The organism is Photobacterium sp. GB-72, assembly GCF_003026095.1.
Lineage (GTDB): Bacteria > Pseudomonadota > Gammaproteobacteria > Enterobacterales > Vibrionaceae > Photobacterium.
The window spans coordinates 1-91,245 of the sequence record NZ_PYNV01000019.1; the positions used below are offsets into that span (position 1 = coordinate 1).

The following is a 91,245-nucleotide window of genomic DNA, read 5'->3' on the forward strand; positions in this document are numbered from 1 at the left end:
ATATATTATTGGTTATTACAGCCAATTACGACCACATCAATATAATGGCGGATTAACACCGAATGAATCAGAACGATTATATTGGTTAACCTCTAAAACCGTGGCTAGTATTTGTTGACCACTACAAACATTAACTATTGACGCTAAAGTCTCTTACTATATAAGTGTTAATGTATTGGTTTAAATTCAACATTCTACTTCCACAGATGTGTACCTCATCCCCAAATTCGATACTCGCTACTTGACCTGCACAGTTAAGAGAGTGCTGGCATGACGATGAATGAGCCACTTTCTTTATAATGACAAGACAGTTTCTCCTCTAATCGAATCGTCGTTATCCATTCCTTAAGTCTTTTTAAAACATTATCCGCTAGATAAGCAACAACTCCTGATTAGTCAAAACATTCTTTACCTTGTGTACGGTGCTATTGCGAACCTTACAAAAATGTAAAGTTCATGACAGGTTGGTGTATAGAACCTTATGTATTCTTTCAGCATCAAAACAAACATAAGGTTTTCAACATGTCTATTAAACGTATTTCTTTATTCCTTTTACCAGCAGCATTGTTATCAACATCAGTTTTAGCTGAAATGCCAACTCAAGGTTTTATACCGTCAATGGCAGTACAAACTCAACAACAAGGATTTACTGGACCAAGTTACGGCTTAAACACAGTGAAGGCTGTGCTTGATGCTGGCATGTTCAGTGATGATACACCGGTGGCACTGACAGGAAATATTACCCGCTCTTTAGGTGGTGAGCATTACACATTTACTGATGGTACTGGCTCTGTCACGATTGAGATTGATCATGACAAGTGGTTCGGCATCCAAGTTACACCGGAAACGAAAATAACGATCTCTGGCGAAATTGATAAAGAATTTAATCATACTGCTATTGATGTAGATTATATTCGAATTGCGAGTTAATACGCTCTAGATATCACGATAATTTCACAATTGTTGAAATAGTATAATCTCCTCATTAGTTACAGATAGATAAAATGAAAAAGTCAGTATTGCTTTCGTTAGCCCTCCTAAGTGGTAGTGCAGTGGCTTCGCCTTATATGGGTTTGGAATATGGTGCAGCATCAGTAAAACACGATTACCAAACACACTTTCTCGCTGATAATAAAACGGTTGTAGCTAGTGATTCTAGCTCTGTGTTCGGTGGTTTTATTGGCTATAAAACAGAAAACAATTATGGTCTTGAACTTAGCTATAAACAGTTTGATTTAGACGGGGATAGCAGTCAGTTACTTCTGTCTGATAAACCTGGATTTATTTTAGAGCGCGAGTGGGAGTCGGATTTATCGGTTAAACAAATTAGCCTAAAGCCTGTGATGTTTTACTCATTATCTGAAAACATACAGCTTAAAGGCGGTCTTGGTTTAACGTATAGCCATTATAAATACACCTCATCATCTCATGATGAATATGAGCACGTATTAAATGATGACATTGAGATAAATCTACCTCGCTCTGGTGGTGAGAATAAAAAAGACAGTGCGTTAGGTATTGTTGCAAGTGTTGGCGTTGATTATAACCTTTACCGAAATATTCACATTGGTGCGGCAATGGAATACTATGTAGATAGCATCGCGAATGGTGGCAATATTACGGTAAATACGTCGTACTTTTTCTGAGTATAAGCCTACCTCTAAAATAATTGCAGTGAGCGATGTTGTTAAAGCGCTCACTGCTTTTCTGTATTGATCTAGTTCATTTATTTTTATTGGACAGCACGTTTAGTGAGTCTGATTATATTACCGAGCGATTATTATGCGTATCTTGCTTGTTGAAGACGATATCAGTTTAAGCCGTTATGTTGAGAAAGGCCTCCAAGAAGCCGGACATAATATTTTATGTGTTGATGATGGGAGACATGCATTATCGATATGTCTCACGGAACAATTTGATATCGCGATTGTAGATCGAATGTTGCCAGGCTTAGATGGACTCGCGCTTGTTAAGGCATTACGAGCATCAAAAATAACCATGCCCGTATTATTTTTAACCTCGCTGGGGGGGATAGATGATCGCGTTGATGGATTAGAGGCAGGAGGCGATGATTATTTAACTAAGCCATTTGCTTTTTCAGAGTTATTGGCACGCTTGTCTGCGTTATCTCGTCGTTCACATCAGTTGCTAGAAAAAGCCACTAACGAATTGCACTATGCTGATGTTTCACTGAATTTATTTGATCATACCGCATGTCGCCAAGGGCAAAACTTACAGTTACAGCAGAAAGAGTTTCGTATTTTGGAGCTTTTTCTTCGTCATCCAGGCCGTGTGATCACACGAACTATGTTACTTGAGCATGTATGGGGATTGTATTTTGAGCCTCAGACCAGTGTAGTAGAAACACATATCAGTCGCTTGCGTAATAAATTAGAAAAACCGTTTGGCGATCAGTTGATCCATACCGTACGTGGGGCGGGTTACAAATTAGAGTGCAAAAAATGAGAAGCGCAATACTGCCGTTAATGGTCGAACGCATAAAGACATTTTGCGCTTCGCATCCTTGGTTACGTCATTCTGCGATTCAACAAGGAGTAATGTTTGTTACCGTCTCTATAGTGAGCTTGCTACTGATATCAAGTATCACGATTTCGTATGTTGATTATCATTTAGATGAATTAAATGACGAGATTGAGCAAAACATTGAAGCCTTTATGTATGGAATGACAACTGAAATAGACAAAGAACCTATTGATGAAGATGATGTTATCGATGTTTTAGTCACAGGCTTTACCTTATCTGGGATACTCGTTGTGCTACTGAGTGGCGTAATCGTCACTTACATGAGTAAACGTAACCAAGAAAAAATTGATCGTATTGAACATGTGCTAAAAATGGCATCAGAAGGCAATTTATCGGCAAGAACCACCGTTTCTCGGCAAGATAATGATCTGGATCGTATCAGTTATTCGGTGGATGAAATGCTCTCTCACTTACAAAGTGTTGTGGCGGCAATGAGCGATATTTCTGCCAATATTGCTCATGAATTGAAAACACCTATCACACGTTTGCAGTATCATTTACTGACTCTCGATGAAATGCTGGTTCAACAAAATACAGTTGATAGCCATCATTTATCTGAGCAGTTAGCATTAGCTGTCAAAGAATCTACTCGTTTAGCTGATATTTTTGATGCGCTATTGCGGATTTCACAAATTGAGTCAGGTCAACGTCGTCAACGATTTGAAACTGTAGATATTGTTGATGTAGTCAATATTATTGCGGATATCTATGTCGATGTAGCAGATGATGCAGGGATGGTCTTAAACGTTCATACGCCAAAGTCTCCGCTTGTTATTCAGGGTGATCGTGAATTGTTGATCCAGCAACTGGCTAATTTGGTGGAAAACGCATTGCGTTATTGCCCTAAAGGAAGTGAGCTTTCTCTGATTTGCCGACAAGAAAATGAATCCGTGATGATCGCGATGAAAGATAATGGCCCTGGTATTCCTGAATGCGAAAAAGAGCGAGTGTTTGAACGATTATACCGGATCAATAAAGCACGAAATGATGGTGGTTTAGGCATAGGGTTATCTTTAGTTAAAGCGGTAGCTGAATTACATAAAGGTGACGTAAAACTTTATGACTGTCATCCTGGGCTCGGTGTTGATATTCATTACCCTAAAGAAGAGTAATTTCCATTCACTGTATGATATTCAAAAAGGCCGATAAATATCGGTCTTTTTTGTATCAAACATTTAGGCTAGGTATAAAGATGATTAAAAATCAGAAATAAAGATGTAATTTTTCACATTCTTTTTAATTATTTTATCACTAAGTATAAATAGCCGTATTTTATGTATCATATAAATAATTTTAAACCTGATTAAATTTGTATTTGCCATTATTCAGTTATTGATGCTCTGTACCTTTAGGTATGTTAGGCTCTTGATAGTCTCCCCTAATATCAGCAGACACTATTTTAGCGCTCCACTTATTGTTAATCTGCTTTGCTATAATAGCGAATTGAGCATATGTGGTACCGAATGAATTGTACTCTAGAGGGACATCCATGCCGTCGATATGAAGTGTTCCTCTGATATACCTCAGCAGGCAATCTCCTCTGTCATAAGGGTAGTCCTCCTGCTTTAACGACTGAGGACCTAACTTATCAATATAATTAGGCCTACATACAACTTGATAAAAAGTAAGTTCATCAATAGTACCTCGTGTACTGTTTAAAACTATATATTTTGGATAGGCGAAGGATGGAACTGAAAATAGTAAAAAAGGAAGTATAGCTAAAAGAAGTTTTTTCATCACGTAGTATCCTTAACATCGATTATAGAATAAGTGACACGCGCTATGTATTTGTAAAAAAGTATATCTCTCAAGTGATCTGGTCGCTTATAAGTACATATATAAAGCCGCCAAAGAGCGGCTTTTTATTTTCCATTTGTCGTTATTTAGTTATTGAGGATTACCCTTACACCGAGGGAGTATCATCATATTTCGGGGTATCATCATATTGAGGATTATCATCATATTGAGGGGTATCATCATATTGAGGATTACCATCATATTGAGGGGTATCATCACTATTGTTATAGTTACCCAAAATATCGGCGGATACTATTTTTGCTGTTACCTTATTATCAACACGCTTCGATACAATAACGAATTGGCCATATGACGTACCTGATGAATGATATTCCAATGGTATATCTTCGCCATCAATGTGAAGTATTCCTTGGATACTCTTAAGCAGGCAAGCTCCCCTGCCATCAGAATCAGGCGTTAATGACCAGGGTGTTAGATTATCAATATAGTGCTCACCACAAAAAAGTCCGCTCATTTGTTTAAAGATAAGGTAGTCAACAGTACCTGAAGTACTGTTTAAAACCGTATATTTTGTATAGGCGAAAGATGGAGCTGAAAATAGTAAAAAAGGAAGTATGGCTAAAAGGAGTTTTTTCATCACGTAGTATCCTTAACATCAATTCTAGAATAAGTGACACGCGCTATATATGCGCAAAAGACATACTATGTGTTCGGTAAATAAGTGACCGATCAAAATGACTCATTGTTGCGAATGTGAGACAGCCAATATTAGGTTTTTGAACCAATCTATGTTTTTTGTTGATATAGCCAAAGCGATGGGTATCGACACGGCAGCAATGACACAAGAGCAAGCAGTGAATGTAGCCCTTGAAGTCATTGATGTGCTATCTGAAAAGGTAGGGAGGAAACAACGCCTAGCAGATTTGGGTGTAACTGAAGACAAGCTAGCGTTCATGGCGTAAACGATGCGTGTTGTTTGGCCACCCCATACAAAGTGAGCTTCGAGGAAATCGCAGAAATCTTTAAAGCATGGATGTCATTAGCAATACCCTCCCAAAAGGTTGCTATCTCCTAGGCTTTTTTATTCCGGTTGAGCCGTCGCCTCTTCAGTCCTGTCAGTGGAAAGCGTCACATAGCGTTGTTGCAGCTCCGCCAGTAACTCCAAGGTGTCAAACTCATCTAAAGAAGGACGATCACCAGCAAAGAACATAATGCTTTTATTAAACATCTTTGATAATTCTAAAAGTGTATCTAAGCGTGGTTGTGTTCGACCATTCTCTAAGTCTAAGTAGGTTTGTCTTGCTATCTTAAGGTGTTTTGCAGCATCGACTTGGGTCATGCCATGCTCTTCACGGGCTTGTTTTAGCCGGTGGTGAAAGATTAGGAGCTCATTCATTCTTTTATTCTTCTAAATTTAAAACGCCAAGATTGTATAGATAAACGATAAGTTGAAAAATAGGTGAAAGTGATTTTTGTGTCATTCAAAGTGAGTTTGGAAGGGGGGGCACTAATCAGAATGTAAAAGTTTCATGTTTAATCGACTGATTATGATTTTTCTTTGTAATCATCTATCGCGATTTGATTTTGACTCGTTTTTGAGGTAGAGAGTAGCCTGTTCATACCTTGAGTAGGTTGTTGCTTACTCAAGGCTTTCGGAAAATGATTTAAGAAAAACGCAGTGGTATTGGATTAACGTTTCTGATTTTCTGCAATTTAACGCTTTTATCTTTTATCTTTTATCTTTATTTCTTTCTTCAAAAAATGCTCTAAAGTCGAATTTAGTACAATTTCCATTATCATTGCTCATTAGTGCAGGGTTACTCACGAGAACACAATGCTCATTATCGCTTACTGAGTCTTTTTCACTATGGCTACTGCAACCCATTAACACCAATATTAATGTGGTTAGCGTTATTACTTTTTTCAATTCAGACGCCTTACTTTAGATATTGCTTATTATAATAGAAATATGATCAACCTTATGATTATATAGAACTTAAATTCAAGATAATACCTAAAAGGTATATTTTGTTTGTGGGTTAAATACGATGAAATCTAAAGGCTATTTTATTTTCTACTATATATAGCCGCGCTATTGATTCATTTATTAACTTTTCATTAAGGCGTTATCTAGACAAGTTAGTGCTCTCGTCTAGATAATCTCTCTGCTCCTTTATTCTGCTTGAATCTTACCTGCTATACCTTTTTTGAATGTGCTTTTCTGCCACATTCCTGAAATGTTTTTTTTATAAAAGCGACACAAAAAATTGCCACGCTATGAGCATTATTTAACTAGGACTCAATAGCATGGATAACATTATTGAAGTCAAAGCGTTGACAAAAACGTTTGGAAATAAAAAAGCTTTAGATGGGATCGATTTCAGTATTCATCATAAAGAAATGACGGCGCTCTTAGGCCCTTCGGGATCGGGTAAATCAACATTAATGCGCCATTTAAGTGGCTTAGTCTATGGCGATAAAGATCAAAACAGTGAGATCCGTGTTTTAGGTGAAGTGGTCCAAGCGCATGGTCGTGCAACGGTTGATATTCGACAAAGACGCGCCCAAGCGGGGTACATTTTTCAACAATTCAACCTTGTTAATCGCCTCACTGTCCTAACTAACGTATTAATTGGTGCCATGAGCCATACACCGTTGTGGCGTACTTTAAGTGGTCGATTCAGTGTAGAGCAAAAACAGCAAGCGTTAGCTGCTTTAGAGCGAGTTGGGATGAGTGATTCTGCCTATCAACGTGTTTCGACTCTTTCTGGTGGGCAGCAACAACGTGTAGCCATCGCTCGTGCCTTGATGCAAAAAGCGAAGATCATTTTCTCTGATGAACCCATTGCTTCATTAGATCCAGAGTCTTCTCGTATTGTGATGGAATTACTGACAGACATTAACCAGCGGGAAGGGATTCCTGTGGTTGTTACTTTGCACCAAGTCGAGCATGCCCTTAAATATTGTAAACATGTCATCGCATTAAAAGAAGGCAAAGTCTTTTATCAAGGTGAAAGCGCAAGCATCAGCCAACAAGAGCTTGAACAGCTCTATAGCTATCAACCCAAAGTCAATATTGATGAGAGTGAACCTCTACCATTCGCGTCAATAGAAACCCATTCCACCCCTTTACTACGTTAACACACAAAGGATATTGAAGATGTTACGAGCACTAAAGACGATGGTTTGTAGTCTTGGACTACTTACAGCTGCAACAGCGATCCCCGTTTCTGCTGAAGAGCAATTGGAATCGCTTAATTTCGGTATTATTTCGACTGAATCACAGCAAAATCTCAAAACAGTGTGGGACCCGTTCCTAAAAGATATGAGTGATAAGCTGGGCATGGAAGTGAAAGCGTATTTTGCGCCAGATTATGCAGGCATTATTCAAGGTATGCGTTTCGATAAAGTTGATGTCGCTTGGTTTGGTAACAAATCAGCGATGGAAGCGGTTGACCGAGCTGGGGGCGAGGTTTTCGCGCAAACGGTAGACTCCGAAGGTAATCCTGGTTACTGGAGTTTATTGATCACCCATAAAGACAGCCCAATTAACAGTGTTGAAGACATGATTTCTCAGCGTTCGGAGCTCGCGTTTGGTAATGGCGATCCCAATTCAACATCAGGTTTTCTTGTACCGTCATACTATGTTTTTGCAAAAAATAACATTCAACCGTCAGAGTTTAAGCGCACGTTGAATTCTAGTCATGAAGTGAATCTCTTTGCTGTTGCAAATCAGCAAGTGGATGTAGCGACGAATAATACCGAAAGCATGCGCCGTTTCGAGCTTACCAATCCAGAAAAGTTTGCCAATATCAAAGTGATTTGGCAGTCACCACTGATTCCATCCGATCCTATTGTGTGGCGTAAAAATCTCCCTGATTCAGCAAAAAATGAAATTTACAGTTTTTTCATGGATTACGGTACTTCTGGTGATGAGAAAGAGCTAGCCGTTCTAAAAGAACTCGGTTGGGCTCCTTTTAAACCATCGAGTGACTTACAGCTGCTACCCATTCGCCAGCTAGCGCTCTTTAAACAGTTAAATAGCTTGAATAAACAAACAAGTTTAACCAAAGAGCAAGCGTCAAAATTAGAATCAGCGAAGAGTAAGCTTGCTGTTCTAAACCGCCAAATGAGTGCTCTTGAAGCAATGGAATAGCATCGTATGGGCTGGAGGCGCGAGTTTTCCAGCCCTTTGCTGCCACACAGTTTTTAATGGATAGATGCAATGAGCCGTTCAACTCAAAATATCCCAATGGGTCCCACTTCTCAATGGAAGCGCTTTGCAATCATGTTATTGGTTGCGTTTGTTCTTGCTTGGTCTTGGCAAGGTGCAGAAATGAATCCAGTTCAATTAATAAAAGATTCTGGAAACATGATTGAGCTAGGGGCGGATTTTTTCCCGCCAGATTTTACTTACTGGAAACTTTACCTCGAAGAGACCTTGATAACGATACAAATTGCATTGTGGGGGACGATATTAGCCGTCGTTATTTCTATCCCATTTGGATTGATGTGCTCAGAAAATATAGCCCCTTGGTGGATATATCAGCCAATGCGCCGCTTGATGGATTCTGCTCGAGCCATCAATGAAATGGTATTTGCAATGCTATTTGTTGTTGCTGTTGGGTTAGGACCTTTTGCCGGCGTACTTGCGTTATTTGTACATACCACAGGGGTACTTGCAAAACTGTTTTCTGAAGCGGTCGAAGCGATTGATATTGGCCCAGTAGAAGGCGTTCGTGCGACAGGAGCCAATAAAATTGAAGAGATTTTATATGGTGTTCTTCCTCAAGTATTACCGCTTTGGATTTCTTTTACGTTATATCGACTTGAGTCGAACGTTCGTTCGGCCACTGTGGTAGGCATGGTGGGTGCTGGTGGTATAGGGGTTCTGTTATGGGAAGCGATAAGAGGTTTTCAGTTCCAACAGACCGCTTGCATTATGTTGATCGTCATTGTCACTGTGAGTTTGATTGATTTTGCCTCACAACATATCCGAAAAATGTTTATTTAATATTTTTCATAACTTGTCTAGATAAGTCACCCGTGATGCTGAGAGATTGATGATGAGAGTGTATTTGAATATTGCGAAACACTTAGAAGAGGATGTTCGCCGCTATTTTCAAGCCGGTGACTATTTACCATCAGAATCAGTACTTGCTAAACGGTTTAATGTAAATCGTCATACCGTGCGTCGTGCGATAGATGAGCTGGTGTTTAATGGGATGATCGAACGCCAACAAGGACGAGGCAATATGGTTGTTAGCCAACCATTCGAGTACCCATTACATGCCGGGGCGCATTTTACTGATAATTTGTTGGAGCAGGGCAGTTTACCAACGAGTCGAGTGATCGAACGAGGTTTAACTCGCGCCAATGACAAGGTGGCTGCTCTCTTTGGTGTCTTACCTGAGTCATCGATTATTAAACTCACCACATTAAGAAAAATTGATGGTGTACCAGCCAGTGTGATTGACCATTACCTCTCTGATGTGAACTGGTGGCCTGCTGTAAAACATTTTGAAGTGGGATCGCTTCATCACTATTTGAGAGACAAACTAGACGTTCAACTGACGAGACGTTCGACGCGGTTGAGGGCCGTTATGCCCACCAAAACGGATTGTCGTCTACTACAACTTCCTAGCAAAACGCCAGTTATGGCATTTAAAACCACCAATGCCTTAAAGGGCACTGATCGGATCGTGGAATTTTTATCTTCACATACGCGATCGGATTTGGTTGAAATTGTTTTGGAGCACTAAATGGAAACGGAACAAAGAACGCAACGACAAAAGTGGATGGCTGTGTTAGCTCGATGCGATCATCGTGCCTTAGCTAACGGTTGGCAACAACTTGGTTTAGATCCGAGTTATCACTTTGTTCGAGAACCTGAGATTGGTCTAGCCCAAGTTCGCGCAAGAATGGGTTCAACAGGGAGCCAGTTTAATATCGGTGACGTTACGATGACGCGAACAGTGATCCAACTTGATAGTGGAGAGCTAGGGTATAGCTACATCACAGGTCGTGATAAATCTCACTCTGAGATAGCGGCTGTGATTGATGCCCTAATGCAAACATCGATGCAAAGCGATCTCCATCATCGGCTCATTAACCCGTTAAATGCCGACATTGCGAAGCAAGAACAGTATCGGGCTCAACAGGTTTCCGCCAGCAAGGTGGACTTTTTCACCATGGTGAGAGGAGAAGATGAATGAGCCAGCTAGTAAAAGGATTTGATTGTCCTGTTCATGACGCTCAGCAGACTTTTCGTTTATTAATGGACGTAATGGCTAAACCTGGTCTCGTGGTTGAATTACCAAGTGATGTTCGCTTTGGTGGTGTTAGCAAAGCCGCAACACAGTTAATGCTTACTCTGGTGGATAACTCGACGCAAGTATTTATGTCTTCGCACTATTTAAATGATCCGTCTTTCATTGAGAATGTCCGTTTTCATTGTGCCGCTTCTTTAACACAAATAAGAGAGCACGCCGATTTCGGGTTGTTAGCAGGTAACGAAATAACAACGTTAAACGGTTTTTCTAAAGGCGAAGAGAATTATCCAGACAAAAGCGCCTCCCTCATTATAGAAGTGGACTCGTTACAATCTGGTATTGAGCTGTCGCTGACAGGCCCCGGTATTCAAGGAAAAAACACGGCCTATATCAATGGATTATCAAGCGAATTACTTGCAGCGGTATTGAATGGGCGAGGGGTATTTCCGCATGGCGTGGATCTTTATTTAACAACTGGTCGCCAAGTTATGGCGCTACCTAGAACAACGCAAATTCGATTAAATAATAAAGAGGATACGCTATGTATGTTGCTGTAAAAGGTGGGGAAAAAGCCATTGCCGCCGCACATCGGCTTCAAGAGAAAAAACGTCGCGGTCCAACCTCTCAACAACCTCTTGAGGTCGCTCAGATAGCTGAACAGTTAGCTGGCGCAACAGACAGAGTGATGACAGAAGGCAGTGTTTACGATAAAGAGTTGGCAGCTCTTGCCATTAAACAGGCCGGAGGCGATTTAATTGAGGCGATATTTTTACTTCGAGCTTATCGCACAACACTGCCAAGATTTGCTGTTACTGAGCCGTTACAAACGGAAAGTATGCGTATTGAGCGTCGAATTTCAGCGGCTTATAAAGATCTCCCTGGGGGGCAGATACTGGGGCCAACTTACGATTATACCCACCGTTTACTTGATTTCACGCTACTGGCAGAAGGCGGTGAACAGGCGCATATCTGTAGCGAAAGTGATGATAGAGAACAGCCGCTGAATAACACTGAAATACCAGCGTTAAGCCCACAAGTCCTGCAGATTTTAGAGAAACTAGAGCTGGCAGTACAAGAGTCAGATAACGGGGAATTACCTGAAGATATAACCGTAACCCCACCTGCTTATCCTGCTAATCGAAGCGCAAGATTACAACAATTATCACGATGTGATGAAGGGTTTTTACTTGCGCTGGGGTATTCGACACAACGCGGTTATGGACGCAATCATCCTTTCGCAGGTGAGATCCGTTCAGGCCAAGTGACATTAGAAATTATTCCTGAAGAATTAGGCTTTGCTGTCGAAATTGGCGATATCGAATTGACAGAGTGTCAAATGATAAACGCATTTACAGGGAGTAAGACTGAAAAAGCCAAATTTACCCGAGGGTATGGAATTAGCTTTGGCTTTTCAGAACGCAAAGCGATGTCGATGGCACTTGTTGATCGTTCACTACAACATAAAGAGTACGATGAAAAGCCACAAGGCCCCGCTCAGGACGAAGAATTTGTTCTGTCACATGGCGATAATGTTGAAGCCTCCGGTTTTGTTAGCCATTTGAAACTTCCTCACTATGTTGATTTTCAATCTGAGCTTGAATTGATTCGAAAACTACAAAAAGAGTATGACGAGCAACAGAGTGAAATTATCAAAGAGGGCCTTCATGATGTTTGATTCAAACCAAACCGGTGGCTACAACTATGGCTACTTAGATGAGCAGACGAAAAGGATGATACGTCGAGCACTGCTAAAAGCGATTGCGATACCGGGTTATCAAGTTCCGTTTGGTGGCCGAGAAATGCCGATGCCTTATGGCTGGGGTACGGGAGGTATTCAAATCACAGCGGCGATAATCGGACAGCAAGATGTGCTTAAAGTGATTGATCAGGGCGCAGACGATACGACCAATGCCGTTTCTATTCGTCAGTTTTTTAAAAAAGTAGCAGCGGTTAAAACGACCGAAAAAACCAGTGATGCGAGCTTGATTCAAACACGTCATCGCATTCCTGAGAAACCGTTGAATGAAGGGCAGATATTGATTTATCAAGTTCCTATTCCTGAGCCATTACGTTTTATCGAGCCACGTGAAACAGAAACACGGAAAATGCATGAATTGGAAGAATATGGTGTGATGCATGTAAAACTGTATGAAGACATTGCACGATATGGCCATATTTCAACGTCTTACGCTTACCCTGTTGAAGTGAATGGTCGATATATTACTGATCCTTCTCCGATCCCCAAGTTCGATAATCCTAAAATGCATCAAATGCCTGCTCTACAACTGTTTGGGGCTGGCCGAGAAAAACGGATTTATGCCATTCCACCTTATACCGATGTGAAAAGTCTCGATTTTGATGACTACCCTTTTGAAATTCAGCAATGGGATGAACCCTGCAGTATTTGTGGCTCGACGGACAGCTTCTTAGACGAAGTCGTAACCGACGATCAAGGAGGGAGAATGTTTGTCTGTTCAGATACAGATTATTGCCGTGAACAACAAGCGCTGCAAAAGAGTAAGGAGACGACATTGTGTCTTTAATGGATGTTGAAAAGAGTCGGAATGAGACGGTTGTGAATCAAACCTGTGATGAATTACAACCTCTGCTTAAAGTGACGCAGCTGACGAAATTGTATCAAGCTGAGAAAGGCTGCCAAGAGATCGATTTTGAACTTTGGCCAGGTGAAGTATTGGGGATCGTTGGGGAATCAGGCTCGGGGAAAAGTACCTTACTCCGCGTTCTATCAGGCCGTGAAGTACCTGATAGTGGCGATGTTCAGTATCAAATTGACACTAATCATAGTGTTAGCCTGTTTGGTTTGTCTGAAAGTGAACGTCGTCGTTTGTTGCGCACAGAGTGGGGCGTGGTACATCAGCATCCAATGGACGGTCTTCGTTCTAGAGTGTCTGCTGGTGGCAATATTGGCGAGCGTTTAATGGCCGTTGGTAACAGACATTACGGGGATATTAGAGCACAAGCGATTGATTGGCTTGGGCAAGTTGAAATCCCCTTAGACCGAATTGATGATATGCCTATTACGTTCTCTGGCGGTATGCAACAACGGTTACAAATAGCACGAAATTTAGTGACGCATCCAAAGTTGGTATTTATGGATGAACCAACCGGTGGACTAGATGTATCGGTACAAGCCCGACTTCTTGATTTAATTAGAAATCTAGTTGTTGATTTAGGGTTGTCTGTCGTCATTGTAACGCATGATCTTGCCGTTGCTCGTTTGCTTGCTCATCGATTAATCGTGATGAAAGAAAGCCGCATTGTTGAAACGGGGTTAACGGATCAAGTGTTAGATGATCCACAGCATCCTTACACGCAATTACTCGTTTCATCGGTATTACAAGGATAAGAAGCATGATGAATACTCACAATAACAAAGTAATGCTTCGGGTTGAAAACATCAGCAAAACGTTCGTATTGCACAATCAAAGTAGCGCGCGAATATCTGTTCTTGATAACAGCAGTTTTCAGGTAGAAAGTGGTGAATGTGTGGTGTTACTTGGGCATTCAGGCTCAGGTAAAAGTACACTTCTTAGAGCACTCTACGCCAATTATTTAGTCGATGCTGGGCACATTCTTGTTCGCAAAAATCGAAATAATAATGACTGGGTAGATCTCGCCAATACGACACCTAAATCGATTCTTGAGGTAAGAAAGCATACCGTAGGTTGGGTGAGTCAATTTTTACGGGTTATTCCTCGTATCAGTGCATTAGATGTGGTCAGCCAGCCTTTGATTGATTTAGGTGTCGATAAAGATGAGGCGCGTGAAAAAGCACAAATCCTCCTTCGTCGGTTAAATGTACCGGAAGCACTTTGGCGCCTTGCTCCAGCGACGTTTTCTGGCGGAGAGCAGCAACGCGTTAATATCGCACGAGGGTTTATTGTTGAATCGCCTATTCTCTTACTTGATGAACCTACCGCGTCATTGGACGAGAAAAACTGCCAAGTTGTCGTCGAGTTAATTTCAGAGGCTAAGCATCGTGGTGCCGCGATTGTTGGTATTTTCCATGATGAGTCAGTTCGTAAACGCGTAGCAGATAAGATTTACGATATGTCCACAGCACAATTGAGTGAAATTGATCATTAAAAAGGAAGTCATGATGATTATTACCAATGTACAACTGGTATTGGAAAATGAAGTTATTAATGGTTCGATTGAAATCAAGGATGGTTTGATTCGAGCAATGTCGGATTCAAGCAGCCAGCGACCAGAAGCAATTAATGCAAATCAAAGTTTTTTAATGCCGGGCCTGATTGAGCTTCATACCGATAATTTAGAAAAATACTTTACCCCAAGACCGAAAGTCAATTGGCCTGCATTGTCAGCAATGGCAGCGCATGATGCTCAGTTAATTGGCTCTGGTATTACGACTGTTTTAGATGCGATTGCGGTTGGTGATGTCCGTGATGGAGGACATCGACAGGAAAACCTCGACAAAATGATTGATACCATCATCGAAAGTGGAAAGTTGGGGTTAAATAGGGCCGAGCATTTTGTGCATATACGATGTGAGTTACCGTATTCAGCGACAGTGGAATTGGCAGAAAAATATCTCGACTTAGAACAGATCCACATGGTGTCGTTGATGGATCATTCTCCCGGCCAACGTCAGTTTGTCAATATCAACAAATACAATGAATACTACCAAGGTAAATACAACCTAAGTGATCAGCAAATGGCAGAGTTTGAGCAATATCAGCGAGCTCAGTCTCTACAGTGGTCAGGTACTAATCGAAAAGCGATAGCCAAATTGTGTCGTGAAAAACACATACCTTTAGCAAGTCATGATGATGCAACGTCGTTACATGTCGAAGAATCACATTCACTAGGAATGGTATTAGCTGAGTTTCCGACGACGATTGAAGCCGCTCAACGTTCACATGAGCTTGGATTAAAAGTGATGATGGGAGCACCAAACGTTGTACGTGGCGGCTCGCACTCAGGAAATATTGCGGCACATGAATTAGCAACACTGGGTGTATTGGATGCGCTGTCGTCTGATTACTTTCCTAGCAGTTTGCTTGATGCTGTTTTTAAGTTAGCAAGCGATGAACGTAACGCGCTTGATTTAGCATCAGCGACGCGCCTAGCAACGGCTAATCCAGCGGCGGCACTCAACTTGACGGATAGAGGGACTATAAAAGAAGGGTTGAGAGCTGACTTAATGCTTGTTGGTCGTAAAGCCAATCAAGCCGTGATTGAACAAGTATGGCGCCAAGGCAATCGGGTTTTCTAGAGGAGAAACAGTGTTGGCTAGGTTGTTCTATATATTAGGTGCATCTGGCGCGGGTAAAGATTCTCTTATCAATGCGGTTCGAGAAAGTTTAAGTGAACGATTGATGATCGCACATCGATATATTACTCGACCTGCATTTATGGGGAACGAAAATCATATAGCGTTATCGGATACCGAATTTGATTTACGTATAAATCGTGGGCTATTTGTCATGCACTGGCAGGCGAATGGTTGTCGATATGGCGTTGGCAATGAAGTGGATGATTGGCTCAATAAGGGATTGGATGTCATGGTTAATGGATCCAGAGCTTATTTAGAAACCGCCAAGGCACGCTTTGGTGAACAACTTCAAGTGGTGTGGATCTCAGTTAGCCCTGAAGCCCTAGAGCAACGGTTACAGCTTCGAGGGCGAGAAAGTGAAGAAGAGATAACACAACGGTTGGAGCGCGCAGTGGCTTATGACGCTGTAAGACCACCATGTGCAATTGTGGTTGATAATAGTGGCTCTCTTCAAAGCAGTACTGAGCAGTTTCTTGCTCAAATGAAATATGCTGTATACGAGTCTTAATCAAAAAACGTAGTGGGGTAATTATGTTATCACTGACATTACTCGGCACAGGTGCCGCTGGTGGTGTTCCCCTATATGGTTGTCATTGTTCTGCATGTGAGGCTGCAACCCATGATCATCACCTCGAAAGAAAACCCTGCTCGGCGATGATAGAGTGGGGAAATGCGCAGAATAAAAAGCGTTTGCTTATTGATGCAGGCATCATGGATCTTCATAAGCGTTTTTCTGTTGGTTCATATATTGGCTTTTTGCTCACTCATTTTCATGTAGATCATGTTCAAGGCTTGTTCCATTTACGTTGGGGTAATGGTGGATTAATTCCTGTTTGGTGCCCTGATGATCCTTTAGGTTGTGCTGATCTACTGAAGCATTCCGGCTGTTTAGATTTTCGTCCGTATCTTCAGCATGGAGTACCTTTTAATGTTGAAGGGTTGAAAATCACACCACTGTCGATGCAACACTCCAAACCTACGTTTGGGTATCTGTTTGAGTGTGATGGAAAGACAGTCGCTTACTTAACAGATACCGATGGTTTACCTCTGGAGACTGAGCAGTACTTATTGTCAGTAAATAAACTTGATGCATTAGTGCTAGATTGCTCTTTTCCACCGACATTAGCACGAGGTAATCATAGCGATATTGATACAGCCTTTGATGTTTATGAACGCCTACGACCAAAGCAATTTATCATTACCCATATAGGGCATGAATTAGATTGTTGGCTGCAAGATAACCAAGTCCCTAGCTCGTTAGTTATTGGTGGTGATGGGTACAAAGTGGATTTGATGTAACTGATTGATTAATAAAATAGAGCATAGCTTTTCTTATTAATGTTTTGTATCAGGATTATCGAGTTAGATTATTGCTCAATGCGGTGAGAGTTCGAACAATATATAAGATGGTAGAGAAAGAAGGGGCGACTCTTTTGACCGTGAATGTTATGCATACAGAATTTGCGAAAAAGAGATAAGCGGCCCCTTAAGAGCCACTTCAATTTTTATCTTTATCTTATTTTTGTAGCGCTGCGATTGCTGCGTCGTAGTTAGGCTCATCAGTAATCTCTGCTACAAGTTCAGCATGGATCACAAGACCTTCCTCGTTTAGTACAACAACAGCACGAGTAGCTAAATCACGAAGTGCGCCTTCAGCGAGTTTAACGCCGTATGCTTCTGCAAATTCAGGGCTACGGAATAGAGAAGCCGTTTGAACGTTCTCAATACCTTCTGCTGCACAGAAACGACCAGTAGCGAAAGGCAAGTCAGCAGAGATACATAGCACAACTGTATTTTCAGTGTTTGCGGCTTTTTGATTAAATGCTTTTACACCAAGTGCACAAACCGGTGTATCGATGCTTGGGAAGATATTTAAAACAACTTTTTTACCTTTGACTGAATCAAGCGTGATGTCAGAAAGATCAGCGCCGCAAAGGGTAAATGCTGGTGCTTGAGTACCTACAACAGGGAATGTACCTGCAAGTTGAACAGGTGAGCCTTGGAATGTTACTTGAGTCATTTTTTACTTTCCTTTTATATAGCACGCAAATGGTGTGCAACTTTTTATTCACACACTATATACACAAAAGAATAAATTAATAGTGGTCAGTAGCATATTTAACCAAGGTCATACCACTAAGTGATTTTATTGTCTTTTAAGTTGCATTTACATCGAGGATAAAACTGATTATTTAATCGCCACAATTCAAAAGTAAAAACGCGATGCTGACTTAATTACTTTTTTGTAAGTGCATCAGATGTCGCGCTTTGTTGAAATTGTGATAACAGCATAAGTTTGAGCGTATTTGTTAAAGTTGTTGCGACTTTTACAGATAACGTAACTGAATGGTTATATCTTGTGTTGCGAGATGACATATTCAGTTCGAGCTATCAATGATGAGATTGACAACATTTGTTGATAGAGATCCACAACTTGCGTTGAGACAATAAGAATGAAAAAAATAATCCTATTAGCCGTTTGTGCCATGTTTGGCATTGCCGTTATGGCGAGTATGGCATCGACCTACTTTATATCTAGCCAAAAGATAGACAATATCATCCTCGATAAATCTCAAATACAGGCGGAATTCTTAGCCAAAAATGCAGGATATATTCTAGAAAATTCCGATACCCCTAAAAAAGATCTTCAAGCATTAGTCGATGATTTGAAACAACGTTCTGATGTTAGCTATGCCATTGTTATCGATAATAATGTTACAGCTGTTGCACATAGCGATAAGCAAAAGCTAAACAAAAAATATGATGATGCGTATACCGTAGACGGTGCGACAAAAGGCGTCCAACAATATTCCAAATGGTATGCCGACGTACAAAAGGTATGGGTGTTCGACATTATGGCGCCAATCTATGTGAATGGTCAGCTTTACGGCACATTTGATATTGGCATCCCCATTACCGAAGTAAGCCAAGCAACCAATGGCATTATCACTTACCAACTAGGTTCGATGATTGTGATCTTCGTACTTTGCTTAATAGTGCTATCTCTACTGCTCAATAAATTAATGCGCCCACTATCGGTACTTAAAGATGCATTGCATGATATCTCGCAAGGTGATGGTGATTTAACGGTGCGCTTACCAATAAAAGGTAATGACGAAGTTGCCCAGATCTCGTCAGCGTTTAATGTATTTGTTGAAAAAGTACATGGCATTATTTCCCAAGTGGTGAATTCTGGAGTGGAATTAAATGGTTCTGCCATCGCACTTCGTGAGCAGTCACAGCAAGCACTCGCGAGAGGACAAGAGCAAAATGAACAAACCATGCTCGTTGTGACATCAATGAATGAAATGATTGCCACGGTTAATGAAATTGCGTCTAACGCCGCGAGTGCCGCAGATGCAGCAAGCATGGCAACCAATGAAACCCAAGAAGGGTATAAAACACTACAACGAACAACAACGGCCATCTCTAACCTTGAAAATGAGATGAACAGTACTTCAAATATCATTGTTAGCTTGGCGGATAATACGCAATCTATAGGTACGATTCTTGAAGTAATACGTGGGATTTCAGAGCAAACCAATTTACTGGCATTGAATGCCGCTATTGAAGCAGCAAGGGCGGGTGATGCAGGACGCGGGTTTGCTGTTGTTGCTGATGAAGTACGTAATCTTGCAACGAAAACAGCCCAATCAACAGATGAAATTGATGCCATGATCCACCAGTTACAAACAGAAGCCCAGAGCGCGGTAGGCTCAATGAGTAACAGTAAGGCACTGATTAACGAAGGGGCAACCGAAACAGAACATGCGCGACAAGCACTTGAATCAATCTCACAGCAAGTCACCACTATTTTAGATATGAATACCCAAGTGGCGACAGCTACTGAGCAGCAATCAACAGTGGCAAATGAGATTAACTTGAATATGGATACGGTGAGTCACTTAGTTAAACTTGGTTTGAACGCCAGTGAACAATTAGAGGCATCCAGCCAGCAACTTGCTGACTTATCGCAAACGCTGGATAAGCATGTAGGGACATTCAAAATATAATAATGATGCTTGGAAAAAGGCGACGTTGAGTCGCCTTTTTTATTAATAGATAGGAGTTTAAGTAATACTTAATTGGACTTGTTAGCCTATAAATTCTCGATGTTCTTCAAATTTCAAAAATAAATAGTAACGAATAAACGCATTTGATTGCATAATACTGCCTTTATATGGTGTCTAAAGGCGTAATGCTTTTCAAAGGTAAAATAAATCAGTGGATATATTTGAACTATTACTTAGTACGGCTAAACAAGTTTGGTATTTAATACCTCTAATACTTATTGTTTCTCTTTTAAAGAGCTCTTGGTTTAAAGGTGTCTTTGGAGAGTTTTTGGTAAATAAATTATTATCTCAATTACCAAAGTCAGATTACACATTAATAAAAGATGTAACCTTGCCTACTTCTGATGGCACAACTCAAATCGATCATATTGTTGTATCTAAATTTGGTATATTTGTAGTTGAAACCAAAAATATGAAAGGTTGGATCTTTGGATCAAAAAGTCAAAAACAATGGACTCAAAAAATATATCGTCATTCTTCTAAATTTCAGAATCCACTTCACCAAAATTATAAGCATGTAAAAACTCTGGAGTCTTTATTAGGTATTGATTTAGTGAATCTACACTCAGTAATTGTATTTATCGGCGATAGTACATTTAAAACAAAAATGCCTGAAAATGTTACCTATTCTCGTGGTTGTATTCACTATATAAAACAATTTAGTCAACAGGTCTTTTCTGAGTCTGAGTATGAGAAAATTTTAGATCAATTACAGAATATTAAATTAAAACGAGGTGTTATCACTAACATTAAACACCGCCAACATGTACAGCAACTTGTAACATTGAAATCTTCTATAAAGTGCTGTTCTCGTTGTGGTGCAGAGATGGTATTGCGTGAAACAAAACGTGGTGCAAATAAAGGCCAGCAGTTTTGGGGATGTTCAACATTTCCTAAATGCCGCTCAATACAAGCCGTTGATACAATGAACTTTAAGTAGGAAGAGTTTAAAGTCATTAATCAGATTGAATATATGATAAAAATGCCATGATAATCATCATGGCATTTTGTTATTAATATCAATTTATAAAGGGTTTAGTAACGGTTTTTGATTAAATATTAATCCTAGCCTTGCTTGTTTTTCTATGTCGTAGGCTTCTTGACTACTAGTAACAACAATATATTGGTATTGCAAAGAATCATGGATAAAGCTTTTAGTCAGTTTATCGAGTGTTAGAGTGCCAGCTTAAAATAGGGGTAGTTGTTTTTTTGAAACCTTGGGTATCACAATACGGTTTGCTACATATACGCAAAATTGATCACCACTTAATCGACCAGATGCATGGCTGTGTAAGCGAGTAACTAATCCATATTTCTTTTTATGCTGGTTCTTCTCAATTTCACGGCCTGACATTCCACAATAAATTAAATTATTATCTTGCCAGATAGCATAAACGCCAGCAGCTACAGATGGAATTGCCGTATTTGGCCAATCAGAAAAACGAAATATTGGGCTAAATTTAATTTTATTTTGCATTCCTTTCCCTTTGTACATATTGCACTAATCGTAAATCAACCAGTTCTTTTACTGTTTCATATTATCGTAAAGTATTTTTATAAAGGATGTTTTTAGAATAATGCTTAAACATTATTAAAACCTTAGCAAAATTAGAATATTACTGAAATTTCAATCGTGAATATCAATAACTTACAGTATGATAAATTCACCTTGTTTTCAGAGCTATCATCATGTCTAAAACCATTGATTTTTATCACCAAAATGCACAAACCCTGAGTGAGCAATATCAGTCGTTAACCTTTGAGCAAGTACATAAAAATTGGCAAGCGCATTGGCCTGTCAGTTCATCGAAAGATGCCTTAAAAGTGCTTGATATTGGTGCAGGGGCTGGACGTGATGCGCTATGGTTTGCGGAGCATCATTGTGATGTCTATGCAATAGAGCCAGCACAAGCATTACGAGAACAAGGTGAAAAATATACTCGGCAGTATGATGATAAAATCACTTGGCTTGATGATCAGCTACCCGAGCTACACAGTATTGTAGAGCTTGGTATGCGCTTTGATTGTATTTTGTTATCTGCGGTTTGGATGCACCTTTCTTCTTGTGCGCGTGAGCGAGCATTTCGCAAATTATCTAACCTACTGGCACCGAGTGGAAAGCTAGTGATCTCGCTGCGTTATGGTGATTTTTCTGATTCTCGCAAAGCCTATGATGTCAGTGTTGAAGAACTGGAACAATTAGCCAATAAACATGCCTTACAAGTTAACTTCATTTCTGAACATGATGCCGATGAATTAGGTCGTAACAGTGTGCAATGGCAAACCGTGGTGATGCAGTTGCCTGATGATGGTACGGGTGATCTGATCAAGGTTAGGCAAATCATTGTTAATGATGCTAAGTCTGCCACGTACAAGCTTGCGTTACTTCGTACTCTTTTACATATCGCTGACGCCCATCCCGGTGCTGTTCTCAGCCGTGAAGATAATAAAGTTCGATTGCCGTTGGGCTTAGTGGCACTTTATTGGATACGACAATTTAAACGCTTAATCGATATTGATATTGATGGCTTTGGTATCCAACAAAGTAGCGACAGTAAAAAAGGCTTAGGCTTTGTAAAAGAGCAAGGCTGGAAAAAACTGACACACCTTAGTGCAGATGATTTATCTATTGGGGCGATGTTTACGGGTGATGAAGCTAAAGCACTCCAAACAACGATCCGAGATAGTTTGAAAACAATTCAAGATGGCCCTGTTACGTTTATTTATCAGGGAGATAAAAATAATACGTTATTCCAGATGGAGCGTGAAAAAGTACGTACAGCAGATTGCTTTGTACTTGAACTAGAAGCGTTAGCTGAATTTGGCTATTTCGTGCTAGACGAAAGTTTGTGGGAATGTTTGCGATTATACAGTAGCTGGATAGAGCCATTAGTCGTGAATCAATGGATAGCGGAAATGCGTCGTTATAAGTTAAATGAAGCGCGAGATATTCCGCTACAAACTTATTACGACTGTCTAAAATGGATTGATGAAAGTCATGACACCCGAGGTGTACGGCAGAAGATCATTGCTTTACAGCAAAACGGTGTAGAACTGGAAAGTGTATGGAGTGGTAAACGCTTACAGCCTGATTATCAGGTAGATCATTGCTTACCGTTTGCTTATTGGCCGAATAATGATAAGTGGAATTTATTGCCTGCCAGTAAAAATGAGAATAACCAAAAAAGGGCACGAGTGCCGACAAGACGCCGTTTAATTGATTCGAGAGAGCGTATCGTTAATTGGTGGCAAGTAGCATGGCAAACAGAGCAAGAGCAAAAACGTTTTTTTGATGAAGCGGTATTATCACTGCCTCATTTACCGTTAGCGTGCCGTAACTTTGATGATGTTTTTGAAGCGATGGGTTTGCAAGTTAATGGTGTTAAAAGTCGTTTGCTGGTCGGCGAGTGGTAAAACTTATGGATATAAGTATTAACTTTGAGTTAGCTAAATGATCAATGAGCTTAATGGGAATTTTATCTAACTTACCTAGAAAAAACGTCATTTTAAATAATTGCTCTACAGCTATTTTAGGAAGATACCTTGAGAGTGAATACAGATTTATTTAGTTTATCGGCAGAAGTTCAGGCTGAAATTAATGAGCGCTACGAGCATGAACAAGAATTAAGTCGTCGACATTGCTCTTACGTTCATTTTATTGCAGAAAGCATCAATCAACCTGATTCTTACCGTTCTATTGATGATCCTGAATATCGAGAACCGACACCGAGTGAAATACGCGAGGTATTTGAACATTTAGCGCATGTTCATAGTAAAGGCATCGTGACTAAAATGCTGGGCATAAAGGGGAAATCGAACCCTATGCGAACAATTAACCGCTGGATAGATGGAGAATCGTCAATCCCTTATCCTGCTTGGCGATTAATGCTGATTCTTGATGGCAGAGTGGTTCAAACAAATAGGCTTCCTACTGAAATAGGAGAAAAGCCATGGAAGAAATACTATAAGAAAGTATGAAGATTTTTATTTGATTTCAGAGTTTGAATATTTTAGTCGTTATATATGTAAGAGGAATTACACATATTTATATAATTAAAACTAGTTCAATAATAAATGATTAAAAGACAAGTGATGGAAAATATTTACCCCATCACTAATGTTTATTATTGTTCTTTACTGCTTTTCTCGGCTGTTTCCATTAATTTCATCGAGTCTTTGTAATCGCCAAATTTTGTTGGCTCTGTTAATTTTAAATCTTTTTTCATTGATGTACTGAAAGTACCGTCTTTTAGGATAACAGACAGTATGCTGTAGGCTGGAATAGTGACTTTGTTCGCACCATCAAGATCTTGAAGAAAAGCACCCGATTTCGTGTAAGCGATAAATTGTTGGGTATAGTCTTCTGTGCTGCCATGCGGTAGGCGAAGGTTAATAGTGATCATAAGTGTCCTTAAATTTTACGTTATTAGGGATATGAATAAACGTAGAGATTGGCTGATTGAGTAAGGTAATGTTTAGAGATAAATTTCGCACTAGCTGTTGAAATGTCTTTCATCTGGCGACATACCAAGATTTAATGTTTGGTAGCATTTGTGTAGATTTAAAAACATACCTTCCTGCTCAATCTCTTTCGTCATTAGCTCTCGTAAGCTTTCTAACGTGTGGTTATCTTGTACTTCTATCGTGTAAATACCTGTTTCAACCATGCGCTGTTTAGCCTTTTTTGAAGGTTCATTAGCTATTTCTACTTTGTGAATTTTGACACCAAGCTTTGACAAAAAGGCTGGCATAGTCGCAGTACCGCAAATACATTCAGATCGAAAAGTCATTAGTTTCATGGTGTCGGTACTCAAAAGTAAAAGTCAGTCGAATGTTGAAACGCTGTATAGAGAGTGGATAGGAAGCTTACGGCTTTGAAAGATAGTAACAATTAAGGATAGTTAATTTTTATTATGATCCTGATTTTATACAGCGCTCTGCACTTGCAAAAAGGTTATTACATATCGTCTGTTGTTTGTTATGTTCAGCTGTTCCTACTATTAAGGAATCCAGTACTTCTTTGGCTTTGTGGTAGTCTTCAACGATAAGAGCAAATCGATCTTCAAAAGCATTCTTTCTTATTTTTTTTCCAGGTTTCTTTCCAGATTTACGCATCATGATCTCGCTATATTAGAGGTGTAGTGCAAAGACAATCATCTAACTCAGTAATGAAGAAAAGATATTGCAGAATAGATGTGATGAATTAAATGGAAGAGAAACAGAGAAGCTTTTAATGGAATATTTAATTAATCATTGTTTTGCATCGGCTATTGTACAGGTTATTCAAATAATAGATATAAAAATAAATTCAACAAAAAATATGTTTTAAATCAATTGCTTGTTTTTTCATTTTCTTATTTTGATAAAATAAACATATACAGCCTATCGATTTAGTGCTCTACTGTAATGGCTCTGTTGTTCAGAGTTATTAATGAAACATCAAGTAAAAGTAAAACCCTCAGAATATCTTCGTTATTGTTGCCATCCTCTGTGTTTCCCTTAGCTTCTTCGTCACATCGATAATTCAGACTCTTAGTACTTCGCATTTGCGATATTTTATGAATTTATTTAAGGGACACATTATGTCTAATAAAAATACTGGCTTAGTAAAATGGTTTAACGAAGATAAAGGCTTTGGTTTTATTACCCAAGACAATGGCGGTGCAGATGTATTTGTACATTTTCAAGCTATCGTTTCTGAAGGTTTTAAGACATTGATGGATGGTCAAAAGGTTTCTTTTGATGTCGAACAAGGTCAAAAAGGTCTTCAAGCTTCAAATGTCGTTGCTTTATAAGACTTTCTAAAGGGTAGCATTTTATTGCTGCCCCATTATCGAAAACTTAAAAATATTGCTTTTATCATTATTCTATTTGTTTCTATTATTTCTCGATAAAGTTTAGATAATAATTAAATAATAATCATAGTAATAACTTAAAATAAATAGGAAATATAAATGTCAGTATATAATATTATGTACATTAATGATTTAGATAAAATAATTAAATCTGAAACTGTTTTTATGAAATGTTTAAGAGGTGCGAAAGTATCATCTTCTTCATATGCTCCTTTTTTCACGGTAAAAATTGAATTGAGAGATATTGTCGGAAAATTATTAGCGACTAAAGAAAATAATGCTTGGGTTAATAATGATAAATAGACAAAAAATAACTAAAAAAGAGTTAGAAAAAGCACATCACTTAGGTGTGGTTAGAAGAAGAATTTAAGATGTAAGTAATATAGTGCTATTGCTTTCATGGCTCATTCCTTTGATATGTATTTTCTAATTAAAATTTAACATTCAATATCGCTATTCCCAACGCCTAATTCGGATAAGCCATTATTTTAAATTGCTTATATTTCGCTGTAGTTTAGCGTTACTAGCCAGTTAAAATAATGACATTATATCGAGCTTGCTGACACCCATAATACCATTAAAAAATAGTGGTATTATGGGTGTAATACCACTAGTCATCATTGTTATAATATATCATCGAGAAAAAACACTATTAATGAGATTTATTAACCAAGTCAATAACATCATAAAATAAGATGAAACTGGGTTTGATGAAGATTCATTATTTGGATGAGATGTCGTTGTTTCACTGTTGTCGGTATCAGACGATTCGTTGATATCTTCAGTCGTATCAGGTTGTTCATCATTTGGCGTAACAGATTCACTATTGTTTTCAGGTTCAATAGGTTGATTGAAGCTCACTGATACCACAACACCGGGTCTATCACTGAATAAATAATTATATTCTTGACCCAATAAGGTAACCACCTCCCCGTTATCAATCAGTGTCCCACATCGTAGAATATCGAGTGGATCATTTTCTCCATCGAGTGAGCTACACAAATTATGTTGCCAGTTTTCGTTATCAAAGTAATAAAGTACGTTTGAATAAACTCGACCATCAACAGAAACTTCTAGATTGACCGATTCATAGGATGAAATGTCATATTGTTCGGGGCTGAATGAATTAACTTGTACCCAAGTAGTCGCCTCAGTTAAATTATTAATCTTTTCACAATTACCGCATCCTAATTCAAAATTAATTCCCTGTTTCAGTTCTTTAATCGCATTGAACTTTCCATCTGAGAAATCATTTAAATGAGTTTTTGAGATGATTTGAGATAACATAATAGCAGCATCATTTCTTTCAACTACTCGTGGCGAGTAACGTTCAAAGCCCAATAATTTTGCGGCATCAGATGCTGTAATTCTAAAATCAGGTAATGTAAACAAAGTATATTCATCATACATGCCTTTTTTCAAATAATAAGTTACTTCACCCGTGTCAGAAATATGTATTCCTGCAGTTATCCATCCCGATAATGGTTGATAGCTATTTAGAAACCTCACATCAAAGTTAACTTTTTTAGGTATTCGGACATGAAGCCTATCCTGATAAATCCAAAGCCCCGGATAATGATCTTTTAGTTGATTATTATTTGATCTCTTCACTGTTAGTCTAAATGATGTAACTTGAGAAGCCTCGCCTAAATAGAGTTGTCCATAAAAGTAAGGGTTGTCTTCTTTTACCCAAGGTTGACCATAAAAGAAAAAATCATCTTGTCCATCATCATCAGAAACAGCATATATATTGCTTTCTGCCGCTCCAGGATGTAAGGCATACCATGCCTCATTCCGATTTTTACTTGCAAACACTAACGCATGTTGTTCAGTGTTCGGAATTGTTTGAGAAACAATATATTCAGGAGCACCTCTCTGAGTGCCTGATAAACCAAAACCTTGACCAGCCCAGCCCTTAGAATATGAAAAAGAATCTCCTATAAAATCTGTTGAGTAATCAACTTCTGTGATTTGTGTTCCGGCAGGTTCGTTTTTAAAAGAATCGTATGATTGAGAATAAGATAAAGAAGATAGGGCGAGTATTGGAATTGCAATGAAAGAACCACGTAAACTAAAAAGCATAATATCTCCAGCCTTAAGATAGAAAAATTAAATGCACCAAAAAATGAGACCGTAGATTTTAAAATATAATTTCAAAAATTATTAAAATTAATTATTAATCTGAAAATTGAAATGTATATTGTCATAAAATAAAGACATTAATGTAAGTGTATTAATATTATAATTATTTCATATTTATATGGGGATTTAATCTTCATTGTTTTTTCTAATAGAAAATTGCGTCTCTTATATAAATTCTATATGTAATAAGTGTTTATTTTAAAAATATTTTTCTTAACGTTTATAAATGAAATCAAGTTATAGAAATAGCCCTATAGGTCAATTAAATTGATTTATAAGACCATTATTTTCAATAAAGCAATGTGATTTACAAAATACCAAGTAGCTTTTTAAGTGCTGAAAGGTAGCGACGGCTAACGGGAAGTTCATACCCTGTTTTTGTAATAATTTCAGCTAATCCATTTTCTAATAACTTAATTTCACTGATCATTTTGATATTCACCAGATACTGACGATGACAACGCACCAATGGCGTTTTTTCTTCCAATGTTTTTAAGGTGAGTTGTGTGCTAGCAGTTTGATCATAGGAACGTACTTGTACGCCACTGATATCGCTATAGGCACATTCCACAGTGTCGGTGGTAAGAATCACAATACGGTTATGACCAATGCAGGGGATTTGATCGAGCTTATTCGGTGCAATAGCGGAGATGGCTTGTTGAGGCGTTGATTGTTGTATCACTTTATGTAAACGACTCACTGTTTTGGTTAAACGACTTGGATTAACTGGCTTCAATAAATAATCAAAAGCATTCTCTTCAAACGCTTGAATAGCATAATGATCGTAAGCGGTTACAAACACCACATAGGGCATAGTTTCAGGATCGAGCATGCTTAATAGTTCAATACCTGTTACTTGTGGCATTTGAATATCAACAAAGACAATATCTGGCTTTAGCTCATTGATTTTCTTTAGCCCAATGATAGCGTTTGGCGCTTCACCAATCACCGTAACATAGCCTGTTTCTTCCAATAGTTCTGCCAGCTCTTCACGGGCAAATTGTTCATCATCAATGACAAGAGCAGTTAACATCCAACCTTACCTTTTATGTGATTTGCTGTACTTATTGTGCGTTGGGGATAATAAAACTTATTTGGGTAAATTGGTGCTGTGTGCATGTGATTTTTAGCGTTGAATCACGACCAAATTGATTGGATAGGCGTTTATCTACTATCTCCATTCCCAATCCGACATGGGTATCTGCTGGTGGCTGATAACTTCCTGCATTATCTTCAACCGTGATTTCGTAGCCCAATGGGTGAGGTTGGCTATAAATCTTCACTATTCCACCTTCTAACAGTGTAGAAATACCATGTTTGATAGCGTTCTCTACCAGAGGTTGAAGCGTAAAACTGGGCAGTTTGGTATCAAGTAATTCATGTTGAATATTAATGTCGACATCAAGGCGATCCGTAAAACGGGCTTTTTCTATAGTGAGGTAGGCGTTTACGTGTGCCAACTCTTCTCGTAGCGTTACGGTGTTAATATTTTGCTTTAAGTTACTACGGAAAAATTGCGATAAGTTTTGAATAAGCTTTCGGGCTTTATCTGGATCGCGTCTTGTGATGGCACTGATGGTATTAAGGGCATTAAACAAAAAGTGAGGATTCACTTGCGCATGTAGCAGTTTAATTTCGGCTTGTGATAATAAGGTTTGTTGCTGCAAGTAATCACCGTAAAGAATTTGGCTGGATAGTAGCTGTGCAATACCTTCTGCCATCGACATGTTAGCGGTTGAAAACAGTTTACGTTTTGGCTCATATAACTTAATAGTGCCGACAACTTGATTGCCTGCGCGTAGTGGAATGATAAGCGCCGAACCAAGCTTACAGTCATGGGCGAGAGAGCATTGATATGGGGATTCACGACCATCAAGGTAGATGATGTCATTTTGTTCTATCGAATCTAAGGTGCTTTGTGAAGAAATAGGGGTGTTTGGCTTATGGTGATCATCCCCGATCCCCACAAAGGCTAAAAGTTTTTCTTGGTCTGTGATCGCAACGGCACCGACCTTGGTTTCTTCATAAATAATACGGGCGATCTTATTGGCATTGTCACTGTTAAAGCCGGTACTAAGAATACCGACCGAGCGATCTGCAATGGTTAAAGCACGGCGAGAAAAGGCCGCTGAGTATTTTTCAAATATTGTTTTACGATCTTGCAGAATACTCATAAACAGTGCCGCACCAACGGAATTGGCAATGATCATTGGAACGGCAATGGTAGAAACGAGCTCATAGGCTTGGTCAAAAGGTTTGGCGACAGTGATTAAGATGATCATCTGCACTACTTCAGCAACAAAGGTGACACCAAATACCATGCAAGGGTTAAATAACAATGCGCCTTTGTTACGTTTAAGCAGGTAAACATGGAGTAAGCCACCAATTAAGCCTTCAGCAGTGGTCGAAATGGTACAGGCAAGATCGGTAAAGCCACCAAGAGTATAGCGATGAATACCGCCCGTTAAACCAACGGCAAAACCCACCACAGGGCCACCAAAAAGCCCACCCATAACGGCACCAATAGCACGGGTGTTCGCAATTGCATCGTCGATATGTAAGCCGAAGTAGGTACCGAGAATACAAAAACCAGAAAATAGCACATAACAGATTAGCTTATGGCTTAAACGAGAAGAAATGCTCAACAAAGGCAAAATAATGGGGGTCTTACTCAGCATATAAGCCAGTACTAAGTAAACACACATTTGCTGTAGCAAAGAGACTATCAATTCCATATTGGAGCTCATGATAAAAATAATGCGCGATTGTAAGGCAAACAAAAAAAGCCTGCGGTGCGCAGGCTCTTAGATTGAGGAATCAAGCAAATTAATGTTTGTGATTATGCTATTTCTGACGTTGCTTTTATTTCTTCCTCATCGGCAAAGTCAGTATCACCTTTTCCTTTCGATATCTTTATTACGTAACCTGTTACGAATAGCGAGAATACAATACCTACGATGGTTGAGATCTGCATTGGTAAGCCGAAACCTAATGTGCTGTTATTTAAAATGAAGGTCACACATACCGTTGTCATAAAGATGGCTGGAACTGTCGTGATCCAGTGCAATTTATTGTGGCGAAGCAAGTAAGCAGAAGCCGTCCAAAGCATCATTACAGCTGTGGTTTGGTTAGCAAAGCCGAAGTAACGCCAGATAATCCCGAAATCGACTTGGGTTAAAATGCCACCTAATACAAACAATGGAACAGCCATAAGTAGACGATTACGCAATGTTTTTTGCTCAACATTGAAGTACTCAGCTAAGATCAAACGGCTTGAACGAAACGCAGTATCACCAGAGGTAATAGGTAGAATCACAACACCTAAGAACGCCAAGATGCCACCAAACGTACCCAGTAAACCAAAGGATGCACTGTAAACTACGTTACCCGGACCACCACTTTTCACCGCTTCAGAAAGTGACTCAAGCGAGCCGAAGAAAGATAGGGCAATAGCACACCAAATTAGCGCAATCACACCTTCACCGATCATCGCACCGTAGAATACGAAGCGGCCATTTTTCTCATTGTGCATACAGCGCGCCATTAATGGCGATTGTGTCGCATGGAAACCAGAGATAGCACCACAAGCGATAGTAATAAACAATGCAGGCCATAGTGGCATGTCATTCGGGTTTAAGTTAGTGAACATTTCGCTCACTTTGAAATCACCCATTACAGTATGTTCACTAGAGAACGCAATGGCTGCCATTAAGCCCACAGACATGAAAATGAGAAGAGCACCAAATAATGGGTAGAAGCGACCAATGATCTTATCGACAGGTACAATCGTTGCCAGAATGTAGTAACCAAAAATAAGCACAACCATAGTAGTTACATTAACGCTTAGGCTGGTTTGGTCGTTGATAAGGTTAGTGATCATATCGGCAGGAGCAGAAACAAAGACCACACCGACAAGCAAGAGTAGAACAATGGCAAAAAGGTTCATAAAGTGTTTTGCGCCATTGCCTAAGTAACGACCTGTAATGCTCGGTACTGATGCGCCGCCATTACGGATAGATAACATACCAGAGAAGTAATCGTGAACAGCACCTGCGAAAATGCAGCCAACCACAATCCAGAGCATGGCAGCAGGGCCATACAGCGCACCCATGATAGGGCCAAAAATAGGACCAACACCGGCGATATTGAGTAGCTGGACGAGGTAGACACGCTTTGTCGACATAGGAACAAAGTCGACACCATCTGTTTTGGTATGTGCAGGGGTTTTACGGTGTTCTTTTATACCGAATACTTTCTCTACGAAAGCACCGTAAATAAAGTAGCCACCAATAAGCGCGGCAACACAGGTCAGAAACCACATCATAGCAATTGTCCTTAATATTGTAGGGGGAAGCTAGGGTGTATGGTATTTGTCTTTTTAGTTAGCTGCATTTAGTTAATAGGTCAGTGGCAGGATAGTGCGGCGAGTGGTTACAGTGAGGATTAAGTGGTTTGGTATATTGTAAGGAGAGGTAGAGAGTTGATGAAATCGATAGCGTAATTGATAAGTAACGAACTGCGAAATAAGAAAATCATCGCATAAGCTATGTCGTTATGCCTGTTCTTATTTATGAGGATAACGATAGTATTATCTGATGATTTTCTTAGGGATAAATGTATTTATAGTAATGAATATAGAATAAAACTATTTAAGATAATCGAACAAAACGTTACCGTATGAAAGCGTAAAGTCGACGATTTGATGCTTACCCCCAACGACTTTTTTGATAGGTAGTTGAGCAACTGGCGCTAAGGCATGTTCGAATAACTGAAGCGCTGCTGGGCCTGTCCACACGCCTTTAACGTTTACATCTGCCATGTAATATTCAATTAATTGGCAAACGTCAGTGCCTTTTCCTGTCACACTGGGGATTACCTTTAAAATATAATTAGGTGTGGTTTCGAGTGCTGATTTTGTTGCAGCAGTATCACCTTCGTAATATTTATAGCCCATTGTGCCAATAGCGACGTCGGTTTGATTGTATTTTAATCGCCCAGTGAGGGTGTCAACATCGACATCGAGTGAGGGAAAACCGTATTTTTTAGGAAAGCCCCAAATTTCTCTGCCGGCTACAATAGAGGCGACATCATCAACAAACATCAGGTGACTATAAAGTCCTTTCCTACCATTGTACTCAACTTCAATCACTTGACCTGATTCTTTAAAGCTTCCGAACCCAGCTGAATCTGGCATTTTCATAAATTCAAAATGCACCACATTACTGATCACTTTTAAGGGCTCTGGTACCACTTCTTTTAATAATTCGATGTCAGTTTCATAAGAGATGATCAGATACTCTCTATTTTTAAATTTATAATCGATGAGAGGTGCCGAAGGGGTTGTGATCGGCATAGAAAAAGCATTATTTTTTATTTGTTCTATTTTCATAATTTATCTCTATCTGTTTTTAAAGAAGATCTTCATCTAGTGTATAAATATGGATATCGTTGTCATTTTCATCGATTAACCATTGTTTATGATCTTTTTGATAAAGTGCGAGAGTGTCTTTGTAACCATTATCTCGATGGCGATAATAATTTTCTTTGCTGAAGTTATAGTCTTTACTTTCAAGTTCAGCCTGTTGAGACTTATAAATTAAATGAACAATCTCGAGGCTATTGGTATGACTTAATTTTAATATTTCTTGAACTTTTGGATCTTTCTTATCTTCTTCCGATAAAAATTGCGTTAAGTAAGTAATGGCAGAACACAGATTTTTAGAGGTTGAATAAAGATAAGATGCTCTTCGAGTTCTTGAAGAAAATTGAATATCTTTCACTCTTTCAGCTAATGCATTCATGTTAGTTGGTAATTCACCTTTGGCTGAAAACAAGTCGACCATGAAGCACAGCTTATTTCGACGACCATCAGGGTTATTTAATATTCTTTCTAATATCGACATAATGGGTGTATTTGAATATAACCCACCATCGATATAATATTTTCCATCAATTTCAACAGGTGGAAAACCCGGTGGCATCGCACCACTTGCCATAATATGTTCAGCTGTGATGGTTTCATGAAAACTATCGAATGTTTTAAAATCACCACTTTCAAGATCGACCGCACAGAGACTTAATCTAATTTGCTTTTGATTTAAATAATCAAAATCGATCAGTTCATTGAGTGTTTCTTTTAACGGTGAGGTGTCATAGTAACTTAACTCTGATGTTTTATACGTTTCAAATTCGCTTGGCCATAATTTAGGTTTAAAAAATCCGGGTTGACCTTGCCATATTGCTTGTTGCGCATCTGCCCAGTTTTTCATTTTATTATCGACGTTAAAAAAGAGATTTGAAAAAGAAATAGAAGAGGTCACTCTTTCCCAAAATATCTCAAGGTTTTTCAATCTATTTTCTGGTTTATTACCCGCAATAATGGCGGCATTAATCGCGCCAATAGAAATACCGATAATAGAATCTGGGTCAAAACCTTTTTCATTTAACGCTTGAAATGCCCCTAATTGGTAAGAGCCTAACGCTCCGCCACCTTGGAAGACATAAACAATCTTTTTATTGGTTTTTTTCTGCATGGGTAATGCCTTATAGAAAATGGCTAAATACGTGTCACTGACTTTGAACCGTCAAATCAAAATTCAAAGTCAGAGGGGGATTAAACAGTGAATAGTGTTATTGCATAAACCAGCCATGGCTAACGACAAGAGACTGACCTGTTAAGGCATTGGTTTCCCAGCTAGCAAAAACAACAGCGGCTTGCGCGATGTCTTTCATTGTTGAAAATTGGCCATCAACCGTATCTTTTAACATCACATTTTTAATTACTTCATCTTCAGTGATGCCTAATTCTTTTGCTTGCTCTGGAATTTGTTTTTCGACTAAGGGGGTTTTAACGTAACCAGGGCAAATAACATTCGCTCTCACGTTATATTCAGCGCCTTCTTTGGCAACAACTTCACATAAGCCAATCAGACCATGCTTGGCTGTAACGTAAGGGGCTTTTAATTTGGAGGCTTCTTTACTATGAACTGAGCCCATATAAATAATTGAGCCTGATTTTTGTTTGTACATGTGTTTTAAACACGCTTTGGTTGTTAAGAAGGCACCATCTAAGTGTACTGAGAGTAAATCTTTCCATTGTTGATAAGTTAATTCTTCAACAGACGCGATATGTTGATATCCTGCATTAGCAACTAAAATATCGATTCGACCAAAGTTATCAATAACCGTTTGAATATCATTATTGACTTGTTCTTCATTAGTCACGTTCATTGAAATAGCGAGCGCTTCTGAACCGTTATTTTTGATTTCAGCGACCGTTTTTTCAGCAGCATCAATATTGAGATCAGCAACAATAACTTTAGCGCCTTCTTTAGCATATTCAAAAGCAATAGCGCGACCAATTCCACTTGCTGCACCTGTAATAATAGCGACTTTATTTTCTAATTTCATATATAACCCCTTTTATATTGTGTAATTTTTAAGCGGTGTTATATTTAATATACATAAGAAACAGAATTAAAAAGCGATCAAAAAAGTAATGTAAACTTTCAATTAATTAAAAGTGTAATAATTATTTTGTTTTTAATTTGTTCAACATCGATTAAGTATTAATGCGTCAGTATTAAGTGATGCCTAAATTTCAATATAAAGAAAAGTTTTTATAATAAATAACAGTGGTTGATGAAGTGGTTATTATTTTAAAGGGGTTGATTTAAGAATATAAAATATGGACTACCGTTTATTCATTTAATTATTGCTAGTTTCTTGTGATAGATTCGTTACGAAGTAAAATTTATCTCACCCGTTGTTGATCCTTCTAAAAAATGAATACGTAAATGAGATTGAACCATTTAATTTCTTAGTCGTTAGAGGGTTAACCATGTTAAAAACAGTACTTATTTCAGCATCAATTCTAGTAGGAAGTTTAGTCAGTGTTAATGCTCAAGCTGGGCATCATGGAGAGAAAGAGGATATTGTTGATATTGCCGTTGGAAATGGATCATTCAACACGCTTGTTACTGCCGTAAAAGCCGCGGGTCTGGTTGATACACTCAAGGGAACGGGGCCATTTACCGTATTAGCGCCAACAGATGAAGCATTCAGTAAACTTCCTGCCGGTACTGTTGAAACATTGTTAAAACCTGAGAATAAACAAAAGTTGATTGATATCCTCACTTACCACGTTATATCTGGAAAAGTTATGGCAGATGATGTGGTTAAATTAAATGATGCGACAACACTTGAAGGTCAGAAAGTTAATATTACTGTCGATAACGGCAACGTAATGATTAATGATGCAAAGGTTATTAACACCGATGTGAAAGCCAGTAATGGTGTAATTCACGTAATTGATAGCGTATTAATACCATCAAGTAACTAGATAACATATTTTAAATAATATCACTGTATTGATTCCCCCTTGATAAATGTGTTTAGCCTTAATATAAAAATGGATAGGAGCTAATGCTGCTATCCATTTTGTTATTTGATAAATAAAGTGTTTTTCTTGCAATAAATGAACTTACATTATTATCTTTTTAGAACGAATGTTACTTAGAGTAAAAGGAACATTCGAGCGCAGAATATAATTAAGACACCGCCCCGATATAACAACTCGATAGACATTCACCGCAGCCATTACAACCATCATTTAAGATTGGCGTGCTGTTAGCGATAAGGCTGAGTGCTTGTTTGGGGCAATCATCAACACACTCTTGGCAATTATCAAAAATCTTAGCGTTACAGCTTTTACTAAAAGTTGGACGCCAGCCTGTATCTGTGGTGTTAAGGGTATTCAGTGCTTGAGTATCACAAGCATGAATACAGGCTTGGCAAAAGGTGCAATGGTTAAAACTCAGATCCATTACAGGCCCACTTGTTCCCATTGCCAAGATATTCTGTGGGCAAGCCGCGACACACTTTTCGCAGTTATTACATAAACGAGAAAATAGGCTTTCTTCGACAGCACCGAGTGGCCTTCCTGTATTAATACTGTCAGCTTTTAGGGTATCGGCAGATTGCGATACACCGCGCGACAGCGCACGAAATAAACCACGGCGACTGTGGTTTATTTCATGTTCGTTAGGCATCGATTCGGTGCTATCGGTTTTCATTATTCGCTCTCTTGCCAGTAGTTACGGTGTGATGCGATTTGTAACTGTTTCTCTTCACAATAGATGCTTAACCATGCCTGTGTATAAGCGGCCAATTGTTGGTAAAAAGCGGTTTCAGCATGTTGCTGCATGCTTTCAAGCATGAAAGGCGCAAAAGGCATTAAGTGCTCACTGAGCAACTGATTTGCTGCTGCTTGGTTATCTTGCTCAAGTAATAACGATACCAGCATTAGCATTAAACCGATGTGATCTTCAGGTTCGCGCATACCCGTATCGCAGGCTAAACCTTGTTGGCGAGTAAACTCACGGTATGCCAATGTTGATGAGCCAAATAAGGCATTTTCTTTATCTAAATACGCCGATCCCCATGGTGGACATGGCATATCACCACTGCCTTGCAGTAATTGAAAGTGATCAGCTTCGAGATTTTCCGTGTTAACAACACGGGCAAGCTCTGCAATATTTTTTAATAAATCATCATCTTGATCTGTGAAGGCTTGCAAGATGGCTGTGCCATTGTTTGATGTTGGTGAGTAGAACAAAAGACCACCAAGAAGGCGAAAAAGTGTAGCTTCGTAATGCATAGAGAATACTTGATAAATTTTTGGCGGAGCATACCGAGTTCATAAGCGGAAAAAATTGCGCTTGGTCAAAAAAACAAAACAAGCAATTGCATTTAATTATGTTATTAAATGTTTGTTAAATATTGGTGAAAATTTCATGTTGTATAAATTTGTGACTAACTTCTCAGTTGTGATTTAACAATTATGGAATTTCATATTGCAAATACGATTTGTTGATTTAGCGCAATAATTCTCTCTGTAATTTCAGTGTAAAAGAACGCCCAGAAAAAGACCGCGAGAGTCTTTTCGCATTTTTTATGAGTAGTTGTCCTATGAAAAACACACTGAAAGCAATGATTTCCGGTGGCCTATCAAGACGTGATTTTATGAAAACGTCGAGTGCTGTCGGTGGATTGGCTGCGACTGCCAGCGCCATGACCCTGCCATTTAAATCAAGCCCTGTTGCTGCCGCGACAGAGCAAGCGGTGAATGAAAAAATCGTCTGGAGTGCGTGCACCGTTAACTGTGGTAGCCGTTGTCCATTACGTATGCATGTGGTTGATGGTGAAATCAAATGGGTTGAAACCGATAACACAGGTGATGATGAATACGGTAATCACCAAGTGCGTGCGTGTTTACGTGGCCGTTCAATGCGTCGCCGTGTTTACAATCCTGATCGTTTGAAGTACCCAATGAAACGTGTCGGAAATCGTGGTGAAGGTAAATTCAAACGTATTTCATGGGATGAGGCGTATGATGAAATCGCTAACAATATGAAGCGAATCATCAAAGATCACGGTAACGAAGCGATCTATCTGAACTATGGTACAGGTACGCTTGGCGGCACCGTTACTAAATCATGGCCGCCAGCAGGCTCGCTTGTGGCACGTATGATGAACCTATGTGGTGGTTACTTAAATCATTACGGCGACTACTCAACAGCACAAATCAAAGAAGGCCTTAACTACACCTATGGTGGCTGGGGGGCGGGTAACTCGTTCTCTGATCTTGAAAACACCAAGTTAATTGTACAGTTTGGTAATAACCCGGCTGAAACCCGTATGTCAGGCGGCGGTTTGATCCATCACTTAATGGAATCAAAAGAGCGTTCAAAAGCGCGCATGATCATGGTTGATCCTCGTTATACCGACACTGCGGGTGGTCGTGAAGATGAGTGGATCCCAATTCGTCCAGGTACAGACGCAGCATTTGTTGCGGCAATGGCGTATGTGATGATCAAAGAAGATTTGGTCGATCAGCCATTCTTGGATAAATACTGTGTCGGTTACGATGAGAAAACTTTACCAGCATCAGCGCCCGCGAAGAGTGACTACAAGTCTTACATCTTAGGTGAAGGCGAAGACGGTATTGTGAAAACACCTGAGTGGGCAGCAAAAATTACCGGCATTCCGGTTGATACCATTATTAAAACCGCCCGTGAAATTGGCTCAACCAAACCTTGTGCGGTATTACAAGGCTGGGGCTTACAGCGTACCGCTAATGGTGAAATTGCCTGTCGTGCGATCGCAATGTTAGCACTGCTTACAGGTAACGTGGGTATTAACGGTGGTGGTACGGGGGCGCGTGAATCTGACTACAACATTCCGTTTGTCCGTTTCCCAACCTTAACGAACCCGATTGAAGCGTCGATCCCTATGTTCCTATGGACAGATGCGATTGTTCGCGGCACTGAAATGACCGATCTACGTGATGGTGTCCGTGGCGTTAAACAGCTCAAATCACCAATTAAAATGATTTGGAACTACGCGGGTAACTGTTTGATCAATCAGCATTCTGATATCAACAAAACCCACGAGATCTTACAAGATGACAAAGCCTGTGAGCTGATTGTGGTGATTGATAACCACATGACGTCATCGGCAAAATATGCCGATATCGTCCTGCCTGATCTTACAACCTCAGAGCAATCTGATTTCTGTATGGATACTAAAGCAGCCAACATGCCGTATTTCATTTTTGCCGATAAAGCGATTGAACCGCAGTTTGAAGCCAAAGGTATTTACGAAATGTGTTCTGAAATTTCAAAACGCATGGGCGTGGGTGAGCAGTTTACCGAAGGTCGTGATCAAGAAGGATGGCTACGTCACTTGTATGCGTTAACTCGTGAGCAAGATCCATCACTGCCTGATTTTGAAACCATGCGTAAGCTAGGTATCTACAAGCGTCGCGATCCAAACGGCCACTTTGTTGCTTACAAAGACTTCCGTGAAGATCCAGAGAAGAATCCACTGACGACACCATCGGGCAAGATTGAGATCTACTCTGAGCGTTTAGCACACCTAGCGGCAACATGGGAACTTCAAGAAGACGAAGTGATCCATCCACTGCCTATCTATGTGTCAACGTTTGATGGTTGGGATTCAAAACAACGTGAGCAATTCCCACTGCAGTTAACTGGCTTCCACTACAAAGCCCGTTGTCACTCAACCTATGGCAATGTCGATGTGATCAAAGAAGCGGCACGTCAAGAAATGTGGATTAACCCGATTGATGCCCAGCAACGTGGTATCGAAAACGGCGATTTGATCCGTATTTTCAACGATCGCGGTGAAACTCAAATTCCAGCCAAAGTCACCCCACGTATTCTGCCGGGTGTAGTTGCTCTGGGTGAAGGTGCTTGGTATGCCCCTGATAAACGTAAAGTCGATAAAGGTGGCTGTATCAACGTATTAACCTCTCAGCGTCCGAGTCCGCTGGCGAAAGGTAACCCACAGCACACTAACTTAGTGGAAGTTCAACTGGTGAAAAAGGCATAAGGTTAAAGCATGAAACAATACGGCTTTTATATTGATTCAAGTAAGTGCACCGGTTGTAAAACGTGTCAGCTTGCTTGTAAAGACAACAAAGATTTAGATGTTGGGGTTAACTTCCGTCGTGTATACGAATATGCGGGTGGTAACTGGGTAGAAGATAACGGCACTTGGCGTCAAGACGTGTTTTCTTACTATGTATCGATGGCGTGTAATCACTGTACTAAACCTGCTTGTACCAAAGTTTGTCCAAGCGGCGCGATGCACAAGCGTAAAGAAGACGGCTTTGTGGTTGTCGACACTGAAAAATGTATCGGTTGTCAGTACTGTGGCATGGCATGTCCTTACGGCGCACCACAATACAATGCTGAAAAAGGTCACATGACCAAGTGTGATGGTTGTTATGAGCGAGTTGGTCAAGGGCTACAGCCTATTTGTGTTGATTCTTGTCCGCTACGTGCGTTGGAGTTTGGCCCTATTGCAGAGCTACGTGCCAAATACGGCAGTCATGCAGAAGTGGCACCGCTACCAAAAGCATCATTAACGCAACCAAACATCATCATTAAACCGAACCGCCATGCGCGTCCTTGTGGAGACACCACAGGTCACTTGGCTAACCCGAAGGAAGTGTAATATGGCATGGCATGAATGGCCGCTTATCGTCTTTACGGTATTGGCACAAACATCGGTAGGTGCATTTTTAGTGTTAGCTACCATGATGTTAACAAAGCAACTGTCACTCGCTGCAGAAAAGCGTCTTCATAAAGCGATGTTCGGTTTATGGGCGATAATGGGATTGGGTTTCCTTGCATCGATTATGCACCTTGGTAGCCCACTGCGCGCAATGAATGCGTTGAATATGCTGGGTAGCTCTTGGTTATCAAATGAAATTGCAACGGGGAGTGCGTTCTTCGCTTTAGGTGGCATGTTCTGGTTATTGTCGGTATTAAACGTTGGCAGTGTAGCAATCCGCAAAGCCCTAATGATCGGTGCGATGCTGGTGGGCGTTGCCTTTATGTATGCGATGACCATGGTATACATGATTGATACTGTGCCTACGTGGTACACACCGTTAACGCCAGCAGCATTTGTGATCACTATGCTGATCAGCGGTACAGCATTGGCACAACTCCTGTTATCAGTGGCAAAACATGACAGCACAGTAGCGAACAAGCTGCTACCTGTTATGGGGTTGGTGGGGATGTTCGCGGTAGTAATGGTTGTGATGTTGCTTTCATCGCACCTAGCGAGTATTGAAACCAGTGTGACGACGGCATTAGCGGTAGTGCCACAGCACACAAGCTTGCAGATAGCCCGTATTGTCTTAATCGTCGCTGCAATGGTGCTGTGGTTATTACCTGTGGTTCAGCGTAAAAATGTAACAGTACTACCGATGGCTATGGCATTTACCATGATTGTGGTAGCAGAGCTAATCGGCCGTGGCTTCTTCTATGGCATGCACTTAAGCGCTGGTATGTAATACGCTGCCATATAAGCGAAATATTGATGAAAAATAAAATGGATAGGGGCGTGAGTTCCTATCCATTTTTTATTTTGGATGATAGGAAAAGAGTATCACGCTGCTATGAGCTATGAGCTATGAGCTATGGCTTATTGCTGTCAATTAATTCATCGTTCTTATAACGTAATCGACCAATTTGCTCACCTTGCTTGTTGTATATTTTTACCACCCCATTTTTTTTGCCATCAACATAATATTCCTCAACCTTTAATTGCCCATTTCTAAAGTAGCTTTTTGCTACGCCATTGAGCTTACCTCTACGGTAATTTTCTTCAAACTCTAGCGTACCGTCATCATAGTAGCCTTTTAAACTTCCCCTAGGTTTGCCATTAACATAGTTCTCTTCAAGTTTGATCCCACCATGTTGGTAGTAAGCCTTTAACAGCCCATGCGTTTGCCCATTAAGATAGTTTTCTTCGTATTTTAGTGCGCCACTTTTATAATAAATTTTGCTGGGGCCATGTGGGTAGCCGTTACGAAAATAGCCAACAAGCTGAAGTGCTCCATTGTCGTAATAGCTCTTTACCATGCCTTCGGGTTTGCCATTTTTAAAATAGCCCTCAGTTCTTAACACGCCATTTTTGTAAAAGCCTTTTCGTAGCCCTTCGAGCTTACCGTTCACATAGTTATCTAGACTTCTTAGCTCACCTGTGGGGTAGTATGTTTTGTGAATAGCAGCGGATGATAACGGCGAGAAAAGTAGCATGAATAAGGCGATCAGCGTTGTTATTTTCATGGTGCTACTCCACGTTGAACTTTGAGTTATAACGTGAGTATATGCATAGCATTTAATCTTGAGCGGTAAATAAGTGAGAGAGAAGAAAGAAAGGCTTGATCTAAATAAAAGCGTTGAGGTTGGTGTGGTACGCTAATGCTGTTGTTAATATTCCGAGAACGACCACAATAAGAAGAGGGAAGTATTTAACGTGTTGATGAATAAAAACCGTAACGTTATGAGAGGCTATCCACGACGATACAGTTTTTATGATATAGGCGGTCGTTTTATCTCAGTACCGGCTATGTTAGCCCAAACAAATTGTCAGTTTGGTCATGTTACTGGCATTGCTATATATCGCGGTATCAGACTGATCACTATTGTTATGGCATTCAAGTCTGAATCCATCTCTGATCGTTGGGTTCTCATTAATGAAAGTATTGAAAGCTTCGATGCTTGATGTTGAGCTAATGACCGAATCAATTTCTCGATGGTTTGCTCCCTGCTGAATTATACCTGTTATCTTAAATTCACGAATTTCCATTGCTAAACCTTTACAGACTTTAAAACTCATTATTATTTTAACTCATTATATATTATGGACTGGTGATAAATATATAAAGAAATGATGAAAGCGATCTGGATCTACTAATAGATATATCTGACAACAGATAAGACAAAAATAACTCATTATTTTGTTTTAGCGAGTATATGTTTCATTCGGCTAATAATAAGTGAACAATATATAGCCGTATTTTTATTGGTTTCATAGCGTTTTATTGCTACTTCTTGGTTTTTCGTGGTGTTTTTTAAAGTATAAAACGTAAATTTACGTATTTTAAATCGCATTCATGCGATTTTTCTTAATAAAACCATATTATACTCTCGTAACAAATTTGAGCTTTGTCACAAAAAATAAAACTAAATTTAATCTTATTTTTAATTAAACTTAAAAATTAAATATATGTTTAATAAGTGTCATTTTTTAATTATTTAAATAAATGGTTTTATATTTTTTATTTGTGGCTTTATTGATATGGAAAATATAAGGTTGCGATGTTTTTACAAAATAATAATTGTAAAATAAAAGCTAATTCAATAATAAATAAAAAGACGTTTATATTGAAGAACTCATATATCGCATTAGTTATTGGACGTTTAATTTCTAGCAATGTTGCCCATGAGCAAAACCTGGTGTGCCAACTATCGAGTGGGGTGAGTATAAATATATGCTGACTGAAATTTTCGCACTTATGCTCGCTCTTATAATGACAGTGAGCAGCGATTTTTTGCTTGTGAACTAAGTTTTCAATAGGTTAAGTGTGAATATTGTGACTCTTTTTTAAATAAAAATAACGCCAGAATGAAAACTTATTCGCATTAGTTAATCTAATGTTTACTTGGTGTTTTTCTCGTTTTTAAATTAAGTCTGCCTGATTATAATTCCTCACATAGCAGCAAGGTTGAAGCTTATAAAACCTGACTTTGTATGCTGTTTTAACTTTATTAATACTTGATTTTCAGAGGAATTAACCATGTCTACAATCATGAATAAAATTATCAAATTATACGTACCTGTTTTCTCACCAATGTACAAAAGCAACAACATGGTGAAATAATTTGATAGGACTATTAGTAAATAACAATACTTAAAGGGCTTTGAAGATGAATTCAAAGCCCTTTTTATATTCATTATTGTTTCAATGCGTTGGCGATGTCACGCCAGTCTGCCATTTTGAAGTTTTGATTTTGATCGTCATACGAGGCATCAACGTTATAGCCATCTTGAACAAGGAATAATCCTTGCGGGAAACGATCACTAATCGTGGCAGAAACAGCATGAATACCATCGGTTTCACTGGCACCATCTAAGCCATTATCATCATCGGCGGTGAGCGCAAAGCTGCCTTTATAGCGGTAGTTATTATCCAGATCGTAAACAGCATAAGTGTGGTTACCTTGGCTTGATACAATCAGTTCATTCACCGTACCGTCGTTGTAAATTGTTAGCCCTTCTGCGTCGGCAACAATTTGTTTGCCATCTATTTCAATATAGCGTTACTGAGTCTGATTGTGTTTAATATTACGAACGGCACGATTAAGAGCCATCAGCAAGTTAATTGGTTAGATGTTGTAGGGGAAGGCTCATCGGCAATCATGGTATTGGTGTGGCTGGTGGTGATCCTGTCCACCCGTGCACCGGGGAAAATTACCAACTATTTTGCGATGGGGTTTACCTGTATTTTTTTAGCGTTAACCCAAGATGTTATTGATGAGTTTATTCGTTTAAAAAACTACACCATGATTGGAAATACCATGGAGTACATGATCCTTGGGCTGGCCATTGTGACTTATGCCTTTTGTTTGTGGCGTAAAGAGCTTGCAGTAGTAAAAAATTATGTGATGCAACGCCAACAGTTAAATGCGCGAACGCCGCTCCATCCTGAAAATTATCGCCTCCCAGAGTTGAGTTATTTACACCGTGCACTGACAGCGCAATACGCAGAGTCGAGCAAACAAAATGATTGTTATTTGATTGCGATTAACTTACAAAACAGTTACCAACTTTTACCTCAACTTTCACCTCAAGAAGCAGAAAGACTCAGAGTCTCGATCTCTGAATTGCTGTTAATTGCATCTCGCCATAGTGATTTAGTGTGCCAAGTTGCGGGGCATCACTACCTTATGTTACTGGACGGGTTAAGCAAGAAAGATGCAGTAATATATGCTCGCTATGTTGAACAGTTACTCAGCACTTACCAATTTTATTTAGATTCTAGTATTCGCATAGAGATGCAATGGCAAATAGGTATTGTTGAAGTCAAACCGTCCACTTACTCATTACCGTCATTATACAAACAGATAGATGAAGCGATAAACCTTTCACGTGAGCCCCACGTTTATAAAGGTAGCGCATGAAAGGGCATTTCGCAGTGACGGCACCATGGTTGGAATGCCACGATAAAACCATTTCTGCAAGGCAACACATTGCGTTATTACTGGATTTACTCAGTAGCCGTGGTGTAAATATGCACTACGTATTACGGCATACAGGGATTTTTTATGATGATTTAATTACGCAAGATTTACAGGTAAGTCCCGTACAATTCTCTCGTTTAATTAGAAATGTAGCGAAGTTAGAGCAGTTTCCAGAATTGAGCTTTCTGTTTGGGCAGCAATTGATCCCGAGTGTATTTCCGACGACTAGCCATATATTGATCCATGCCCCGACCGTCAACACCTTGATGAATAATATAGCGCTTTACTCTGAGAGCTACTTCCCTTTATCTAAACTCACCACACAATTTGATGATTCGGGCGTTTATGTTTTCGTCGAAGATCCTTATGGGATTGAGGCTTCATTGAGTTCCCGAGATCGTATTGCTTATTTTCGTTGGTTAACAGAGTATGTCTTTACTTCGGTTATATCGTTAGTTAATTGGCGAGCTGATACCCAATTACCTTGGTCTGTTATGGTGGATTGGTTATGCCCACCATGGCAAGAGCATTATCAGATGTATTGGGAGAAGGTCAATTTCAATCAGCCGATGATTGCCTTGCATTTACCCAAGCAGTATCTGGATGTCACTTTGAAAGATAGCTCTTCAACCTTGTATAAAGTGGCACGAAAGATAACACCCATTCCAAGTTGTGGTTTATTGAGCCATATTCGAAATGTGTTTCGCCAAAACCTTGTTCAAGTCCCGTCGTTAAATGCGTTATCTGAAATGATGTTAATGAGCCCTGCCACGCTAAAACGTCGATTAAAAGCACATCATCATACTTACCGTTCATTATTGGGCGAGGTTAACCAGCAGCATGCTTTATATTTACAACAGATAAAACAATGGGATGATCACCAAATTGCGCAAGAGATGCAATTTTTTGATGTCAGTAATTATCGCCGTGCAATTCGCCGTTGGAAGACAAATTAATCACGTCAATTATTCTATAATGTCTAGTAATATAGAGTAAGGTGTACTAATTTCACGACCACGTAAAATTAGCACTTATTAATAACCAGCAATATCGATAATTAAGATTTCACTGATAATAATAATAATAACGTTAAACAATGAGAGTTAACGTTTTTAATTAAATATCTTTATGATATTTAATTAAAAAATAAAAGAGGGGAAGGTTGGTTGTTATTTAATGCTATTATATTTAATGGTAGTTAATTGTTATTAATTAACTAATACTGCTTCTTTTATAAATATTCGAACTATTAAAAACAAAGAAATGTTATAACATAACAATTCTGAGTGTTTACCTCAGGATTATTCATGTCGTGATTAGGAATAGATCAATGAAAAAGAAGTCTTCATTTATAGTATTGATGACAACGCTGTGCGTCTTGTTTTCAGTATCAAAAGCAATGGCTGCAGAAGCGCCAATTGATGTAACGGTAAGTATTGCCCCACAAAAGTATTTTGTGAAAGAAATTGGCGGGAATAATGTTAATGTCAATGTAATGGTGCCAGCAGGCGCTGAGCCAGATGATTACGAACCAACACCAAACCAAGTTGTGTTACTTAACAAGAGTAAACTTTACTTTTCTATCGGTGTGCCATTTGAAAAAAGCTGGTTAAACAAATTTAAAAGCTCAGCAAAAGATCTAACGATTGTTGATACCCAGCAAGGTATTGAGCGTATGCCAATGGATTATAACGACGATGGTGAGCGTATTCCTGAGGCATCAGGCATTAAAGACCCACATATTTGGTTATCACCAGCCCTTGTGCGTATTCAAGCCATGAACATTCGTGATGCATTAATTAACATTGATCCTCAGCACCAGCAAGAATATCGTGAAAATTATCTGAAATTCTCTAAAAAGATCAATCAAATTGATGATGCTTTAATTGCGATTATGGCGAAGATCCCAGCAGCACATAATCAATTTATGACGTATCACCCAGCGTGGGGTTACTTCGCGACAGATTACGGCTTACGTCAACTGCCTATTCAAAATGAAGGTAAAGAAGCCAGTGCGCAACGTCTAAAATCACTGATTGATACAGCAAAGAAACAGCACATTAAAGTTATCTTTATTGAGCCGCAGTTTTCAAAAGAACAAGCAAAAGTTATTGCGAATGCAATTGGCGGCAAAGTGGTGGCAATTAACCCACTTGCAGAAGATTGGGGTAATAACTTGCTAACGGTTGCGAACGCGTTTGAATCTAACGTGAATCATTAAGAGCGAAAAAATGAAAAAGATTGTGGATGTACAGAATGTCAGTTTTGCTTATAAGAACCATCAAGCATTAATTGACATAAACTTCGAGCTTTACGAAGGTCAACGTTGTGCATTACTTGGACCCAATGGCGGTGGTAAAACGACATTAGTCAAACTACTACTGGGCATATTATCGGGTTATCAGGGCAATCTCGCACTGTTTGGCGACCGTCCCGGTCGCCATCCAGCGCTTATTGGGTATGTTCCTCAGCAATATAAATTGAATCCAATATTACCCGTCACAGTAAAAGACGTAGTATTAATGGGGGCCAATGCAGAGCAGCTAAAAGATAAGGCATCGCTGCCAGCCTTATTAACCCAAGCATTACAACAAATGCATATCGAGCATATAGAAAATACGCTGTTTAAAGACCTTTCCGGCGGGCAGCGTCAACGTGTATTAGTGGCTAGGGCGTTGATTGCCCAACCTAAGTTATTAATCCTTGATGAGCCAACCAGTAATGTCGATCCAAGCATGACGGCACAATTTTTTGCCTTGATATCAGCGCTGCCCAAAGATGTTGCAGTATTAGTGGTAAGCCATGATATGGGTATTTTAGAGTATCAGATTGATGTGATTTTAGGGCTAAACCAAACCATGAAAGTGCAGCAGAGTAAGGCATTAACGTCTGATATGTTGCAACACTTATACGGCGTGAACAGCCATTTTCTTCAAGATCTTGTTCAGCCAACTACAACCAATCACAAAACAAGTCCTGCTTTAGTATGATCGAGCTCTTACAATATAACTTTATTCAACATGCATTAATTGCAGCAGTGCTGGTTAGCATTGTTGCCGGCATTATTGGCGTATTAGTCGTGACCAATCGATTAGTATTTCTCTCTGGTGGTATTGTTCACACAGCATACGGAGGTGTGGGGTTAGCTTTCTATGCAGGCACTGCGGTAATGCCAACAACCTTGGTATTTACTTCGATTAATGCCTTGTTATTAGGGGTGCTAAGTCAGCGTAAACTAGAGCAGTTAGATATTTTTATCGGTCTGATTTGGTCGCTAGGCATGGCAATCGGCATCATCTTAATGGCGTTAACGCCGGGATATGGGGCAGATTTAAGCAGTTACCTGTTTGGTAGTATTCTCACTGTTCCAGTCTCGACGTTATATCTGATGGGGGGCAGTGTACTCATCATTGGTGCTTACACGATTTATAACTATCGTTCGCTAGTCTTAATGTCTTTTGATGCTGATTTTGCGCAGAGTAAAGGCGTTAAAGTAAAACGCATGTACTTATCATTATTAGTGCTGGTGGCAATTGCCAGCGTTATCTTAGTGAAAGTGGTGGGTATTGTATTGGTGATGGCGCTGCTAACCATGCCAGCGTACATGGCGGCGCAATATACAAAATCGATGTTATCCATGATGTGCCACAGTATTTTATGGTGCCTTGGCTTTACGTTAACGGGGTTGATTTTCTCTTACCAGATGAATCTACCGTCAGGGGCCACCATTGTTGTTACCGCGTCTATTTGTTTAGCGTTGCAACTGGGGCTTAAAGAAATCCTGAAATTCTTCAAAAAAGGCGCTGTTCAAGCCGCGTAATGGTACAGCAAGTAGAAGCGCCCCTTCTACTTGCTACCTACTTCTATACCCTCGTTATCCTCTTCCTGTTTTTCCCATGTCACCCACGCTTTTTACATTTATGATTGGTAGATTTCTGTGTAATTGCACAGTAAATGTTACAAAGTGTAACGAGTAAATATTCGCAGTGAGCATTAAGTTATTGTTTTTAATTTCTTTAGGTTATTAGTCATCAGCTGATTTGATCTTCTTGGCGTCAAAAAAGTATCGTTGGTAATCAAAAAAAATATTTTTCTGAAAGCAGGTCTAAATTTTGAACGCTGTTCTATATTGGTGTCGCCAAAAAAATAACGATAGCTATGTCACAAATTTGAACCAATCAAAGACCGATCCCGCGTGCCGTAATAATGTTCTGTTACATCTCACCACTGTGGATTCTCACAAGCTCCGTTATGCTCCACGCATCTTAGGCACTTTTATTAAAGATACATGCCTATCCAATGTCGTTTTAAGAGTAATAACATGAAAAAAACATCTCTATTTGCATTGAGTGCAGTGGCACTGTCTTGCGCAATTAGCTTTACCGCTCACGCGGGTGACAAAATGGTTAACCCTGAAGGCGGGGTTGTTGTGGGTTACTGGCATAACTGGGCTGACGGCCAAGGTTATAAAATGGGTAATGCACCTGCGATGTCACTAAAAGACATTAACCCAATGTATAACGTGGTTGATGTTTCTTTCATGAAAGTTTACGACGTGGCTGAAGGCCGTATTCCGACGTTTCATTTAGATGCGGAAACGGGTTTAACCGAGCAGCAATTCATCGACCAAATTAAAGCGCTTAACGATCAAGGTCGCTCTGTGCTTATCGCACTAGGTGGCGCTGATGCGCACGTTGAAATGAAAACAGGCGATGAGCAAGCATTCGCTGATGAAATCATTCGTCTAACAGATTTATACGGTTTCGATGGTCTAGATATCGACCTTGAGCAAGCAGCGATTGATGCGGCGGATAACCAAACCGTTATTCCAGCGGCACTGCGTATGGTTAAAGATCACTACCGTGCACAAGGTAAAAACTTCCTTATCACCATGGCGCCAGAATTCCCGTACCTAACAGAATCGGGCAAATACATTCCTTACATCACAGGTCTTGAAGGTTACTACGACTGGATCAACCCACAGTTTTACAACCAAGGTGGTGACGGCGTTTACATTGAAGGCATTGGTTGGATTGCCCAAAATAATGATGTGCTAAAAGAAGAGTTCATCTACTACATGGCTGATTCATTGATCAACGGTACTCGTGGTTTCACTAAGATCCCACACGATAAACTTGTATTTGGTATTCCAACCAACATCGATGCCGCAGCAACAGGTTACGTACAAGACCCACAAGATTTGTTTGATGCATTCAAACGCCTTGAAGCACAATCTCAGCCACTACGTGGTGTAATGACATGGTCTATCAACTGGGATATCGGCACGAATAAAGCAGGTCAAGCGTACAACAGCAGCTTTATTAACACTTACGGCCCGTTCATTCACAGCCAAGTGCCACCGGTTGTTCAACCGGGTAAACCTGTGATCATGGGTTTAACGGATGCTCGCGTTCAGCACCGCACAAACTTTGATGCAATGGCTGGCGTAACAGCAACAGACAAAGAAGACGGCACCCTAACATCAGCAATTAACGTATCTGGCTCGGTAGATACACAACGTGTAGGCGAGTATGTACTAACTTACTCAGTATCAGATTCAGACAACAATGAAACCGTATCACCACGTAAAGTAACCGTATTTAGCGCATTACCAACCTTCGCTGGTGTGGCAAATGCAGTTGTGAAAATCGGTGAAAACTTCGATGTCATGGCTGGCGTATCAGCATCGGATGCAGAAGATGGCGATCTAACAGCAAACATCACAGTATCTGGCGCTGTAAACACTGCGGTTGCGGGTAAATACGAACTTGTTTACTCAATCACAGACAGCGCAAACCAGACGGTAACTGTAAAGCGTACCGTGGTAGTTAACGATGGCTCTATCGTGTGTACTAATCCGTGGAAATCAGATGTTGTTTACGTTGAAGATGATGTAGTAAGCCATAACGGTAAAGATTGGTTAGCGGGTTGGTATACGAAAGGTGAAGAACCAGGCACAACGGGTGAGTGGGGCGTTTGGCGTGAAGCAGGCGATAGCGACTGTGGCGGCGTTGTACCACCACAACCAGAAGCAGATTTCACCGCATCTCTATCTGGCGTAAACAGCAGCTACAAGATCACTAACGGCACTGCGACACTGAACCTGAATTACACCGCGAACAAAGCAAGTTCTGTACAGATTGATGTGATTGACGCAATGGGTTACCCAGTAAACGGCGGTAACTTCACGGCAGATTTTGCCGCTAACAGCGCGATTAAACTGGTACTTAATAACGTAGTGGAAGGTAAACACTCACTACGCATGATCGCCCAATCAAAAGGTGAGCAAGTAGAATCTCGTCACCAGTTTGTATTAGAAGATCAAGGTACGGTTGAGCCACCAGTAACTGACGTTCCTGCTTATGAAGCGGGTAAAGCGTACCAAGCGGGCGACCAAGTATTAGGTACAGACGGTAACGTATACCAATGTAAACCATGGCCTTACACGGGCTGGTGTGCAAATGCTTCATACGCACCAGGTTCAAGCCTATACTGGGCTGACGCATGGGATAAGCTATAAGCTTACCGATAGCTAAATAAACGAAAAGCCAGCATGTTATGTGCTGGCTTTTTTGTTTTAGATAATGTATTCAACAATATTTATGCGTTCTTGCTGACTTAAGTCATTATTGGACATAAACCATTTTGAGAATTAGCTCTATCCCTACTAGCAATCATTAGGAAAAATAAGTGTAATGTTCAGTTTTTCTCGCTATCACTCTTCACTCTTCACTCTTTTTACTTATGTAAGAAGACTTGGATTTGTTCAACACTTAGGATAAATGTCGGCTGCACGGTACATACACAACATCGCTATGTTTTTGTGTGGCAAAGTGTTTCAATCATTCCATCTACGTAACTTACAACTATCTCAATTTGACTTTTAAAATTATCCACACTTATGTAATTAATCCCTTTAACTGTCTCGTTTCCTTTTTTGTCTGTTGCATATCTAAAAGAGAAAGAGTCTTCATCAATCTTGTTGAATTGATTAACAATGAGACGTTCTTTTTTTATTTTAGGAGTAAATATAAGCGTAATATTTTCTTGTTTTATAAAAGCTTCATATTGTTCTATTGCTGCATCCCAGAGAGGTAACAACTTGTGCAGAGAAAGAATTTTATCATTTCTCTTATAACCTAATTTTTTATCTAGTTCTCGAATAAGATCTTTAAGTGTCAGCTCTAAATACTGTCGATACAAAAATACAATAGGAAAAACCAGAGCATCTTTTTCGTTAGTGATCCTATTATCATAATCTACAGTTAATTCACGAGCTGCTATTTTATATCCTTCATTATAAAAAGGAGATTTATTTATCATCCAACCAATATCCGCATTAGTTCGATCTTTTACAATTCCTTTAAACAATTCTTCCAATTTCTACTCCATAATACGAAAAGCATATCAAACTCAATTTCAAAACTATAAACACTAAGCTAATATTGAGCCAAAAATTCCAACCATAGCAAGTTAATTATATTGATATCAATATTACAAAACGCCTGCCTTAAATGCTTCAGTAAGATAACTAAACTCAACTTGATCTTCTGGAATTACTTTTAATTTTTTACTTTTTATAGGCTCTAATTTAATCATACTTGCAGCAGAACATACTAGCCCACCAAAAATTGGTGTTAGTGGATTTATAGGTGTTCCCTCAAAAAGAGATATACCTCCACAAATAGATGCGCCCTTAAAAAATTCACTCATTAACGTCGTTACATTTTGAGATCCTATATTTACTTTTAGATCTGTAAATTTAATTAAACGACCAAACCTACTTCGAGATAACGCTGCAATTTCATTAGTAATTTTTTCTAGGTCAGAAATTGCCAAATTCAAAGATGTTTCACTAAATCCAGTAGGAAGTGAAACTTGACGCGTTACCAAATCCATCGAATTTCGAAATTCATTTAACAAAACTGAATGTTCATTTTTAAACGCAACGATTTTCTCGATGGATATATTTCCTGCTGGTATGGGGAGCTTATTATATAGTGCAACTTGTATACAATATTCATCAATTGCATCTTTCTCTCTAGCTATAAACTCCCTATAGGATTGCTGTGGAACCCAGATAACATCGGGTTGGTTTATTGATCTTTTCTTTAAAGACTGAGCCTGAAAGTCTAAGAACGTATTAACCCAATTTTTTGAACCATCAGACTTTAAGCTATATGCCGACTCTGTCGTGTATATGTTTCTTGCTAGCGGTAGATCTTGATATTCTTTGAGTAAGATCCCTGCTTCTTCTAAAATAATCTCATCCACGCTTTTCTTCCAGAGAGGAAGTTGAGCACTAATAGGCTGCACAATATAATCCCAATAAAGACAGAAGCTCTGCATCTGTTCTTTACGAAGCTGAACATGAGGTATGTAAGCATCACCACTAAGGTTCATAAAGTGGGGACAGAAAACTACTCCTCGTTTTTGGGACATAAAATCTCCTCTTAAAAATAACGCTTTTTATATAGAGCTGGCTGTAATATTCATATGTGCTTTAATATCTTATTTAAGAATCTTTCAAATTTCTATAAGGAACAGTTAATTTTCTATACTTGAAACCTGACTTAGTTACTTTGTCATATAATATCTAATTTGAAGTTATTTTTTGATTTTTTCATGTCATAAAAAATAACTTGATCATTTTTAAGTATTTTTCTAATTGTATTCTTATTTTTTTCATTCATATTACATCCAAAATATATTTCCTTTATTGCTCCATCAGGAAGACAAAATAATTTCCCTTTAGCATTTGAATCATTTAGTTGTAAAATCAACCTAACCTCTTCTTCATATTTCCAATCATCATACTTTTGTGTCAATATTCTTTGCCATTCTTCATTAATCCCTCCAATTTTATTTGAATGTAAAAAGGTATCATTATCTACTTCTAAAAAACTTTCACTATATTTAACCTCAACCATAATTTTACTATTTTCTAATTCAAGACAGTCAATCCCAATACAAAAACCTCTATGACAATCAGCATAATGAGACCACATTAAGATATTATCCATATTTTTAGAAAAACAACTTATTGCTTTATGTTCAACATATTCATTGAAAAGAGAGTTAATTTTTTTATTTTCAAAATCTATTGTTAATATTGAATCAAATGGATCATTAAATTCCGTTGGTTTAGACGCCCATATTTCATTATTAATTAGACAAGATAATGAATTTTCATTAAAAGAAAAATATTTATATAACATGTAGATTCCCAATATATAACTATGTTTTACAGTAACTCATACTTAAAGCAAATTACTTATAAAAGATGGTCTTAATGTGTCCAACGCTTTGGATAGGTGTCGGCTACGCGACACATATCCTTATTTTTTATAAAATTTTTCCGCAACAGTCTTTAAATTTCTTGCCACTTTCACAAGGACACGGCGAATTTCTGGGTACAAAGCTACCTATAGATTGCTTTTTTACAGGATTCAAAACCTCCTCATTTGCAAATTTGATTTTGAAACCGATACCAATGCCTGAGTTTGCATTTGATTCTAGAGCATCTGTAATAGCTGATAAGCCATTAGCGATAAGTTGAGCTAAGCGTCCGAAGTCAATACCCATGATCGATACAGACCCTTGAGCAATCTCTTGACAATGAGCTGTTAATTCTGCGATTGGTGGACGTAAGGAGTTTAATGAACCTCCACCAAGGAAACGTCGTTGTGTAACGATACCAACGACAAGTCCAGAACTTGAATCGACAATAGGTCCACCTGAATTACCACCATTCACTGAACCATCAATGTAAAAACCATGAGCTTGAGTTGGACCAGAAATTATTGCTTCATGAATTAACAAGTCATGAATACCGTGAGGGAAACCTGCAAATAAAATACGTTTACCTCGAGTGATGTCCTCCGACTCATCGGGTTGAAGAACTATGCGACCATTCGGAAGTTCGTCTTCTAATTCAAGAATTGCAAAATCATGCTCTTTTTTATGAGAATAGCTTATTAACTTAGCTCTCAATCGAATATTTTTTTCTGTAATTGCATATATTTGAACACCACTTGAGATATGTTGTTCGATTACATGATGATTCGTGACTACTGTTTTCTCATTTCGAAAACTAAACCCACTACCTGAGCTGTTACCACTTTCAATGCGAAACGTCGCATTTGCTAAATCCTGATGATTCATATTTACCTCGAATCCTATAACGCCCTGTTATAGCCGTGCTATCTGCTAAGTGAAATAATGTGCAGACGTGGTTTTTTTAGCTGTTCAATGAGTACAGGAGGCAACGAGCTTACCAGCTCTTTTCTGACTTCGTATCTTTCGACGAACCAGTCTATTTCTTCTAAATCCAAATGTGATTCGTCAATTTCTAAAAGTGTTGCTTTAAATCCACCTGACGGTAACTTGATTAAACTTTGTACTGTTTCATAGAAGTCTTCGACGCTATCCGGAATGTCTAAAAGTATTGCATTCTTATCTTCTGAGTACCAAAGACTTTTGGGATAACGAGTTAAGAGGTAATTTTCGAGACCTATCGTTGCATCAAATTGGTCTCTACGTTCAAATGGTAGTTCTATTTTAAATAAATTATACGGACTGTTTTTAGACATAGTTGCTCCTTTTACCAAGCCATTTTTTGATCGTAGGGTATAACAGTATATTAATAAGTACTCTTACTTTCGCGCAAAAATAGACTCATAAAATCCCTTTATCATATTCGATATGATCTCTTTATATCATGAGGTTAGTGGCGCTTTTTTCACTTAACCTTTGTGAGAGGATGTTTAAAGTAAGAAATGTATTTAATCAGCCTTATTTAAAATAAAAATAATTCACAATCACGTTAATACGATATGAATGAGTATTTGAGCTAACACATTTGTGGGTAGAAGCATGTTATGTAAATTTGGTCACTAATTAGCTGTATTTAATATATTAGATCCTCAGCACACCTTATTAACCTTACTTCCACTAACAACGCACCCTCTGATAATTGCCGATATTTTTAACGGATAAAGCAGATTTTTAACAGCATTTTGTCTAGAAATTTAGATATACGTCAGGTTTTATAAAACACTTAGCTATCTTATGCGCTACAAGCTGTTTTTAGTTTGTAAATTACTGTTATTGCCTGTTGGAACGGAGAGCGTGGCGGGGCAATTATAAGAGAGATAAAGCCCTTATCTGAAAAGTATTATTTCACGCTATAAGAACAAGATAATGGTTGAACCATAGATAGTGAAATAAACAAAAAGCCAGCATGTTATAGGCTGGCTTTTGTGAGAGCAGTTTCTATATATTTTCAATATTTGCTTACAGAGTGCTTGGGTTTATCCAACATGTCGGATAGGCATCGGCTACGCGACATAATTCTTATCTGTCGCTTAACAAGCCGCCTTCACTTTATCATTTAAAAAGTGGGATGGTTCTAGCTTTATCATTTCAGCGTCGGTTGCATTATGATTCTTCGCATATTCAGCAACTAAATTGTATCCAATCCAGTAACCTGCGTATTTCGGGAACTCATCAGGGTGTGAGCCCAAAAACAATTTATCTAATGAAAAGTCTTTTGTGTCTAATAGATGGCTCATTTGTTCTAGTCCGTTGCGCCAATCATAGTTATCGAGCTCTTTAAATAATGACGATGGCTTACCGTTGGTCACCAGATTTTCGAAATGGCACGCTAAACCTTCCATTATTAGCTGCTGTGACAAGGTGCCTGTTGGCATGTGAAAACTTAATCTCACTGCATGGTGAAGTTCATGCGCTAGAACTTCAAGAAGCTCTGTCTTTATTATTTCAGCAATATCATCTCGAGAGCTGTCCACTAACAGCTCGACTCTATGCTCACTAAGAGCGTAACCGCCTAAGCCTGACGGGGATTCTTCCCCTGTTTGGAATGGAGAAACAGTAATATCAATCTTTGATACTTCAAGGAATTCACCAATTTTAATAAGGGCACATCCAATCGTGTGCTCCAATAAGTCTGAGTATTGGCTTAATTTTCCAGATGCGTTAAGTATTGTAATTTTTACTGCCAAATCATACTCCTTTGATTAGGCTGGGTTTAAACGAGGGCATAACCGTTATTAATGGCGTTGTTTTGTGTTGTTACCATTAACAATTTAATCTCTGCGAATTGCTAATGTTTTAGCCGATAGCACAGACATTTCACAGTGCTTTGTCTATAACTTTAGAGATATGTCAGGTTTTATAAAAAATGTGGTTATCCAACGCGGTGGTAGCGGTTTTGACTTGTAAATCACTATTATTGACGATATGGATAGTTTAAAAAGAGATAGTGGTTAGACGATTAAAAGAGATAAGTCTATGTTTTGCAAAACATTATTTCTCACTATAAGAGCAAGGTAACGATTAAGTCACCAACAGCGAAATAAACAAAAAGCCAGCATGGTATAGGCTGGCTTTTGTGAGGGTAATTTCGCTTAAATAGTAAATCTATTTATTTGAACTTACGAAGTAATCATTCAGTACGATTAATTTGTACACATATCACTATCTTTACCCACTATACGCCATACACCCCAATTAGCAGATGCTTCAGGTGTTGGTTCTTCACCTGTGGTATACCATTGGTTATGGTATGACAGGCCATCATGCATGACTTTTTCACATGGCTTATCATAGACTTTAGCTGGATCCCACTCACCTTCAGGTACCGGTGGTACTGGAACGTCTGGTGTGTAATCGCCAATAGAAATCATACAGCTATTGTTTTGGAAATTAACATTAATTTGCTGTGGATGTTCTGGATCAGCCTCGCTTGCAAGCTTAGCAAAAGCACTTTGTGCCTGTGCTGTACAGTCGACGCCACTGTCTTTCATTTGATCGATACTTGCATCAACTGGCAGTGAAATATGGGTATTTGGTGTCATCCAGTTATTAACGATATTTGCTCCTGCTTTAGAAGCAGAAAGGAACATCTGACCCTCTATTTTTGCATCAGTATAAATCTGGATTTCACTTGTTGGATCAATAGGACCTTTATCCGTTACCGCATTAAAATCACTTCCTATCGCTTTTTCAACATTGCTAATCGCAACATCAAGTAACTGATAAATAGCTTTACGATCAGAATCATTACTTAACGTAAATGAGTCTGTAGACTTAATGTCTAACTGCGTTAGCGCATCTTTAAATGCTTTGTCAGCTTGAGATGCCGTGACAAAAGTCAGTGCTTCTTTGTCTTTATTTGGCTTGTATGACAACTTAGTCATTGCGAATGCAAATACTCGATTAAATTGCCCTGCTAATAATGACACCTGATTATTAATATTTAATCCTGCATCTTCAAGATTCACGCCGAATAATTGGTCGATATAAAAGGAGACTTGGCGTGGGTAACGGTAATAAGTATCACCCGTTGTATCAGAAGAACCAATTGCGTCTCGGTAATCTTGTGGGCTTAAATTGTAGTTATTCCTATAGTATTTAGTAGATTGACAGACATTACGTGATTCCAGTTATCACTAACGGAAGTGAGCATTATCTGATCCTCGATTTTATATATACTCAGAAAGTTCAGCTGTTTTATGTTTTATAAGCAGCGATACCTCCATATTAAATAAAGTCAAATTAAAGGCTCGGTTTCGTATTAATATCGAAACCAAGCCTTATCAGTCCTTAAATTAAATGCTCCATTTTGTATGGGCCATTTAATTATATTTTTTGATGTTCTATTAAGCATTATTTAGTTATTAACATTTGATCTATTTAGGGGCTGGAAACCCATCCAAATCATCGAACGGCATTATTTTTCCGCTCCATTTCCCCTCTTCTTGTTTTGCGACAACAATGAACTGACCATATGTTGTACCGGGTGATCTGTATTTTAAGGGGACGACAACACCATCATCCATATGAATCGCGCCATCGATCCTTGCAAGCATGCAAATTCCTCTGGTTAGGTTATCCTGCCTCAATTCAGAAGGTTGTATCTCGCCGAGAAAGTGCTGTTCACAAAATGGTCCTTCTAAAACAAGGTCAACCGTACCTGGCGTACTGTTTAGCACTGTATAGTTTGTATAATCAGCGAATGATGGAGCTGAAAATAGTAAAAAAGAGAGTGCAACAAAAAGAAGTTTTTTCATCACGTAGCATCCTTAATCAAGATTAGAGAATGGGCGACATGTGTCAAATATATGCAATAGCTATAATACATAAATGGTATATAAAACATATGTTTAGGTTTTATATTTGTAGAAAAAATGAGACACCCTAAAGCAAAACGATTGATGATTGCTATGTTGCTTAGGCTTTTGGTTGTCTTTTGATGATAAGTCGGTGGGGGTGAATCGATGAGGTTGAATCGCTTTTGATGAAAAATTCAATGTGTATTGAAGAAATGGTAAACCGATTCATAGCTTGAGAGCGCTGAATCGGTTTATAAATTACCTGCGTTATAACAAGGTTATATTGAGAAGCATAGCTTAATGAGATTGTTCATTAGTCGTGAAAATTTGACTATTAATTATATCTTCAACATTGCCGGTTAATGCTCCCACATGTTTTTTTGCACTCTGAGGATGCCAAAGCTTGCACTCAAGTTGTGACTCCTTAAATAAACCTATTGTGGGTATATTGTAAGCACTCGCTATGTGAATAATCGCGGTATCAACAGAGATCACGCCTTTTGATTGTTTAATCAAATAAATCGCGTCTTGTATAGAATCTACACAGCAAACACGAGAAACGGGCGCTAATTGGCTTTCCCATTCATCTTTATTTTTTATATAGGAAGGCAAAATAAAGACACAGTTAAATCCATCGTTTTTTAATTTTGTAAGTATATCTATGCTTTTCTTTATACTTAGTGATCTACTGTTACGAGAAGCAAATGGATTAAAAACCAAATAGTCTTTAAGGTTTTTACTATTGATCAGCATTTCCATTTTATCGTTTTCTTTAGCAAAAACCTTAAACAGAGCAGGGGGCTGAGCAAAACCATATGCGGCCATTAGTTTTGACCAGCATTCAGGCTTACTTATGTTATCGTTATTAAATTGTATCGGTGGGTTCTGTATACAATTATGCTGGTAACAATCGTGACCGATAGTTAAGTCGGGCTTTAATGTAAAACCGACGATGCTCCGATGTGGTTTTTCTATAGAAGACACTTCTATTAGTAAATCGACATTACAATTGATCTTCTCTTTTAATATCTTAGGGTATTTATACCATTCTCTTTCTTTGGGTAAGCAAATGTAATTAACCCGAGTGTCATATTTTACAACATCTTCATTTTTCTTCGTACATAAAACAACCACATTGGCTTCTGGCCACTTGGCTTTAACTGCTTCAATAATAGGTGACATTGCGAAGTAGTCGCCTATCTGAAATGTGGCATTAATAAATACATTCGGTTTTTCTGGAAGGCTATTTATTGATGATAATTTGTTTACTCTTCTATTTAGTATGCTAGATATAAGCTTTTTAAGCATAAAATGTTACCGCCCGTAGTAAATATTTATCTACTTCCATTTTGATGACTTTACCTTACTAATGTATATATTGTGCTTTGAAATTTAGGCGTATTCAAAGCGTATTACGTTTTACCAATTTGGGCTTAAATCAGCCAGCTTTTAGCAGCATACGATCATGATGGCCACGCTTTTATCTGCACTTCTAAAATACGCTATTTTAACGCTATGATTCTAAGCATAAAATCATCAATTCGCTCTAAGTATATAGATGATTTGTGATGTACTGCGAAGATTGCTGATTAAATTTGATATTAAAGTTTGTTGACACATTTATAGAGTTGTATTTTTAGACGTTTTAGCTGCATTTTTCTTTCTCTTTACATCGTTTATTTCTTTCCTGTAATACGACTTCCATCCGATATATTTGATTTTTTTATGAGCGAAATATTTCGTTGTTAATAAAACTATCATGATTACTTTATATGTTGAAAGCGTGATTTTGTTCTTGGTAGGTATATTTTACTGGCAACATATTCCATTTATTAACACTAACTAAACCTTTGTCACAGAAATTTAATTTGATATCCATACAATCCACTTTTTTTCGCTTGTGAGCGAAAATGTTCGTTTTAAGTAATGTATGGATAACAATGAGGCTCTGATGTTTGGGATATTCAAACCGAAGGCGCATATCGCACCTTTAGAAAATAGTAAGGTCGATAGCACCTATTCTCGCCTGCGATGGCAGTTATTTTTCGGTATTTTCTTCGGCTATGCAGGTTATTACCTCGTCCGTAAGAACTTTAGTTTGGCAATGCCATATTTAATTGATGAAGGCTTCAGCCGCGGAGAGCTTGGTGTTGCTTTGGCTGCGGTGTCTATTGCTTATGGTTTATCGAAGTTCTTAATGGGGAATGTGTCAGACCGTTCTAACCCAAGATACTTTTTAACGGCGGGACTGGTTATGTCCTCGTTGGTCATGCTCTGTTTTGGCTTTATGCCATGGGCGACGGGAAGTGTGGCTGCTATGTTCATTTTATTATTCCTAAATGGTTGGTTCCAAGGAATGGGCTGGCCTGCGTGTGGACGTACCATGGTGCATTGGTGGTCTCGTAAAGAACGTGGCGAAATAGTGTCGGTGTGGAATGTTGCTCATAACGTGGGTGGCGGTTTAATCGGCCCTATGTTTATTCTTGGCCTTTGGGCATTTAATGACGACTGGCGAACTGCTTTTTATGTTCCCGCTCTTTTTGCTTTGCTGGTCGCATTTTTTGTTTGGTTAACCGTGCGTGATACGCCTCAGTCATGTGGTTTACCACCAATTGAAGAATATAAAGATGATTACCCTGATGGATATGATAAGTCGTTTGAAACGGAAATGACGGCGAAAGAAATCTTCTTTAAGTATATCTTTAATAACAAGTTACTTTGGTCAATCGCGATTGCTAATGCCTTTGTTTATCTGATCCGCTACGGGGTGCTAGATTGGGCGCCAGTATATCTAAAAGAAGCGAAAGGCTTTTCTGTCGATAAAACATCATGGGCTTACTTCTTGTATGAGTGGGCTGGTATTCCGGGCACTTTATTGTGTGGTTGGATTTCCGATAAGTTCTTTAAAGGACGTCGAGCACCAGCCGGTATCTTGTTTATGGTGCTGGTAACGCTGGCGGTATTGGTTTACTGGTTTAACCCAGCAGGCAACCCAACGGTTGATATGTTGGCGCTTATTGCTATCGGCTTCTTAATTTATGGCCCTGTTATGTTAATTGGTTTGTATGCGCTTGAGCTTGCACCGAAGAAAGCAGCAGGTACTGCGGCAGGGTTAACGGGGGTATTTGGTTACCTTGGTGGTGCGGTTGCAGCAAATGCTGTGCTTGGTTATACCGTTGATCTTTATGGTTGGGATGGCGGCTTTATTATTCTGGTTGGTTCTTGTGTGACATCTATTGTGTGCTTTGTTTATGCACTATTAGGTGAGCGCGCACTTCATGAACGTAAAGCAAAAGAAAAAGCAGCATTAGCACAATAACCGTATTGAGGGGCGGATTGTCCCTCACTATTTATCAAGGATATATGATGAAAACAATCTCAGTTGGCTTCACTTTTTTAGTACTTAGCTTATCAGCAGGGGCGATTGCAAAGCCGCTGGTTATTGCTCACCGTGGCGCGTCAGGCTATTTACCCGAACATACACTTGAAGCGAAAGCGCTCGCTTATGCCATGAAACCTGATTTTATTGAGCAGGATGTGGTGATGACGAAAGATGATCAATTAGTGGTACTGCATGATCACTATTTGGATCGTGTGACTGATGTTGCTGAACGTTTTCCTGATCGCGCGCGTAAAGATGGACGTTATTACGCGATTGACTTTACGCTCGCTGAAATTAAATCATTAAGGGTGACGGAAGGGTTTAATATCAATGATAAAGGCGAGAAAGTCGCGGGCTTCCCACAACGATTCCCAATGTGGAAATCACACTTTACTGTGCCTACTTTTGCGGAAGAAATTGAATTAATTCAAGGCTTAAATAAGACCTTAGGTTATGACATTGGTATTTATCCTGAGATTAAAGCGCCTTGGTTCCATCGCCATGAAGGGAAAGACATCTCTAAAGCGGTACTTAAAGAATTAAAACAATACGGTTATACCTCGCAAAGCGACAAAGTCTACCTGCAATGTTTTGATGCCAATGAGCTAAAGCGTATTAATGATACTTTAATGCCCGAGATGGGCATGGATTTAAAACTTATCCAATTAATGGCTTATACCGATTGGAACGAAACTATGGTTTATGACGGTGATAAAGCAACGCCGTATAGCTACGATTGGATGTTCAAACCGGATGGTATGGCAAAAGTGGCGCAATATGCGGAAGGGATTGGCCCTTGGAAACCGATGTTAGTGGATGATAAATCAACCCAATCGAACATCATTATTAAACCGTTAATGGCGCAAGCAAAAGCGGCGGGGTTAACAGTGCATCCTTATACTTTCCGTGCTGATGAAGGCCGTATTCCGTCATACGCAGAGAGCTTTAATGGCATGCTTGATGTGTTCTACAATCAGGTAAAAGTCGATGGTGTATTTACTGATTTTCCTGATAAAGCCGTGACGTTTCTTAATAATAATAACTAGTGCTACATAAGGGATTGGCCCTCTCGATTTGGGAGGGCTTTTTTTTGCTGATCTTATTGTGGTAAATGGCTTTGTGCGTAATGAATGATCGCTTGTGATATTTCTTTTAATACGCCCGTTTCTAATTGCCAGTGATGCCAATAAATTTGGTTAGATAAGGAAAAATTCGGTGTTATGTTCACCAGTGTGCCTTTTTCTAATTCTTCGATGATCTGTAATTTGGGGATTAAACAGTAGGCGATGCCGGCAAGAGCCATTTTGATAAAAGCTTCTGAGCTACTGATTTTATGATGGACGGTATTATCAAGATTTACATTAAAGTGCTGGGTAAGAAATTTCTGGTGTAGATCGTCAAACTGATCGTAAGACACCGCTGGTGCTTTTGCGAGTGTTTGGTTATTGACACCGTTTTTGAAGTAGCGCTGGGTAAATTCAGGGCTCGCGACACACACGTAATCAATACAACCTAAATAGTCGGCTCGACAAGACGGGATCGGTTGCGATTCGAGGCTAATTGCGCCAGCCACTTCTCCGCTTTTCAATTTCTCAATCGAGAGGTTTTCACCATAAATGCTTAATGTGATTTCAACTTGTTTTTGTTTCATCACATCTTGCAGTGACGGCAATAACCATGTCGCTAGGCTATCGGCGTTGGTCGCAAGTGAAAGTTGAATAGGGCGTGCGCTGGTATCGTTTTCTAACTCTGGCAATATTTCATGTTCAAGTAATCTAACACGACGATATAACCCCAGCAGTTTTTTGCCTATTGCTGTGGGTTTTGGCGGTTGCTCTCTTATCAGTACAGGTTGAGCTAGAAACTTTTCTAATTGTTTTACCCGTTGTGAAATGGCTGACTGTGAAATGAAGAGGTATTCAGCGGCACGTTCAAAACTCCCTTGATGAATAATCGCATCTAAGGCTTCAATCCATTTGTAATCCAATCCTCGCACTTCACTCTCCTTGCTTATGAGTCTCACCACGTTATATAGGTAACACCACAGTTATAAGTATCTCTAATGTTATATTAAAATCATTAATTATACTTATCCATCTAAACCTTTTATCTTCTCGGCTCTTTACGAATATTATTTTGATGCTGCTGAGGTGAATGATGAGTTTTTGGGTTTTATTACAAGGGTTTGGCTTAGGGGCATCAATGATCATCCCTATTGGCGCCCAGAACGCTTATGTTCTCAATCAAGGTATAAAGCGTAATCACCATTTAACGACAGCAACGATTTGCAGTTTGCTAGATACGCTGTTTATTTCCATCGGAATTTTTGGTGGTGGTGCCATTTTAGCGCAACATGACATGTTACTTACCTTTGTCACAGTAGGCGGCATTGCTTTTTTAACCTTCTACGGTTTGTTGTCATTAAAAAGCGCGTTTAAAAAACACAATGCTGATGAACAAAATGGTGAAGTGGTTGCTCGCGGTCGTCGTGCTGTTATCTTAGGGGCATTGGCGGTGACGGTGTTAAATCCACATTTATACCTTGATACAGTGGTGATTCTTGGTTCACTAGGTGGTCAGTTTGAAGGAAATGACCGTATTGCTTTTGCTGTTGGTACCATCATGGCATCGTTTGTCTGGTTTTATAGCCTGTCTTTAGGGGCGGCAAAGCTTGGGCCTGTTTTATCACAGCCAAAAGTGAAAAAAGGCATTGATCTGTTAGTGGCTGCAATGATGTTTACTATTGCGATCATTCTTGCCAAAGAGCTGATGGGTAAGTATTAGTAAAAGTAAAAGGGATAGTGATATATGCAATCATTACAAAAAATTTATGCGTTTAATACCCAACGTTTAAAGTCATTGGCTATCCCTTATCGAGAATGGGAACACGAAAGTATTCTTGATTTTGAAACTGATCAAAAAATAGCAGCGAGACTGGGTTGGACCGGAGTACATACGAAGAGCATCTTTATGAAATTTAAAGATCATGGCTATGCGTTGTATTTGACGGATAAAGATTCGCGGATGGACTCGAAAAAAATAAAGACGTTAATCGGTAAGCGTCCCTCTATTTGTACTGGTGAAGAGATGACTGCGCAGTTAGGGTGTTTACCCGGTGCCGTTTGTCCTGTCGGGCTACCTGAACATGTCGCTATTATTATCGATTCATCCTTGTATGCGTGTGAAGAGTTACTGTATACGCCCGGTATACCGGAAATTACGTTTGGCGTGGCGGGTAAGTATTTAAAACAGTTATTAGGATCGGAATCTAATGCTATTTATGAACTGTAAATAGCAGACCAAGATAAATAAATGCCAAGGGCTTTGAGTTTAATATTCAAAGCCCTTTTGCTTTATTTGAAACAGGGAAATGAACGCGATGCTTAGTGAAGTTTTAGTTAATACTAAAGAGGGTGAATAAGTGAGTTATCTGTTTTTTATTTTCATCGAAACGTTTCGCTGATTGAAGTGTGACCTAGTATTCTTTTTTGTCTTTATATTGATACGCAAGACCGATCATTCTCACATCTTATTGAACCGGGGATAGTCAAAAAAATCTGTCGGATTATTATGCTATCGAAACGTTTCGATGGTGTTTTCTAAAACGGTAATTTTCACCGATTAGCAGATGCTTTTAGTAAGAAAACGTATAACCGAATGGTCGATAACATGAAAAAAAGTACCCTCATTAATTCAGAATTGTCTTACCTCGTTGCCACACTAGGACATACCGATGAAATCACTCTTTGTGATGCGGGCTTGCCTATTCCAGATCACGTTCAACGTATTGATTTAGCATTAACGCATGGTGTACCGAGCTTTTTAGAGACGGTGCGTGTGATGCTCTCTGAAATGCAAATTGAAGGGGTGATCATGGCAGAAGAGTTTGCCCAAGTGAGCCCTGAACATCACCAAGCCTTGCTGGTTGAACTTGAACTAGAGCAAGCGAAAACGGATAAAAAAATTCATATTCAATACGTTACCCACGAGCAGTTTAAACAGCGTACGGAACAAAGCCGAGCGATAGTAAGAACGGGCGAATGTACTCCGTATGCCAATGTGATTTTTCAATCCGGTGTGGTGTTTTAGTCAAGAGCGACGTTGAGGATAAATTATGACTCAGGCCATTCTACAATTGAATGATATCGAGAAAGCGTTTCCCGGTGTGAAAGCGTTAGATAGAGCCAGCCTTTCTGTGTATGCGGGTCGTGTAATGGCTCTTATGGGCGAGAACGGAGCGGGCAAATCAACCTTAATGAAGGTGCTTACTGGGATTTACCAAATGGATGCAGGAAGTATTCATTATCAAGGTCAACCTGCTGCATTTAACGGCCCACGTGATTCACAAGAAGCCGGCATTAGTATTATTCACCAAGAGTTAAACTTGATCCCTGAATTAACCATTGCCGAAAACATTTATCTTGGGCGTGAATTCACGGGCATGATGGGACGGATTCAATGGGGAAAAATGTATGATGAGGCTGATAAGCTGTTAAAACGCCTTAACGTGAAACACTCCTCAAAAACCTTATTGGGTGACTTAAGCCTTGGCGAACAACAAATGGTTGAGATTGCCAAAGCCCTTTCGTTTGAGTCTAAAGTCATCATTATGGATGAGCCAACAGACGCGCTGACTGACAAAGAAACAGAATCGTTATTCACCGTCATTAATGAACTTCGTGAGCAAGGTTGCGGCATTGTTTACATCTCTCACCGTTTAAAAGAAATCTTTGAAATCTGTGACGATATCACTGTATTGCGTGATGGGAAGTTCATTGGTGAATGCCAAGTTAAAGAAACCAATGAAGATGGGCTGATCGAGATGATGGTGGGTCGTAAGTTGGAAGAGCAGTACCCACGTATTGCCGTAAAACATGGCGAAACTTGCCTTGAAGTATCGGGACTCACAGGCTCTGGTGTTCATGATGTTAGTTTTTCTCTAAAGCGTGGTGAAATTCTTGGTATCTCAGGGTTAATGGGCGCGGGGCGTACTGAATTGATGAAATTGATTTACGGCGCGCTACCTATTGAAGCTGGTGTTATTAAGCTGAATAACCAAGTTATAAAGCCTGTGACACCACAAGACGGTTTAAATAACGGTATTGCCTATATCTCTGAAGACCGAAAAGGCGATGGCCTTGTTCTGGGCTTATCTGTAAAAGAAAATATGTCTCTTTGTGCTTTGGATAAACTCACAAAAGGTGTGCAAATTCAGCATAAAGAAGAAGTGATTGCCGTTGATGACTTTATTAAAATTTTCAATATCAAGACGCCAACACACAACCAAATTATCGGTAACTTATCCGGTGGTAACCAGCAGAAAGTTGCTATCGCAAAAGGGCTAATGACCCAGCCAAAAGTTCTTATTCTTGATGAGCCAACACGTGGAGTCGATGTTGGTGCTAAGAAAGAAATCTATCAACTCATCAACAAATTTAAAAGTGAAGGTATGAGTATCATTTTAGTCTCTTCTGAGATGCCTGAAGTGCTCGGTATGAGTGATCGCATCCTTGTTATGCATGAAGGACGAATTACTGGCGAATTCGATGCTAAAGAGACGGATCAAGAAAAATTACTCGCGTGTGCCGTTGGCAAAAATATGAATGAGGAAGCAGCATGAGCACGAATACGATGAATAAACCCACTGAACAAAATCGCCAAAAGTGGTTTAGCAAAGAGTGGTTAATTGAACAAAAATCATTAATTGCATTACTTTTCTTGATTGTTGTTGTGTCCTTTTTAAACCCTAACTTTTTTACCGTCGACAATATCCTCAATATTCTTCGTCAAACCTCTGTTAACGCGATTATTGCTGTCGGTATGACGTTGGTTATTTTAACCGCAGGTATCGATCTAAGTGTCGGTTCAGTGCTCGCGCTATGTGGCGCATTGGCTGCCAGTATGATTGCTTTAGAGGTACCCGTTTTAATCGCAGTGCCAACGGCTTTGCTTGCTGGCGCGTTATTGGGGGGGATCAGTGGGGTAATCATTGCTAAAGGTAAGGTTCAAGCCTTTATCGCAACCTTAGTGACGATGACATTACTGCGTGGTGTCACCATGGTGTATACCGATGGTCGTCCTATCTCTACAGGCTTTACTGATACTGCAGACGTGTTTGCATGGTTCGGTACAGGTTATGCGTTAGGTATTCCTGTTCCTGTATGGCTGATGGTTATTGTCTTTGCTGGTGTTTGGTACCTTTTAAATCACACTCGTTTTGGTCGCTATATTTACGCTCTTGGGGGCAATGAGTCTGCGGCTCGTCTTTCTGGTATCAATGTTGATCGTGTGAAAATTGGTGTGTATGCCATTTGCGGTATGTTAGCAGCACTAGCCGGCATTATCGTGACTTCTCGCTTATCTTCTGCGCAGCCTACGGCAGGTATGGGTTATGAATTAGATGCCATTGCAGCTGTTGTATTAGGTGGTACGAGTTTGATGGGAGGCAAGGGACGTATCATGGGTACGTTAATTGGTGCTCTTATTATTGGCTTCTTGAATAACGCACTGAACCTACTGGATGTTTCTTCTTATTATCAAATGATTGCTAAAGCTGTTGTTATCTTGCTGGCGGTGTTAGTGGATAACAAAAACAAATAATACGCTACGAATTATTACAGAAAACAAACGAGCCAGATGACGTGAACTGGCTCGCCCCTACAAAAGGACTAGAACAATGAAAAAAATCGCAACGCTTATTTCAGCTGCACTTATTTCTTCTACGGTGTCTTTCGCGGCACAAGCGCAAGAGACTATGGCTATTGTCGTATCGACGTTGAATAACCCGTTTTTTGTATCAATGAAAGATGGTGCGGAAGCTAAAGCAAAAGCGCTTGGATATAATTTGATTGTATTGGATTCACAAAACGATCCAAGTAAGGAGCTGTCGAATATCGAAGATTTAACAGTACGTGGAGTGAAAGCGATTCTGATTAATCCGACAGATTCTGATGCGGTATCAAATGCTATTCGTATTGCAAATCGCGCCAATATTCCGGTATTGACCCTTGATCGCGGTGCACGCCGTGGTGATGTTGTTAGTCATATTGCTTCTGATAACGTTGCGGGTGGTGAAATGGCAGGCCGTTTCATTATGGAAAAAGTGGGGGAGAAAGCAAAAGTTATTCAGCTTGAAGGTATTGCAGGAACATCTGCCGCGCGTGAGCGTGGTGAAGGTTTCATGAAAGCGGTAAAAGACAACGACATGGATCTTTTAGCGAGCCAGCCTGCAGACTTTGATCGCACTAAAGGTTTGAACGTAATGGAAAACTTGCTGGCTGCAAACTCGAATGTACAAGCTGTATTTGCACAAAATGATGAGATGGCACTGGGGGCACTTCGTGCGGTTCAAGCATCAGGTAAAAATGTCCTAATTGTGGGCTTTGATGGAACTGAAGATGGTATTGCTGCTGTTAAGCGCGGTAAATTAGCGGCGACGATTGCACAACAACCTGATTTAATTGGTGCGCTTGGTGTGGAAACGGCTGATAAAGTACTGAAAGGTGAAAAGGTTGAAAAGAACATCCCTGTGCCACTTAAAGTCGTTACAGAATAAGATCTAACCCCTTTTATTGTTATTTCTTCATCACGATACAGAGTAACCCATTCTCTTGTTTGGGTTGCTCTTTCATAAAGCTAACAATGTTGCACAATAAATGACAAAGCCCTAATAGGTTTAAGTTTTTGATAGATCTTAAACCCATTACTCCTTTGACGTTAAAGGGTTAACAGAACTAAGGATTAAAGAATGAGTAAGTTAGTAGTATTAGGCAGCGTCAATGCTGATCATGTTCTTCAAGTACCTTCATTTCCTCGCCCAGGGGAAACGTTGCATGGTCGTAACTACCAAGTTATTCCTGGTGGTAAAGGGGCTAACCAAGCGGTTGCCGCTGCGCGTTTAAATGCTGATATTGGGTTTATTGCGTGCGTAGGTGATGATGCGTTTGGCATGTTGATGCATGATAATTTCGTCAAAGATGGAATAGATGTGCGTGGTGTGAAAACAGAAGTGGGCACACCGACCGGTATTGCGATGATCCAAGTTTCTGACTGCGGTGAAAATAGTATTTGTCTCTCGGCTGAAGCGAATAACAAGTTAACAGAGCAAGCGATTGAATCTGATTTAGACATGATTCGTCAGGCTGAATATTTATTGATGCAATTAGAAACACCGATGTGTGGTATCGAAAAAGCAGCAAAAGTCGCTAAATTAGCCAATACGACCGTGATTTTAAATCCAGCGCCTGCCCGTGAATTATCAGATGCGTTGTTAGCGTGTGTTGATGTGATCACGCCTAATGAAACCGAAGCTGAAGTGCTAACAGGCGTAACAGTAACGGATAACCAATCAGCGCAGCAGGCGGCGGATATTCTGCATGGTAAAGGTATCAAAACCGTGATGATCACTTTAGGTGCGAAAGGGGTATGGTTAAGCCAAAACGGTTCCGGCGATATCATCTCAGGGTTCCGTGTTGAAGCAACCGATACCACAGCGGCTGGCGATACCTTTAATGGTGCGTTAGTGACTGGTTTATTAGAAGATTTGGCTTTAGAATCAGCCATTAAGTTTGCTCATGCAGCCGCGGCGATTTCTGTCACTCGTTTTGGCGCGCAAACGTCGATCCCAACGCGTGAAGAAGTGGATGTATTTTTAGCGCAACACGCCTAACTAAGGAGAAATAGCATGGCAACGATGAAAGATGTCGCGAAACTGGCTGGGGTTTCTACCTCGACAGTGAGCCATGTTATTAATAAAACCCGTTTTGTTAGCGATGAAATTGCAGAGCGGGTAAACAAGGCGGCTAAAGCACTCAATTACTATGCACCTTCTGCTTTGGCACGTAGTTTCAAAGTTAACCGTACTAAAACCATTGGTATGTTAGTGACAACCTCTACCAACCCTTTCTTTGGCGAAGTGGTTAAAGGGGTTGAGCGTCATTGTTACCATAAAGGCTACAGTTTGATTTTGTGTAATACGGAAGGGGATCACCAACGTATGCACGAATCAATCAATACTTTGCTGCAAAAGCGTGTTGATGGATTAATTTTAGTTTGTGCATCGCTAGAGGGTGAGCGTTTCGATATTTTTGAGCACTATGCTGATATTCCTGTCGTGGTAATGGACTGGGGACCGATGCGGTTCACCAGCGATAAAATTCAGGATAACTCGCTGCGTGGTGGCTATATGGCAGCGAAACATTTGATTGATGCGGGACACAGCGATATTGGTTGTATCACAGGTCCGCTGGAGCGAAACCAAGCCAAAATGCGTTATAACGGCTATTTAGAGGCGATGGATGAAGCTAATTTTACTGTTAATCCATCATGGGTAGTGGAAGCGGATTTTGAATGTGAAGGTGGTTATAACGCCTTTATTCAATTGCATGAAAAAGGATCATTACCCAGCGCTTTAGTTGTTGCCAATGACATGATGGCAATGGGGGTGATTAATGCCGCGAATGAGCTTGGTATTCAGATCCCTGAGCAACTCTCTATTATCGGTTATGACGATATTCATATTGCGAAGTTTATCTCTCCGTCCCTTACAACCATTCACCAGCCTAAATATCGTTTAGGCCAAGCGGCTGTTGAGGCGTTACTGAAACGTTTAGATGCCCCTGATAGTTTCCCGCAAGTGATTGAGCTAGAGCCAACTTTAGTTGAGCGCAAGAGTGTGCGGAAGTTAGGTTAAGTTGATTGATTATTTCGCCGCTTTGAAAAAGAATAAAAAAACACCCAGCATAATTTATGCTGGGTGTTTTTTTATTTATGAATATTGGATAACAGCCATCACGAGTACGACAACCATACTGCTTAACATAGGCACAGATGTCCGTTTAACGACATCGATAGGTGTTAAGTCAGACATACCTGCAACGGTAATAATAACGCCAGCCACAGGTGACATGGTTCGACCGATACCAGCTGCAAATAAAATTGGAAGTAATGGTAATAGAGGGTTTACACCAAAGTTTGTCGCAATTTGCGGAACGATTGGAATAAATGCCATTACTGGTGCGTTGCCTGAACCCGTTATAAAAGCGGTTAATAAAATAAAACCAGAGAAGACAATCACAATACCTGCAGGACCAAGATCAAAAGACTTAGCATTGCTAATTAGGGCGCTAATTGCGCCAATGTTGGTTAAACCTGCAGAGAAATATTCAGCTGCGATCATTAACGTTAGCACGCTCGCAAAGATCATACCTGTTCCTTTCAACCAAGCTTCAAAGTTATTGAAAGCACGTTGAACCGAACGGAAACGAATCGCTTCAATGAGAACACAAATTGTAATTGTCGACATCATTGCGATTGGAATCGTCATCGTTATTGATTCCATCACCATACTTGAAAAGCCGAATAAAAATACGAAAGGTAATACGGGTAGTAATGCGTAAAAGCCCGGTACCACATCGGTATTATCGTGTTCTTGTTCTAGTTTCTCGAGGTATTTACCGCGATCATCTGCGGGGTTATAGCCATCCTTTCGATCACAGTATCGCTGCCAAACAATATTTACAACAGGGATAATAAGTAATAGTAACGCTTGGAAAATTGTTTGGTGGTGTACAACAAAATCCATAATTTCTACATTAATGGTGTTGGCACCAATGACGGCATTAATTTGTCCTGGGCCGTACTCCCATGCAGTTGGAATAACGATGGTCGCAACCGCTGTTTTAGCACTGACACCCGCGTTTCGTAATACAGGATATAAAGTGCCCATTAGTAGTAAAGATAGCGATGTTGCACCTGTAATAAAGACATACATGATAGAGACAAATAGCAACACAAGGATCAATAAGATATATGGGTTTTTTACAGCCATCACCGGACGAGATGTTGCTTTTACTAGGGCTTGAGATGCGCCAATATGGTTTAAGTAAGTTGAAACACCCGCGATAGAAACGAGTGTTAAACCGACTTTTCCTAGTCGAGTGTTGGTTATTTCAGTAAATTTTTGCCATAAGTCGAAGAATAGAGCACCTTGTGTTTGGCCGTCAGGAAGAACAGGGTTGATGCCTGAAAGGGAAGCATAAGCTAGAAGGAATAAACCTGCGGTGATTAATGTTGCTTGAGGGTTAAACTTTTTTAGCATTGAATAGGCAACAAGCCCAACAATTGCAATCGTAAATATATATTCCATTTTAATCTCATTGTCCGATGATAAACAGGAATATTATTGATACTTAAAGAGAATAAATATTGATCGTGAATAATTAATGCTATATCTATTACTATGCGTTATTAAAAATGGAATGATCATCACTAATCTTGTAAAAGCAGAGTATGAGATTAGATAATCTTTTGTTTTAAAAAATTATTCTGATGATTTTTATTAGGTAACTTTAAACTTTTCTATATGATTAAGGTGTAGGTGATGCTGTCTAATTATTTTTTGATCTTGATCTAAAAAACACATTGTAGTCTTTAATATGAAAAGCCATAGAAACAGTACTATCAGTGATGTTAAGTTCACTGAATATATAGATTTAATATTGAATGCATTCTGATATAAATACAATGCAGAAAGAAATCCAATAGCAATAAGAGAAATATCTTTATAAGTACTTAATATTTTATAAGAGTTATCATTACGAAACTTATGGCTAAGTAATTCTTCGTCAATGGTTGTGGATAATAAGTGATATATTTTTGTTAGCGCAATGTATAGTTGCTGGTTATCAATATGCCTTAAAGATTGTTGCTCAATTTCATCTATTAAATCTATAGCAAAATTTATAGGTATATAATTTTCACCTACTTTCTTGATCAAGATTTGAAACTTACACACTAACTCTTTTTCTTCTGAGTATTCTTTTTTTAGGGGAATTTTCAATTGACAAAAAATATCTTCTATTTCAGTAAGTGTTTTAGAAGGAATGTTTATCATCAACATAACGTTTACCTGTCGTACTATGTGAAAGTGATAGCTGTATTCAATATAATTGTTTACTTGAATACAGCTATTTTTATTTCATTAAATAAATGCTAAGAGTGGAGAAATACAAAGTAAAATACCTGTAATGATAATCAAGTTTGTTGATAATCCTTTGTACTTGTGGAGGTGAGGAACTTTATATACAAGATAAGCAGGAATTAGACACCCTACAATACCAAAGATAGGCGAACAAATTGAAGTAAAAGATAAAATCGGTAAGTTTAACGCAACGGCTCCCCATGCGATTAAAATAGTAAACAAGATCGTTAATTTACTTACTAATTGTTTGTTTATATTTTCTCGCTTATATTTTCGTTCCAGAACATTCATTGCCATACCACTGCACGCTTCTTTGAATGCGAGGAAAACACCAAAGAAAGAGGTCACAACAGCAAAAATATTAATGATGACACCTACAGCTGTTGCCCAACTACCAGGGAAAAAGTGTGCGATCATGGCTAACGCAGAGATATTTTCTTGTTTTGCATGCATTGCTTCATCTTGGCTAATTGCAAAAGTAAACGAAAGAGCAAAGAAAAAAACAGAAACGAAGAGTACGGTAAATGCAACTTTCATTGCTCTCAAAGCCTTATAACGCGCGACTTCGATGGATTTTGCATGCGAACGATAGGAGATAACCATTGGGCTCAATGATTGGATAAATAGAATAGAGGTTAATGTAAAAGGCAGTGTAATGATGGCATTTTTGATTAATGGTTGCCAATTTCCAATTTTAGGCACATTAGCAAAGTCCCATTCAGGGATCATTAATATCCCCATTATTGCAACTAAACTAATGACTGTAACCGCCATTACACCAGATATTTTAAAAAGAATTTTTTCACTTTTTGAACCAATGAAACATAACAAGCAAATAAGCCCTAAACCATAAAATATATTATGATTTAAATGATGTTCTGTTATTCCAAAAGAGTGTAAATATGAAGCACTGTCATTAGTCACTGATAATGCATAAACTAATACCCAAATAACAAGCATAAGGAAATAGAGTGCACCAAGACATATTCCCCAGTTTTTTCCTAAATATCCAGAAATAACACCTGGGTAATCTGTACATTCTTTTGATTCAGCTAGTGTATTAATAAATAACTTTTGAAATAAATACATTGCAGGGTAACCAATCACAGATGATAGTAAAAATACCCACAGCCCCATGACGCCTACTTGTACTGGAAGAAATACAATTCCTGCGCCAATTGCCATTCCAATACTCATTACAATCCATCCAATATCTACATTATCGAATTTTATTGCTTCCTTCCATTCCTCTTTTGTCATGTTTGCTTTTTGGTGTAATGGAGTATTTATATCATTGGGTAGGGGAAAAGTATTAACTATCATTGCAATATCCTGTTATTAATTTTATGGATTATTCCCCGATATTATTAATGTTTTTTAAATTATATTTTTTGCTTATTGGTTAGGGTGTAAGTAATATCACATAAAAAACTCGGCCATATATGACAAATGTGATTAACATATTAAAAACATAAAATATAACATTTCATATATAAAATGTTATTTTTATATTATAACTTTATATACTTTTAGAAGTGAGACTAAATTCAAAGCAACTAAAATTAATCTATGTAATAAGATCCTCTATTCATATTTCAAACAATCAATTGCACAGTGTTCGATTGTGTTGTATGGTAAATAAAAATAAAATTATGCAATGACACGAGGTGTGTATGAGTCAATTATCTTTATTAAAAAAGCAATCCTTCCTGCCGTACTTTATTACGCAGGCACTGGGTGCTTTCAATGATAATCTATTCAAAAATTTTCTATTACTCGTGATTGTATTTTCATCACTGTACAACCAAGCTGAAAGTGCCATGCTGGTGAATCTTGCCGCTGGTTTGTTTATTTTTCCTTTCTTTATTTTTTCACCGTTAGGTGGGCAGTTAGCGGATAAATATGAAAAATCACGGTTAATTCAGACGCTAAAATTGATCGAAGTAGGCGTAATGGCATTAGGTGCATGGGCGATACAAATGCAATCGATCCCTTTGCTCTTGGGTCTATTATTTTTGATGGGGGCCCAGTCTGCTTTTTTCGGACCGGTAAAGTTTGCATTGATGCCGCAACACTTAAAACAAAAAGAGTTACTTGCTGGTAATGCATTAGTTGAGATGGGGACGTTTCTTGCGATCCTTGGTGGGACCTTATGTGCTGGCTTTATTTTTCATACTGAAGACCGCGCATTTACAGCCTCTGTTTGCGTTGTTGTACTATCTCTTCTTGGCTTTGTCAGTAGTCTTTTTATTCCAAAAGCATTGCCGAATAACGCTGAATTAGCGATTAATTGGAACCCTATTAAACAGGTTGTAAAAACAATCCGTATTACTAAACAAAACCGCACCGTCTTTTTATCAATTTTAGCCATTAGTTGGTTCTGGTTTGTGGGAGCGACCTATTTAACTCAACTTCCACACTTTGCGAAAACATTTATTAGTGATGATCCTCAATATGTCACAATGCTACTGACTATTTTTTCAGTTGGCATTGCGCTAGGAGCGATTGTTTGTGAGAAGTTATCTGGCGATAAAATTGAATTAGGTATTCTCCCGCTTGGGGCTTTAGGCATGAGTGTGTTTGGCTTTGATCTGTATTTTTCAAGCCAAACTATCATCACCTCAAATTCAATGACTGTGGTTGATTTTACGCTTAACAATTATCGTTTACTGCTTGATTTAATGTTACTTAGTGCTTCAGGAAGTATCTTTGTTGTGCCGTTAAATGCGTTAATTCAGCAACGAAGCGAAAAAGAACACCGTGCTCAAGTGATTGCTGGTAATAATGTTCTTAATGCATTGTTTATGGTTGGCAGTGCGTTATTCTCAATTGTGATGTTAACAGTCGTTCATTTATCAGTTCTCGAGCTGTTTCTTTCTATCGCGTTACTTAATGTGATTGTATCTATTTACGTATTTAGTCAAGTTCAAGAATTTTTAATACGCTTTATCGTGTGGATTATTTCCCGCGTTCTCTATCGAGTGAAATCAACGGGGCTTGATAATATTCCTGAAACGGGACCTGCTGTTTTAGTGTGTAATCATGTTAGCTTTGTTGATGCAATCTTAGTGGGTGCAGCCAGTCGTCGACCTGTTCGTTTTGTCATGGATAAAAATATCGCGAATTTACCTGTGATGAAGTATTTCTTTAAATGGGCGAAAACGATCCCTATTTGTTCACCAAAAGTATCAACTGAAATTTATCAACAAGCTTTTGATCAAATTGATAAAGAGCTTTCATCTGGCGAAATTATTTGTATCTTTCCCGAGGGGAAAATTACACGTACAGGTGAAATAAATGAGTTTAAACGTGGTATTGAACATATAGTAAAACGTAATCCTGTCCCTGTTATTCCGATGGGATTAAAAGGGGTATGGGGTTCTATCTTTAGTCGTAGCGGACGATTTACGATTATGCGCGCGATAAAACGTTTTCGCTCTGAGCTTGAAGTTGTTGCTTCTACACCGATACCGGCAGAACAAATATCAGCTGAAAAATTAGAAAAAGTGGTTTATCAATTAGTGAATAATTAGTATTCGCCAAGCTGGAGTATCTCAGTTTAAGCATTTGTGAGTGAGGACTGGTATTTGAGCTAGCTGAGCGAACGAGGAAAAAACGCTTCTTATCTTCAATGACGTTAGGAGAGTTACGCGCGGTATGAACAATATCTGTGTCCGTAATCTGCCATCGAATCGGTTGTTTAAGATAGCCGTGTTGATGTAATCGTAAGAGTAAAAAGTACGCACACTGCATTTAATCTCCTTATGGAATTTTTCAAGCGTAGTCTATAACTAGAATTGTAAATATAATTTATAACTTTTTGTTATAGGTATGTTTGATGTTTTTAGGAAATAAAAAACAAGAGGGACAAAATGATGAATAAGACAAAAACTTTACTCTTCACCGCTCTCGCTTTGGGGGTATCTCACCAAGTGTTAGCACAAGATCTCACGGTTAAAATGACTGATCTACAAACAGGTAAACCTGTTGGTACGATTGAACTGAGCCAAAATAAATATGGGGTAGTATTTACACCTGAACTGGCAGATTTAACACCAGGAATGCATGGTTTCCATATTCATCAAAATGGTAGCTGTGCTTCATCAGAAAAAGACGGCAAAGTTATTTTAGGTGGTGCAGCAGGTGGGCATTACGATCCGGAGCACACGAATAAACACGGTTTTCCATGGACTGATGATAATCATAAAGGTGATCTGCCAGCACTGTTTGTGAGTGCAAATGGTTTAGCAACTAACCCTGTTTTAGCGCCACGTTTAACGTTGAAAGAACTAAAAGGTCACGCAATTATGATCCATGCGGGTAGCGATAATTACTCTGATACGCCAAAAGCATTAGGTGGCGGCGGTGCACGTGTTGCCTGTGGTGTGATCCAATAAAATAGTGAAAACCAACAGCAAGGTTGTCGCTGTTGGTTTTATTTTAATCAGATTAAGTTTTTTATAGGCAGCCAGTCAATTGTAAAATATGTAAAAATGTGAAATTAATGGTGATTTTGAAATATTCCCTTCATAACCTTTAATAAAGTGTGGTCTTAATCAAATTTAAAAATCTCACAATAGCGTAATTTCTCGCTCGCATTCGGTCTTTGAGTGTCTATTGCTTATATGGATATGCGAGTATCATGAAACTAAATAAAACAACCCTTGCCGTAATTGTGGCATCTAGCATCGGTATTGGCTGGCTGACGCTAGGGGGAACACAAGTCATCCTTGATAAAACATCTAGCACTGAGTTCTGCCTTTCTTGTCATTCAATGGAAACCCCATACAAAGAGTATTTAGGCTCTGCGCACTTCAGTAACGCGAAAGGCATCCGAGCTGAGTGTTCTGATTGCCATATTCCACAAGAACCAATGGAATATTTATGGACTAAGATCCGCGCGACCAAAGATGTTTATCATGAGTTTGTGACCGGTAAGATTGATACTGACGAGAAGTATGAGCAGCACCGTGCAGCCATGGCGGAAACGGTATGGGAACAGATGCGCGGTAATGATTCTGCGACTTGCCGTAGCTGTCATGATGAAGATGCAATGGAAACTTATGATCAGTCGGAAGATGCACAGAAAATGCACTTGTATGCGGCGGAAAATGATCAAACCTGTATCGATTGTCACAAAGGCGTTGCACACCTTCCACCTGAAGCCAAAATGGATTCAACCGCGCTTGATCACCTGTTAGATGAAGCGCAGACAACCCCAGCAGATGCAAAAGTGGTGTATCCAGTACAAACCATTGCGATGGGGGATTTAGGTTCTATTAACCCAGCGACACCGCTGAAAAACCTTAAAGATGAAAATGGTAAGCGCCAAGTTGAGCTCTCGGGCTACCAAATGCAAGGTGCCGAGCAAGTGCTGTACATGGGCGAAGGTCAACGTGCCATTATTGCAACTTTAACCAAAGACGGTGAATCAGCATTAAAAACGGGTGAATTTAAAACCGATGATTATGGTAATCAATGGCGTCCAGTATCGCTTGTGGCGACGATTGAAGCGCCAGTGCTTGATAGCCAACAACCGCTTTGGGATTACGCAGAGCAGCTCGATAACGTGTTCTGTTCAACCTGTCACGCTAAGATCCCTGCAAACCACTTTACCGTAAACGCATGGCCTTCAATAGCGAAAGGCATGGGCGATCGCACGTCTATTTCAGCAGAAGATCTTGAAATATTAACGAAGTTCTTCCAGTACAACGCCAAAGATGTGGTAGGTCACTAAGCATGAATAAGGAAATTACCATGATGTCATTATCACGCCGCCATTTTTTAAAAGGCGCGACGGCTTCGATTGGGGCATTGACGATTGCTAAAGCGATGCCTGTTTGTGCAACGACCACCGAACCACAAGGAAAAGCGGTGTTATCGGCAGCTCACTGGGGCGCAATGCTGATTGAAGTGCAAGATGGCAAGATTGTGTCATCGAAAGGCGCATTGCCAGCAACAGTTGAAAACAGCTTACAAACCACAGCGAAAGATTATGTTCACACCAAAGCTCGTGTGAAATACCCAATGGTACGTAAAGGCTATTTAGACAATCCAACAGCGCCACAAGGTAAACGTGGCAGTGATGAGTTTGTACGTGTGAGCTGGGATCAAGCATTAGATTTGATTCACGCCCAACATATGCGAATTCGCCAAACTTATGGCCCTGAATCCGTCTTTGCTGGGGCTTACGGTTGGCGTTCAAGTGGTGTATTACATAAAGCCCAAACGCTATTGCAACGTTATATGAGTATGGCTGGCGGTTACTCAGGCCATATGGGGGATTACTCAACAGGTGCTGCACAGGTGATCATGCCGCACGTGGTGGGCTCGATTGAAGTGTATGAGCAGCAAACGACTTATCCTGTGGTGTTAGAAACCAGTGATGTGGTGGTGTTATGGGGTTTGAATCCGCTTAATACTTTAAAGATCGCGTGGAGTGCGACTGATGGTGCGGGGCTTGAGTTTTTCCACCAACTGAAAAAATCAAACAAGACCATTATTGCGATTGATCCTATGCGTTCTGAAACCATTGAGTTCTTTGGTGATCGCGCTGAGTGGATTGCACCGCACCCAAGTACTGATGTGGCTATGATGTTAGGTATCGCTTATGCATTGGTTGATAGCGGTCAGTACGATAAAGCTTTCTTAGATAAATACACCGCAGGATATGACAAGTTTGAAGATTACCTCTTAGGTAAGTCAGATGGTATTGCTAAAACACCGCAATGGGCATCTGATATTTGTGGTGTACCAGCAAAACAGTTAACGATTTTGGCCGATATCTTTAGTAAAAATCGCACTATGCTAATGGCTGGGTGGGGGATTCAGCGTCAGCAATACGGTGAACAACGTCATTGGATGTTGGTGACGTTAGCGGCAATGTTGGGGCAAATTGGTTTACCGGGTGGGGGATTTGGTTTCTCTTACCACTATTCTAATGGTGGTAACCCAACGCGTGATGCTGGTGTATTACCTGCTATATCTGCAGCCATTGATGGTGCCTCTTCTGCGGGGAACGACTGGGCAGTATCAGGGGCTATTAACAGTTTCCCTGTTGCACGTATTGTGGAAGCGTTAGAAAATCCGGGACAAACTTATCAGCATAATGGTCATGAAAAAGTGTTCCCTGAGATCAAAATGATCTGGTGGGCTGGTGGTGCCAACTTTACTCACCACCAAGATACTAACCGTTTAATTGATGCGTGGCAGAAGCCTGAATTAATTGTTATTTCAGAACCGTATTGGACGGCTGCAGCAAAACATGCCGATATTGTTTTGCCTATCACCACCTCGTTTGAGCGTAATGATTTAACCATGACGGGGGATTACAGCAATCAACATCTCGTGCCAATGAAACAAGTGGTTGAGCCACAATTTGAATCACGCAATGATTTTGATGTGTTTGCTGATATGGCTGAGCGTTTAAAAGCGGGCGGTCGCGGTGTGTATAGCGAAAATAAAACAGAGATGGAATGGCTAAATGGCTTCTACAAAGAAGCACAAGCCATTGGTCGTCAAAACCGTGTTGCAATGCCAAATTTCACGTATTTCTGGAAACAAAACCAACTGCTTGAAATGAAGTACAACGCGCAAAACGCCAAGTTTGTTCGTTATCAAGCTTTCCGTGAAAATCCCATTATGAATCCACTCGGTACACCAAGTGGTAAAATTGAGATCTTCTCGAAAACCATTGAAGGTTATAACTATCCCGATTGTCCCCCTCATCCAACATGGCTTGCGCCAACGGAGTGGGTAGGTAATGCGAAAGATGGCGAATTACAGTTAATGACCTCTCATGCTGCGCACCGTCTTCATAGCCAATTAAATTATGCAGAACTTCGTAAAGAATACGCGATTGCTGATCGTGAACCGATCTCAATTCATCCTGAAGATGCAAAACAGCGAGGGATAAAGCAGGGAGACTTAGTGCGTGCTTACAATCACCGTGGTCAAGTACTAGTAGGCGCTTACATTACAGATGGCATTAAGCAAGGCTCAGTCTGTATTCATGAAGGGGCATGGCCTGATTTAGATCCTATAACTGGGATTTGTAAAAATGGTGGCTGCAACGTATTGACGGGAGATATTCCGACTTCACGCTTAGCCAACGGCTGTGCAGGTAACTCTTCTGTTGTGAAGATTGAAAAATACACTGGACCAGTATTGCCACTGACAGCGTTTGATGAGCCCGCGATAGCGTAATAAGCGTTTAAGGCCATAAATATATATAAGCCGTAACTATTATTTACGGCTTTTTTATTTGTTAAAGTTTTTGATGATCGGCCGATATAGTTTAGGTATTCGGTTAATAAAGATCGTTATTTGAACTTATTTGATATAGATCTTGAAATTATCGAAAAAATGTAACTAAATTTAAATTTCAACTATAATCTAAGAAAAGCACTAGGTGTATAGGGATACTGGTTATGTTTAATTTATGGAAAAAGCAACAAATTGATAAGCCTGTATTAGGTACCGCATCTATCGCTAAGCAACGCTTACTTGGTGAACTGCGTACTAATCGCATTCCGTACAATGTTCAAATGATGAAAGATGAGCTATCGAGACTACTATCTCAATGGGCTGATATAAAAGATAATAAAATTGAGATTGTGAAAACAGCTGAGTCGAAATCATTATTGAAGATAAGATGCCGTTGTTCGTAATTTGAGAAACGTTAAATATACCTCTTTTTTGCTTAAGTCTTTACTTAAGCAGAATTTTCACATTATTCGTATTAAGTATTTTTGCTTTTAGCTGTCCTATCTCTTGTACTTCTTATTTTTACAAATATCTTTACTATTTTTTGCCATTCCTAACGATTTTTACATATATTTGTTATCTTCTTCTTAAATATGCCGAATAATTGTTATTGATATATTTAGTTGTTTGTATGATTTATGTAACCGCAAGAAAACGTATGGGATAGTGTAGGTATGCAGGGATGGACGTTTTTCAAAAATAGAACAATAAGCATTAAATCAATTGTTATTTTTCTTTTTATACTAGTTGCACTTATTACTTCATCGATCGCGATTGGTTTACAATATTACCATAGTAAGCAAATGGCGCGAGATCAGGCAAAGGTTAAGTATCAAATGTTAGCCGAGTCTGTCTCTGATGCTGTAACAGATGTTAGTGATGATGCCATAGCAACGGTAAAGTACCTCTCACACTTAGGCACTATTCTTGATTCGCCATCTAAAGATGTTATTCGTCGTATTTTCACTAATGTTTTAAAAGACAACCCAAGTTTTTATAGTGCCTTTATTGGAACGGATAAAAACTATGCCTATATCATTATTAATTTAGATTCTATGTCTGAAGTAAGACGCAAAAATAATGCATTAAAGCAAGATCGCTGGCTGATTATAGAACGAAGTGCTGATTCAAATGGTATGACACAATATGATTCTTTTTATGATGCCAATTTTAATTTACGAAAAAAAATAAAACGTAAAAATGTTTTTTCACCAACATTACGCTCTTGGTATATAAATGCGACACGTGGTTCAGTTTTCCGTACTGAGCCTTATTTATTTTTACCTGAAGAGGTTACAGGCATAACTTACTCAACAGAAGTGCCTACTGATAAAGGCAAGGTTGTTGTTGGTATCGATTTTACACTGTCGCATTTTAATAAATTATTACAAGAAAATAGTGTTAGCGATGTTAGTCATAATTTCCTTTATTTACCATCAGGAGAGTTAGTAGCAAGTAGTGAGCCTTCTTTTAGACAACAGCCATTACCCAAATCTAAACCTTTAGTACTAACGCCAGAAGAGCAAAAATTAATTAAAAATACCCCTATATTGCGCGTATCAAATAAAGAAAACTGGGCACCAATAGATTTTACTATATCGGGGCGTCCTGCCGGATTGATCCCTGATTTACTTTATATGGTGGGTCAATCTACAGGACTTGAGTTTGATTTTTTTAACGGTGCGGGATCACTAGGATTACAACAGGCATATTCCAGTGGAGGGTTAGATATTCTTACGTCTGTACCTGATATTCCAAGTAATCAGGGATTAGGTATTTTTAGTAAACCTTTATTTAAATCTCCCTTTGCCATAGCGGTTTCAGATAGTAAGCATTACGAAAAGTTACAAGATCTAAATGGCAAACGCTTAGCATTATTAAGCAACTGGCCAATTATCTCAGTGATCAAAGAAAAATACCCTTTAATTGATATTGTGACGTACTCACATGTTGATCAAGCTTTAAGAGCAGTAAAAAAGGGAGAGGTTGATGCTTTCATTGATTTAGAAGCTGTACTTAGCTATGTTTCTGAACAATTTATGATTAATGATCTGACTTATCATACATTAAATATTGAAAACAGCTTTCCGTTATCATTGGTTCTGGCTCCTGAAAAAAAGCCACTTTTAGATATTATTAATCGCGCGATTGAATCATTGACGCCTCAGCAGCAACATTATTTACAGCAGAGATGGTTAAATTCTGATGTGGAAGTGAATCGCACGGGTGTCGTACCTTATGTAGAATTAATCGACTTTGCGGCTGATGAGTCTTACCAGAACCAACTGATAGAAAAGAATAGTAATGACGATGACTATTTTTATTATGTACGCGATGTAAGACGTGGTGGACATGATCAAATATTTTTTGCTTCGATGGTACCTAAAGCATCGGTTTATGCTGCCAGTGAAGAAAGAATTCGTACATCTATTTATACATCAGCACTATTATTACTAGTGTTACTTCCGCTAGCAGGATTTTGCGCAAAACCCATAGTTAAGCCAATTTTACTGCTTCGTAAAGAAAATAAAAAAGTGAAGCAGCGACATTATAGTGATGTCGCTGTGATCCCGACTCGAATCAAAGAATTTCATGATCTTTCGATGTCAATTTACACTACCGCTGAATCTCTTCAAGAGCATGAAAAACGTCAAGATGAATTTGTCGAATCGTTTATTCAGTTAATTGCTCAAGCAATCGATGATAAATCCCCTTATACCGCAGGGCACTGTAATCGCGTGCCTGAAATTGCGTTGATGTTTGCCCGTGAAGTGGAAAAATCAAACCAAGGTCAATTCGCCGATTTCCGTTTTAAAAATGCAGCAGAACGTCGAGAGTTTAAAATTGCAGCGTGGCTACATGACTGCGGTAAGATCACAACGCCTGAGCATATTGTTGATAAAGGAACGAAATTAGAAGCAAACTATAATCGTATTCATGAAATTAGAATGCGTTTTGAAGTGTTATGGCGTGATGCGGAACTTAAGTATTTACAACATATTATTGATAATCCGCATGAACAAGAAATAGCATTGGCGACATTAAAACAGACGCAAACACAGTTACAGGATGACTATAAATTTGTGGCTAACGCCAATGTTGGAGGGGAGTTTATGAGTGATGAGCATATTGCTCGTATACATGAAATCGCCAATAAAACATGGTTACGCCACTTTGATGATCACTTGGGTTTATCGCCATTAGAAGAATTGAGTGTATCAGCAAAATCGGAAACGTTACCTGTTGAAGAACATTTGTTGGTCGATAAGCGAGAACACTGTATCAAGCGTATTAATGAGCTAAATTTTGATCCAGCGTTTGGAATAAAAATGCAGGTACCTGAGCTTCAATACAACCTGGGCGAGATTTATAACCTAACGATTAAACGTGGTACGTTAACAGCAGAAGATCGCTTTAAGATCAATGAACATATGATCAGTACAATTAAGATGTTAGAAAGTCTACCGTTCCCTGATGATCTCGCGCGTGTACCGCGTTACGCCTCAACCCACCATGAAACAATGAAAGGCACAGGATACCCTCGTAAGCTATCTGCAAAAGATCTCAGTACTCCTGAACGTATTTTAGTGATATCTGATATTTTTGAAGCACTAACAGCGGCAGATCGCCCATATAAGAAGGCAAAACCGTTAAGTGTTGCGATAGATATTTTGCACAAAATGGCATTAGATGAGCATATTGATATGGATCTATTTAAATTGTTTTTATCAAGTGGCGTTTATATGCAATATGCTGAAAAGTTTTTACCTTCTAAGCAAATTGATGAAGTTGATATTGATAAGTATCTTTCTAGTTAGTCATTTTATGTAACATTTTTTTGATGGTTTTTTGATGGTTTTTTGAATATTAGCCCACATTTTTAATGTGGGCTTTGTTTTTGATATTTATTCTCATTAAACAGAGGTGTCTATTTTTTGGCTGATGTAACGCTATTTAATAACAGATAGAGTGTCATAATTTAAAAGTTAGATTTTATATTTGATACATAACGGCAACTTTAAAATAAAAAACAGTGTGGACTTAGTGTTATTAATAATCTTAATAACTTTAACTGTATGATTACTATATCAATACTGGTCATTTTTCTTATTTAACTGAAATATATCGATATATTCATTTTTATATTGTGATTTCATCCATTAAGTCAAGAGAAAAATATATCTTATATTTTTACTCTCGTCTGTGTTTATATACGCGCACCTTTAATACTTATATTGGTCGTAAGACTATAAGCATTGCTGATTTTTAACATGAATCAAAATCTAGATATTCAATGTCAAAAAACTATTCAAAACTATATTGATGACACATCAATATGGGGAAAAGGGTCAAACCGCTTTTGCCTCTCAATGACAAAGGTACAGTGGCGAATTTGGTTATTGGCGACATTTGGAAAGTTTTTCGAAGGAATGATCGTGTTTATGATGGGGCTAACTTTGCCCTTGATCACGCTGCAATTTCATTTAACAGAATTTCAAAAAGGTACCCTGAGCTCTTCAATACTGTTCGGCATATTAATTGGTGCAAGTGCGTTAGGGGGGTTATCTGATCTCTACGGACGAAAGAAAATGTTTATCATTGAGATGGCATTACTTTCTGTTTGTTTAGTCGGTATGGCATGTAGCCAATCTTACTTTACTATCTTACTGTTTAACTTTGGTATCGGATTAGCATTAGGGTGTGATTACCCGACCGCGCATTTAATGATCTCGGAAAGTATTCCGACTAAAAATCGCGGTAAGTTGGTACTTGGTGCTTTTGCTTTTCAGTCGATTGGTGTTTTGGTAGGGATCCTCACAGGCATTATCGTACTGACTTATGCTGAAGATATTAATGCATGGCGCTTAATGTACATATTGGCATTGGTTCCGTCATTGGCAATAACGGTTGCACGTTTCTTTATTCCTGAAAGTGCACACTGGCTACTGTCGAAAAAACGTGAGAAAGAGGCTGAAAAATCACTGAAACAATTATTAAATCGTGATCCTCAATCTGATATGACATTGACGGTTGTGCCATGCCCTGAAGGTGAAGAGCACCATTCATGGTTAGGCGGTTACAAGAAATTATTTAAGCAAAAGTACCGTGCAAAAACGATTTTGGCTTCTGCTCCTTGGTTTATCCAAGATTTAGGCACATATGGTATTGGTATTTTTACTCCTGTTATTTTAGCGTCGGTGCTTGACCCACATGTCGTTGTTACGGGAGATGTGCTTCATAGTACGATAGCAAGCATTGTATATTCAGCGAAAGGTACGGCATTGATTGACTCCTTGCTTATTATTGGGGTGATCTGCGCAATTATTTATTCTGAATCGATTGGTCGTATGAAGTTGCAAATTTATGGCTTTATTGGCTGTGCGGTCGGTTTGGCTTTAGCTGCTGTGTCGATAAAGCTAAGTAATGATTATCAAATATATCTGCTGTTTTTAGGCTTTATGTTGTTCAATTTTATGAATAATCTTGGCCCTAATGCACAGACTTATTTAATTTCAGGCGAAGTATTTCCGGTTAAAATTCGTGCTAAAGGCGCTGGTTTTGCTGCATCAATTGCAAAGTTGGGTGCGATTTTAGCTGCGTTCTTATTCCCTATCTTAATGCATGAAATAGGGGTGTTTAATTTATTACTTTGTCTTGTTGCTACATCACTATTTGGTGCATGGGTAACATATAAATATAGATTTGAAACATCAGGAAAAAATATCGAAAATATTTAGATTGATTACTAAAACTGGATAATCATTAAAAATAGATATTGAAAAAGAGCGTAAGAATATTTCTTACGCTCTTTTTTTATTTACGAATACTGTATTTTTAGCTTTAAATATAAACAAAGTTTATGTTTTCTTTATATTTTTCTTCGTAAATATTCCCCTTTATTTCCCTTCGCCTTGTTAACCTTTCGTCATAAGGTACAGTGTTTCCCCAATATGTGATGTACATGAAAATCAACGATACAAAAGCAAAAACAGTCTTTATGGGGATTGACGTGCCTATCTATTGGGGCTGTGTATGGTGATATTGGTACAAGTTCACTGTATACCTTTAAAGGTATGTTTGAAGGTGAACACTCAATAGCCATTAACCAAGCAAATGTTTTTCTTTCTTTAGTCTTTTGGACCTTAGTGATAACGGTATGTATAAAATGTTTAGCGTTAGTCACACGCGCTTCGAATAAAGGTGAAGGTGGTGTTTTAACATTAACCTCTCTAGCGCATAACGTAGCGCCACCGCATTTTAAAAAAGGTTTTAGGTCTGTTGGCGGCTGGTTTCTTTTTTGGTGAAGTCTTATTACTCCGGCGATGTCAATACCGTTTTGGTGATGTATTACTTGATATGGCAATGCAAACAGTAATGTATAACGGTGAGAGTATTAAGCTCACGCCTAAAGAATATAAAATACTAATATTACTGGCAAAAAATATGGGTAAGGTTTTGACTCATAAGCAAATATTAAAAGAAGTATGGGGCGGTAATTATACTGAACATGCCCATTATGTTCGTATTCATATCGCTCAACTGCGTCATAAAATAGAAAAATCACCGGCTCAGCCTCAATATATCATCACTGAAAATGGGGTGGGGTATCGCTTGATCAATGGAGAGATAGTTGATAATTAAATGGGGTCGATTTTGCTGAATATCGTTCTTTATAAAAACTTTATATGACGTAATGTATTTATTACATAAACCTTAGATCAAACTTTATACCATGGGATAAAGCGTTGAAGATAAGGTGGATATATGTTTTTTTATATTGAAATGACAGCAGCAGTGGTCTTTTTTATAGCTATGCTAACTCGTACTTGTTTTTTAAAATCAACGTGGCAGCAACTGACGACTGTTGCGCTACAAGTTATTTCTGTGTGGTGTCTGATCCATCTATTTTTAACCCATGTTTATCCTGAATTTTTGTTTGCGAAAAATGTGATTAGTGTGTGCTTTTCTATGGTATTTATCCTTTCAGGGTTAAAAGAACACTATGAATCAGATGCTTACCTAATCACCAACCCGACACCACGACGAAATAATAGGAACCAACATCATGGGTGAAATCAGTATTGGCAAACTACTTATTGTTGCTGTTATTTTCGTATTGTTATTTGGTACAAAAAAATTGAAAAACTTAGGCAGAGATTTAGGTTATGCATTAAAAGGTTTTCAAAATGCGGTTAAAGATGAGCCCGCTAAAGAGAAAACTGCTGATAAAAACGTGGTTGATGAAACGACTCGTTAGTATTTTTACGATGTAAGTGCATAGTGTCAATTGCTTGAAAAACTCAATATTATTTTGTCTCTCTGTTTAAATTTTATTAATTCGTTATGGTAACAGCAGAATTTTTGAATCGGTATTTATCATGAAACGTGGATTGATAATTGATAATAATCTTACAGTGAATAAAGCAGCGATCTTGCGTGTTGAATTTGATAGTTCATTTATTATGTTGTTCTTCGCAGATCAAACGGTTATTAATATTTGTCTAAAGCAAGATGAGCTACATTTTTCATCAGACCAAGCTTATTATCTCGCTGAAGCTGAGTTTGAGCGTGTTCAAACTGAAATTCAGGCGTATTTTAATAGTGAGTTATAGAAAATAGCGACGAGCTTTTAGTATGCGTTTAAACAGCAAATTGCACTAATTCTTATGAGCTGATGTGTAATTCTTCGCGCTATCGTTTGAATGTATAAAAGTTACGCATATGGTTTATACGGCACTTTACAATGTAAAATGTGATCGCTATCATACGCCGCACTTACGGAGAGATGGCTGAGTGGTTGAAAGCACCGGTCTTGAAAACCGGCATACGTTTATAGCGTATCTAGGGTTCAAATCCCTATCTCTCCGCCATATTTAGTTGTTAAGCTTAGGCTTGAT

The 91,245-nt window shown here is 39.1% G+C and carries 88 protein-coding genes, 1 tRNA gene and 1 pseudogene; 58 read left to right on the forward strand and 32 right to left on the reverse strand.

The genetic code is table 11. The features are described 5' to 3' along the window. The first annotated feature begins 522 nt into the window (after positions 1-522). The 4 genes from C9J40_RS17770 to C9J40_RS17785 all read left to right on the forward strand — a co-directional run bounded on the left by C9J40_RS17770 (position 523) and on the right by C9J40_RS17785 (position 3,656). Positions 523-930 carry a NirD/YgiW/YdeI family stress tolerance protein gene (locus tag C9J40_RS17770; RefSeq protein WP_146144072.1) on the forward strand — a complete coding sequence of 136 codons (408 nt, stop codon included), beginning with the start codon at positions 523-525 and terminating at the stop codon, positions 928-930. A 74-nt stretch (positions 931-1,004) separates the two neighbouring features. Then, positions 1,005-1,646, forward strand: coding sequence for an AcfA family outer membrane beta-barrel protein (locus tag C9J40_RS17775; RefSeq protein WP_107247560.1), 642 nt, complete (start codon positions 1,005-1,007; stop codon positions 1,644-1,646). A gap of 136 nt (positions 1,647-1,782) precedes the next feature. Next, on the forward strand, positions 1,783-2,466 hold the full coding sequence (locus tag C9J40_RS17780) for a response regulator transcription factor (RefSeq protein ID WP_107208631.1): 684 nt from the start codon (positions 1,783-1,785) through the stop codon (positions 2,464-2,466). Further along, positions 2,463-3,656, forward strand: a complete 1,194-nt coding sequence (locus C9J40_RS17785) for a cell wall metabolism sensor histidine kinase WalK (RefSeq protein ID WP_199188121.1) — start codon at positions 2,463-2,465, stop codon at positions 3,654-3,656. Before C9J40_RS17780 ends, C9J40_RS17785 begins: the two co-directional genes overlap by 4 nt. 217 nt (positions 3,657-3,873) lie before the next feature. Here C9J40_RS17785 and C9J40_RS17790 read toward each other — a convergent pair whose 3' ends face one another. Further along, entirely contained in the window at positions 3,874-4,281 is a 408-nt protein-coding gene (locus C9J40_RS17790; RefSeq protein WP_107247561.1) for a hypothetical protein, read from the reverse strand. Positions 4,282-4,447: 166 nt separating this feature from the next. Next, on the reverse strand, positions 4,448-4,939 hold the full coding sequence (locus C9J40_RS17795) for a hypothetical protein (RefSeq protein WP_107247562.1): 492 nt from the start codon (positions 4,937-4,939) through the stop codon (positions 4,448-4,450). Positions 4,940-5,090: 151 nt separating this feature from the next. On the opposite strand from C9J40_RS17795, the gene C9J40_RS22285 reads away from it, so the two are divergent. Next, positions 5,091-5,264 (forward strand): hypothetical protein, encoded by a 174-nt coding sequence (locus C9J40_RS22285; RefSeq protein WP_233217788.1) that lies wholly within the window; start codon positions 5,091-5,093, stop codon positions 5,262-5,264. A gap of 119 nt (positions 5,265-5,383) precedes the next feature. On the opposite strand, the gene C9J40_RS17805 is transcribed toward C9J40_RS22285, so the two are convergent. After that, positions 5,384-5,698: a helix-turn-helix transcriptional regulator gene (locus C9J40_RS17805; RefSeq protein ID WP_107208628.1), complete on the reverse strand. Its 315-nt coding sequence runs from the start codon at positions 5,696-5,698 to the stop codon at positions 5,384-5,386. Positions 5,699-6,609: 911 nt separating this feature from the next. Here C9J40_RS17805 and phnC point away from each other — a divergent pair. The 13 genes from phnC to phnP all read left to right on the forward strand — a co-directional run bounded on the left by phnC (position 6,610) and on the right by phnP (position 17,190). After that, positions 6,610-7,443 (forward strand): phosphonate ABC transporter ATP-binding protein, encoded by an 834-nt coding sequence (phnC, locus tag C9J40_RS17810; protein WP_107247563.1) that lies wholly within the window; start codon positions 6,610-6,612, stop codon positions 7,441-7,443. 19 nt (positions 7,444-7,462) lie between these two features. Continuing rightward, positions 7,463-8,458, forward strand: a complete 996-nt coding sequence (phnD, locus tag C9J40_RS17815; RefSeq protein ID WP_107247564.1) for a phosphonate ABC transporter substrate-binding protein — start codon at positions 7,463-7,465, stop codon at positions 8,456-8,458. Between the two features lie 69 nt (positions 8,459-8,527). After that, complete coding sequence (gene phnE / locus C9J40_RS17820) at positions 8,528-9,316, forward strand: phosphonate ABC transporter, permease protein PhnE (protein ID WP_199187051.1); 789 nt, start codon at positions 8,528-8,530, stop codon at positions 9,314-9,316. A 52-nt stretch (positions 9,317-9,368) separates the two neighbouring features. Continuing rightward, positions 9,369-10,064, forward strand: coding sequence for a phosphonate metabolism transcriptional regulator PhnF (phnF, locus tag C9J40_RS17825; protein ID WP_107247565.1), 696 nt, complete (start codon positions 9,369-9,371; stop codon positions 10,062-10,064). Continuing rightward, the gene (gene phnG / locus C9J40_RS17830; protein ID WP_107247566.1) at positions 10,065-10,517 is read left to right on the forward strand and encodes a phosphonate C-P lyase system protein PhnG; all 453 of its coding nucleotides are present in this window, start codon (positions 10,065-10,067) and stop codon (positions 10,515-10,517) included. Beyond that, complete coding sequence (gene phnH / locus C9J40_RS17835; RefSeq protein WP_107247567.1) at positions 10,514-11,131, forward strand: phosphonate C-P lyase system protein PhnH; 618 nt, start codon at positions 10,514-10,516, stop codon at positions 11,129-11,131. Before phnG ends, phnH begins: the two co-directional genes overlap by 4 nt. Next, positions 11,116-12,249, forward strand: a complete 1,134-nt coding sequence (locus tag C9J40_RS17840) for a carbon-phosphorus lyase complex subunit PhnI (protein WP_107247568.1) — start codon at positions 11,116-11,118, stop codon at positions 12,247-12,249. The genes phnH and C9J40_RS17840 overlap by 16 nt, the downstream gene beginning before the upstream one ends. Beyond that, complete coding sequence (locus C9J40_RS17845) at positions 12,239-13,117, forward strand: alpha-D-ribose 1-methylphosphonate 5-phosphate C-P-lyase PhnJ (protein ID WP_005363794.1); 879 nt, start codon at positions 12,239-12,241, stop codon at positions 13,115-13,117. Before C9J40_RS17840 ends, C9J40_RS17845 begins: the two co-directional genes overlap by 11 nt. Then, entirely contained in the window at positions 13,117-13,941 is an 825-nt protein-coding gene (phnK, locus tag C9J40_RS17850; protein ID WP_107247569.1) for a phosphonate C-P lyase system protein PhnK, read from the forward strand. The genes C9J40_RS17845 and phnK overlap by 1 nt, the downstream gene beginning before the upstream one ends. A 5-nt stretch (positions 13,942-13,946) precedes the next feature. Then, positions 13,947-14,681, forward strand: a complete 735-nt coding sequence (phnL, locus tag C9J40_RS17855) for a phosphonate C-P lyase system protein PhnL (protein WP_107247570.1) — start codon at positions 13,947-13,949, stop codon at positions 14,679-14,681. 13 nt (positions 14,682-14,694) lie between these two features. Next, positions 14,695-15,831, forward strand: a complete 1,137-nt coding sequence (phnM, locus tag C9J40_RS17860; protein ID WP_107247571.1) for an alpha-D-ribose 1-methylphosphonate 5-triphosphate diphosphatase — start codon at positions 14,695-14,697, stop codon at positions 15,829-15,831. A 13-nt stretch (positions 15,832-15,844) separates the two neighbouring features. Further along, entirely contained in the window at positions 15,845-16,399 is a 555-nt protein-coding gene (gene phnN / locus C9J40_RS17865; protein ID WP_107247604.1) for a ribose 1,5-bisphosphokinase, read from the forward strand. Between the two features lie 23 nt (positions 16,400-16,422). Next, positions 16,423-17,190, forward strand: a complete 768-nt coding sequence (gene phnP, locus C9J40_RS17870; RefSeq protein WP_107247572.1) for a phosphonate metabolism protein PhnP — start codon at positions 16,423-16,425, stop codon at positions 17,188-17,190. Positions 17,191-17,407: 217 nt separating this feature from the next. Here the strand turns inward: phnP and tpx are convergent, their stop codons facing one another. Beyond that, positions 17,408-17,911: a thiol peroxidase gene (gene tpx, locus C9J40_RS17875; protein ID WP_107208617.1), complete on the reverse strand. Its 504-nt coding sequence runs from the start codon at positions 17,909-17,911 to the stop codon at positions 17,408-17,410. Between the two features lie 466 nt (positions 17,912-18,377). Between tpx and C9J40_RS17880 the strand changes: the two genes are divergently transcribed. Next, complete coding sequence (locus tag C9J40_RS17880; protein WP_199188123.1) at positions 18,378-19,904, forward strand: methyl-accepting chemotaxis protein; 1,527 nt, start codon at positions 18,378-18,380, stop codon at positions 19,902-19,904. Positions 19,905-20,115: 211 nt separating this feature from the next. Beyond that, positions 20,116-20,904, forward strand: coding sequence for an NERD domain-containing protein (locus tag C9J40_RS17885; RefSeq protein ID WP_107247574.1), 789 nt, complete (start codon positions 20,116-20,118; stop codon positions 20,902-20,904). A 246-nt stretch (positions 20,905-21,150) separates the two neighbouring features. Here C9J40_RS17885 and C9J40_RS22290 read toward each other — a convergent pair whose 3' ends face one another. Beyond that, on the reverse strand, positions 21,151-21,441 hold the full coding sequence (locus tag C9J40_RS22290; RefSeq protein WP_233220332.1) for a hypothetical protein: 291 nt from the start codon (positions 21,439-21,441) through the stop codon (positions 21,151-21,153). Positions 21,442-21,653: 212 nt separating this feature from the next. Between C9J40_RS22290 and C9J40_RS17895 the strand changes: the two genes are divergently transcribed. Together C9J40_RS17895 and C9J40_RS17900 are read left to right on the forward strand one after the other, a co-directional pair. Next, positions 21,654-23,378 (forward strand): class I SAM-dependent methyltransferase, encoded by a 1,725-nt coding sequence (locus C9J40_RS17895; protein WP_107247575.1) that lies wholly within the window; start codon positions 21,654-21,656, stop codon positions 23,376-23,378. A 129-nt stretch (positions 23,379-23,507) separates the two neighbouring features. Then, on the forward strand, positions 23,508-23,942 hold the full coding sequence (locus tag C9J40_RS17900; RefSeq protein ID WP_146144345.1) for a hypothetical protein: 435 nt from the start codon (positions 23,508-23,510) through the stop codon (positions 23,940-23,942). 146 nt (positions 23,943-24,088) lie between these two features. Here the strand turns inward: C9J40_RS17900 and C9J40_RS17905 are convergent, their stop codons facing one another. From C9J40_RS17905 to C9J40_RS17915, 3 genes are all read right to left on the reverse strand, one after another. After that, a complete protein-coding gene (locus tag C9J40_RS17905; protein ID WP_107208613.1) occupies positions 24,089-24,367 on the reverse strand; it encodes a hypothetical protein in 279 nt (92 codons plus the stop codon). Positions 24,368-24,457: 90 nt separating this feature from the next. After that, a complete protein-coding gene (locus tag C9J40_RS17910) occupies positions 24,458-24,754 on the reverse strand; it encodes a hypothetical protein (RefSeq protein ID WP_233219148.1) in 297 nt (98 codons plus the stop codon). 121 nt (positions 24,755-24,875) lie between these two features. Further along, a complete protein-coding gene (locus tag C9J40_RS17915) occupies positions 24,876-25,082 on the reverse strand; it encodes a hypothetical protein (RefSeq protein ID WP_369917488.1) in 207 nt (68 codons plus the stop codon). A 464-nt stretch (positions 25,083-25,546) separates the two neighbouring features. Between C9J40_RS17915 and C9J40_RS17920 the strand changes: the two genes are divergently transcribed. Both C9J40_RS17920 and C9J40_RS17925 read left to right on the forward strand, forming a co-directional pair. Then, positions 25,547-25,759, forward strand: a complete 213-nt coding sequence (locus C9J40_RS17920; protein WP_005363823.1) for a cold-shock protein — start codon at positions 25,547-25,549, stop codon at positions 25,757-25,759. Positions 25,760-25,918: 159 nt separating this feature from the next. Continuing rightward, positions 25,919-26,122: a hypothetical protein gene (locus C9J40_RS17925; protein WP_107208610.1), complete on the forward strand. Its 204-nt coding sequence runs from the start codon at positions 25,919-25,921 to the stop codon at positions 26,120-26,122. Between the two features lie 330 nt (positions 26,123-26,452). On the opposite strand, the gene C9J40_RS17930 is transcribed toward C9J40_RS17925, so the two are convergent. From C9J40_RS17930 to C9J40_RS17960, 7 genes are all read right to left on the reverse strand, one after another. Next, positions 26,453-27,901, reverse strand: coding sequence for a hypothetical protein (locus C9J40_RS17930; protein WP_107247578.1), 1,449 nt, complete (start codon positions 27,899-27,901; stop codon positions 26,453-26,455). Positions 27,902-28,268: 367 nt separating this feature from the next. After that, positions 28,269-28,994 (reverse strand): two-component system response regulator BtsR, encoded by a 726-nt coding sequence (gene btsR, locus C9J40_RS17935; protein WP_107208608.1) that lies wholly within the window; start codon positions 28,992-28,994, stop codon positions 28,269-28,271. Positions 28,995-29,025: 31 nt separating this feature from the next. Next, positions 29,026-30,696 (reverse strand): sensor histidine kinase, encoded by a 1,671-nt coding sequence (locus tag C9J40_RS17940; RefSeq protein ID WP_107208607.1) that lies wholly within the window; start codon positions 30,694-30,696, stop codon positions 29,026-29,028. 104 nt (positions 30,697-30,800) lie between these two features. After that, positions 30,801-32,285: a carbon starvation protein A gene (locus tag C9J40_RS17945; protein WP_107208606.1), complete on the reverse strand. Its 1,485-nt coding sequence runs from the start codon at positions 32,283-32,285 to the stop codon at positions 30,801-30,803. A 321-nt stretch (positions 32,286-32,606) separates the two neighbouring features. Further along, positions 32,607-33,350, reverse strand: coding sequence for an acetoacetate decarboxylase (locus C9J40_RS17950; protein ID WP_107208748.1), 744 nt, complete (start codon positions 33,348-33,350; stop codon positions 32,607-32,609). A gap of 19 nt (positions 33,351-33,369) precedes the next feature. After that, on the reverse strand, positions 33,370-34,494 hold the full coding sequence (locus C9J40_RS17955; RefSeq protein ID WP_107247579.1) for a patatin-like phospholipase family protein: 1,125 nt from the start codon (positions 34,492-34,494) through the stop codon (positions 33,370-33,372). Positions 34,495-34,591: 97 nt separating this feature from the next. Then, positions 34,592-35,371 carry a 3-hydroxybutyrate dehydrogenase gene (locus C9J40_RS17960; RefSeq protein ID WP_107208750.1) on the reverse strand — a complete coding sequence of 260 codons (780 nt, stop codon included), beginning with the start codon at positions 35,369-35,371 and terminating at the stop codon, positions 34,592-34,594. A gap of 430 nt (positions 35,372-35,801) precedes the next feature. Here C9J40_RS17960 and C9J40_RS17965 point away from each other — a divergent pair, with 430 nt between their 5' ends. Continuing rightward, positions 35,802-36,302, forward strand: coding sequence for a fasciclin domain-containing protein (locus C9J40_RS17965; RefSeq protein WP_107208751.1), 501 nt, complete (start codon positions 35,802-35,804; stop codon positions 36,300-36,302). Between the two features lie 208 nt (positions 36,303-36,510). Here C9J40_RS17965 and C9J40_RS17970 read toward each other — a convergent pair whose 3' ends face one another. Together C9J40_RS17970 and C9J40_RS17975 are read right to left on the reverse strand one after the other, a co-directional pair. Then, a complete protein-coding gene (locus C9J40_RS17970; protein WP_107247580.1) occupies positions 36,511-37,035 on the reverse strand; it encodes a 4Fe-4S dicluster domain-containing protein in 525 nt (174 codons plus the stop codon). Next, positions 37,035-37,619: a molecular chaperone TorD family protein gene (locus tag C9J40_RS17975; RefSeq protein ID WP_107208753.1), complete on the reverse strand. Its 585-nt coding sequence runs from the start codon at positions 37,617-37,619 to the stop codon at positions 37,035-37,037. The genes C9J40_RS17970 and C9J40_RS17975 overlap by 1 nt, the downstream gene beginning before the upstream one ends. Before the next feature lie 311 nt (positions 37,620-37,930). Here C9J40_RS17975 and C9J40_RS17980 point away from each other — a divergent pair, with 311 nt between their 5' ends. The 3 genes from C9J40_RS17980 to C9J40_RS17990 are packed head-to-tail and all read left to right on the forward strand — an operon-like array spanning position 37,931 to position 41,849. After that, positions 37,931-40,375, forward strand: coding sequence for a DmsA/YnfE/YnfF family dimethyl sulfoxide reductase (locus tag C9J40_RS17980; RefSeq protein ID WP_107208754.1), 2,445 nt, complete (start codon positions 37,931-37,933; stop codon positions 40,373-40,375). Between the two features lie 9 nt (positions 40,376-40,384). Continuing rightward, positions 40,385-41,002, forward strand: a complete 618-nt coding sequence (locus C9J40_RS17985; RefSeq protein ID WP_107208755.1) for a DMSO/selenate family reductase complex B subunit — start codon at positions 40,385-40,387, stop codon at positions 41,000-41,002. Between the two features lies 1 nt (position 41,003). Further along, a complete protein-coding gene (locus C9J40_RS17990; RefSeq protein ID WP_107208756.1) occupies positions 41,004-41,849 on the forward strand; it encodes a DmsC/YnfH family molybdoenzyme membrane anchor subunit in 846 nt (281 codons plus the stop codon). A 124-nt stretch (positions 41,850-41,973) separates the two neighbouring features. Here C9J40_RS17990 and C9J40_RS17995 read toward each other — a convergent pair whose 3' ends face one another. Further along, positions 41,974-42,627 (reverse strand): toxin-antitoxin system YwqK family antitoxin, encoded by a 654-nt coding sequence (locus tag C9J40_RS17995; RefSeq protein WP_107208757.1) that lies wholly within the window; start codon positions 42,625-42,627, stop codon positions 41,974-41,976. Between the two features lie 190 nt (positions 42,628-42,817). Here C9J40_RS17995 and C9J40_RS22025 point away from each other — a divergent pair, with 190 nt between their 5' ends. After that, positions 42,818-43,066 carry a hypothetical protein gene (locus C9J40_RS22025; RefSeq protein WP_158259272.1) on the forward strand — a complete coding sequence of 83 codons (249 nt, stop codon included), beginning with the start codon at positions 42,818-42,820 and terminating at the stop codon, positions 43,064-43,066. 1,232 nt (positions 43,067-44,298) lie between these two features. Here C9J40_RS22025 and C9J40_RS18010 read toward each other — a convergent pair. After that, positions 44,299-44,658 carry a phytase gene (locus tag C9J40_RS18010; RefSeq protein ID WP_369919108.1) on the reverse strand — a complete coding sequence of 120 codons (360 nt, stop codon included), beginning with the start codon at positions 44,656-44,658 and terminating at the stop codon, positions 44,299-44,301. Positions 44,659-44,679: 21 nt separating this feature from the next. Here C9J40_RS18010 and C9J40_RS18015 point away from each other — a divergent pair, with 21 nt between their 5' ends. From C9J40_RS18015 to C9J40_RS18040, 6 genes are all read left to right on the forward strand, one after another. Continuing rightward, positions 44,680-45,525: a diguanylate cyclase domain-containing protein gene (locus C9J40_RS18015; protein WP_107247582.1), complete on the forward strand. Its 846-nt coding sequence runs from the start codon at positions 44,680-44,682 to the stop codon at positions 45,523-45,525. Beyond that, positions 45,522-46,541, forward strand: coding sequence for an AraC family transcriptional regulator ligand-binding domain-containing protein (locus tag C9J40_RS18020; protein WP_107247583.1), 1,020 nt, complete (start codon positions 45,522-45,524; stop codon positions 46,539-46,541). Before C9J40_RS18015 ends, C9J40_RS18020 begins: the two co-directional genes overlap by 4 nt. 374 nt (positions 46,542-46,915) lie before the next feature. After that, positions 46,916-47,806, forward strand: a complete 891-nt coding sequence (locus C9J40_RS18025) for a metal ABC transporter solute-binding protein, Zn/Mn family (protein ID WP_107247584.1) — start codon at positions 46,916-46,918, stop codon at positions 47,804-47,806. Between the two features lie 10 nt (positions 47,807-47,816). Continuing rightward, on the forward strand, positions 47,817-48,575 hold the full coding sequence (locus C9J40_RS18030) for a metal ABC transporter ATP-binding protein (RefSeq protein ID WP_107208762.1): 759 nt from the start codon (positions 47,817-47,819) through the stop codon (positions 48,573-48,575). Next, entirely contained in the window at positions 48,572-49,405 is an 834-nt protein-coding gene (locus C9J40_RS18035) for a metal ABC transporter permease (protein WP_107208763.1), read from the forward strand. The genes C9J40_RS18030 and C9J40_RS18035 overlap by 4 nt, the downstream gene beginning before the upstream one ends. A gap of 501 nt (positions 49,406-49,906) precedes the next feature. Further along, entirely contained in the window at positions 49,907-52,105 is a 2,199-nt protein-coding gene (locus tag C9J40_RS18040) for an immunoglobulin-like domain-containing protein (protein ID WP_107247585.1), read from the forward strand. 293 nt (positions 52,106-52,398) lie between these two features. Here C9J40_RS18040 and C9J40_RS18045 read toward each other — a convergent pair whose 3' ends face one another. From C9J40_RS18045 to C9J40_RS18085, 9 genes are all read right to left on the reverse strand, one after another. Next, on the reverse strand, positions 52,399-52,965 hold the full coding sequence (locus C9J40_RS18045) for a hypothetical protein (RefSeq protein WP_107247586.1): 567 nt from the start codon (positions 52,963-52,965) through the stop codon (positions 52,399-52,401). A 114-nt stretch (positions 52,966-53,079) separates the two neighbouring features. Further along, positions 53,080-54,027, reverse strand: a complete 948-nt coding sequence (locus C9J40_RS18050; protein WP_107247587.1) for a DUF6236 family protein — start codon at positions 54,025-54,027, stop codon at positions 53,080-53,082. A gap of 143 nt (positions 54,028-54,170) precedes the next feature. After that, on the reverse strand, positions 54,171-54,803 hold the full coding sequence (locus tag C9J40_RS18055) for a DUF2971 domain-containing protein (RefSeq protein WP_107247588.1): 633 nt from the start codon (positions 54,801-54,803) through the stop codon (positions 54,171-54,173). Positions 54,804-54,930: 127 nt separating this feature from the next. Further along, positions 54,931-55,749: a trypsin-like peptidase domain-containing protein gene (locus C9J40_RS22400; RefSeq protein WP_107247605.1), complete on the reverse strand. Its 819-nt coding sequence runs from the start codon at positions 55,747-55,749 to the stop codon at positions 54,931-54,933. Between the two features lie 38 nt (positions 55,750-55,787). Further along, a complete protein-coding gene (locus C9J40_RS18065; protein WP_107247589.1) occupies positions 55,788-56,177 on the reverse strand; it encodes a hypothetical protein in 390 nt (129 codons plus the stop codon). Positions 56,178-56,951: 774 nt separating this feature from the next. Continuing rightward, entirely contained in the window at positions 56,952-57,608 is a 657-nt protein-coding gene (locus tag C9J40_RS18070; protein ID WP_107247590.1) for a DUF2268 domain-containing putative Zn-dependent protease, read from the reverse strand. 456 nt (positions 57,609-58,064) lie between these two features. Further along, the gene (locus C9J40_RS18075) at positions 58,065-58,889 is read right to left on the reverse strand and encodes a hypothetical protein (protein ID WP_107247591.1); all 825 of its coding nucleotides are present in this window, start codon (positions 58,887-58,889) and stop codon (positions 58,065-58,067) included. Positions 58,890-59,297: 408 nt separating this feature from the next. Further along, the gene (locus C9J40_RS18080) at positions 59,298-59,678 is read right to left on the reverse strand and encodes a hypothetical protein (protein WP_107247592.1); all 381 of its coding nucleotides are present in this window, start codon (positions 59,676-59,678) and stop codon (positions 59,298-59,300) included. 339 nt (positions 59,679-60,017) lie between these two features. Then, positions 60,018-60,902 (reverse strand): glycosyltransferase family 9 protein, encoded by an 885-nt coding sequence (locus C9J40_RS18085; protein ID WP_158259275.1) that lies wholly within the window; start codon positions 60,900-60,902, stop codon positions 60,018-60,020. Between the two features lie 769 nt (positions 60,903-61,671). Here C9J40_RS18085 and glpT point away from each other — a divergent pair. After that, the gene (gene glpT, locus C9J40_RS18090) at positions 61,672-63,039 is read left to right on the forward strand and encodes a glycerol-3-phosphate transporter (protein ID WP_107247594.1); all 1,368 of its coding nucleotides are present in this window, start codon (positions 61,672-61,674) and stop codon (positions 63,037-63,039) included. A 47-nt stretch (positions 63,040-63,086) separates the two neighbouring features. Continuing rightward, positions 63,087-64,148, forward strand: a complete 1,062-nt coding sequence (glpQ, locus tag C9J40_RS18095) for a glycerophosphodiester phosphodiesterase (RefSeq protein WP_107247595.1) — start codon at positions 63,087-63,089, stop codon at positions 64,146-64,148. Positions 64,149-64,201: 53 nt separating this feature from the next. Here the strand turns inward: glpQ and C9J40_RS18100 are convergent, their stop codons facing one another. Beyond that, positions 64,202-65,098, reverse strand: coding sequence for a LysR family transcriptional regulator ArgP (locus C9J40_RS18100; protein ID WP_107207101.1), 897 nt, complete (start codon positions 65,096-65,098; stop codon positions 64,202-64,204). A gap of 161 nt (positions 65,099-65,259) precedes the next feature. Between C9J40_RS18100 and C9J40_RS18105 the strand changes: the two genes are divergently transcribed. From C9J40_RS18105 to C9J40_RS18140, 8 genes are all read left to right on the forward strand, one after another. Then, positions 65,260-65,886: a LysE/ArgO family amino acid transporter gene (locus C9J40_RS18105; RefSeq protein WP_107247596.1), complete on the forward strand. Its 627-nt coding sequence runs from the start codon at positions 65,260-65,262 to the stop codon at positions 65,884-65,886. A 24-nt stretch (positions 65,887-65,910) separates the two neighbouring features. Then, positions 65,911-66,393: a YbaK/EbsC family protein gene (locus C9J40_RS18110; RefSeq protein WP_107247597.1), complete on the forward strand. Its 483-nt coding sequence runs from the start codon at positions 65,911-65,913 to the stop codon at positions 66,391-66,393. A gap of 378 nt (positions 66,394-66,771) precedes the next feature. Then, a complete protein-coding gene (gene rbsD, locus C9J40_RS18115; RefSeq protein WP_107207120.1) occupies positions 66,772-67,191 on the forward strand; it encodes a D-ribose pyranase in 420 nt (139 codons plus the stop codon). A 25-nt stretch (positions 67,192-67,216) separates the two neighbouring features. Continuing rightward, a complete protein-coding gene (gene rbsA, locus C9J40_RS18120; RefSeq protein WP_107207092.1) occupies positions 67,217-68,722 on the forward strand; it encodes a ribose ABC transporter ATP-binding protein RbsA in 1,506 nt (501 codons plus the stop codon). Then, positions 68,719-69,702 (forward strand): ribose ABC transporter permease, encoded by a 984-nt coding sequence (rbsC, locus tag C9J40_RS18125; protein ID WP_107207091.1) that lies wholly within the window; start codon positions 68,719-68,721, stop codon positions 69,700-69,702. The genes rbsA and rbsC overlap by 4 nt, the downstream gene beginning before the upstream one ends. A 76-nt stretch (positions 69,703-69,778) precedes the next feature. Then, positions 69,779-70,657 (forward strand): ribose ABC transporter substrate-binding protein RbsB, encoded by an 879-nt coding sequence (gene rbsB, locus C9J40_RS18130; protein ID WP_107207090.1) that lies wholly within the window; start codon positions 69,779-69,781, stop codon positions 70,655-70,657. A gap of 192 nt (positions 70,658-70,849) precedes the next feature. Beyond that, positions 70,850-71,770 (forward strand): ribokinase, encoded by a 921-nt coding sequence (rbsK, locus tag C9J40_RS18135; protein WP_107247598.1) that lies wholly within the window; start codon positions 70,850-70,852, stop codon positions 71,768-71,770. A 15-nt stretch (positions 71,771-71,785) separates the two neighbouring features. Next, entirely contained in the window at positions 71,786-72,793 is a 1,008-nt protein-coding gene (locus C9J40_RS18140; RefSeq protein WP_107247599.1) for a substrate-binding domain-containing protein, read from the forward strand. 75 nt (positions 72,794-72,868) lie between these two features. Here the strand turns inward: C9J40_RS18140 and dcuC are convergent, their stop codons facing one another. The 3 genes from dcuC to C9J40_RS18155 form a co-directional block, all read right to left on the reverse strand. Further along, positions 72,869-74,248, reverse strand: coding sequence for a C4-dicarboxylate transporter DcuC (gene dcuC, locus C9J40_RS18145; RefSeq protein WP_105061771.1), 1,380 nt, complete (start codon positions 74,246-74,248; stop codon positions 72,869-72,871). 192 nt (positions 74,249-74,440) lie between these two features. Beyond that, entirely contained in the window at positions 74,441-75,001 is a 561-nt protein-coding gene (locus C9J40_RS18150) for a hypothetical protein (protein WP_107207086.1), read from the reverse strand. 81 nt (positions 75,002-75,082) lie between these two features. After that, positions 75,083-76,405 (reverse strand): amino acid permease, encoded by a 1,323-nt coding sequence (locus C9J40_RS18155; protein ID WP_158259276.1) that lies wholly within the window; start codon positions 76,403-76,405, stop codon positions 75,083-75,085. Between the two features lie 350 nt (positions 76,406-76,755). On the opposite strand from C9J40_RS18155, the gene C9J40_RS18160 reads away from it, so the two are divergent. The 13 genes and pseudogenes from C9J40_RS18160 to C9J40_RS18220 all read left to right on the forward strand — a co-directional run bounded on the left by C9J40_RS18160 (position 76,756) and on the right by C9J40_RS18220 (position 91,218). Continuing rightward, a complete protein-coding gene (locus C9J40_RS18160; RefSeq protein ID WP_107207085.1) occupies positions 76,756-78,615 on the forward strand; it encodes an MFS transporter in 1,860 nt (619 codons plus the stop codon). Positions 78,616-78,957: 342 nt separating this feature from the next. After that, positions 78,958-79,479 (forward strand): superoxide dismutase family protein, encoded by a 522-nt coding sequence (gene sodC, locus C9J40_RS18165; RefSeq protein ID WP_107207118.1) that lies wholly within the window; start codon positions 78,958-78,960, stop codon positions 79,477-79,479. Between the two features lie 245 nt (positions 79,480-79,724). Continuing rightward, a complete protein-coding gene (locus C9J40_RS18170) occupies positions 79,725-80,819 on the forward strand; it encodes a NapC/NirT family cytochrome c (RefSeq protein ID WP_107247600.1) in 1,095 nt (364 codons plus the stop codon). Between the two features lie 20 nt (positions 80,820-80,839). Continuing rightward, complete coding sequence (locus C9J40_RS18175; RefSeq protein WP_107247601.1) at positions 80,840-83,287, forward strand: molybdopterin guanine dinucleotide-containing S/N-oxide reductase; 2,448 nt, start codon at positions 80,840-80,842, stop codon at positions 83,285-83,287. Positions 83,288-83,511: 224 nt separating this feature from the next. Next, the gene (locus C9J40_RS18180) at positions 83,512-83,751 is read left to right on the forward strand and encodes a hypothetical protein (RefSeq protein WP_107207082.1); all 240 of its coding nucleotides are present in this window, start codon (positions 83,512-83,514) and stop codon (positions 83,749-83,751) included. Between the two features lie 432 nt (positions 83,752-84,183). Continuing rightward, positions 84,184-87,165: an HD domain-containing phosphohydrolase gene (locus C9J40_RS18185; protein WP_233220333.1), complete on the forward strand. Its 2,982-nt coding sequence runs from the start codon at positions 84,184-84,186 to the stop codon at positions 87,163-87,165. Between the two features lie 552 nt (positions 87,166-87,717). Then, positions 87,718-89,085 (forward strand): MFS transporter, encoded by a 1,368-nt coding sequence (locus C9J40_RS18190; RefSeq protein ID WP_233217717.1) that lies wholly within the window; start codon positions 87,718-87,720, stop codon positions 89,083-89,085. Positions 89,086-89,352: 267 nt separating this feature from the next. Then, a complete protein-coding gene (locus tag C9J40_RS18195) occupies positions 89,353-89,652 on the forward strand; it encodes a KUP/HAK/KT family potassium transporter (RefSeq protein ID WP_233219360.1) in 300 nt (99 codons plus the stop codon). Positions 89,653-89,662: 10 nt separating this feature from the next. Next, positions 89,663-89,989, forward strand: a pseudogene (locus C9J40_RS18200) (winged helix-turn-helix domain-containing protein); the annotation flags it as partial. Between the two features lie 123 nt (positions 89,990-90,112). Further along, positions 90,113-90,421 (forward strand): hypothetical protein, encoded by a 309-nt coding sequence (locus tag C9J40_RS18205; protein ID WP_233217796.1) that lies wholly within the window; start codon positions 90,113-90,115, stop codon positions 90,419-90,421. Beyond that, positions 90,414-90,605, forward strand: coding sequence for a Sec-independent protein translocase subunit TatA (locus tag C9J40_RS18210; protein WP_107207079.1), 192 nt, complete (start codon positions 90,414-90,416; stop codon positions 90,603-90,605). The genes C9J40_RS18205 and C9J40_RS18210 overlap by 8 nt, the downstream gene beginning before the upstream one ends. Before the next feature lie 121 nt (positions 90,606-90,726). Continuing rightward, positions 90,727-90,960 (forward strand): hypothetical protein, encoded by a 234-nt coding sequence (locus tag C9J40_RS18215; protein ID WP_107207078.1) that lies wholly within the window; start codon positions 90,727-90,729, stop codon positions 90,958-90,960. A 167-nt stretch (positions 90,961-91,127) separates the two neighbouring features. Then, positions 91,128-91,218 (forward strand) — tRNA-Ser (locus C9J40_RS18220). Positions 91,219-91,245 lie beyond the last annotated feature (27 nt).

Coding starts and splice junctions, on each gene's coding strand:
- C9J40_RS17910 (WP_233219148.1), bottom strand. CDS start 24,754: ATGACTTTTCGATCTGAATGTATTTGCGGTACTGCGACTATGCCAGCC.
- C9J40_RS18140 (WP_107247599.1), top strand. CDS start 71,786: ATGGCAACGATGAAAGATGTCGCGAAACTGGCTGGGGTTTCTACCTCG.
- glpQ (WP_107247595.1), top strand. CDS start 63,087: ATGAAAACAATCTCAGTTGGCTTCACTTTTTTAGTACTTAGCTTATCA.
- C9J40_RS18215 (WP_107207078.1), top strand. CDS start 90,727: ATGAAACGTGGATTGATAATTGATAATAATCTTACAGTGAATAAAGCA.
- C9J40_RS18065 (WP_107247589.1), bottom strand. CDS start 56,177: ATGTCTAAAAACAGTCCGTATAATTTATTTAAAATAGAACTACCATTT.
- tpx (WP_107208617.1), bottom strand. CDS start 17,911: ATGACTCAAGTAACATTCCAAGGCTCACCTGTTCAACTTGCAGGTACA.
- phnK (WP_107247569.1), top strand. CDS start 13,117: ATGGATGTTGAAAAGAGTCGGAATGAGACGGTTGTGAATCAAACCTGT.
- C9J40_RS18020 (WP_107247583.1), top strand. CDS start 45,522: ATGAAAGGGCATTTCGCAGTGACGGCACCATGGTTGGAATGCCACGAT.
- C9J40_RS17895 (WP_107247575.1), top strand. CDS start 21,654: ATGTCTAAAACCATTGATTTTTATCACCAAAATGCACAAACCCTGAGT.
- C9J40_RS22290 (WP_233220332.1), bottom strand. CDS start 21,441: ATGCAAAATAAAATTAAATTTAGCCCAATATTTCGTTTTTCTGATTGG.
- C9J40_RS18025 (WP_107247584.1), top strand. CDS start 46,916: ATGAAAAAGAAGTCTTCATTTATAGTATTGATGACAACGCTGTGCGTC.
- C9J40_RS18040 (WP_107247585.1), top strand. CDS start 49,907: ATGAAAAAAACATCTCTATTTGCATTGAGTGCAGTGGCACTGTCTTGC.
- C9J40_RS18155 (WP_158259276.1), bottom strand. CDS start 76,405: ATGATAGTTAATACTTTTCCCCTACCCAATGATATAAATACTCCATTA.
- C9J40_RS17915 (WP_369917488.1), bottom strand. CDS start 25,082: ATGATGCGTAAATCTGGAAAGAAACCTGGAAAAAAAATAAGAAAGAAT.
- C9J40_RS18175 (WP_107247601.1), top strand. CDS start 80,840: ATGATGTCATTATCACGCCGCCATTTTTTAAAAGGCGCGACGGCTTCG.
- C9J40_RS17975 (WP_107208753.1), bottom strand. CDS start 37,619: ATGCATTACGAAGCTACACTTTTTCGCCTTCTTGGTGGTCTTTTGTTC.
- C9J40_RS17970 (WP_107247580.1), bottom strand. CDS start 37,035: ATGAAAACCGATAGCACCGAATCGATGCCTAACGAACATGAAATAAAC.
- C9J40_RS18080 (WP_107247592.1), bottom strand. CDS start 59,678: ATGAAAAAACTTCTTTTTGTTGCACTCTCTTTTTTACTATTTTCAGCT.
- phnF (WP_107247565.1), top strand. CDS start 9,369: ATGAGAGTGTATTTGAATATTGCGAAACACTTAGAAGAGGATGTTCGC.
- phnH (WP_107247567.1), top strand. CDS start 10,514: ATGAGCCAGCTAGTAAAAGGATTTGATTGTCCTGTTCATGACGCTCAG.
- phnP (WP_107247572.1), top strand. CDS start 16,423: ATGTTATCACTGACATTACTCGGCACAGGTGCCGCTGGTGGTGTTCCC.
- C9J40_RS22285 (WP_233217788.1), top strand. CDS start 5,091: ATGTTTTTTGTTGATATAGCCAAAGCGATGGGTATCGACACGGCAGCA.
- C9J40_RS17955 (WP_107247579.1), bottom strand. CDS start 34,494: ATGCAGAAAAAAACCAATAAAAAGATTGTTTATGTCTTCCAAGGTGGC.
- rbsK (WP_107247598.1), top strand. CDS start 70,850: ATGAGTAAGTTAGTAGTATTAGGCAGCGTCAATGCTGATCATGTTCTT.
- C9J40_RS18085 (WP_158259275.1), bottom strand. CDS start 60,902: ATGTCACCTATTATTGAAGCAGTTAAAGCCAAGTGGCCAGAAGCCAAT.
- C9J40_RS17950 (WP_107208748.1), bottom strand. CDS start 33,350: ATGAAAATAGAACAAATAAAAAATAATGCTTTTTCTATGCCGATCACA.
- C9J40_RS18170 (WP_107247600.1), top strand. CDS start 79,725: ATGAAACTAAATAAAACAACCCTTGCCGTAATTGTGGCATCTAGCATC.
- C9J40_RS17790 (WP_107247561.1), bottom strand. CDS start 4,281: ATGAAAAAACTTCTTTTAGCTATACTTCCTTTTTTACTATTTTCAGTT.
- rbsA (WP_107207092.1), top strand. CDS start 67,217: ATGACTCAGGCCATTCTACAATTGAATGATATCGAGAAAGCGTTTCCC.
- btsR (WP_107208608.1), bottom strand. CDS start 28,994: ATGTTAACTGCTCTTGTCATTGATGATGAACAATTTGCCCGTGAAGAG.
- C9J40_RS18190 (WP_233217717.1), top strand. CDS start 87,718: ATGACAAAGGTACAGTGGCGAATTTGGTTATTGGCGACATTTGGAAAG.
- C9J40_RS18055 (WP_107247588.1), bottom strand. CDS start 54,803: ATGTTATATAAATATTTTTCTTTTAATGAAAATTCATTATCTTGTCTA.
- C9J40_RS17880 (WP_199188123.1), top strand. CDS start 18,378: ATGTTTGGCATTGCCGTTATGGCGAGTATGGCATCGACCTACTTTATA.
- glpT (WP_107247594.1), top strand. CDS start 61,672: ATGTTTGGGATATTCAAACCGAAGGCGCATATCGCACCTTTAGAAAAT.
- C9J40_RS17995 (WP_107208757.1), bottom strand. CDS start 42,627: ATGAAAATAACAACGCTGATCGCCTTATTCATGCTACTTTTCTCGCCG.
- C9J40_RS17980 (WP_107208754.1), top strand. CDS start 37,931: ATGAAAAACACACTGAAAGCAATGATTTCCGGTGGCCTATCAAGACGT.
- sodC (WP_107207118.1), top strand. CDS start 78,958: ATGAATAAGACAAAAACTTTACTCTTCACCGCTCTCGCTTTGGGGGTA.
- C9J40_RS18035 (WP_107208763.1), top strand. CDS start 48,572: ATGATCGAGCTCTTACAATATAACTTTATTCAACATGCATTAATTGCA.
- C9J40_RS17925 (WP_107208610.1), top strand. CDS start 25,919: ATGTCAGTATATAATATTATGTACATTAATGATTTAGATAAAATAATT.
- C9J40_RS17845 (WP_005363794.1), top strand. CDS start 12,239: ATGATGTTTGATTCAAACCAAACCGGTGGCTACAACTATGGCTACTTA.
- rbsC (WP_107207091.1), top strand. CDS start 68,719: ATGAGCACGAATACGATGAATAAACCCACTGAACAAAATCGCCAAAAG.
- C9J40_RS18030 (WP_107208762.1), top strand. CDS start 47,817: ATGAAAAAGATTGTGGATGTACAGAATGTCAGTTTTGCTTATAAGAAC.
- C9J40_RS17770 (WP_146144072.1), top strand. CDS start 523: ATGTCTATTAAACGTATTTCTTTATTCCTTTTACCAGCAGCATTGTTA.
- C9J40_RS17940 (WP_107208607.1), bottom strand. CDS start 30,696: ATGGAATTGATAGTCTCTTTGCTACAGCAAATGTGTGTTTACTTAGTA.
- C9J40_RS17775 (WP_107247560.1), top strand. CDS start 1,005: ATGAAAAAGTCAGTATTGCTTTCGTTAGCCCTCCTAAGTGGTAGTGCA.
- C9J40_RS18210 (WP_107207079.1), top strand. CDS start 90,414: ATGGGTGAAATCAGTATTGGCAAACTACTTATTGTTGCTGTTATTTTC.
- C9J40_RS17985 (WP_107208755.1), top strand. CDS start 40,385: ATGAAACAATACGGCTTTTATATTGATTCAAGTAAGTGCACCGGTTGT.
- C9J40_RS17780 (WP_107208631.1), top strand. CDS start 1,783: ATGCGTATCTTGCTTGTTGAAGACGATATCAGTTTAAGCCGTTATGTT.
- phnL (WP_107247570.1), top strand. CDS start 13,947: ATGATGAATACTCACAATAACAAAGTAATGCTTCGGGTTGAAAACATC.
- C9J40_RS17905 (WP_107208613.1), bottom strand. CDS start 24,367: ATGATCACTATTAACCTTCGCCTACCGCATGGCAGCACAGAAGACTAT.
- phnG (WP_107247566.1), top strand. CDS start 10,065: ATGGAAACGGAACAAAGAACGCAACGACAAAAGTGGATGGCTGTGTTA.
- C9J40_RS18110 (WP_107247597.1), top strand. CDS start 65,911: ATGCAATCATTACAAAAAATTTATGCGTTTAATACCCAACGTTTAAAG.
- C9J40_RS17805 (WP_107208628.1), bottom strand. CDS start 5,698: ATGAATGAGCTCCTAATCTTTCACCACCGGCTAAAACAAGCCCGTGAA.
- C9J40_RS17990 (WP_107208756.1), top strand. CDS start 41,004: ATGGCATGGCATGAATGGCCGCTTATCGTCTTTACGGTATTGGCACAA.
- C9J40_RS18160 (WP_107207085.1), top strand. CDS start 76,756: ATGAGTCAATTATCTTTATTAAAAAAGCAATCCTTCCTGCCGTACTTT.
- C9J40_RS18050 (WP_107247587.1), bottom strand. CDS start 54,027: ATGTCCCAAAAACGAGGAGTAGTTTTCTGTCCCCACTTTATGAACCTT.
- rbsB (WP_107207090.1), top strand. CDS start 69,779: ATGAAAAAAATCGCAACGCTTATTTCAGCTGCACTTATTTCTTCTACG.
- C9J40_RS18185 (WP_233220333.1), top strand. CDS start 84,184: ATGTTAGCCGAGTCTGTCTCTGATGCTGTAACAGATGTTAGTGATGAT.
- C9J40_RS18150 (WP_107207086.1), bottom strand. CDS start 75,001: ATGTTGATGATAAACATTCCTTCTAAAACACTTACTGAAATAGAAGAT.
- C9J40_RS17785 (WP_199188121.1), top strand. CDS start 2,463: ATGAGAAGCGCAATACTGCCGTTAATGGTCGAACGCATAAAGACATTT.
- C9J40_RS17920 (WP_005363823.1), top strand. CDS start 25,547: ATGTCTAATAAAAATACTGGCTTAGTAAAATGGTTTAACGAAGATAAA.
- C9J40_RS17930 (WP_107247578.1), bottom strand. CDS start 27,901: ATGCTTTTTAGTTTACGTGGTTCTTTCATTGCAATTCCAATACTCGCC.
- phnD (WP_107247564.1), top strand. CDS start 7,463: ATGTTACGAGCACTAAAGACGATGGTTTGTAGTCTTGGACTACTTACA.
- phnC (WP_107247563.1), top strand. CDS start 6,610: ATGGATAACATTATTGAAGTCAAAGCGTTGACAAAAACGTTTGGAAAT.
- C9J40_RS18105 (WP_107247596.1), top strand. CDS start 65,260: ATGAGTTTTTGGGTTTTATTACAAGGGTTTGGCTTAGGGGCATCAATG.
- C9J40_RS17960 (WP_107208750.1), bottom strand. CDS start 35,371: ATGAAATTAGAAAATAAAGTCGCTATTATTACAGGTGCAGCAAGTGGA.
- C9J40_RS17965 (WP_107208751.1), top strand. CDS start 35,802: ATGTTAAAAACAGTACTTATTTCAGCATCAATTCTAGTAGGAAGTTTA.
- C9J40_RS17840 (WP_107247568.1), top strand. CDS start 11,116: ATGTATGTTGCTGTAAAAGGTGGGGAAAAAGCCATTGCCGCCGCACAT.
- phnM (WP_107247571.1), top strand. CDS start 14,695: ATGATTATTACCAATGTACAACTGGTATTGGAAAATGAAGTTATTAAT.
- C9J40_RS17795 (WP_107247562.1), bottom strand. CDS start 4,939: ATGAAAAAACTCCTTTTAGCCATACTTCCTTTTTTACTATTTTCAGCT.
- C9J40_RS22400 (WP_107247605.1), bottom strand. CDS start 55,749: ATGAATCATCAGGATTTAGCAAATGCGACGTTTCGCATTGAAAGTGGT.
- C9J40_RS17945 (WP_107208606.1), bottom strand. CDS start 32,285: ATGATGTGGTTTCTGACCTGTGTTGCCGCGCTTATTGGTGGCTACTTT.
- C9J40_RS18205 (WP_233217796.1), top strand. CDS start 90,113: ATGTTTTTTTATATTGAAATGACAGCAGCAGTGGTCTTTTTTATAGCT.
- dcuC (WP_105061771.1), bottom strand. CDS start 74,248: ATGGAATATATATTTACGATTGCAATTGTTGGGCTTGTTGCCTATTCA.
- rbsD (WP_107207120.1), top strand. CDS start 66,772: ATGAAAAAAAGTACCCTCATTAATTCAGAATTGTCTTACCTCGTTGCC.
- C9J40_RS18180 (WP_107207082.1), top strand. CDS start 83,512: ATGTTTAATTTATGGAAAAAGCAACAAATTGATAAGCCTGTATTAGGT.
- phnE (WP_199187051.1), top strand. CDS start 8,528: ATGAGCCGTTCAACTCAAAATATCCCAATGGGTCCCACTTCTCAATGG.